The sequence below is a fragment of the Caulobacter sp. UNC279MFTsu5.1 genome, from assembly GCF_900114015.1.
In the GTDB taxonomy this organism is placed as follows: Bacteria; Pseudomonadota; Alphaproteobacteria; order Caulobacterales; family Caulobacteraceae; genus Caulobacter.
This window is the reverse complement of record NZ_FORN01000012.1, coordinates 1-115343: the sequence shown is the minus strand read 5'-3', so window position 1 is coordinate 115343 and position 115343 is coordinate 1. Positions and strand designations below refer to the sequence as shown.

Here is a 115343-nt window from a genome sequence, read left to right as displayed (position 1 = left end):
GTTGAACGCCGGCACCGTCGCCGGCCAAGCCCAGCTTGCGGCCTTGTTGAGCGCCCAGGCCCGAGGCAAGAAGATCGTCATCATCGGCATGGGAAGCTGCGCGGACTGGCCCGACACCGAGGCCATCAACTATTTCCGCATCGTCGACTAAAGCGTCCGACCCGACATCAGGTCGGACGCCCCAGATCTTTGTTTCGGCGCATTTTCTTCACGCGAACCGGTGTGTCCGCTTCGCTCGAAAACGCTCCAAGCGCCTGAGCGGCGCCGGCTCGGGGCCGGCGCTCGCCCTCAGCGCGGCATGTAGATCAGCCCCAGGCCGATCACCCCCACCACGATCCGCCACCAGGCGAACGGGGTGAAGCCGCGCTTGCCGATGAAGGCGATCATGGTCTTGACCACCACCAGGCCCGACAGGAACGACACCACGAAGCCGATGGCGATGGTCCCGGCGTGGCTGGGGTCGATGTCCTTGTAGCTTTTGAGCAGGTCCAGGGCGAAGGCCCCGACCATGATCGGGATGGCCATGAAGAAGCTGAACTCGGCCGCCGCCTTGCGCTCCACGCGGATCAGCATCGAACCGACGATGGTCGAGCCCGAGCGCGACACGCCGGGCAGCAGCGACAGGCACTGGAACAGGCCGATCAGGAAGGCGGTCTTCAGGCTCAGCGCCATGCCGTCCATTTCCCTGGGGGCGGGGGCCTTCTTGTCGACGATCAGCAGCAGGATCCCGCCGACGATCAGCGACACGCAGATCACCTGCGGCAGCCACGGGTTCTCGAAGAAGTGCTTGATCACCCCGTGCAGCAGCAGGCCGGCGGCGAAGGCGGGGATGCAGCCGATGATCACGCTCAGCGCGAAGCGGCGGGCTTCCGGCTTGGTCGGCAGGCCGACCACCACCTGCCACAGGCGCTGGAAATAGACCGCGACCACGGCCAGCACCGCGCCCAGCTGGATCAGGACGATGAAGGTGTCCCAGGTCGGATCGGTCAGGCCCAGGGCGATCTTGGCCAGCAGCAGGTGTCCCGTCGACGAGACGGGAATGAATTCGGTCAGGCCTTCGACCAGGCCCAGCACGATCGCGATCAGCCAATCCGGCATCGTCAGTCCTTCTCAAGGGCCGGGCCTCCAGGCGCGCGACCGTACAAAAAGTCCCGCGCCGGGCGTGCGCCCGGCGGGGTGAACACTGGGTTTATCCCCGAGGCCGCGCCGCGGTCGCCGCGGAGACGGCGCCGGCGGTCGTCCAAGACCGTCCTGCCCCGATTTCGTGTCGATCCTTCGGCGCGGCCGGCCGGTCCGCTCGAAAAGCGGGCGGCGGCCTGGCCAGGGCGCGTCAGATTTCCTGGTTGTACTTGCCGACCCGGTCGCCCAGGCGCGGTTTGACCTCCTGGCGGAACAGGGCCCGCATGTCGTCCGCCGATCGCGTGCTCTCCACGACCACGACGATTTCGGGCTTGTTGGACGAGGCGCGGACCAGCACCCACGAGCCGTCCTCCAGGTGGACCCGCACGCCGTTGACGGTGATCACCTCGGTGATCCTGCGGCCCAGGATCGAACCGCCGGCCGCGAACAGGTCCTCGTATTCCTTCACCACCTCGGCGACGACGCCGTACTTCACCTCGTCGCCGCAGTGCGGGCTCATGGTCAGGGAGGTGAAGGCCACGGGCAGGGCCTTGCGCATGTCCGACAGCTTCACGCCGGGATTGCGGTCCAGCATGGCCAGGATGGCGGCCGCCGCGGTCAGGCCGCAGTCGTAGCCGTAGCCCAGGTCGCCGTTCATGAAGAAGTGGCCGCTCTTCTCGAAGCCGGCCAGGGCGCCCAGCTCGGCGCTCTTGCGCTTGATGTAGCTGTGGCCGGTCTTCCAGTAGATCACCTTGCAGCCGTGGGCGGCCAGGATCGGGTCGGTGGCGAACAGGCCCGTGGACTTGACGTCGACCACGAAGGTCGCGCCCGGGTTCAGCGGGGCCAGGTCGCGGGCCAGCATCAGGCCGATCTTGTCGGCGAAGATCTCCTCGCCCTCGTCGTCGACCACGCCGCAGCGGTCGCCGTCGCCGTCGAAGCCGAACGCCAGGTCCGCGCCGTGCTCGCGGACGGCGTTGGCCATCGCGTGCAGCATCTCGGCGTCTTCCGGGTTCGGATTGTATTTGGGGAAGGTGTAGTCCAGCTCGACGTCCATGCCGATCACCTCGGAGACGCCCATGCGCTGCAGGCCGTCGACCGCGAAGGCGCCGGCCGTGCCGTTGCCGCAGGCGGCGATCACCTTCAGCGGCCGGGTGATCCGGGCGCGCTTGGCGACGTCGGCGATGTAGCGCTCGGCCTCGCCCGCGACGCGGATCAGCTTGCCGCCGTCGCGCTCGACGAAGGCGCCGCCCAGCACGATGTCCTTCAGCCGGCCCATCTCGTCGGGACCGAAGGTCAGGGGCTTCTGAGCGCCCATCTTCACCCCGGTCCAGCCGTTTTCATTATGGCTGGCGGTGACCATGGCCACGCAGGGGATGTCCAGGTCGAACTGGGCGAAATAGGCGGTGGGCGACAGGGCCAGGCCGATGTCGTGCACCTCGCAGCCGGCGGCCAGCAGGCCCAGGGTCAGGGCCTGCTTGATCGACAGCGAATAGCCGCGGAAGTCGTGGCCGACCACGATCCTCGACTGGCCCAGCTCGTGGATGTAGGTCCCCAGGCCCAGGCCCAGGGCCTGCACGCCCAGCAGGTTGATCTCCGGCCCGAACAGCCAGCGCGCGTCGTATTCCCGAAAGCCCGTGGCCTTGACCAGGGGTTCGTTTTCATAGGCGGCGGTATTGGGAACCAGATCGGCGCGGGGCTTGGAGAACATCAATCGCGTTTCTGTCGTTGAAGAGGTCTGGGCGGTGGTGTCGCGGCGGGCGCGGCCCCGGGCCGATTTGCCGAACGCAAGGCCTGGGCCGAGATCCCGGGATGACTATCCGGAGCTTGTGACGATTTGCCAATTCCCGAGGAGAGGGCTCGGCCGATACGAGGCGAAGGGCCGTGTTAGAGCGGCCTTCCAAGCAAGGCAATGCCGCGACCGGCGCAGCCGCCCGAGAGTCCGGGGAATTTGGCCTCTGTCCATAAAGTGGACCAATAACCCCCATCGCTGCGAGTCGCTCGCAATAGCCCTACCAGCGTCGCGGATAAATTTGTCTACAATTTTGACTTATGCATTCTTCTTGCCGCGAAGAGTCCGTAAGAGGCTCGCGCACGCAAATTTTTCCCCGGCAGCGGGGACGAGGGAAGTCGCATGGCCGAGCGCATGCTGAAATTCACGACCGTCGCCCGCACGACGCCCGAAAAGCGGGCGGCCAGCGCGCGCAATGGCGACTTCCACGAGATCTACGCCGACTTCATCGACGCGAAAGCCTCAGAGCAGGCCTCGCGTTGCTCGCAATGCGGCGTGCCGTTCTGCCAGACCCACTGTCCGCTGCACAACAACATCCCCGACTGGCTGCGGATGACCGCCGAGGGCCGGATCCAGGAAGCCTACGAGCTGTCGCAGGCGACCAACTCCATGCCGGAGGTCTGCGGTAGAATCTGCCCTCAGGACCGGCTGTGCGAAGGCAACTGCGTCATCGAGCAGTCGGGCCACGGCACGGTGACCATCGGTTCGGTCGAGCGTTACCTGACCGACAAGGCCTGGGAGATGGGTTGGGTCAAGCCGCTGGCCGCCAAGGCCGACCGCGGCCAGTCGGTGGGGATCGTCGGCGCTGGCCCGGCCGGCCTGGCCGCCGCCGAAAAGCTGCGCGAGGAAGGCTACGCCGTCACCGTCTACGACCGCCACGACCGGGCCGGCGGCCTGCTGATCTACGGCATTCCCGGCTTCAAGCTGGAGAAGGACGTGGTCGAGCGCCGCACCCAGCGCCTGGCCGACGGCGGCGTGGTGTTCAAGCTGGGCTTCGAGGTCGGCCGCGACGCCACCCTGCAGCAGCTGCGCGACCAGCACGACGCGGTGCTGATCGCCGTCGGCGTCTACGCCGCGCGCGACCTGACCGCCCCGGGCTCGGGCTCGCAGGGCGTGGTGCCGGCCCTGGACTATCTGATCGCCTCCAACAAGAAGACCCTGGGCGACGAGGTCCCGGCCTATGACAGCGGCGAGCTGAACGCCGAGGGCAAGGACGTGGTCGTGGTCGGCGGCGGCGACACCGCCATGGACTGCGTGCGCACCGCCATCCGCCAGGGCGCCACCTCGGTCACCTGCCTCTATCGCCGCGACAAGGCCAACATGCCCGGCTCGTTGCGCGAAGTGGCCAACGCCGAGGAAGAAGGCGTGACCTTCGAATGGCTGGCCGCCCCTCGCGCCGTGATGGGCGAGGCTTCGGGCGTCACCGGCGTGCGGGCCATCCGCATGCGCCTGGGCGCCCCGGACGCCTCGGGCCGCCAGACCCCGGAAGAGATCGACGGCGGCGACTTCGACCGTCCGGCCCAGCTGGTGGTCAAGGCCCTGGGCTTCGAACCCGAGAACCTGCCGGAACTGTGGTCCGCGCCCGACCTGAAGACCACCCGCTGGGGCACGGTCAAGGCCGACGTCCGCCACCAGATGACCAATCTGGACGGGGTGTTCGCGGCCGGCGACATCGTGCGCGGCGCCTCGCTGGTGGTGTGGGCGATCAAGGACGGCCGCGACGCCGCCGACGCCATGCACCGCTACCTGCAGGCCAAGGCCTCGCCGGCCTTGATCGCGGCGGAGTAGGGGCGATGCCCGCCTCGCCCTCCGGCGCCCTGATCGCCATCCTGCCCTGCAACGACCTCGACGCGTCGGAGGCCTTCTACGCGCGCCTGGGCTTCCGCCAGCCGGAGGACGAAAAGGGCGCGCACGAAGGCTACCGCATGCTGGCCAACGGCCAGGGCGGCTTCCTGCACCTGACCGACGCGGTCGAGGGCTGGCTGGTCCCGGGCCAGAACCCGTTCGGCCTCTATCTCTACGCCGAGAACGTCGACGACCTGGCCAAGGCTTTCGTCGGCGAGACCATCGAAAAGCACGGCCCCGGCGACAAGCCCTGGGGCATGTACGAATTTTCCCTGTCCGATCCGGACCAGACCCTGGTCCGCGTCGGATGGCCGAGCCGGTTGAGGGCCCAACAATGACCGATCAAGCGCTGACCGATAAAGCCATGACCCAGGCCGAGCTCTATCTGAAGAACCGCCAGGCCCTGATCGACGGCCACGCCTACGACCCCTCGACCGAGCGCGACGCGTGCGGCGTGGGCCTGGTCTGCGCCATCGACGGCCAGCCGCGCCGCGAGGTCGTCGAGCTGGCGATCAAGGCCCTCAAGGCCCTCTGGCACCGGGGGGCGGTCGACGCCGACGGCAAGACCGGCGACGGCGCCGGGGTGCTGGTCAGCGTCCCGCAGGACTTCTTCGTCGACCAGGTGCGCCGCACGGGTCACGCCCTGCGCCAGGGCCCGATCGCCGTCGGCCAGGTCTTCCTGCCGCGCACCGACCTGGGCGCCCAGGAGGCCTGCCGCACGATCGTCGAGGCCGAGGCCCTGCGCTTCGGCTTCTACATCTACGGCTGGCGCCAGGTGCCGGTCGACACCTCGGTGATCGGCGAGAAGGCCAACGCCACCCGTCCCGAGATCGAGCAGATCATGCTGGCCGCCCCGGCCGGCCTGGAGGGCGAGGCGCTGGAGCGGGCCCTGTTCCTGTGCCGCAAGCGCATCGAAAAGCGCGTCCACGCCCAGAACATCAGCGACTTCTACATCTGCTCGTTCTCGGCCAAGTCCTTGATCTACAAGGGCATGTTCCTGGCCGAGCACATCGACGAGTTCTATCCGGACCTGAAGGACGAGCGCTTCGCCGCGGCGGTGGCGATCTTCCACCAGCGCTATTCGACCAACACCTTCCCGCAATGGCGCCTGGCCCAGCCGTTCCGGATGCTGGCCCACAATGGTGAGATCAACACCATCAAGGGCAACATCAACTGGATGAAGTCCCACGAGATCAAGATGGCGGCCGACGCCTTCGGCGAGTTCGGGGACGACGTGAAGCCGGTGATCCAGCCGGGCGGCTCGGACTCGGCCAACCTGGACAACACCTTCGAGGTGCTGGTCCGGGCCGGCCGCGACGCGCCGATGGCCAAGACCCTGCTGGTGCCGGAAGCCAACAGCCCGCACATGAAGCCGGCCCACAAGGCCCTCTACAGCTACTGCAACGCGGTGATGGAGCCGTGGGACGGCCCGGCCGCCCTGTGCGCCACCGACGGCCGCTGGGTGGTGGCCGGCAAGGACCGCTCGGGCCTGCGCCCGCTGCGCGTGGCCTATACTGACGACGGCCTGGTGATCATGGGCTCGGAGGCGGGCATGTGCGGCGTCGAGGAAAGCCGCATCACCCGCAAGCTGGCGATCTCGCCGGGCCGGATGATCGCCATCGACCTGGTGGGCGGCAAGCTCTATGGCGAGGACGCCATCATCGACGAGCTGGCCGGCCGCCACCCCTATACCGACTGGCTGGGCAACATGGTCGATCTCGAAAAGGAGATTGGCCCGGGTCCCGAGCCGCGCAAGTACGGCCGCGAGGAGCTGACCCGCCGCCAGGCCGCCGCCGGCTTCTCGCTGGAAGACCTGGAAATGGTCCTGGCCCCGATGGTCGAGGAGGGCAAGGAAGCCGTCGGCTCGATGGGCGACGACGCGCCCCTGGCCGTGCTGTCGGAAAAGTACCGGCCGCTCAGCCACTTCTTCCGCCAGAACTTCAGCCAGGTGACCAACCCGCCGATCGACCCGCTGCGGGAGACCGGCGTCATGAGCCTGAAGACCCGGTTCAAGAACCTCGGCAACATCCTGGCCCAGGACGCCGCGCAAGCGGATGTGTACGTGCTGGAAAGCCCGGTCCTGACCACCGGCATGTACGAGCGCATCCACGGCCTGCTGGGCCAGAAGAATGTCGCCGTCATCGACTGCACCATGCCGCTGCCGGCTTCCGAGGCGCGTCCGGGCGACGCCCTGCGGGCCAATCTCGACCGCATCCGGGCCGAGGCCGAGGACGCGGTGCTGCGCGGCTGCGGCGCCATCGTCCTGACCGACGAGGGCTCGCAAGCCGATCGCGTCGCCCTGCCGATGATCCTGGCCACCGGCGGCGTCCACGCCCACCTGGTCGCCAAGGGCCTGCGCTCGTACGTCTCGATCATCGTCCGCTCGGCCGAGTGCCTGGACACCCACTATTTCGCGGTGCTGGTCGGGGTCGGGGCCACGGCGGTCAACGCCTACCTGGCCCAGGAAAGCTTCCAGGACCGCCTGGAGCGCGGCCTGGTCGGCGACAAGTCGCTGCGCGACGTTTGCATCAACTTCAAGACGGCCATCGAGGGCGGCCTGCTGAAGATCATCTCCAAGATGGGCATCAGCGTCATCTCCTCGTACCGCGGCGGCTACAACTTCGAAGCCGTCGGCCTGTCGCGCGCCCTGGCGGCCGAGTTCTTCCCCGGCATGCCCTCGCGCATCTCGGGCATCGGCCTGGCCGGCCTGGAGAGCAAGGCGGTCGAGCTGCACCGCAAGGCCTGGGGCGAGCCGGCCGTGACCCTGCCGGTCGGCGGGCTCTACAAGCTGCGCCGCTCGGGCGAGGCCCACGCTTTCGAGGCGCGGCTGATCCACACCCTGCAGAGCGCCTGCGACACCGGCGACTTCGAGCTCTATCGCCGCTGGTCCAACGGCCTGCGGACACAGAAGCCGATCCAGCTGCGCGACCTGCTGGACTGGCGATCGGACCGTAACCCGATCTCGACCGACGACGTCGAGAGCGTCAACGAGATCCGCAAGCGCTTCGTCACCCCCGGCATGAGCCTGGGCGCCCTGGGCCCCGAGGCGCACGGCGTGCTGAACATCGCCATGAACCGGATCGGCGCCAAGTCGGTGTCGGGCGAGGGCGGCGAGGACGCCGCGCGCTACAAGCCCCTGCCGAACGGCGACAACCCCAACAGCGCCATCAAGCAGGTGGCCTCGGGCCGGTTCGGCGTCACCGCCGAATATCTGAACCAGTGCCGCGAGATCGAGATCAAGGTCGCCCAGGGCGCCAAGCCCGGCGAGGGCGGCCAGCTGCCCGGCTTCAAGGTCACCGAGATGATCGCGCGGCTGCGCCACGCCACGCCCGGCGTGATGCTGATCAGCCCGCCGCCGCACCACGACATCTATTCGATCGAGGACCTGGCCCAGCTCATCTATGATCTGAAGCAGATCAACCCGATCGCCCGGGTCACGGTCAAGCTGGTCGCCGCCACCGGCATCGGCGCGATCGCGGCCGGCGTCGCCAAGGCCAAGGCCGACGTGATCCTGGTGGCCGGCAACGTCGGCGGCACCGGCGCCTCGTCCCAGACCTCGGTGAAGTACGCCGGCGGCCCGTGGGAGATGGGCCTGTCGGAGGCCAACCAGGTCCTGACCCTCAACAACCTGCGCCACTCGGTGGTGCTGCGCACGGACGGCGGCATCCGCACCGGCCGCGACGTGGTGATCGCCGCCATGCTGGGGGCCGAGGAGTTCGGCATCGGCACGGCCTCGCTGGTCGCCATGGGCTGCATCATGGTCCGCCAGTGCCACTCCAACACCTGCCCGGTCGGGGTCTGCACCCAGGACGAGGCCCTGCGCGCCAAGTTCACCGGCACGCCGGAGAAGGTGATCAACCTGTTCAGCTTCGTCGCCGAGGAGGTCCGCGAGATCCTGGCGGGCCTGGGCTTCAAGTCGCTGCAGGAAATCGTCGGCCGCACCGACCTGCTGGCTCAGGTGTCGCGCGGCGGCGAGCACCTGGACGATCTCGACCTGAACCCGCTGCTGGTTCGCGCCGATCCCGGCCAGAACAAGCCCTACTGCACCGTCGAGGGCGGCCGCAACGCCGTGCCCGACACCCTGGACGCCCAGATCGTCCGCGACGCGGCGCCCCTGCTGGAGCGCGGCGAGAAGATGCAGCTGACCTACACGGTCCGCAGCACGGCCCGGTCGATCGGCTCGCGGACCTCGAGCCACATCGTGCGCAAGTTCGGCATGAAGGGCCTGCCCGCCGGCCACCTGACCGTCCAGCTCAAGGGCTCGGCCGGCCAGAGCCTGGGGGCCTTCGCGGTCCAGGGCCTGCGCATCGAGCTGACCGGCGAGGCCAACGACTATGTCGGCAAGGGCCTGTCGGGCGCGACGATCGTGATCAAGCCGGCCCGCGGCCTGGCCGCGCCCGAGACCAACACCCTGATCGGCAACACCGTGCTGTTCGGGGCCACCTCGGGCCGGCTGTTCGCGGCCGGCCAGGCCGGCGAGCGCTTCGCGGTCCGCAACTCGGGCGCCACCACGGTGGTCGAGGGCTGCGGCGCCAATGGCTGCGAGTACATGACCGGCGGCCAGGTGGTGATCCTGGGCCCGACGGGCGGCAACTTCGGGGCCGGCATGACCGGCGGCATGGCCTTCGTCCTCGACCAGCACGACCGGTTCGAGACCCTGGTCAATCCGGAGAGCATCCTGGTTCAACGCCTGGCCTCGCCCTATTGGGAAGGCGTGCTGCGCTCGCTGCTGGCCGAGCACGCCCGCGAGACCGACTCGGCCTTCGCCGCGAGCCTGATCCGCGATTGGGACCGCGTGCGCGACCTGTTCTGGCAGGTCTGCCCGAAGGAAATGGTCTCTCGCCTGCCCCAGCCGCTGACCGCGGAAGAGGCGGTGAACGAGCGGGCTTGAAAGCGGGCCCGCCGACAATCCAGGGCGCGACCCAAAGCCCGACCATGAGCGTCTTCGCGGCGCTCATGGTCGGGCGCTCGCGCCCTATTTCGGCGTGATCGTCGAGGTCGGAGCGCCATCGACGGAGTTTCCGTTGACGCTGTTGTTCGAATAGCTCTGGATGAGACCCCCGCTGACCACCTGCAGACCGGTATTGTTTCCGAAGAAGCTGCTGCGGTTGATGGTCACCACGGAACCGGCGCCGATCGAGTTCAGGCCGCCTGAATTATTGGCCGAGATCGTGTCGGAGATGTAGGTGCTCGCCACGGAGCCGTTGCTGACATTGTGAATGCCGGCAAGGGTGTTGCTGGAAATATTGCTGTTGGTGATGGTGGTTTTGACCGATCCCGAAGTGCCCGAGGCGTCGAGGCGAACGCCCCGCGAGTTGTCGATGGCGATGACGCGCTCGAGATTGACGATCGCCCCGCCCGTGCCCGTCGGAATCACGACGATGCCGCCCCCGTCCGTCGAGGCGCTGCCGTTCTCCGACACCAGGGTGTCGGTGACGTTGAGCCGCACGGTGCCCGAGGTGTTTTGCACGACGATGCCGTTGCCGTTCGGCGCTAAGGCCCGGTTGCCGTAGATGTAGCTGTTCTCGATGTTGACGGTGGCGGCGTTCAGGATGCGGACGCCGTTGAGTCCGGTTGAGGCGCCGGCGGGAGCCGAGATCACCAGTCCACGCAACGTTACGACATCGGTAGCCGCCGCGTTGACGATGACCCCGTTGCTGGCGGCGTTCAGAATGCCGCCCATGGCGGGATCGGTGCCGATGGTGATCGATTTAGTGATCGTGACGGTGCCGAAGCCCCCGGGATCCAGCACGTTGATTTCACCACCGGCCGCGGTTTTGGAAATCGCCCCGGCGAACGTCTTGCACGGCGCGGTGCGGCTACATGGGTTGACGTCATCGCCCACGCCGGACACCCAGGTTCGCGTTGCCTGGGCGCTCACCACGCCGGGAGAAGCCGCGAGCGCCAGAACGGCGCCGACCAATATCATGAGGTTTTTCATTGTTCCTGCCCCTTTTAGCCAAAACGCATGCGTTCAGGCTTGGCCAAGCTACATCAATAGTAGAAAAGCTAGAAGGTTGAATTAGGGGCTATATTTCGATCTGAGATTGCATGGATGCGATCGTGGCCGTTTCCGGGCGCGCGTGGATCGAAACTGGGCTCATGCGCCGGGCGCGTTCGGCCTCTGGCCCACATAGCGCGCCCTGGGGCGGATCAGGCGCCCCGTCTGCAATTGTTCGATGGCATGGGCGTGCCAGCCCGCCATGCGGCCCACGGCGAACAGGCTGAAGGGCGCGTCCGCCGGCAGGGCCAGGGTCCGGGCCAGGGCCACCAAGGCGAAGTCGATATTGGGGGCCAAGCCCGTGGCCGCCTCGGTCTCGCGGCGCAACGCCTCCAGCGGGGGCGGAACTTCGAACGCGTCGAGCAGGGCCGCGGCTCGGGGGTCGCCGTCGGGATAGAGCGGGTGGCCGAAGCCGGGCATGGCCGAACCCTGGGCCAGGCGTTCGGCCACCGCCCTGACCGGTCCACGCCGTTCGGCCTCGTCGACGAACATCTCCACCCGTGCGGCCATGCCGCCGTGCAGCGGTCCCGCCAGCGCCGCCAGCCCGGCCAGGGACGCCGCCGCCAGCGACGATCCGGTCGAGGCCGCGACCCGCACCGCGAAGGTCGAGGCGTTCAACTCGTGGTCGGCCAGCAGCACCAAGGCCCGGCGGACCAGATCGGCGCCGGACGCGTCCAGGCCCCAGGCCTCGGCCAGGCGCTGGTGGATCGGACCCGCGCCGATCGACCCGGCCACGGCGTCGGCGGCGGCCTCCAGCAGGCCGGCCGCCTCCATGGCCAGGGCCAGGGGCGCGCGGCCCCGGGCCGGCGGGTCGATCCCGGCGCGGGCGGCCAGGGTCGAGAACAGTCGGGCGCGGGGCGTCTCGCCCTTCTTCGGCTTCTTCGGTTCGGGACCCGTCAATGGCGCGCCGTGGCCGCCGCGCAGCAGGCGGGCGACCTGCTCCAGGCCGTGCATGCGGGTCAGGTCCACGGCGTCCTGGCCACGATAATAGAGGCGACCCTCGATGATCGTGGTGATCGCCGAGGGCAGCACCGGCTCGCCCCAGGCGATGGCCTCGGCCGCCACGTCGGCGGCGCGCCGGCCGCGAGCCTTCTTCGCCGCTAGCGCCGCCACATCGGAGGCTCGATAGAGGCTGCGGCGCGGATCGTCGGGATGGGCGGCCGCGCCTACCCGGCCCCGGCTGACATAGGCGTACAGCGTCTGGGCCCGCACTCCCAGCGCCGCCATCGCTTGTTCCGTGTCGATCCATTCGGCCATTTATATTGATTATATTGATCAAGATTGACGATCAAGCACTAGGGGCGTGGATTGGCGGCGAAAGGAGACCTAAATCCATGTCGCAAGGTCCTTCCGTCGCGGTCCCCGAAAGCCTCGAAGGCGTCGTGGCCGCTCATACCGTGCTCTCCGACGTCGACGGCCTGGCCGGCCGCCTGACCATCCGGGGCTACGCCGTCGAGGACCTGGCCCATCGCGCCGGGTTCGAGGACGTCGCCCACCTGTTGCTGGACGGCTTCTTCGACGCCATGCCGTCGGACCTGGCCCCGGCGCTCGGGGCGGCCCGGGTCCGCGCCTTCGCCGAGATCGCCGCCCTGGACGAGGGCCTGGCCCGGCGCGATCCGGTCGAGGCCGTCCGCGCCCTGATCGCCCGCCTGCCGGACGGCGACGGCCTCGACACGGCCCTGGTGCTGATCGCCGCCCCGGCGGTCTTCACCCCCGCCGTGCTGCGGGTCGCCGCCGGCCAGTCGCCGGTCGCCCCGGACCCGGCCCTGTCGCACGCCGCCGACGTGCTGGCGATGACGCGCGGCGTTCCGGCCACGGACGGCGAGGCCCGGGCGTTGGACGCCTATCTGGTCACGGTCTGCGACCATGGCCTGAACGCCTCGACCTTCGCCGCCCGGGTGGTGGCCTCCACCCGCGCCGGCCTGACCTCGGCGGTGCTGGCCGGGCTCTCGGCCCTGAAGGGCCCGCTGCACGGCGGCGCGCCCGGGCCGGTGATCGAGATGCTGGACGCCATCGGGACGCCCGACAACGCCCAGGCCTGGATCCTGGCGGCCCTGGCGCGGGGCGACCGGCTGATGGGCTTCGGCCACCGCATCTACCGGGTCCGCGATCCACGCGCCGACGCCCTGAAGGCCGCGATCCGCCAGCTGGCCCAATCTCAGACTAATTTGGCCTCGACGACCGTGCCCGGCCGCCTGGCCTTCGCCGAGGCGGTGGAACAGGCCGCCCTGCGGATCCTGCGCGACCACAAGCCCGGCCGGCCGCTGGACACTAATGTCGAATTCTACACCGCCGTGCTGCTGGAGGCCCTGGGCCTGCCGCCGGCCAGCTTCACCTGCGTGTTCGCCATGGGCCGCACGGCCGGCTGGATCGCCCACGCGCGGGAGCAGCTTGCGACGGGCAAGCTGGTGCGGCCGCAATCGGTCTATGTCGGGCCGAGGACCAAGGCGGCGGCCTAGGCTCTCCTCCTCCGCATTGCGGGGGAGGCGGCGCGATGCGAATACGCATCGTGGCGGAGGGGGGGCGTGCGGCGGCCAGGCCCCCTCCGTCCGCTGCGCGGCCACCTCCCCCGTTTCACGGGGGAGGAAGGCGCGAGTCGTTCTCGCTGGGGGCGCATCGCCGCCCTTGCTACACAGACGAAATGTCGACCTCCGCCCCCGCCCTGACCGCCGCCGAGTCCCTGGTGCTGACCCGCCGGGTCACGACCCTGTCGGTCGCCTGCGCGGCCGTGCTGATCGTGATCAAGGGCGCGGCCTGGCTGGCCGGCCATTCGGTGGCCATGCTGGCCTCGCTGGCCGACAGCGGCCTGGACCTGATCGCCTCGCTGATCACCTTCTACGCCGTGCGCTACGCCGCCGAGCCGCCCGACGCCGAACACCGGTTCGGCCACGGCAAGGCCGAGGCGTTCGCCAGCCTGACCCAGGCCGGCCTGGTGTTCGCCTCGGCGGCCCTGATCGGCCAGGAAGCCGTCCGCGCCTTCGCCCGCACCGAGCCGCCCGAACACGGCGCCTTGGGCGTGGGGGTGATGGCCGCCTCGATCGTCCTGACCCTGATGCTGATCCGGGCCCAGACCGAGGTGACCCGGAAGACGCGCTCGGTGGCGGTGTCGGGCGACCGCGCCCACTACGCCGCCGACCTGGCCTCGAACGCCGTGTCGCTGGTCGGCGTCGGCGCGGCCAGCCTGCTGCACCTGGCCTGGGTGGACGCCGCCGCCGGCCTGATCGTGGCGCTGTGGCTGCTGTGGGGCGCGATCGGCGTGTTCCGCGAGGCGTCCCACCAGCTGATGGACCACGAGCTGCCGCTGGAGGATCGCGAGCGGATCATCGCCCTGCTGACCGCCGATCCCAGGGTGCTGGGCGTCCATCAGGTGCGCACGCGCGCCTCGGGGCCCTACATGCACGTCCAGGCCCACATGGACCTGGATCCGACGCTGGTCCTGAGCGTCGCCCACGCTGTGATGGTCGCGGCCGAGAACCGGGTCCTGGAGGCGTTTCCGGCCGCCGACATCCTGCTCCACCCCGATCCGCGCGGCATGGCCGAGCCGCATGGCGGGGCGTTCGGCGAGGCGCCGCCGCGCTGAACGCGCATCGCCGGGCTTGCCGACCGCGTGCGACGGGGCCAAATGGCGCTTCTTCCGACGTTTAGAGCGACCGACCCGATGGACGACACCCTGGCCAAGCTGCCGCGAGCCTTTTCGGGCGCCACCGTGCTGGTGCTGGGCGACGTGATGCTGGACCGCTTCGTCTATGGGGCCGTCGACCGCATCTCGCCCGAGGCGCCGGTTCCGGTGATCGCCGTCGAGCGCGAGACGGTGATGCTGGGCGGGGCCGGCAATGTGGCCCGCAACGTCGCGGCCCTGGGCGGCCGGGCGGTGCTGGTGGGCGTGGTCGGCGACGACGACGCCGGCCGGGTGTTGACGGGCCTGATCGACCGCGAGCCGAGCCTCGACTCGGCCCTGATCATCGACGCCCGTCGCCGCACCACCGAGAAGACCCGCTACATCTCCGGCTCGCACCAGATGCTGCGCGCCGACCGCGAGGACCGGGGCGAGGCCGACGGCCAGGCCCTGCTGGCCGCGTTCAACGCCCACCTGCGCGAGGTCGACGTGGTGGTGCTGTCCGACTACGCCAAGGGCGTGCTGACGCCGCTGGTGCTGCGCGCCGCCATCGCCGCCGCCAACGCCGCCGGCAAGCCGGTGATCGTCGATCCCAAGGATCGCGACCTTTCGCGTTACGACGGCGCGACCTTGATCAAGCCGAACCGCCGCGAGGCCGCCGAGGCCACCGGCGTGACCGGGGCCGGCGACGAGGCCGCCGCCGAGGCCGCCGACGCCATCCTGGCCGCCGCGCCCAACCTGGGCGCCGCCCTGATCACCCGGGGCGGGGCGGGCATGACCCTGGCGGTGCGTGGCGAGGCGAGCGTCCACCTGCCGGCCACGGCCCTGGAGGTGTTCGACGTCTCGGGGGCCGGCGACACCGTGGCCGCGACCCTGGCGCTGGCGCTGGCGAGGGGCGCGAGTCCGCTGGACGCGGCCCGACTGGCCAACCTGGCGGCCGGCCTGGTGGTGGCCAAGCTGGGCACCGACGTGGTCACCGCCGACGAGCTGGTCGGCCTGGCCCATGGCGAGCACGCCGATCCGGTCGCCGACAAGATCGCCGACCTGGACGGCGCGCTGGCCGTCGTCGCCGGCTGGCGGGCGCGGGGCCTGAAGGTGGGCTTCACCAACGGCTGCTTCGACCTGCTGCATCCGGGCCACGTCTCGCTGCTGGCCCAGGCGAAAGCGGCCTGCGACCGGCTGATCGTCGGCCTCAACACCGACGCCTCGGTGCAGCGCCTGAAGGGTCCGACCCGGCCGGTGCAGAAGGAGACCGGCCGGGCCACGGTGCTGGCCTCGCTGTCGGCGGTGGACCTGGTGGTGCTGTTCGACGAGCAGACCCCGCTGAACCTGATCCGGGCCTTCCGCCCCGACGTGCTGGTCAAGGGCGCCGACTATACGGTCGCGACCGTGGTCGGCTCCGACGTCGTGCTGGGCTATGGCGGCAAGGTGGTGCTGGCGCAGCTGAAGGCGGGCCAGAGCACCACCAACCTGATCGGCCGGATGAACGCCAAGGCCTGATCGATCGGCTCGATCGGGCCGGGCGCCGACAAACCTTACGAATTCCCTTAATTCAGCCCCGAAGTCGGACGATGACCGGCGTTCGGCAAGTTCTTGTTAAACAAAACGGCGCATCGATCGAACGATGCAGCCTGAATGCGCGTGGGCATGAGCGTCGAACGAACCCTTCACCACTTCCCCCTGGACCCGGCCTCGCGCCAGGTGCGTCTCGCCCTGGGCGAGAAGCGCCTGCCGTTCGTCGAGGTGCAGGTGCGCTACTGGGAAGGGCCGGAGGAGTTCCTCAAGCTCAACCCGTCGGGCGTGCCGCCGGTGCTGGTCGAGACCCGGCATCAGCGCACCACCGTGGTCGCCGAGACCCGCGCCATCCTCGAGCACATCGAGGAGCAGGAGCCCGAGCCGGCCCTGCTGGGCCGCGAGCCGGGCGAGCGGGCCGAGGCGCGCCGCCTGCTGCAATGGTTCGACCGCAAGTTCGACAACGAGGTCAACGGCTTCCTGCTGCACGAGAAGATGGAGAAGCGCCTGCTGCGGCTGGGCGCGCCGGACCTGTCGTCGCTGCGCCGGGGCCGCGACGCCCTGCGTGCGCACCTGGACTATGTCGAGGGCCTGCTGAACACCCGCGACTGGCTGGCCGGCCGGCGGATGAGCCTGGCCGACTTCGCCGCCGCCGCCCACCTGTCGGTGATCGACTATTTCGGCGACGTGCCGTGGAAGGACTTCCCGACGACCAAGACCTGGTACATGAAGTTGAAGTCCAGGCCCGCCTTCCGACCCATCCTGGCCGATCGCTGGCCGGGCCTGGCGCCGGTCGCGCACTATGACGATCTCGATTTCTGATCATCCCAACGTCGCGCTGAGGGACGAAATCCGCGCAGAGGCCCTGCGGTTGGGCTTCGATGCGTGCGGTTTCGCCAGCGCCTCGGACGCCTGGCCCAACGGCGGCTGGCTGCGCGAGTTCGTGGCCGAAGGCTTCCACGGGGCCATGGGCTGGATGGAGGAGACGCTGGACCGGCGCGCCCACCCCACGGCCATGTGGACCGACGCGAAGACGGCGGTGGTGCTGGGCGTCAATTACGGCCCCGCGCATGACCCGCTGCTGGCGCTTGAGGACGGCTCGCGCGCGGCGATCAGCGTCTACGCCCAGGGCGACGACTATCACGAGGTGATCAAGAAGCGGTTGAAGGCCCTGGCCCGCTGGATGCACGGCCGGTTCGGCGGCGAGGTGAAGGTGTTCGTCGACACCGCGCCGCTGATGGAAAAGCCCCTGGCCCAACGCGCGGGCCTGGGCTGGCAGGGCAAGCACACCAACCTGGTCTCGCGCCAGTTCGGCTCGTGGCTGTTCCTGGGCAGCGTGCTGACCACCCTGGACCTGCCGGCCGACCCGCCCGAGCGCGACCATTGCGGCACGTGCCGCGCGTGTCTCGACATCTGCCCGACGGGGGCCTTCCCGGCGCCGCATCGGTTGGACGCGCGGCGCTGCATCTCGTACCTGACCATAGAGCTGTCGGGGCCGATCCCGGTCGAGTTCCGGCAAGCCCTGGGCAACCGCATCTATGGCTGCGACGACTGCCTGGCCGTTTGTCCGTGGAACAAGTTCGCCAGCCTGTCGGCCGAGATGGCCTTCCACGCCCGCGAGACCCTCAAGGGCCCGTCGCTGGCGGAGTTGGCCGGGTTGGACGACCCGGCCTTTCGAGCCCTGTTCAGCAAGAGCCCCGTCAAGCGCATCGGCCGCGACCGCTTCGTGCGCAACGTGCTCTATGCGATCGGCAACAGCGGCGACGCCGCGCTGATGGCGGCGGTCGAGCCGCGGCTAACCGATCCTTCGCCGGTGGTGCGCGGCGCGGCCGCGTGGGCGGCGTGGCGGCTGGCGCCCAAGCGGCTCGAGAGCCTCGCGGTCGCCAGCGCCGAGGTCGCGCCCGCTATCCTCGATGAGTGGCGCGCGGCCTTGGCCTAGGCCTGGGCGGCCAGGAACCACCTATAGGCGTCGGCGATGCCGTCGCGAAGCGCGATCGAGGGTTCCCATCCCATCCCGCGAAGCTTGTCGGCGCTCATCAGCTTGCGGGGCGTGCCGTCCGGCTTGGACGGATCGGTAACGACGCCGCCCCCAAATCCAACGACATCGCAGACCAGCTGCGCCAGCTCCAGGATCGTGATGTCGTCGCCCGAGCCGACATTGACGTGCTCGGAGCCCGAATAGGCCTTCATCAGGAAGACGCAGGCGTCGGCGCAATCGTCGGCGTTGAGGAACTCGCGTCGAGGCGTGCCGGTGCCCCAGATCGTGATGTTGTCGGCGCCGGCCAGCTTGGCCTCGTGGGCCTTGCGGATCAGGGCGGGCATGACGTGGCTGGAGTTGAGATCGAAGTTGTCGCCCTGGCCATAGAGGTTGGTGGGCATGGCGCTGATGAAGTCGGCGCCATGCTGCTTTCTATAGGCCTGGGCCAGCTTGATGCCGGCGATCTTGGCGATCGCGTACCACTCGTTGGTCGGTTCCAGCGCGCCGGTCAGCAGGCTGTCTTCGCGGATCGGCTGCTGGGCGAACTTGGGATAGATGCATGACGAGCCCAGGAATAGCAGCTTGGCCACGCCGTTGGCGTGGGCGGCCTGGATGATGTTCGTCTCGATCATCAGGTTGTCGTACAGGAAGTCGGCCGGATAGCTGTCGTTGGCCATGATGCCGCCGACCTTAGCCGCGGCCAGGAAGATGGCGTCGGGCTTTTCCCGCGCCATCCAAGCCTCGACCTGATCCTGGCGCTTGAGATCAACGACCTCGCGCCCGGCCGTGATCACCTCGCACCTTTCCGAGACCAGTCGCCGGACGATGGCCGAGCCGACCATGCCGCGATGACCGGCCACCCAGATGCGCTTGCCCTCAAGGGGAAAGATCACCTCATTCGGCATTGCGGCGCTGCTCCCGGGCGACCGTGATCATGTCGGCGGCGACCATCTCGGCGCACAGCTGTTCCCACTTGGTTTCGTGGACCCAGCCGAGCTTTTCTTTCGCCTTGGTCGGATCGCCGATCAGCAGTTCCACCTCCGTAGGGCGGAAATAGCGGGGATCGACCTCAACCAGGACCTTGCCGGTTTCCGTGCAGATTCCCTTTTCCTCGATCCCCTCCCCTGACCAGCGAATCGAGACGCCGGTTTCGAAGAAGGCTTTGGTGACGAAGTCGCGAACGATCGTCGTTTCGCCGGTGGCCAGCACGTAATCGTCGCCTTGTTCCTGCTGCAGCATCAACCACATGCCGCGAACATATTCCCGGGCATGGCCCCAATCGCGCTTGGCGTCCAGGTTGCCGAGATAGAGCTTCTCCTGAAAGCCCTGTTTGATGGCCGCAACCGCGCGGGTGATCTTGCGCGTGACAAAGGTCTCGCCGCGCAGCGGGCTCTCGTGATTGAACAGGATGCCGTTACTGGCGTGGATGCCATAGGCTTCGCGATAGTTCACCACGATCCAGTAGCCGTACAGCTTGGCCGCGGCGTAGGGGCTGCGCGGATAGAACGGGGTCTTCTCGCTCTGGGGCACCTCCTGCACCAGGCCGTACAGTTCCGAGGTCGAGGCCTGGTAGAACTTGGTCTTTTTCTCCAGGCCCAGGATCCGAATGGCCTCCAGCAGGCGCAGCGTGCCTACGGCGTCGGCGTTGCCAGTATATTCCGGGGTCTCGAAGCTGACCGCCACGTGGCTCTGGGCCGCCAGGTTGTAGATCTCGTCCGGCTGGGTCTGCTGCACGATCCGGATCAGGTTCGTGCTGTCGGTCATGTCGCCATAGTGAAGGATGAAGCGCGGATCCTTTTCGTGCGGATCCTGGTAGAGGTGCTCGATCCGTCCGGTGTTGAACGACGACGAGCGCCGCTTCACCCCGTGCACCGTATAGCCCTTCGAAAGCAAGAGCTCCGATAGATAGGCCCCATCCTGGCCGGTCACGCCGGTAATCAACGCGACTTTGCCGTTACTTGCAACGCTCATGCTATCTCCCAAGGCCGCGTCGATGCTTGACGGGTGCCTAATACAATTGCGTCGCTCAAGCGAGCCCCTTGCCACCGACACGTGGTCCTAAAGTGGGCGAGCTAGGCCGAAGAGGGTCGATCTTGTGCGTCCTGGCGCGGTCCGACCCTCGTTGCCAAGAACGGACCCCTCATGCTAGCTGCGGCCCACGTAGGAGATGCTCGACTAATGAGGCAGGCCGTAATTCGACAGCAAGGCGATGAGCAGGGCATCGTCGAAGCTTGGCGTGCAGTTCCCGACCAGCCCGTGAAGCTTGTTTGGGCGTCCTCTTCCGGCGAAGACTACTGTTTGGCCAACCTTCATTCCTTCGAGCAAGGTCAGGTCGATCACCTCAATGAATGGTGTGTGATCTCGCCCGACCCACTTCGCGATGACAGTGTCTTTCATACTGCTCCCGATGGGCCGGCGATCAAGACCTGGCGCGATATTCACCTGGGCGAGGGCTACATCTATCTGCGCTCGGAGATCATGCTGAACTCCGAGACTTGGACACGCCCGGCGACAGTGATCATCACCCTGGTCCAGGGCGAGCGGACCGTTTCGAAGATGTTCGTCGTTGAGCAGCGGCAACCCGCGCACATGGGCTTTTATTCCGACGGCGGGCCGATCTCCGTCCGCGTCGACGTTCTGCGGGCGCCAGATTCGCCCTTCGAGGGATCTTCGGTCAAGATTTTGGCTTTTTGGCCCTATCAGCCCGTGGTCGGCGTGGTCGGCGAGCCGCGTCTTTTCGACCTCAGCACCTCGCGGAGCGTCTCGAGCGCGCTGATCAACTGCAATCAGGGCGGCTTCATGAACCGCATGATCGGCCTGCTGGGCGTCATGCATACGGCCGAGCGCTCTGGTCGTCGCGCATTGGCGTGGTGGGGTCCCAACCAGCACTGCGCGTCGCACCTGTCCGACATCATCGACATCGAGGCCAGCGGCTTCGCGCGAGTCGATGGCGACGATTTTGGCGAACGGGCCGAAACCTTCACATTTTACGCCGAAGACCCGGCTGGCGCGTCGGTCTTGCCGCTCGAGGCGCTTCCCCAGAACGCGAACATCCATTCGATCACGCCGTTCGAGGCCAGCGATGGGATCACGCCCACCCATGCGGAATTGGGTGCGATCTTCCGGCGCTTCGTGCTGCACCCGTCCATCCGGGAAAAGTTGGAGAGGCACCAGGGCACCGATTTCAAGAAGGTTATCGGCCTGCATATCCGCCGGCCCTATCCCAGCGGTGCCTTCGCAGAGCAAGAGCAAGCCAAGTTCAAACTTGGCGAGCAGGTATTTTCGAACCTGATCAGCGACCTGCGCTCATCGATGCCGCAGTTCGAGCATGTGTTGCTGTGCACCAACAGCTTCGAGACGGAAGCTTCGCTCAAGCGTGAGTTTCCAGGCTATGTGATCACCAACGACAAGGATTCGATCGACAACACCAGCGACCACGTCGCGGTTCAGGACGCCGTCGTCGATCAAATCCTGATGTCGCGCTGCGCCTTCATGTTCTCCCAAAGCACCTCGATCTTCGGCATGTTCGCAAGCGCGATCGGCAGGACCAACATGTTCAGCCTGACGCCGCAGAGCGACCTGGACCACTACGAGTTCTGGAAGTTTGAAGAGGGCCGCCATAGCGATACGTTCAGCAGCGACCGGACGTTGTCGCAGCTGATCGCCCGCAACGCGAACCTCTGAGCCCAGATCACGGGAAGCGAGCCTCCCATGCTTTTCGCCTATCTGGTTCAGACGGAAGGGGTTCTGCCGCGCGTCTTTCGTGAGCTTGTGGGGCGGACGAACGTGGACGTCCACCACCTCACCTTCCGCGATCCGCAGCCGGGCGCCATCCATCTTCCGGGCAGCACCTGGACCGAAGGCCGCAACGCCCTGCTGCAAGCGGCGCGAGCCGCGGGCCGGGACTATGACTACTTCATCTTCTGCGATGACGACGTGGTCTTCACTCGCGGTTCGTGGGACGCTCTGGAAGAGGCCTTGACGCGATGGCGGCCCGCGGTCGGCCTTCCGTCTCACCCTCATCCCCATGACCATCGGGAAATCCACGCGGTCTATGACTTCGACGCCATCGTCAACGCGTTCCACCGCGATGTCGTCGAAGACCAGGTTCTTCTGCCCTACATCGCGACCTACGACGCCGCGACTTGGTGGTTGAGCCAGTTCTTCGTCATTCACCTGGCGGGCGCGCTCTATCCTCGGCAGGTTGTCAAATTCCCCGACATCGCCATCGAAAACCCGGAGCATCGCGCTTATCCGCGAATCTCAGCGGAGGCGTTCGGCGCTTATCGCGATATCTACCTGGGACTGTGGCGCGACCGCGATTTTGCCGCGGACGCATTCCGTGTCCATTACGAGACGCGGGACGACCCTCCCTTCGCACCCGTATTCAGCCAAGCCTACACGCTCGCACCGGCCCTCCGCTCCAAGCTCGCGAATCGCTAGGCGAAAGCAGAACCTGGGGCGAGCTGCGCGAATCCCATGTCGCGCGGCCTGCTCTAGAAATCGTAATTTCCTAACTGGATATCTTCAGCGAACAGGTCGCCAACGATGTTTCGCGTCCTGGCCGTGTAGACAGAACGATAGTCCGTCGGAACGTCGGCCGGATTGTAGTGCGGCAAGTCAAAGGGCAGAATGCGGACGGTGTCGGTGATGTGCCTCCAGTCTCTCTGGCAGGTTTCAACGCGGCCGAGAATATCGACGCGACACTGTCCCGCGGCGTCGCGCGGCAGAAAATAGCTGGCGGGTTTGAAGTGAGCGTTTTCCTGGTCCGCCACCGGCGTGGCGTGGCGTTCGGGCAAGCTCTCGATAAGAGCCTCGAACGAATATTGATCGGCGACATGCCGTGAGCCGCCGACATTGCCATAGGCCGACGCCATGCGCGCCCACGGGTTTCTGATAAAGGCGAACTTCACCAGCTTCGGATCCACGAGATCAGCCGGCGTCACGATGCTGCGAGGATACAGAACGTCTCGTTTGGCGCTGTCGGTCAGGATGTTGGCGGCCCACTGCGGGAGGTTGTATTCCCGCATGAACATCGACACCTTGATAGATGTCGAAAGGCATTTGGGCACTTCAATAAAAATCAACCCACTGTTTCGAAACGCCATGCGATAGTTATATATCGACCCAACTTCTTCTCTATTTATCAAGTCGCAAGCGCACGAGGAAACTTTTTCTACGCTACAGGGTGTCGGTTTTTGGGCGCTCTTTACTATTGTTTTTTTGCTATCAGGATCGATGGGCGGCTGATCATTTCTCATTATTGAGTATTCTCACCCTAACTTCCTTCGAAGGACGACGATTCCGTCTTAGTCTAATGCCATCTTGGGTTTATCTCAACGACGCGTTCGGACGATCGATGAGGCCGCCGGGCCGCCGGGGGGAGCGGGTTCCAGGTCCATCTTGGCCGCTTGGCGACGGGACTTCGGCGGATCCTAATCCGCCAAGGGATGGCGGTGTTGGCGTGGACCCGCGCCACGGAACCGCCCGATGTGCTTTAGAACGCTTGATCTGGATATTCAAAGGTATCGAAATCTTGACGATAGATTTGACGCATAAGTTCAAGCGCCCGGGGTGTCAGGAATTTCCGGAGGTCCTTTTCGCCTGTAAAGTGATGATCTATTCGGGCTGAAAATCTGGAAATATCTATACCGATGCCCGCACTGATGTCCGCAAAGGCGCGTTCCAGATCCTCGAAACGACCGACAAGATCATACTGAATATGATCGCAACACAGGTGGTCATGCTGAACGGCGTAGTGTGGGTCGCGCTCGACGGGGTCTTCCAGGGCGATCATTTCCAGGAAGGATTCAAAGCTCACAGGTTCGGGAACGCCGAGACGCGTGGCGACGCGCCCGCCAAGCCCGCCCTGGGGCGGCAGCACCTTGTCGAGATAGGCTGAGATCGCCCGTTCAAAGGGGTCGCGCACGATGCAGAATTTGAACAAGTCTCGGTCAAGCGTTCTCCAGAAATCCTCGACCTGATAGGGCGTGAACAGGGGTGAAAGCGCTCGAGTGTGGACGTTGGAGATTGGTGTGTGACTGAACGCCGGATCGTCACGCTCAACCCTTTGCAGGGTCATCAACAGGGATGACGACGCGACCTTCGGCGTCGACATGTAGAAGTACTTGTTGGCCAGCGAAATGTTCGCGAAGTGAATAAACACTCCCTCGCTGACGCGAGCGGATTGCGCGAAGGGTTCGCCGAATTGGAGCTGTTTCACGATCGGGCCGTAGATTGGAAAGAAAGGGCAAGATTGGTTCGGGCCAAGCCCCGCTTATCGCCGTGATCCGCCGGTGTGATAAGCAGGACCTCCGGAACGGCTAGAGATGCAATGCCCATAATCCAACCTCAACTGGGAAACAGACCACGCATGGCCCGCTCGAATGAGATTGGCAAGCCCGCCAAGGAGGCCAGCCCGCTAATCAGCGTACTGATCGTCGCCTATCAGAGCGGGCCCACCCTGGCGCGCTGTCTAGCGGGTCTTGAGGCGCAGACCTTCCGGGATTTCGAGATCATTCTGATCGATAATGCGTCGGTCGACGGGGCCCCCCAGAAGGCGGCGGCCAATAGCGCGGTTCAATTGATCGAGCCGGGCGGCAATCTAGGTTTCGCGGCGGGCAATAATCTGGCGGCCCGACACGCCCGCGGACGTTGGCTGGCGTTGCTCAATCCCGACGCCTATCCCGATCCGCGTTGGCTGGAGATGCTGGTCGCCGCCGCCGCGCGTCATGCCGATGTGTCCTGCTTTGCGTCATTGCAGATGGTGGCCGACGAGCCGGGCCTGATGGACGGCGCTGGCGACGTCATGACCTCGGCGGGAATTCCCTTCCGCGGCGGCTACCGTCGCCGTCTGCCCAAGGACATGCTCGAGGGAGAGGTGTTTTCGGCCTGCGGGGCGGCGACCCTGATCGACCGCCGGATATTTCTTCGTCTGGGCGGCTTCGACGACCGGTTCTTCTGCTACTGCGAGGACGTCGATCTGGGCTATCGCATGCGGCTGGCTGGCGAGCGCACGCTGCTGATCCCGGAGGCTCGCGTGGAGCACGTCGGCTCGGCGAGTACGGGGGTGCGCTCGGACTTCGCGCTCTTTCATGGTTCGCGAAACCGCATCTGGACGTTCCTGAAGAACACGCCGCCGTTGATGTTATGGCTGACCCTGCCGCTTCATGTGGCGGTGACCGCCGGGTTGCTTTTGCTCCATCTACGTCGCGGCGACGCCAAGGCGGTGATCCGAGGAATCCGGGCGGCGTTTGCGCGCGACGATCTAAGCTCGATCCTGGAGTCACGACGCGCGATCCAGGCCGATCGCAAAGCAGGGTCGGCCAGCATCCTGCGGATAATGGCCCTTGATCCGGTGGCGTTCCTTGGCCGACGAGTGGTTATCCGCCGATGGAAAGGTCTTCAATCAGCCGGCGCATGAAAGCTGCGCCGCGTTCCATCTGGGCGACTTCGACAAACTCGTCTGGCTGGTGGGCTTGGTCGATAGAGCCTGGACCGCAGATGACGGTGGAGAAGCCCGCGCGCTGGAACTGGCCAGCCTCGGCGGCGTAGGGAACGACACGAGGCGGGCCATTGTCGCCGGCGATGCGCCGGGCGAAGGCCTCGGCCGCGCCGTTCTCTTCGGGTGCGAAGGGCGGGGTCATGGAGCGGGTCTCGACCACCACTCCGCCCTCGGGGGCCCTGGCCTTGATCTCGGAGTCCAGGGCTTGGGCCAAGGCGAAAAAATCGGCCAGGAGCGCTTGGGCGTCCAGGCCGGACGGTGTGCGCAGGTCGAAGACAAACACGCATTCCCGAGCCAGTATGTTGACCGCCGTGCCGCCGGTCACTTGGCCGATGGTCAGGGTCGCGCCCTTGGGGATGAACGGCGAGGTGGGATCGGCCTCTCGCTCCAACTGCTCCGCTAGGTTGACCAAGTGGCTCATGAGCTTGACGGCGACCATATTGGCCGAGACTCCCAGGTGGGTCAGGCTGGAATGAGCTTCGCGGCCGGTGACGGTGACGCGGAAGCTGGCGATACCCTTGTGACCGTGCACGGCGACCATGTTGGTGGGTTCACCCACCACGACCAGCGCCGGGCAAGGCAGCTCGTTGGCGATCACCGCGATCATGTCCGGCGCGCCCAGGCAACCGATCTCCTCGTCATAGGAGAAGGCCAGGTGGACGGGGCGGCCGAGGGGGGCCTTGACCAGGTCGGGGACGGCGGCCAGGGCCAGGGCGAGGAAGCCCTTCATGTCGCAGGTTCCCCGGCCGTAGAGCCGGCCGTCGCGCGTGGCCAGGACGAACGGATCGCTTGTCCAGGGTTGGCCGTCGACCGGCACCACGTCGGTATGGCCCGACAGCACGACGCCGCCTGGGGTCGCCGGACCGATGCTGGCCAGCAGGTTGCTCTTGGTTCCGTCGTGGTTGGGAACCCGTCGCGACGCGATACCAAACTTGGCGAGATAGGTTTCGACCCATTCGATCAAGGCCAGGTTGGATCGTCGCGAGGTGGTGTCGAACGCCACCAGTCGACCCAGCAGATCGACCGCGCGGAGCGCGAGCGCTTCAGAAGATAACATGGCGCCAGCTTAGCGCGGCATTGACGGTTCGCCTACCGCGATCGGCGAGCCTGCGATGGAGACCGCCGACGGCTCGATATGGGAGGCTCGCCCGTCCTATTCGTCGCCGCGCTCGCAATACAACGTGATCGAGGGACCTGGCGAGGGCGTGGCGTATTCAGCGCCCACGGTCACCTTATAACCCAGGATCTCGAGCGCCGAGAGCAGGCCGTCTCGTGTCAGCCAGCGACTGCTTTCCTCCATGCCGCCCGCGAAGTCGGGCCGGTCGAGGGCCTCCTCGTAATATTGCGGCCAGAGATCGAACTCCCGGCCGTGAAAGCTGACGCGCTCCGGCTCGGGCGCGAAATGCCGAGCCAGGTGGCCGCCCGAGTTCATCAGCTCACCATCATAGAAGTGCGTCCAGATTCCCAGCCGCGGCGCCCGCGCCGCCATGGCGCTCAGCAGTCGAAGCGGATCGGTCATGTGATAGATCACACCGGAACAGAGCAGAAAATCGAAGGAATGGTCATTCCCTTCGAGATAGGCCACCCCATCGCCCAGTAGAAAGTCGGCGTTGAATTTCAGGGTTTCCTTGACCACGAGGCACTTCAGATAGGCGCGGGCGTTGTTCTCGATGGCGAGGATGTTCGAGGCCCCGTCTCGCGCCATCATGAAGGTATGGGCGCCTTCGAGCGGGCCCATTTCCAGGATCGACTTGCCCTTGAAACCGCCGCATTGCTGCCCCAGCCAGCGAATGCGATGGTCTTCGAACAGGTCGGCGTGGCCATGTCGATAGCCAGGGATCTTCGAGATCCACTGGCCGTCGAAAAGGTCAAGAGCATTCTCCGGATCTGCACGACGCTGTTCGAAAAGCGCCAATGTTTCGATCTTGGCCATCAACTCTTCCTATAAGTCAAAAAGGGACAGTTACGATGCGGACGCCTTGGTGGCGGGCCTGGCTGGCGGCGTTCGCGCCTTCGAGGGCAGGACGTCGATCAGCTCGATGCGGAAGATCATCACGCTGTTGCCCGGGATCGGGCCCTTGTCCTCGGCGCCGTAGCCCAGTTCCGGCGGCACATAGAGCGTCCACTCGTCGCCCGGCCGCATCATGACCAGGGCCTCCTTCCAGGCCGGCACCAGGCCCTGCAACGGGAACGAGGCCGGCACGCCGCGCTCGTAGGAGCTGTCGAACACCGTGCCGTCGACCAGCTTGCCTTCGTAATTGACCTTGACCTCGTCGGTGGGCGCCGGCTTCGCGCCGCCGGCCGGACCCGAGCGCACGACCTTGTACTGCAGGCCGTCGGCCAGGGTGACGACGCCGGGCTGCTTGGCGTTCTGGGCCAGGAAGGTCTGGGCGGCGGCCAGGCTTTCCTGCTGCTTCTTGCTGGGGCCACAGGCGGACAGGGCCAGGGCCGCGCCGAGGACGGCGGCGAGGAGGAGCTTGGGGGCGAGGGCGAAACCGAGGGGGCGGACCATGGGGCGACGGGCTCCGGCGACTATTCGTCCGTGCTAGCCCAATTCGCGCGTGGCCGCGCGGCGATTTTCAGCAGTCTTGGGTTTGAGCTGGGTTTGACGCGGACGGTCACAGAACAGTGGTGGCGCCGGATCGCGGCGCGCCCTAGAAACCGTCCCCACCAGTGACCGCTCACGAGGCCTTCATGAAACCCGTCCGCAAAGCCGTCCTTCCCGTCGCGGGCTTCGGCACCCGGGTCCTGCCCGGCACCAAGACGACCCCGAAGGAACTGCTGAACGTCGTCGACAGGCCGATCCTGTCGTACATCGTCGAGGAAGGCCGCGCCGCGGGCATCGAGCACTTCGTCTTCGTGACGGGGCGCAACAAGGGCGCGATCGAGGACTATTTCGACCACCAGGTCGAGCTGGAAGCCGCCCTGGCCGCCAAGGGCAAGACCGCTCTGCTCGAAGAGCTGCTGGGCGAGCTGCCCAAGCCTGGCGAGATGAGCTTCGTGCGGCAGATGGCCCCGCTGGGCCTGGGCCACGCGGTGTGGTGCGCCCGCGACATCGTCGGCGACGAGCCGTTCGCCGTGATGCTGCCCGACATGGTGATGTCGGCCAGCAAGCCGGCCCTGGCCCAGGCCATCGAAGCCTACGACCAGAAGGGCGGCAACATCGTCGTCGTCGAGCCCGCGCCCGAGGGCATGGCCCACCAGTACGGCATCGTGGCCCTGGACGGCCAGGACGGCCGCCTGAACCGCATGACCGGCATGGTCGAGAAGCCGCCGAAGGGTACGGAGCCCTCGAACCTATTCATCTCGGGCCGCTACATCCTGCAGCCGGAAATCTTCGACCTGCTGGAAAAGCAGGGCAAGGGCGCGGGCGGCGAGATCCAGCTGACCGACTCGATGCTGACCCTGCTGGAGAGCCAGGACTTCCACGCCCTGGAATACGAGGGCGAGACCTATGACTGCGGCGACAAGATCGGTCTGCTGCGCGCCAACGTAGCCCTGGCGCTGAAGCGCCCCGACCTGGCCGACGCGGCCCGGGCGATGATCAAGGGGCTGCTGTAGGTCGAGGGGCCGGGCGAGCCCGGTCCCTGAGTCCGATCACGACAGCAGATAGTCCGACGACGCCAGCGACCAGTTCGACGACACCGTGCCGTCGATCAGCGCGTTGACGGCGAAGCTGTCGCCGGTCGATTGCCAGACCGTGAACGTGCCGCCGTCGTGGCGCCACATCAGGTCGGCCTTGCCGTCGCCGTTGAAGTCGCCGGTGCTTTCCAGCGTCCAGTCGACGCCGACGCCGCCGTTCACATAGACGTTCTTGTCGAAGCCATGGCCGGTCGAGCGCCATTCGCTGACGACGCCGGTCTCGTGGCGCCAGATCAGATCGTCCTTGCCGTCGCCGTTGAAGTCGCCGATGGCCGCCACGCTCCAGTCGGCCGAGACCGAATCGTCGACCAACGTGTTGGCCGCGAAGCCGGTCCCGGTCGACTGCCAGAGGGTGAAGACGCCGGCGGGGTTGCGCCAGATCAGATCGTCCTTGCCGTCGCCGTTGAAATCGCCGGCGCTCTGGAGCGCCCAGGACGCGTCGACGCCGCCGTTCACATAGACGTTCCGCGTGAAGTCGCCCGGGCTCGTGGGTTTGGACGTCCATTCGCTGAACGTGCCGCTTACGTGCCGCCAGATCAGATCCGCCTTGCCGTCGCCGTTGAAATCCCCTGTCGCGGCCAGGCCCCAGTCGTTCGTCACCGAGGCGTCGGCCAACAATCTCTGGAAGCCCACGCCGCCCGAGATCCAGACGCTGAAGGCGCCGTCGGCGTCGCGCCACAACAGATCCGACTTGCCGTCGCCGGTGAAATCGGCGGCGGCCGCGAGGCGCTGGTCGATATCGATCGTGCTGGTCACATACTGGTTGGGCGTCATGGCGAGGCCGCCATGGTTCAACGCCGAACGCCAGGTCGTGAATAATCCGCCCGCCTCGCGCCAGGCCAGGTCGCTGCGTCCATCGCCGTCGAAATCGGCGTTGAACGGTGCGACGATCTGCGCCTTGGGCGAATCGGCCAGCATCAACAGGATCGAACCGGACCCGCCGTCCGCCGCGATCAGGGAGCCGTGCGGGTTGTTGGCCAGGACCAGGGTGGCGCCGGTCGAGAAGGTGAGCACCGCGCCGTGCCGGTCGAAGCTGAAATGGGCGGGGTCGACGTTCGTGATCTTGAGAACGTCTCCGCGCTCGAAGTCGAGGATCGCGTCGCCGGCCAGATCGGCCAGCGCGCCCTCGAACAGGTCGGCGCCCGCGCCGCCTTCGAGCAGGTCGCTCCCCTGGCCGCCGATCAGGATGTCGCCGCCGGCGCCCCCGTGAAGATGGTCGGCGCCGGTTTCCCCCAGCAACCTGTCGGCCCCAGTCCCGCCGTAGAGCAAGTCGCTCGACCGTCCGCCGAACAGGAAGTCGTCGCCCGCATCGCCGTTCAGGGTGTCGTTCCCGTCGCCGCCCTCGAGTCGGTCGCCGCCGTCGCCGCCGCTGAAGGTGACGCTGTTAAGGTAGCCGGTCAGCAGGTCGGCGGCGTCGCCGCCCGCGAAGGAGCCCCCGGTCGGGAAGAACTTCACGAGGCCGCCATACATTCCGTTCGGCCCGAGGCCGCCGAGGTTGAACGGGTTGAGGCTGGCGAGCTGGATATTGTCCAGGACGATCGTGGTGTTCCAGCTCGTCCCGCCATTGGTGGCGAGCTTGATCACCGTGTCGGCGCCGGACTGGACGATGGAGATGTAGCCGCCGGCGACGAGGTCGCTCTGGCCGTTCCAGCCCGTGAAGTCGACATAGCTCTGCATGTCCAACCGATCGCCCGCCGATCCGGCCTGGAAATCGGTGATGTGAATGATGTGCGTGCCCGCCGTGACCTGGGTGTCCTTGGGCATGTAGGCCTGGACGACGTCGCGGCCCTCGCCCAGGGTGACCGTCCAGGCGCCCGAACGGGTGATGAACACCCGGTCCGCGCCAGCGCCGGCGTCGACCGTGGTTGTGGCCGCCCCGTGGATCGAAATCACGTCGTCGCCCGCTCCGCCGAGGGCGACGGCCGTCGCGCCGGTGTCGTTCCGGGTCTGATAATAGAGGCGATCATTGCCAGAGCCGCCGTCGATATAGGCTTCGCGTCCAGCGGGACCGTTCGTCGTGCTGTTGGCCGTCACCTGCAGGATATCGTCGCCAGCGCCGCCAAGAAGGCGATCGGCGCCGCCGTAGTCGTCCTGGAGCCAGTCGTTCCCATCGCCGCCGTCCAGCTTGTCGTCGCCCATGCCGGCCGAAAGGTTGTCGTCACCGGCGCCGCCGTACATCCAGTCGTCGCCGTAGCCGTCGTGCAGCACGTCGTCGCCGGCCGAGCCCTGCACGACGAGGTTGGGGGGCGCTGAGCCATCGGGCGCGACGCCGCCGAAGTTCTCGGCGGTGAAGCTGGTCGCAACGGTGTTCTTGAACACCATCCAGTCGGTCCAGGTTCCGGCCTGGCCGAAGTTGTGCTTGTCGATCTGAAGGATGGTGTCGGCGCCGACCTGGACCAGACGGAAATAGCCGCCGGCCTGGAAGGGATTGCCGTGACCGTTCCACCCGTTGACCCACTGGTCGAGCGTGTAGCGGAAGTCCACGACGTCGCCGCTGGCGCCGGGCGTGAAGTCGGTCACGACGACGGGCTTCTGGAGCTGGAAGGCTTCGATCTTATCCCGCCCACCGCCCAGGGTGAGGGTGATCTCGGTCGGGGCGGCGTTGTAGGGCAGTTGGATGGCGACGTAGTCGTCGCCCTCGCCCGTGTCGATCATCTGAACGTCGCCGTTCGAGACCCACACCCAAACCTGGTCGTCGCCGCCGAACGTCTGGACGGTCTGGGTGGTCTCTGTCGTATTGATCGTATCGGGACCAGACGTTCCAGTAACATTCTCGGGCATGCCACACTCCAGCTTGGGTTGTGCGGGATAAGGCCCTGTTCCCAGGAAGATGTCCATGAAATCTCCACCGCAAACCCGTGAAGATTGTTCCGAGCCGCCCACCAGCGCCGTTCCAGCGCCGACGGGCGGCAGGACGGCGCGTTACACCGCGCGCGGCGGGTAGCCCTTCTCGCGCAGGGCGTTCATGACGTCTTGGGTATGCTGGGCGTCGCGCGTCTCGATGGTGATGTCGAACTCCGCGCCCTTCGCCGGCACGTCCAGGGCCAGGCGGTTGTGGTTCACCTCGATGATGTTGGCGCCCATCGTGCCGATGACATTGGCCACGGTGGACAGCAGGCCTGGGCGGTCGTCGCCGACGATGCGCAGGGACACCAGGCGCTGGGCGCGGACAAGCTCGCGGGTCAGGACCGAGGCCAGCAGGCGGGTGTCGATGTTGCCCCCGCACAGGATCAGGCCGCACTTCTTGCCGCGGAACCGTTCGGGATAGGCCAGCAGGGCCGCCAGGGAGGCCGCGCCGGCGCCCTCGGCGATGGTCTTCTCGACATTGCAGTACAGGGCCACGGCCTGCTCGATGTGCGGCTCTTCCAGCAGCAGCACGTCGTCGATCAGCGGCCGGGCGACGCCGTAGGTCAACTCGCCGACCTGTTTGACCGCCACGCCCTCGGCGATGGTCTGGCCGCCGCAATGGGCGGCGACGCCGCGCATCTTGGCGGTGAAGGAGGGATACATGGCCGGCTCGCAGCCGATGATGTGGATGTCCGGCTTGACGGCCTTGGCCGCGGTGGCCACGCCGCTGATCAGCCCGCCGCCGCCGATCGGCACCGGCAGGACCTCCAGGTCGGGCGCATCCTCCAGCATCTCCAGGGCGATCGTGCCCTGGCCGGCCATGATGTCGTAGTCGTCGAACGGGTGGACGAAGGTCAGGTCCTGTTCGGCCTGTAGCTTGCGGGCATAGGCGGAGGCGTCATCATAGGTTTCGCCTTCGATCACCACATTGGCCCCGAAGTCGCGGGTGTGCTGGACCTTCACGAACGGCGTGGTCTTGGGCATGACGATAGTCACCGGCACGCCGAGGCGCGCGCCGTGATAGGCCAGACCCTGGGCGTGGTTGCCGGCGCTGGCGGCGATGACGCCCTTGGCCTTCTCGGAGTTCGACAGCAGCATCAGCTTGTTGAGCGCGCCGCGCTCCTTGTAAGCGGCGGTGAACTGCAGGTTCTCGAACTTCACCCAGACTTCGGCGCCCGTGATCTTGGATAGGGTACGGGAGTAGCGGCACGGTGTCCGTTCGATCTGGCCGGCCAAGCGGGCGGCAGCGGCGCGGATGGCGGTGATGTCGAGTGTCATTGAAGCAGCCTTGAAGCGCACGACGAGTCGCGGGCGACCCTTGTGGTGCTAGTCACGTTTCGCTGTTCGCGAGTTGCTTTGCCCGAGCCAGCTTGGCCAATTGCGACCAGAGTGCTTCGACAACGAACGGCGGGTCGATGTGATAGTCGCAATAGGCGCCGACGCCTTGGTCTCGGATTTCCGCAAGGGGCGCGGTTAAGGGAGGGGGCACGTCCGGCCTGACCTCCGACCAGAACTCCATCTGGTTCATGTGCGCCCGTTCGGAGTGTGCGACGCCTGGACGGCCCGCGATCCAGGTCGTCATCGTCAGGCCGGAACCGATGGTGGCTACGTAGGCGTCGCAGGCAAAGGCCCAGCAGACGCTTTGGTGAAAGGGCATGTCGAAGCCGTCGACCACCAGAACGCCTTGTGGAATCCTTCCGCGAATTTCAGCGGCCAAAGCCTCGCAATCGGCCATGCCGTCAAGAACGAGCGAGAGGGTATGGCCTTCGCGGGTGACCCGCTCGGCCAGGGCCACAGCGGCTTCCACCTGATCCAGCCACACCTTGTTGTGGGCGCGAAGGTTGAACCATACCAAAAAGTCAGATTTCCGAGCGGCCGCCACGCGCGCCCGCTGCTCGGGCTCGAAACGTTTTTCAGCGTGATTGCGAACCTTGGCCGCCGTTTCAGCGGTAATCCGCAATGCGGTGGGGCGGACGCAGTAGAAACCATTGCTTAGAGTCGTCTGAAACAGGTCCTGCGCGTCCCGCGCACGCGCGATCTTCAGCCCAGAGCTTTCCTCCAAGCCCAATTCAGGGCCTAGGAAGGCAAATCTGTAGGTGAGCACGTGATTGACCGCCTGGAGCAGTCCGGCCCGCGCATGGCGAACTAAGCCGGCAATATCGTTCCAGAAATAGTGCCCAAGATTATTGATCGTGCCCGCCAGTATAGCCTTACGCGTATCCCCAGCGAGATAGTCGAAATAGGCCAGGGCGTCGCGTGTCACGGCGATTCGTAGCAGGTCGATGAAGGGCTGATGGGTCCCCCAGTCGAACTGCGGCTGTCCGATTTGCAGGATGACTTCGAGGTCAGGCACATAGATGTAGGCCTTGCGGCCGCCAAAACCGCCCACCACCAGGTAGAACGGCGTGCCGCCGTCGAAATAGTGGAAGATGTGGCTTTGCTTGGCGTCGTCGCACGCGATTGGCACGGCGTGCCGCGAAACCAGGACAGCGCCCGTAAACGGGCATGGGCACAAAGCCAGTCCGGCGGTCAGGCCCGTGAACTGGATGGCTCCGTGGCCTTGGGCGAGGCTCTGGAGGAACGGGCTGATGAAGTCCGTCTCCGGGAAATCCGCATGCTGAAGCAGTTCGGCCGCCAATTTGGCCTGCCCCGCGCGGCTGGCGAAAGCGGCCTCGGAAACGAAATCGTCCTTGGCGCAATCGCGTAAGGCGTCGATATCCAGACCCAGGTTCGCCACCTCGGCGGCGGACGCCGTCAATGACGCATCGTTCCACGCCTCGATGACGCGAGCTCGAGGCGTTTTCATGCTCCAGGCCGCAAGGTCGGCCTCGTCCACGGCATGGACGAGCTGCTTCACCGCCTCGCGTGAGCGACCGTGAATCGCCTTCCAGAGCTTTGTCAGCTTGCGCGCTCTGACGGTCTCGGCCGACACTGGAAGATCCACGACGGCGACGGCCTGCGGGTCATGATCGGCGTCCGGGGCTTCGACGCCGCGAAGTTCCAAGCCGCGGAACGTCAGGGCGCCGCCCCGCACGCTCAAGCGGAACTCGAGTTTCTCGACGGGCTGGCGGATGTGGATCCACACGGCGGTGGATGCTGCCGGCCGCTCTATGAAGACCTGTCCCGCAGCATAGACGTCGAACACGACACCGGGCCCCGCATCGATGTCGAGGATCGCGTGATACCAGCCCGTCGCCAGTTCGATATAAGGACCATAGAGAATATGGCCGACATGGCCCGGAGGCACGCGCAGGACGCCGTCCGGCCTAAGAAACTGCGCGAACTCCGAGATGATACAAAGATCGCTCGGTCCGAATTTCTTCGTCTGGAAATCCGTGCTGTCGACGTTAATCAAACTGGCCTCCACTAGGCGCCGCGCCCGCGCCCGAGGGGAACGCATAACTACAAAACCGCGGAACCTGAAGCCCCTAGCGAAAAAGGCGCCGACGCAAGATTTCCCTTAAGAGGCGAGTGGTTGCGAGTAGTGCCGCTCGCCAGCCTGCAACTGCGCGATCATCATCTTGACCCCTTCGCTCAGCGAAAGGCGAGGGCTCCAGCCCAGATGCTGTCGCGCACGCTCAACGCACAGTACGCTGACGGGAATGTCGATACTGCGGGCAGGAAGGTTGGTGACGTCGAGCGGATGGCCCAGATGGTCCTCGATCACGCTGATCACCTGGTTGATCGACGCGCCCACGCCGCTGGCGACATTGAAGATCGGCAGGTCGTCAATGTCGTCGAGCTGCGCGTTCGACAAGGCCACCAAGGCGCTGATGGCGTCGCTGATGTGGATATAGTCGCGTACGATGCGTCCATCGCCCCAAACGGTCAGGGGCTGATTTTCCAATGCGCGAGCCACGAAGGTGCTGACCAGGCCCTGGCGGCGTTCGAGATTTTGTCCAACGCCGTAGGGATTGGACAGCCGGGCGACCCGGCAATCGACCGCGCCGCTGGCGTGATAGATCCGCATGTAGTTCTCGACCGCGAGCTTTGTGGCCCCATAGATGCTGAGCGGTCTTGGCGAGGAGTCTTCCGCGGCCTTCTCCCCGGACTGGCGTCCATAGACAGTGCCGCCGGAAGAAACGAATACGACGCGCTTGCCACCCAGACGACTGGCGGTCTCGAGGAGATCGATCGCCGTGCGGATATGGACGTCGGCGTCCCAGATAGGATCTTGCGCGGCGGTTTGTGGAATGCTGGCCCACGCGTAATGGTGCACCACGTCGACATCGGCGAGCGCTGTCGTCCAGTCGCATTTGGTTATGTCGAGCGGCAGAAAGCGCGCCCGAGACCCGTCGAAGCGTTCAAACTCCGGAGGCGGTCGCCGGCCGGCCACGACGACTTCGTCGCCTTGGGTGCTCAGGGCCATGGCGACATGCCTGCCCAGGAAGCCCCCGCCCCCCAGAATCAGGTGGCGTTTCCCCCCCACGATCATTCTTTCCGTTCACTTTCAAGTTTTGGTGGCAATTAGGATTTCAAAAGCTATTCCGTGCGGAAGCTCTTCCGAAATAGCCACGTTTACTGGGGGTTGCCAAGAGCTGCAGCCTTCTGAGGGCGTCCTGGCCGGCTACCAGCCGGAGCCTCGCTTGAAGAGGGTGCTCCAGTGGTGTCCCGTCGATTCGCAGATGGCTGGAAGCATGCGTTCGACGGCGTGCAGGATCGTACCGTCGAATGGAGCGGGCTCCGCTGGATATTCGTCCCATTGCAACCCCGCACGCCATAGCGGCGCGACCGCTTCGGGTTTAGCCCAAAACATGTTGCCTATGGGGAAAATCGGAAATCCCGGAAGGTTCGGGCGCGGGGAGAGGCGGTCGGCGAGAGCTTCCGCAATCGCGCGGTTCGCCGACCAGCTTATGGCGTGGCGGTCCTCGGGAAAGACTAGGCCCAGTCGCGGGTCGTCGGCGAACATGTCGAAGATCTGGGCGATTTCGGCAGGCGTCCCGAGAAGGGTGTCGAGGAGGTAGGTCCGCCAACGATCACCCAGCGATCCGCCCGCCGCCAGGCTCTTCTTGCCATGAAGGTGACCGATCACCGCATAGCCGCCCGCCAGCACCGCGTCGCCGATGGTCGTCATGAACGGACCGATGTCGCGGCCAAGGTTTGGACCGTCAAACACCTCGACGCGTCCGCGGCGATAGTTGATGAAGGCGGCCTGAATCTGGATCTGTTTCGTGCGACTGGTGGTTGTGATGAAGAGGTCTATTTCGGTTTTGACGCTTTTGAGTCGCTCAAGGAAGTCCTTCGCGAGTTCTGGATAGTGCATGTGAACGTGCAGGGCGACGCCGCCTTCGGGCACGCGACGAGCGCTTACACCGGTCAGTATTCGACAATCATGCGTTGTGGGCGCGCCGTCTCCATTACGGGAGGCGACATCCAGCGCAACGGTCAAGGGCGGCATGCCGGAACCCTGCGTCGCCATCCAAAGCCCGTTGCTGAAACCTGGCCGCGGATCCGCCGATGTGAGGCCCTTGGAGGCGTGCGCGACGAAACTGGTGAGCGAAGCCTCGGCGGTGTTGTTTTCTGACGCGCCAAGATGAAAGGCCGCGTCGAAGACTCCGTTGCTGGCGATACGATCACGGGCCGCAGTCGCTATACGGCGGACTTGGTGGGCCTTCTCCAGTTCCCCTTTCAGGAAATCGACATAGGCCTCGAACCCGAGAGTTTCGGTGAAAGCCGCATTGGCGTCGGCAAGCGGGGGGGCGGCCGCGAACTGATCGACGATCGCTTGGGCCGCTTTCGTGGTGTCACAATAATCGACCACCGAGCCGATAACCTTGCCGGTCTCGATCAATTCCGCCAGGCCTGTCGAGTCCTTGAAGCAGATCAGGGGTTTGCCCAGGGCTATCGCATCGACCCCGACATTGGGGTAGGGGTCGAGGCGCGAGGGCAGGTAGAACGCGTCCGCCACCTCGAAAAAGGCGTCTAGGCTGCTCTGCGCGGGGAACATGAAAACCCGGTCCGCCAGCCCGGACCGTTCGATCAGTTCCCTCAGCCAGATCGAAAGGCCGAGGTCATGTTCGGGGTCGTACCCGTCTCCAACCCATGCGAAACAGACGTCGTCGCTCAATTTTGCGACCTCGCGAGCCGTCTCGACGAAAAGATCGACACCCTTGCGAATCTGTACATAGCCAGCGCCAAGAACGATGCGGCGCGCTTGGTTTGGATTCGGCTTCAAGACACGCAAAATCTCGGCGACTGAAAGATCCGTGTCGTCAGGTTCGCTGTCTTGCTTCAGCAGACCTTGGGCCCGCACCACGATGTTCGAGCTTTCGGCTCCGAAATAAGCGCGGAGTTCCTTTTGGGCCGACGCCATGACGATGCTGGCGGGCACGACGGCGCGATCCGCTGCGGCTATGACGTCGGCCACCTTGCCGTGCGGCAGCGAGTACTCCGCGAACTCATGGACCAGCACAACAGAGGGAAGATCAACCTGAAGCGCGGCCTTGACGATCGCGTGAGTCTCGACGGAATTGGCCAGGACCGCGTTCAGTCCAAATTGCCGCCGCATGTCCTGCAGCATGAACTCCGCGTCGACTGCTGAAACCTCGCCTTCGCCGATCGCCACCAGCATGCTGGATTCCAGAAACGGGTCGACCAGGCCTCGGTCGCGACCAAGGTAGGTGATGACGTTGTGGGTCGCTGCGAAGGCCTTCGCCAGGGCGAGCCCGACCAAGGGTGCGCCCGTGCGCGATCCTTCGTGGTTGGCGATCAGAAGGGTCGGCTTGCTGCGGTCGAACTCGAGCTCGCCGTTACGATAGAAGCTCTTGTACGAGGGCTTCCCCTGACGACCTTCCGCGCGACCGTATTTCACATAGTGTCCGAACGGCTCCACGCCGATCAGGTCAAGGTCGGGGTAGCGGCGCCTGTAGTACGCCGCGGAAAAGTCCGGGGCAGGCTCCAGCCCGACGAGCACGCCGCGTACCAGGTAGTGCCGCGGGAGGTTGTCTTCGTCGTTCTTGCTCAGCTTGGGGTTTTGACGTCGATAGTAAGCTTCGTCGAATTGGAGCTTGATGCGCTCGACGGCCGCGTGGAGCGCCACGCCGTTCGTGAATCGCCCCTCTCGGCGACCGATGCGCGCGTAATGAACCAGGGGGTTCTCACGAGTCGCCGAAACGTCGGGATAGACGCCTCTATAGAAGAGGCTGTCGAAGTCGGCGTTTGGCCAGGCGCCTTGAAAGCCGCCGAACAATAGGTAGTGCTCGGCGTCCGTCAGAGCCAGATCAAGGCCGTCATCCCCCTGACGAGCGTATCCGTTCGCATCGAAGAGCCCTCGCTCGGCAATCATCTGGGCGTCTTCGGCCAGACGCTCGCGGCTGGGGTAGCGGCGCTCTTTCGCGCCGTGCTCGACGAAATGGGCCAGTGCATTGAGACCTGCGGCGGCCACGTCGTCGTACGCCGCGAGATAGAATGCCGGATCGAACGTCGCAGACGGCTTCAACCCCGCGAGCTCGCCGCGCGTCAGGTAGTCATGGACAGCCTCGGCGACATCGCGGCCCAAGCCGGTCTGCGCCCTGTAGAACGCATGATCAAAATACGCCGAAGCCTGGATCAGGCCCGGGATATCGACGACATCATTCGTACGCTCTTCAGCCGACAAGCTCTTACCCCACAACATGCCACACCGCTGGCCGACGGCCGGAGCTTTCCCGTGCCGGCCTCGTCGTTACCCGCCCGACGCGATCAGAGCCCGTACAGAATCGAATAGCCTCGCCGCGGCTCTTCTTCATCTCGTAAAATAGCCCAGCGATCTCGAAGGTCGCCGGCGGCCTGGGCGACGATCGCCATCCAATCGCTTGGCGCGGCGCGCGGATCAAGGGTCTTGATCAACTCGTGGGCGACCGCCTTGCGAACGCGGGCGTCGCTCGTGCGGATCCATGCCGTTCGCGAGTCAACCAGACCTCGGGGCGGGAGGGCCGGATCCGAGAGGCCCGCGGGCGTGGGCGGGACGCGATAGTCGACGGCGTGCCGCGCCGGTTGCACGATAAGTAACAGATCGGAATAGTCCTCGAACAGCGTGGCGACGTCGACGGGGGGCTGGTCTTCGTCGCCGGCGCGCGAGCGGTCGCACTCGAAGGGACCGTCGCCCAGCCAGTCGGCGATCGCATCCGCTGCGGTGTTCACGTCCGTGGGCAGGCGAGTAATGCTCACCGCGGCCGGATTCAGGACGGACTTCAAAACATCGAAGTCGGCGCCGCGGAGCTCCTTCGTGACGATGTGGACCTGGAACCCTTCCGGATTGGCATAAGCCCGGCGGGCGAGAGCCTCGATCCGCGCGGGCTCGTCCGTGGCGAGCAGGATCTTGGGAACCCGGTCCGCGTGGCCGCGGCGCAATGCGACATGGCTAGGCTGGCGCCAGCCATCGTCCGGTTGGGGCAAATTCAGGCGATCGGGTCGCAAGAAGGCGAGGGGGACGCCAGCGCGACCGGCTCGGACCGCCTTATCCGCTATTTCCTTCACGAGCGGACCTGGGCCAAACACGCTCCGCCCCAGCCATGGCGGCGCAGACCGGGTGAACAAGGCGGCGTCGAACTCGCCGCTCGACACCAGGCTGGCGACCTGCGCCTCACGCTCGGGGGCGCTGGCGATCACGCCACGGATTTCACCCGCCAGATCCTTGGCGTACCTGGAGAAACTCAAAAGGTCCTTTAGGCCGTCAGGCAGGTCGAGCGATTGCCGCGACTTCGCGATTTCGCGCATCTCCAGGGCCGCGCCGCGAGCGTCACCATAGGTGATGGCCTTGACGTGGTCTGGCCATTGCTCGGCGATTTCGGCGATTCCGCATCCGCCCTTGAAGCACAGGACAGGCATGCCTTCGGCGATTGCATCCAGCGCCACGTTTGGGAATGGGTCGAGGCGCGAGGACATGAAGAAAGCGTCGGCGGCGTCCCAGAATCGCGCGAGGGAGGCTTGCTCCTCGACCATGATCACGACGTCCTCAAGTCCGCTCTTGATGATCTGGTCGGCCAGATAGACGGACAGGCCCATGTCTTCGAAGGGCTTGTAATTGGCGCCAACCCAGATGAACCGACAGTCGACGCCAAGATCGTGCTTGAGAACACGAGCCGCCTCAATGAAAAGGTCGAGACCCTTTCGCATTTGCACCCAGCCCGCGCCCAATACGACAAAGGGGCGATTCCCGTCGGTGTCGGACCCTATGAGCTGCGCGACATCGGCGACTTCGTGTTCCTCACGCTGCACCAGCGGAACGATGGAGCGGCCTTGATTGCGGACGCGGATGTTTGAAGGGGTGAGATCGAAACCAAGGCGCCGAAGTTCCAGCAGCGCAGAGTCCCGGACCAGATCCGCCGGAAAAATCACGCGGTCCGAAAGACATATGGCTGAGGCGGTCGTTCCTATCGGCTGAACATATTGGGCGAATTCGTGGATCAGCGAGACGAGGCCGATCCCAAAGCGCGCCAGTGGTGCGGCGAACTTGGTGGTCTCCATCGAATTGAGGACCGCGCAACTCGGGCTGAAATCCCGGGCGACACGCTCCGCCGCCACTTCGATCTCGCCAGGTCCGCCGCCGGTGATCACCGACGCGATGGAGAACTCGGAGAAGAGTTCGGCCAAGACGCCGCCGCGCATCAGCATCGCCACGACGTTAAACTCACTGCAGAGCTCGCGCACCAGGTTGAGGCCAACCAGAGGCGCTCCGGTGCGGCTCGCTTCGTGGCAACACACCACGATCGTAGGCAGGTTCGCGCGGAGCGCGCGTCGACCGGCGGTGACCCTCACCCGGTTCGCGCCAAAGGCGCGTCGCCCTTCAGACCGTCCATGATTCGCGTAGTGACGGAACGCATTGATGCGGTTCGAGGCGATATCGGGGTATTCCGTGAGGTAGGCTCGAGTGGAAAAGCCCGCAGACGGGTCAACCATCGACCGCGCGCCTTCGGTCACAAAATATGCGTCCGGCTTTCGCGTATCAGAGCTCTGCATCTGGCTCCAGATGTAAGCTCTGTCGAAGAGTGGGTCTTGTTCGAGGATATTGACGACTTTCTCGACGTCTTGAAGGTTTGGAAAACACCAGTCCGAATTATGGTGTTTACAATAGAATGCAAATGCACATTCGTTGTGGCCCAAGCTATCCTTGTAATACTCAAGGAAAAACTTCGGGTCGAAGCTTTCATTCGGCTTCAGGTCTGGCGACCCAGAATTAATGAGATAATGACGCAAAGGGTCATCCAAAACCCCATGGTAGGACTGATAATAGGTCGGATCAAATAAGCCGCTATCACGAACCGTGACGTAATCTTCTAATAGCAATTGTGCATTTTTGTAGCGACGCTCAAAAAAACCATATCTTCGATAATGGTCGAAAGGATCAGCATTCGCTGCAGCAACGTCGGGGTAGTTTCTTAGATAAAATTCCGGATCCAAGCCTTCGGAAACATCCTTTAAGGGAAATTTATTTGCTCTCCCCTCAACACCTTCGACTTCATCAACGGTATGCTCGTGAAGCGAGGAGTTCATTGTATCTCGTAGGGTTTGCGGAAGGGTTGAGCATCATTCTAGGGGGAGCCCTGCCGCGCCGCTAGACCAAACTGAGGGAATATCGCTAGATTGCCTCCCGCCAGGCCCCGGGGCCCAAGAGGAAGATCACCCAGCAAATGAGCAAAGTCGTTTTGGGCGGTGGGTCGCGCCCGGTCTGCGCGTATCTCGTTCAGGGGGCGGTCGCCAATCTTGCACGCCAAGCCTTTCCGGCCGACGCGCGCGTCTACCAGTTGTCGTACGACGTGCCCGCGCCGCTCGGTGCGGCGGCCCGCTCCTTGTTCTCAAACACAGCTTCCTGGGCGGAAGGCCGCAACATGCTTCTCGCTGCGGCGATCGAGCACGCCGGCGATGCGATCGACTATTATATCTTTTGCGACGACGACGTGGTCTTCACCGCAGGCGGGTTTGAGGCTTTCGAGCGCATGTTAGGCGAGACGCGGCCGTTGGTTGGCTTCCCCTTGATGCCGAAGGCGCAGCAGAGCGCGACCTTCGATCCCGCTTTGCGAACCCAACGCGCCCTAGCGATAGACGAACAGATCGTCGCCGTGAACCGGCGTCTGGTCGGCGAGGTGGGCGTGGCCCCGCTGGTCGCCGAACATGACGACGTGTCATGGTACGTCGCCTCGTTGATCTTCGAGTACCTCTGTCTTACGCGATACGGCGCGCTAAGCCATCAGTACAACGAGATCGTTGTGGAGAATAACGGCCACATCTGGGAGACTGGCGGAACGCTCTATCATCGAGGCGATACCGCCCAAATGCTTTCAACGGTCGAGGCGGCGCTGACCGCCATGACCGGTCGTTACGATACCGCGGTGATCGAACAATTCGATCCGGCCCGAGCTGCGAACCACGCGGCGCGGATCGAGCATCGATCCCAGCTTGAGCACATCTTGGTGGACGGACGCGCGTCGGCGGATTTGCTCGCCGGCCAGGATAAGGTGTGTGCTGGATTGAAACCTGCCTTGCCCTGTCCCTAGAGCTTGGACCAGTTTGTCGCTCGCCCTTGGGCGGCCAGAATTTTGCGAGTATCGGAGAGAAATTCTTGTCAGATCAATACGCGGTCGTTCTTACGACGATCAATCACCCGACTTTTGCGGTAAAGGAGATCGCCAGGCGCGCACCGGAGCTGGACGCGCAGTTCTACCTGATTGGCGACAGCAAGAGCCCCGCCAACTTCCATCAGGACGGCGCGCACTATCTGGACATCCAGGCCCAGAAGGACACGGGTTTCAAGTTTGCCGAACTGTGCCCGACCAAGCACTATGCGCGAAAGAACATCGGCTATCTGGCGGCGATGAAGGCCGGAGCGAACATTATTGTCGAGACCGACGACGACAACATCCCCCTCGACGGTTTTTGGGCCCCGCGGGAGCGGTCGGTGCGCGGAAAGCTGGTCGACGCCAAGGGCTGGTGCAACGTCTACGGATACTATGCCGATGGCGTGATCTGGCCGCGCGGCTTGCCGCTGGAGCGCATCCAGGACTCGCTTCCGGCTCGCTCCACTCTGAGCGACATCGTCGCCGATTGTCCCATTCAGCAAGGCTTGGCCGATGACAACCCCGATGTCGACGCCATTTACCGGCTGATACTGCCTCTGCCGCTGAAGTTTAAGCCCGAAGGGCCTGTGGTGCTGAACAAGGGGGTCTGGTGCCCTTTCAACAGTCAGAACACGACGTTCTGGCGTGATGCCTTCCCGCTGCTTTACCTGCCGTACCACTGCTCGTTCCGCATGACCGACATCTGGCGTAGTTTCGTTGCGCAACGCCTGATCTGGGAGTGTGGCTGGACGCTCTCCTTCCATCAGTCGACGGTCTATCAGGAGCGCAACGAGCATGACCTACTGCACGACTTCAAGGATGAGGTTCCCGGCTACCTGAACAATGAGCGGATCAAGAAAACCCTCGAGGATCTCGCTCTTGGTTCGGGCAAGGGCGCCATGCTTGACAATTTGGTGAAGGCTTACGACGCCTTAATTGACCTGGGCGTGGTGGGCGCGGAGGAGGCGCAGCTGGTGGCGGCGTGGGTCTCGGATCTGGAACGTATGGGCTGATCGCGCGGCGGCTGGAGTCAATCGCCGAGACGGCGAACTCCGGCCGCACCACCACCAAAGTTATTGGAACTGGACTTGGAGAAGACCTGGCCGATCATTAGTTCCGAATACCTCGCCGACCGCAGGACGGTGGAAACTTGTCTTGTGGAAATACCCGTGGGCACGAGCTCCATGGATAAGATCGTGGTGTTCGGTTTCGACGGCCATCTGTTCGTCTATTCGGGCGCCAACGATATCTGCGCGCAGTATCTGATGGATGAGGAGGAGGCTCAGCGGCTCGCGGCGCAATGGATATCGAAAATCGAGGCGCGCCGGGCGTTCCTCCAGGCGCGAAACATCCAGTTCCTGCAGATCATGATCCCTGAAAAGTCCTCGCTTCTGCCGGCTAAGGCCCCTTTTCCCGCGTTCGCCGGAACGCCGCTGCAGCGGGCGATCACCGCATCTCAGGGGCACAGGATGGACTATCTCGACGCGCGAGACGTTTTTGACGACGAAGAGGCGCTGAGCGCTTTCCCGAAAGCCAACGGCCACCTTTCCCCGTCCGGTAATCTGAAGATTTTCCAGGTCGCGTTGGAGAGGCTGGGTTTTGGCGCGCCGATCATCGAATTCGGGCCGGCGCAGATAATGCGATCCGACCTGGGCGACCATTTCAGCGGCATGGTGTTCTACAATCGCGTCTCCCAGCCGACATCGCCCGAACTCTGGCATTATCAGGACGGCATGCGCCTGCTGCACTGCGTGGACCCGGACGGCCACCTGGGTCAGCAAAGGACCTGGAGCAACGCCAACGCGCCGATTAAGAAGCGGGTCTTGGCATTTGGGAATTCGTTTTTCGAGCGGGGTGGATCGCCGACCGGACTTTCATGGTGGTTCGGCCGTTGGTTCGTTTTGATCCAGATCTCGTTGAAGAGTATCAGCCGGACATCGTCATCTGTCAGTCGATTGAGCGGTTCCTCGTAGACGTTCCCAGGCTCTAGATCCAAGAGTTTTGGAAGCGCAACCGTTCACACTTTCGTCCAACGCGCCCTGGGATCCGTCGTCTCAAGCCAGCCGGCCGAGGGCTTGGTCGATGGCTGGGAGGTTCGGTCGAATTGATCCATCTGTGGACGGGTGGATGATCGGCGTATAGCGCAGTCCGTTGACGGCCGCCTGCCTTGAGAACCAAACATCCGTGACGGTTTCGGGGGTCAATTCCAGAACGCGCCGCGCGCCGCCCAGCAGGGGCGCCAGGGCCAGGCCCGATCCCCAACTGGATAGCAGAAGGTCGGCGCCCGCGATCCGTTGGGCCTGGCGACTGACAGATTCGGCGTGCGGGTCCAGAATCTCGAAACCCCGGCCGCGTAGAAATCCCTCCAGTTGATCTTGGTCATGGACCGGCCGGCGCCCCCCGGCCCGGCGCCGAATATAGAGTCGCTTGAAGCTGGTCGGGACAGTGCGGGTCCCGACCAGGCGTTCACGCAGCCAGTCGAAGAATTTCAGTGAGTAGGCTGCCGGAAAATAGACTCCATGTCCCGCCAGGGCAGACGAAAGGCGAGCCGTCTCCAGGAGCGCGGCGTCTTTCCGCAGAACACGCCGCGCCGTCCGAGGCAGGTCGAGTTGGGCGATCAGGTCACTCATCCAGGCTTCCTCGAAAGGCCAGTGGACGAGGATGGCTTCGCCCGACGTCAGGGCGCGATGATTGAGATAGATCTGGAGCAGGCCGTCGAGCACGAAGTGACCGAACGCGGCCAGGCCGTAGTGGCAAAACGGCACGCTAACTCCGGGCACGTACTCGACCCGCGCGCGTCCAGCGCTCTTCCAATCCGCCAAGCCATGCCGGAAATCATGGCTAAGCAATTCGCGCGGCCAGGCTTCGCGTGATCCGACGTTGAATTCCTCGATGAGGCCTCGTCCGGGTGCGACGACGGCCTTCGCGGCGCGGGTCAACAAGACGTTCGACGCCGTGCAGTCGATGAAGGGGCGGGATTCGTACGATCGTGGCGCAAGGCAGTGATCCGGACCTAGCGCCGCCAAGCCCGCGGAACCGTCCAGAGCCGGCTCCAGATCGAAGAGCTCGGCGAGACCTACGTCCAGGGTGTGAACGGTCGTGCTGGGACGGGTTAGGCGTGAACGCACGGACCACAAACGCCGTGGCGTGGGCCAGGCGGCGGTCCTGGGCAAGTCGCCTGCCGAGACGCTGGGGATCTTCACTGCGCCGCCACGGCGTCATCGCGCGCGATGCCGCGGTCGATCCAGTCGAGAACCTCCGACGGAGTGATCCGCCAGCGGAACGCCGCGCCCGGGCGCGCAATTCCCTCGATGTTGATCTCTGTTTCGGAAAGCGGGGACGGCGCGAAGAAGCCATGCCAGTGGGCGTCGATCAGATGGCAGACGCCGCGGGTCCAGATACTTGTGAAATTGGTCGGCTGAATCTCGAAGACCTTGGCGCCCGGCTTGCAGAACAAGGTGTTGGCCAAGGCCGCGCCGGTCGGGGCCACGATCACATCGGCGTCGCGGAAGAGGGCGATCTGTCGGGCAAGCGGCAGTGTCTCTGGGGCGACGGAGGTAAAGCCCCGAGCGATCAGCGCGGCTTCCAGCTCCGACTCGTTCACCAATGGACGCTTTGTGTCTTTCAGCCGATTGACGTAGAGCCTTGAAACGCCTGTCGGGGCGGCGTCGACCGACGCGATGATCCTGGCTCGGACCTCGTCCAGGGGGCGATTCGGGGCGTGGAGAAAGTGATCCATTGGACTGGCGAAGACCAGGTCGTCGACATGGATCACCGGCGCGGCGATCTCTCGAACTTCGCGGGCGCGATCGGCGCCCAGCAACAAGGCGACCATTTCGCGCTGCCAGTCGTTCAGCGGCGGCGCGATGAGTGTGAAGTCGGCCGTCAGACCACTTTGTTCCAGCGCAGTCAGGGTCGTCATGCAATCCAGAAGAAAGTGACCGTAGTTGAAGCGTCCGCCCCAGGCCGTGAAGACCGCCGCCTTGTCCAGCACGGGCGCACCGCGCGGCACGGTGATCAGGGGGCGACCCTCGACGAGTTGGACCCCGGGCAAGCCCGCCAAGCTGGGCGTCAGGTAAAGCGCTTCCCCCACGGAGGCCTTGAGCACCGACCCGCTGGCGGTGATAACGGCGCCGTAGCTAGGCATGTGGAGCGCCTGCCTTACGCGACAGACCCTAACGCCGGCCATGGGCGCGCCGCCGGTTCCGTCATGCCATTCGGGCAGATCCTGGCCGGCGCTGCGGCCATCCAGCCGCGCTTTCATGACTTCCTCGGGAATGTGTTCCGCAGCCTGCAGTTCGGCGAACACGCCGGGCGCGGCAACCTCGTCCGTGACCACCTGCGACACCGTGGGAACACGTGTCAGTACTTCCGGCTCGGATTCGAGGCGCAAGGGCATCCGTTTGATTGTCCTGAGGACGCCCAGAGCCCGTTCGGCTCCGCGGTGGAGCAAATCGCGGGGTCGCCGCATGGCTACAGGTCCCACGAGACGCGCCGACCCGAAGTCGTGACGATGGCTCCCATGGCTCGTTCCAGCGCGTGGGCGAGTGTTCCGTCGATCCTGCCCATCTCCGGCTCGAAAGCGAGCGGTGCGGCTGTCGCCAGAGCGTCGAACGCCGCGGTGCGGCCCCAGAACATCGTGCCGGCGGGGAATGCGGTCTGGGCGTTCACAACGAAGCCAAGACTGGTCGAAAGGGTCGCCATGGCTTTGGCGTTGTTGTGCATCACGCCGTGCGTCCCCAGGGGTGTCCGCGCGGCCGCCGTCGCGAGAAGACCAAGGTCCTGTTCGGCCTCGAACCGCTCGATAACGGCGCTGGCCTGATCGAGCAAAGGGGACACCAGGGCCTCGCGCCAGGCGTCGCCCCGCGCCATGTGTGGCGAACGCTTGGAGTGAATCTTGCAGAAGATGGAATATCCGACGGTCCGAGCCCAGCCCAGTTCGGAGATGAAGGGGGCGACGTCGCGTCCACGATTGGGAACCGGGGTCAGCCTAGCTAGAGGGAACGCCGCCTTCAGGCGCTCCAGTTCCTGTGACGACCAGGTCTCGGGAAAGGTGATCGATGTGTCCATCACCCCCCGCAAGGGCGCGAGTCGGCCGGCGAACTCCTCGATGAGCTCCGCGTAGTGGAGATGCAATAGCACGACAGCGCGTGCGCGACCGGCGGAGCCGCAGACTACATCCGACCGACCTTGGTCAACGCCCAGGCGTGGGGCGTCGGCCTCGAGCGCCGAGCGAAGGGCCTGGGCGAAGGCGTGGCCATACCAGCGATCCGGTTCCAGATAGGCCCCTTCGGCCCACTCGTTCCAAGCGTTTATGAAGACCAGGCGCTCGTCAGGCCGCGGCGCCCTGGCCGCAGCCGTCAACGCGCTACGCATCCAGTAGTGGAATCGTTCGGGGGTCGCGTTGTGGAACACGTGTCCCGCTCCGGGCTTGCGCGCCTCGTTGTCCCAACTGGGCATCACGCCTGGTTTACGTTGGGTGTCACGCAGTTCGGCCAAGTCAACGGCCTTGGCCGCGACTACCTGACCATAGTCATAGACCCGACCAGAAAAGTCGCTGTTCAGGGGAAGAATCTGATCGGTCATCTCTCCTTGGGCCAAAGCGTGGGGCGGGAACTCCACGAGGCTGTCGAAGTCGGACGCTTTGTAGTCACTGAAGCCGAAGGCGTTGGTGCAGGCCACGTAGATTTCGCCGATACCGATCGCTCGCGCCCGTTCTCTCCACCGGACCACGGTGGCCCTGGCGTCGGGCAGAGCGTCAGGCCGATAGACGATCAGCAGCGGTCGATCACCGACCCTCAGATAACGCGGGGAGCGCATGTAGCGGGCGAGATCATCAAGAACGGCGTAGTCATCCTCGGGCGAATGCTTTTGCCCGATCAAGATCTGGCCTTCGTCGCCGTCCCATCGCCGCGTCCAGTTCTCGTTCGCCCAACAGAGAGCGAACGGCAAGGTGATCTCCGGATCATCGACGAAGGCGTCCAGGGGCTTCTCCAGCAGGCGCTTGCCGGCGAACCAGTAGTAATGGAAGCAGAAGGCGTCGACGCCCGATCTTCGGGCGAGATCGGCTTGGGCGCGTTGGACGTCCCGGACGCGAAGATCATAATAACCCAAGTCGGCGGGGAGGCGCGGCTGGAGGTGGCCCACGAACTGCGGCACGGCCTTGGCCACGTTGGCCCACTCCGTGAACCCCTGGCCCCACCAGGCGTCGTTCTCCGCGATGGGGTGGAACTGGGGAAGATAGAAAGCGACCGTGCGCGGGCCGTCGATCGCCCGGCGAGGCGGTTCCAGGGGCGGCGCCGCGAAGTCGGGGCTACGGAGGTTGCGCGCAACCTCGGAAGCGCGGACATAGGTCGTGCGCCAGGGACGGCCGTTCAGCCGCAGGAACTGGGCCTTGATCGCCCGCGCATGAAAGTCGCCGCGCAGCAGGCTCAGTCCAGCACGCACCCAGCCCCGCAATCCGGCCGGCATGAAGCGTAGGGCGGCGCGCAAGCCGCGACGCGCGGCCGAGAGGTGCGGCACCCGGTGGCTGGCCTCGGCGGCCGGCTCCACGGTGAAGGCCTCCAAGCGAAAGCGGCAACTGGTGGTGGAGGGGTCAAACCGCAGGCGACGAAGATCCCCAGCGTCGGAATAGACGGCGCCGGTGTAGGTGCCGTCCGAGACCAGCGATAAAGGCTTGTGCGTCTGCGGAGAAAAGCCGTCGCCCCAGTCCGCGTAAACGCAGGGATCGACGATCTGGCCTTCCAGCACTTCGAAGGTCGCCGTTACGCGAACCGCGGCGCGTTCGCGCAGGTCGACCCGGTCTTTCGGCGTTTTCCAGAGCATCTGGGGATCGTCGCCGGTCGCCACGAAGACCCCCGGCTGATCACCCGCAATGACATCCTTCAAGGGCGCCGGGATCGACGACATCATGTGGTCAGCCGGATCCATTCCTCAGTCGAACCGAAGAAGGTCGCCTGTCCGCCTTCCATAACCATGACCTTGTTGCAGACACGCTTGATAAGACTCATGTCGTGGCTGGCGATCACGACGATCTTGGCCTCATCGACCAGGCTGGCCATGCGTGCCGCGGCCTTTTGCTGGAACTCGGCGTCGCCGGCGCTGATCCACTCGTCCATGATCAGGATGTCGGCGTTCAGCGCTGTTGCGACCGAGAAGGTCAGGCGCGCCATCATCCCGGCCGAATAGGTCTTGAACGGCATGTGGATGTAGGCGCCCAGCTCCGAGAACGAGATGATTTCGGGAAGGCGTCGCTCGATCTCCTTCTTGGGGATCTGCTGCATCATCGCAAGGTTTCGGATGTTCTGGATGCCAGATGCGTCGTGGTCCAGGCCGATGCTCATCGAGATCATCGAGCTGACGCGACCATCGACGCGGATCCTGCCGCCGGTTGGCTCGTAGACGCCGGCGAGCACCTTCAGCATCGAGGTCTTGCCCGAACCATTGTGGCCCACAAGGCCAAGGCGATCGCCTTCCCGCAGGGTGAAGCTGACATTGTTGAGCGCGCGCACGACGGTGACGTCGTTCGAGCCCTTCATCAATTTGCCGCCCACGGCCATGTTCAGAACGGCGTTCCGCAGGGATTGCGCGCGCACGCTATAGATCGCGTAGTCCAGCGTGACGCCGTTGAGCGAAATGGAGATCGTCATCGTTGCAATCCTAGAGCCAGAACACGACGCGGCGGCGATAGAGGGTCAGGCTAAGCACCGCCACGACGCCGGCGACGACGAAGAAGCCGAGCGAAGCGAGCCAATCAGTCAAAGCGGCCGGGTGCCCAAGCAGGGGCTGCCTGACGATCTCAAGGAGGTGGGCGAAGGGATTGAGGTCGGCGATCCAGTGCAGCTTCGGAGACATCTGGCCCTTGCGCCAGAACACCGGCGTCAACATGAACAGGGCTTGGGAGATGAAGCCGATCATGTAGTTGATGTCGCGGTATCGGGTGGCGAGCATGCCAACGGGAATGCTGAACAGCAGAGCGGTGGCGGCCGCCAGCGGCAGCGAGAGAATTAGTTGCCAGTGCGGCAGGGGAAACATCCGGAGCAGCGCCATCACGGCCCAGAACGCGACGACTTGGTGCAGGAAATTGATCATCATGCGGTTGACCTGCAGGAAGGCGTGGAAGCTGAGTGGCAGCTTCTGAACCTGCATGATGCCGGCGCCGAGCATGAAGGTGTTCGCGCTCTCACCCAGCATGCCGCCCGTCACGGACCAGGCCACGACGCCCGCCATGATGAAGGGAAAGCTTTGGGCTAGGCTTGCGCCGAAGATCGAACCAAAGACGATCGCCAAAGAAAACGCCGTCGCCAAGGTGGAGCTTGCAAGCCAGAATGGGCCAAGCAATGTCCGGCGATAGCGGGCTACCGTTTGTTCAAGTCCCACGCGCCACCAAAGAGGAGCCAGCCGGGCGCCAGCCCCCAAGTCTTGGGTGGCGGCTGCAAAGTCCCGCGCAATATCCATTTAGTCATCCTTTGGTCGCATGGCCATGATCAAGCGATGGCAAAACAGTCGTGGCTTCTAGCAGTCTGATTCGGGTGGAGAAAGTGGGCCCGCGATATACCTCACGATTGACGCATTCTCGCCGTATTTGCCTCTGTCCGCCGCCATGGTAGCGGCGATCTAGGAGCGTCGGCGAGACTGAAGTCGTCGCGGTCCAGCGTGAGGTTCGGATTGTAGTAGGGGTCGTTGGCCAATTGCTTGTTCCAACGGGCGCGCATCGTTCGCGCTTCCATTTCCAAGCGCTCGGCCTTTAGGTTGTCGGTGTCGGCCCCTCGAGTTTTGGACTCTTTGTGGATCAGGACGATGTCCGGGTCACACAGGATTTTCTTGCCCAGGGCTCGCACTTTTAGGCAGAAATCGACGTCGTTGTAGGCCACGCGCAGTTCCGGGTCCAGCCCTCCGACGGCCTCGTAAAGCGGTCGCTTCACAAATAAGCAAGCAGCTGTAACGGCTGAGAATTCTTGGATCAGCCGCGCCTTGCCGAACGGACCGAAGTCGCTCATCGGCAGACCACGATGGGGCGTGCCCGCCACGCCGTGCGCGCCCATGCCCAGATAGAGGCCAAAATGCTGGATCGATCGGTCCGGATAGATAAGTCGCGCGCCGACGATACCGACATCGGGCATCGAAAGCAGGGCTCTGGCCCGAGTCAGCCAGTCCTGAGTTTCCAATTCCGTATCGTTGTTCAGCAAGCAGATGATTTCGCCGCTAGAGGCCGCGACGCCAAGGTTGCATATCGCCGAAAAGTTGAAGGCGCCGGGCGCGGCGACAACCTTGAAACCAGGCTCGAGGGCCAGCTCCGCCAGATAGGCGTGGGTCTCCGGCTCGACGGAATCATTGTCGACGATAACCACTTCGACGGCGTCATCGATGCTGCCGCGCAGGGATTCCAGACACGGACGCAGAAGGTCCAAGCCGTCGCGGGTGGGGATCACGATCGATACGGTTCGTCGCTCGGGGTCTCCGACGACGGCAAGCCGCGTCAGTCCCGGCGCGACGCCATCGACCACTTCGAACGGAAGTTGATTGCGCCGCATGAAGTCATTGATCGACTTCTGCGCGGCGACGATGGCGTAGCTCTTCTGGTCCGCCGAGACCGCCGTTGATCCGGGAATCATCCGCCAATGGTAGAGCACGTGCGGGATGTGCACGATCTCGCTATCCGAGCAGTGGTCCAGGCAGCGGAGGAAAAGATCGTAGTCCTGGCTGCCCTCGTAGCCCTTGCGAAAGCCGCCGATGGTTTCGAGCAGCGTGCGCTGATAGACGCCCAGATGGCTGACCATGTTATGGCCAAACATCAGGAAGCGGTTGAAGTCGGACTTGAAGTATGGATCGCAACGTTGGCCGGACGGGGCAAGCTTGTCCTCGTCCGAATATAGGATTCTGGTGCCGGGGTTGCGGTTCAAGGCGTCAGCGACGACCAGCAGGGCATAGTCGGGAAGGATGTCGTCGTGATCAACCAGAACCACGAAATCGCCGGTCGCCAAGGCCAGGGCGCTGTTTGAGGCCTCCGAGATATGGCCGTTGGTCTCGCGGTAGGTGACCCTGATCTGCGGGTATCGGGCGGCTAGGGCCTCCAGCAGCGTGCGAACGCGCGGATCCGACGAATGGTCGTCGGCGATGCAGATCTCGAAATCCGGATAGACCTGATCAAGCATGGACTGGATGCAGGTCTCCAGGAGATCCGGCGGCGTATTGTAGGTGGGCATCACGAAGGAAAATCGCGGCCGCCAGTCCATAGCCGCGATGATGTCTGGCATGCGTAGACGGTCGGCTTGCGACGGCTGTTCCGTGGCCTTGATCCAGCGGCCGTAGTCGTAGGCCAAGGCGGCGGCCGAATTATAGCGCAGCTCGTTGAGTTCGAAGCTTCGGACGACAGCTTGGGCGCGACGCTCAGATAGGCTCGCCGCCATGTCGTCGGGCGGGGATTCGACGTCCGTCTCGGCCGGGTCGGATAGGGCCGACACATCCTCAGGCTGAACACTGACGGAGACGAGTCTCACCTTACCGCGGCGGTCGGAGGGATCCCAGCGGACGGTGGGCTTTAGGTCGGGCCTGGCGACGAGGGCGTGGTAGAGGCCGTCCGGCTGTCTGGCCAGGGCGAAGGATGCATCTTGCGAAAAACCCTTGCCGTCATAGTCGATATAGAGGCGCGGGGCCGCCACGACGCCTTCGACCTCTTCGATCTCGAACGTGTAGCGGCAGGCCTGAGCCTTGGCGTGCTCCGGGACGGCGCGTAGGATCACCTGCGGATCGCCGTCGGTCAGGACAAAAACGCCAGCTTCGTCTGTGGCTTCGATCGCCCTAACCGCTACGACCTCCACTCCGTCCAGCCGCAGGTGTGGAAGCAGCGGCGAATGGGAGCCGAACCAGCGCGGTCGCCTTCGCCAACCCGATCCGGGTCTGCCGTCGGTTGTGAGCGCGAGATCGGTCTCTCCAGCTCGCGATCGTCGCAGGCGGATTTCGCCCAAAGTGATGTCGACGGGGCCCTCGCTCGGATCGAACCGCAAGGTGCGGGCGCCCCTCAGGCTCGGCACCACGCCCACCAGGCGTTCTGCTTCTGCGGGGAGGAGCGGTATCTTGTCGGCTTCGTTGAATCCGCAGCCGCGGTCCAGATAAAGAAACGGATGGGCCAGAAGTCCCGATTCGACGCGTAGGGCGATTTCGATGATCGCCGGGCCAAACTGAAGGTGTGTCCGCGGCAAGCCCGCCAGCCGCACCTGAGGGTCCCCGCCGACGCTCCGAAGGCGCCCGCGCTCGTGGGAACTGGGCTCGAGATTGATCGTTTCAGCCGGCCAAAGCGGAGCTCCGCCGGGGCGCCAGAACTTGATGAAGTGCTTCCAGGCTCGCAATTCAGCGGTAATGCGCTCAAGACCCTTGATCAAAACCCACCCGTCATCTGAACTTCCTGCCGGGCGGCCCGCCGCGATCAAGGTCGCGGTCTGAGTACAAGTGTCGACGCTCCGGGTCCATGATTGTTGTTCGCTGCGGCTAAGCGTCGGTCAGGCCTGACAGGTCGCCGTCGATGATCCGGAGCAGATCTTCGGCGGCGCCTTTGGGATCGGGGAGGTGAAAGGTGGCCATGAAATGCGGGTCCACGCCCTGGGTCATGACCGCGCTCTGGTGGACATAGAGAGCGGAATTGGCCGTCAATCTGTCGATCATCGTGAAGGTGCTCATGATGTTGGTGTCGTGGTTGAGGGCCACGAAACGAACGCGTTCCGACAACAGAATCGTGGTGTGGAAGGCCGAACTGAGGGAGCCGAGCACGATAGGAGCCGTTCGGAAGATATCGAGTTGCTGCGCCGGGGTCATGGTCTCGGGGTAGACGATGGCCACGCCCCCTGCGCGCAGGCGTTCAACCATCTGGGATTCGTTGTCAAATCGCTTGACGCCGGCTGGCAGCCTTTCCTTGGAAAGATAGACCGGCGCCGTCATCGGCGGCGCGCCCTCGACCGCGAGGGCGTCGCCAATTCGCAGGGCGGTTTCGCGGAAGACCGGGTGAAAGGCGCGAGTTTCCTCAAAACTGGGTTCGGGAACCAACAGCGTCTCAAATCGCATCGCACGGTCTAGCGGAATGATGTCATCCCGAAAGATGCCCAGGGATTCGAGGCATGCGGCCACGAAGGGCAGGGCGAACCATTCCGCCGGACTCTGATCCATGTGAAACACATATTTGGAGCCGGGTGGAGCGTGCGGCGTGCCTGCGACCCAGAGCCGGGCCAGGGTCGAGACCAGGAAATGGCCGAAATGAGTATGGGCCACGCCTCCATAGATCGCCTTGCCGCAAGGGGCGGCGATAATGTCTGGTTCAGCAAAGACCAGATGGGGGCTTTGACCCACGTAGTTGACGCCGGGGCCGCGTCGATAGGCGGCCGCCTCGACGCGCGCGCCATCCGCGTCATAGACGCCCCAACCCGCGTCGAAGTCGTAGGCGCCGCCGGGAACGAGCTTGGGAGCGCAGACCGCGGCGTCGATTCGGTGGATCGACGGAGGCGACGGCAGCAGCAACTCGTCGCCCCACACGTTGGCGCATCGGTGAAGGGTCATGCCAAGGTGTGTTCTCGAAAAGGGGCCTTGGTGGCGTCGCGAGAGGTCCGGGACGGGGTTGGGATAGTCTCGTCCATTGACCGATGCTTCGTCTGGCCGTCAGGCGTCGCCGATCGAATGACCGACGCGCGATTCAGCGGCTAGGTGCATGACGGCGGTCGGCTTGAAACGGGCCGGGGCGTCGGTGATGTCGCCCCGCTCAAAGGAATGGAGCTCGGAATCCTCGACGCCGGCTAGCGAAATCAGGAAGGCGGCGTGGGTCAGCTTGTCGAAATTCGGAACGGGCGCCGCGTCAGTGGAAACCAGATGCCTGCAGAGGGCCGAACCAATGAACCCGGCCCTACCGGACACCAGAATTCTTTGCTGAGCGGCGCGCATCTGACCTCTTGGGCAGGTTTGAATGTGGAGGCCGCCATCTATAGGCAAGTGTATGCGCCATTGGAAGTCGCATCATCATCTGCTCGCGGGTGCTATGGCGCCAACGTCGAACGAGGATTTTCGCTGCTGTCCAGCGCAGCACGATGACTGGTGGGCGAGCCGTTGAAGAACACCCATGCGCCTCCCAGGACGATGATCAGCAGCGCGGCGATCACGATCAGCCGAATCTCGAACCGCCCCCGTTTGCCGCCGTCTGATGACCTGAAATTGGAATTCTCCAAACTCTTCATCATGATTGCCTCCCTGCCGCCGGATCGCGTTTTTTTGTCTCCGGCGCCCTAGGGCAATGCATCCAACCAGGTCTCGTTCCGACAGAGCTGAGCGGCGCTTCGTCGCATGCGCCGACTTCGCAGGACATCCAAAGATCTTTATACCGGCGGTGAGCGACGCACGTCGCTCCGCACTCAATTCGAACGAGGCTGGCTTGGCTGTTCCGGTTTTTCCTCCCGAGTTTTCGCCTGAATTCCTGCGTCGACTTTACCCCGATCTAGCGGGTTTCAACGACGAGCAGATGCGCGAGCACTATCAAAGGCATGGCCGGGCGGAAGGGCGAACGTCATCGCCCGGCGCGCTGCGCGAAGATTTGCTGGGCCTGATTGATCCCACGTGCGAGATTTTGGAGATCGGGCCCTCATGGTCCCCTGCTTTCAAGGGGCCGAATGTTCGTTATCTCGACATTCTGACGACCGAGGGCCTCAAGGCGCGTGCGCGCGAGCACGGGGTGGATGAGGCTCTTTGTCCGAGCATTCATTACAGTCAGGGCCTGACTGCCGTTGATCGTCAATTCGAAATGGTGTTCAGCAGCCACAACCTTGAACATCAGCCCGATCTTATTCGGCATCTGCAGGAAGTGGCTGAGATCCTGCGCCCGGGCGGCGTTTATGTGATGCTGGTGCCCGACAAGCGCTTCTGTTTCGACCACTTCCTGCCGGAATCCACGATCGCCGAAGTGCTCGAGGCCTTCTTGGAGCGGCGCACGCGCCACGCGCCGCGCCATGTGCTTGAGCATCTCGCGCTCACTGCGCACAACGAGACCGGCGGTCATTGGGCGGAGCTTCACGGCGAGTCGCCCTTCAATGATCCCGCGGGCCGCCTGCAACTGGCTCTCGATATGATGGAACGGGAGAACGACCGCTACATCGATGTCCACGCCTGGAAATTCACGCCGGATGTCTTCCGCCGGATATTCGCGGTTCTGGAGGCCATGAACCTCATGTCCCTCGAGACATGGCGCGTGTATGACACGCCGAAAAACCGGAACGAGTTCGGCGTGGTGCTGCGCAAGGCCTAGGGTGATCGACCTTCGGCCGCTTGGCTCTGGTCGACCTCGCCCTGAAGGTCGTCGTGGCGTCAGGCGGCCGCAGCCGCCACCGCCTCGGCCGTGATCCCGAATTCCTTGTACAGCCGCTCGTACGGCGCGCTGGCGCCGAAGCCCGTCATGCCGACGAACCTGCCATCCTCGCCGATGAAGCGCTCCCAGCCCATGCGGACGGCGGCCTCGACGGCGACGCGGACCGGGGCGGTCCCGATGACCGAGGCCTTGTAGGCGGCGTCCTGCCGTTCGAAGAGCTCCCAGCAGGGGGTCGAGACCACGCGGGTCGGCTTGCCCTGGGCCTGCAGGATGTCGCGGGCCGCCACGGCGACCGAGACTTCCGTGCCCGAGGCGAAGATCGTCACCGCCGCCGCGCCGCCCTCGGCGGCCAGCAGTTCGTAGGCGCCCTTGGCCGACAGGTTGGCGTCGGCCGTACCGCGGACACCGGGGACCTTCTGGCGTGACAGGCACATCACCGACGGGGTGGCCGTCTGCTCCAGCGCGATCTTCCAGCACTCGGCGGTCTCGACCGCGTCGGCCGGACGGAAGACCAGCAGGTTGGGAATGGCGCGCAAGCTGGCCACATGCTCGACCGGCTGGTGGGTGGGACCGTCCTCGCCCAGGCCGATGGAGTCGTGGGTCATCACGTGGACGACCTTGGCCCCCATCAAGGCCCCCAGGCGGATGGCCGGGCGGCTGTAGTCGGCGAAGGCCAGGAAGGTGCCCGAATAGGGGATCACGCCGCCGTGCAGAGCCATGCCGTTCATGGCCGCGGCCATGCCGAACTCGCGCACGCCGTAGTGGACGTAGCGGCCGGCGTAGTCGGGGGCGTCGAACGGCTTCATGCCCTTGACGAAGGTGTTGTTCGATCCGGTCAGGTCGGCCGAGCCGCCGATCATGTCGGTGATCGTCGGGATCAACTGGTCCAGGGCCGCGCCGGAATGGACGCGGGTGGCGTTGCCCGGCTTGGTCTTCGCCGCCTCAGCGATGTGGACGTCCAGCGCCTTGAAGGCGTCGGCCGGCAGCTCGCCCTTGACGGCGCGGTTGAAGTCCGCGCCCAGCGGCGAGGCCTTGACGGCCGCTTCCCAGGCCTTGCGGACCTTGGCGCCGCGGCGGCCGACGCTCTTCCAGGCCTTGGCGATGTCGTCCGGCACGGTGAAAGGCGCGGCGTCCCAGCCCATGGCCAGGCGCGCGTCGCGGATCTGGTCGTCGAACAGGGTGTAGCCATGACTGTGGGGGTCGCCTTCCTTAGGACCCGCGCCCTTGGAGATCAGCGTCTTGCAGGCGATCAGAGTCGGGCGGTCCTGCTTGGTCGCCCAGCGCAGGGCGGCGGCGATCTTGCCGTGGTCGTGGCCGTCGATGGCCTTGACCGCCCAGCCGGCGGCCTTGAAGCGGGCCAGCTGGTCGCCGGTCTCGGCGATGGTGGCCTCGCCGTCGATGGTGGTGTTGTTGTCGTCGAACAGCACGGTCAGCTTGCTGAGCTTCAGGCGGCCGGCCAGGCTGATTGCCTCATGGCTGACGCCCTCCATCAGGCAGCCGTCGCCGGCGATCACCCAGGTGCGGTGGTCGACGATATCCCGGCCGAAGCGGGCGGCCAGGTGGGCCTCGGCCATGGCCATGCCGACGGCGGTGGCCAGGCCCTGGCCGAGCGGTCCGGTGGTGGTCTCCACGCCAGGCGTGTGGTGCACTTCGGGGTGGCCCGGGGTCAGCGAGCCCCACTGCCGGAAATTCTCGATCTCCTGCATCGTCACGGCCTTGAAGCCGGTCAGGTGCAGCAGGGAATAGAGCAGCATCGAGCCGTGGCCGGCCGACAGCACGAAGCGGTCGCGGTCGGCCCAGTCGGGTTTGCTGGCGTCGAACTTCAGGAACTTGCCCCACAGCACCGTGGCGACGTCGGCCATGCCCATCGGCATGCCCTGATGGCCGGACTTGGCCTTGTGGACGGCGTCCATGGAAAGGACGCGGATCGCGTCGGCCATCTTGACGGGCGAAACGGGCATGAGAGTTCCGGGTTGTTCTTGTTCGGCGGGGCTGCGCGAGGCCGCGAGTCGCACGATGACCCCCTGGGGTCAACCCGCGAGCCGGCCGGCAAGCGCCGCCGGGGCGCTCGCGTGGGCGCTATGCAACAACGTCCGCACGCGTTATAGCTGGAGGCGGACTTATGCTCATTTTTAGCATAACCTCGAAAGGCCGGGTCTCTTGAGCTCTCCGTCGTTCTTCTCGCCCTATCGCCACGGCTTCGTTCGGGTTGCCACGGCGGTCCCCAAGGTCAAGCTGGCCGATCCGGCCGCCAACGCCCAGAGCGTGCTGGCCCTCGTGCGCCAAGCCCATGACGCGGGCGTCGCGGTGCTGGTCCTGCCCGAGCTGGGCCTGACCGGTTACACGGTCGACGACCTGCTGCAGCAGGACGCGCTGCTCGACGCGGTCGAGGCGGCGATCGCGACTCTGGCCCAGGAGAGCAAGGCGCTCGCGCCCCTGTTCGTGGTGGGGGCGCCCCTGCGCGACAACGGCCGGCTCTACAACACCGCCGTGGCCATCCAGGGCGGTCGGGTGCGGGCGGTGGTCCCCAAGAGCTTCCTGCCCAACTATCGCGAGTTCTACGAGCGCCGCTGGTTCACGCCGGGCTCGGGCGTGGTCGGCCGCACCCTGGACCTGGCCGGCCAGGCCGTGCCGTTCGGGACCGACATCCTGCTGCGCAATCTCCCCGGTACCGGGGGCGAGGCCGCCTTCACCGTCGGGATCGAGATCTGCGAGGACGTCTGGACCCCCGCGCCGCCCAGCACCGCCCAGGCCATGGCCGGGGCCGAAATCCTGGCGAACCTGTCGGCCAGCAACATCACCATCGGCAAGTCCGAGACCCGTCGCCTGCTGTGCGCCAGCCAGTCGGCACGGGCCATCGCCGCCTATGTCTACTCGGCCGCCGGGGCGGGCGAGAGCTCCACCGACCTGGCCTGGGACGGTCATGTCGACATCCACGAGATGGGAAACCTGCTGGCTCAGAGCCCGCGGTTCTCGACCGGGCCGGTGATGGCCCTGGCCGATGTCGACGTCGCCCGGCTGCGGCAGGAGCGCATGCGGGTCGGCAGCTTCGGCGACTCCATGGCGCTGAGCCTGCCGGCCGCGCCCTTCCGGGTCGTCCCGCTCGACTTCGCGCCGCCGGCCGGCGACCTGGCCCTGGTCCGACCGATCGAGCGCTTCCCGTTCACCCCGTCCGATCCCGCCAAGCTGGCCGAGAACTGCTACGAGGCCTACAACATCCAGGTCCAGGGCCTGGCGCGCCGCGTCGAGGCCACGGGCTCCCAGAGCCTGGTGATCGGCGTTTCGGGCGGACTGGACTCGACCCACGCCCTGATCGTCGCCGCCAAGGCGATGGACCAGCTGGGCCGGCCGCGTTCCGATATCCTGGCCTACACCTTGCCGGGCTTCGCGACCTCGGACCGCACCAAGTCCAACGCCTGGGCGCTGATGAAGGCGATCGGCGTCACCGCCGACGAGATCGACATCCGACCCGCCGCCCGGCAGATGCTGGCCGACCTGGGCCACCCGTTCGCCAAGGGCGAGCCGGTCTATGACGTGACCTTCGAGAACGTCCAGGCGGGCCTGCGCACCGACTACCTGTTCCGCCTGGCCAATCACCATAAGGGCATGGTGGTCGGCACCGGCGACCTGTCCGAGCTGGCCCTGGGCTGGTGCACCTATGGGGTCGGCGACCAGATGAGCCACTACAACCCCAATTCCGGCGTGCCCAAGACCCTGATCCAGCACCTGATCCGCTTCGTGGCGGCCTCGGGCGACGTGGACGCGGCGACCAGCGACCTGCTGGAAGACATCCTGGCCACCGAAATCTCGCCGGAGCTGGTGCCGGGCGAAACGGTCCAGGCCACCGAGAGCTTCGTGGGTCCCTACGCCCTGCAGGATTTCAACCTCTATTACCTGACCCGCTACGGCATGGCGCCGTCGAAGATCGCTTTCCTGGCCTGGAGCGCCTGGCATGACGCCGCCGCCGGCGCCTGGCCGACCGGGATCCCCGACGCCGCGCGACGTGCCTACGACCTGCCGGAAATCAAGCGCTGGCTGGAGCTTTTCCTGAAGCGGTTCTTCGCCAACCAGTTCAAGCGCTCGGCCATGCCCAACGGGCCGAAGATCTCGTCCGGCGGCGCGCTGTCGCCCCGTGGCGACTGGCGCATGCCGTCGGATGCGACCGCCGACGCCTGGCTGGCCGAACTTGAGGCGGCGCTGTCAGCCTAGCGCCAAAGAGCGCGTCATCTTCGATAGGCCTGTGGTCAGACGGGCGATATGCTACCTCACGGTTTGTGAGACCACAGAGTTTGGTGTTGGGGGAAATCTTGGGTGCCATTTATCCGGTGATCCTTTGCGGAGGGTCGGGAACCCGTCTTTGGCCAGCCTCGCGCGCAGACCGTCCCAAGCAGTTCCTGAAGCTGATCGGTGATCGCTCCAGCTTCCAGGATACGATCCTGCGGGTAATGGATCTGCCGGGCGCCGACGAGATCGTGGTGGTCACCGGTAAGACCATGGCCGAGATTGTCGAGCGACAGGCGCTGGAACTCGGCGCCAACCTGACCGTAATCATCGAGCCCGAGGCGCGCGACTCCGCGCCGGCCATCGCCGCCGCGGCGGCCTATGTGCAGTCGGTGTCGCCCCACGGGGTGATGCTGATGCTGGCCGCCGATCACCATATCGGCGAACCGGACATGTTCCGCGAGGCGGCGTTGGTGGCCATCGAGGCGGCCAGGACCGGCCTGATCGTGACCTTCGGCGTGCAGCCCACTTCGCCCGCGACGGGCTTCGGCTACATCAAGCCCGGTGACGCGCTGCCGGGCGGCGTCAAGGCGGTGGCGGCGTTCGTCGAGAAACCTGACCTGACGGCGGCCCAAGGTTATATTGACGACGGCTATTACTGGAACAGCGGCAACTTCGCCTTCACGGCCCAAACGCTGCTGGATGAGCTGGCGGTCTTCGAACCGGCGATTCGGGAGGGCGCGGTCGAGTCGGTGCGGGACGGCCGACGCGACGGCGTGCGGCTGCACCTCGACCGCGAGGCGTTCGCGACGACCACCAAGAAGTCGCTCGACTATGCGGTCATGGAACGCACCAATCGCGCCGCCGTGGCGCCGGCCGCCTTCACTTGGTCCGACCTGGGGGCCTGGGACGCGATCTGGGAAGCCTCGATCCGTGACGCCGAGGGAAACGCCGCCAGCGGCGACGTCCATCTGATCCGGTCCAGGGGCGTGTTGGTGCGGTCCACCGGGCCCTTTGTCGGAGCGATCGGGGTCGAGGATCTGGTGATCGTCGCCGAGCAAGACGCGGTGCTGGTCTGTCGGCGCGACAACGCTCAGGACGTCAAGACGCTGGTCGACGTGCTCAAGGCCAGCGGCCGCGACATCGCCCATCGCCACGCTATCGCCATCAGCGGCGGCGTCGAGCGTCAACCGGTGACGAAGTCGGCCAGGGCCGAGGTTCAGATCTGGCGCATGGAAGCCGGCGCCGTGGCCAGCCTGCCGTCCAGCTCCATCCAGGTTCTGGACGGCGAGCTGATCGCAGAGGGCGCGACCTACGCAGCGGGCGCCCGCGAGGATCTGCACTCGCCGACCCTGGTCAGGGCGACGGTGATCAGCGCGGTGCTGGTTACGACGTGGCTTTGACCGCTCGGTCCAGCTCCAGGATCGCGCAGACGATGTGGTAGAACGAGCTGGCGGGGGCGGCCTCATCGACAAAGGTCCCATCGGCTTGCAGCTTGTCGCGCCACAGGCCCTTCACCGGCACGTCGAAATACTTCAGCAGCGCCTCGGCGCCGTCGGCGGCCGTGGCCCACCAGCGCGCGTCGCCGGTCGCCTGAGCCGCCAGCACCCCGGCCTTGACCTGTTCGGTTTGGGCCCAAAGGCGGGCGACGTCGTCGTGCACGCTCATGTCGTCGAGCAGGGCGAAGATCGCCACGCCGCGTTTGGGATCGACGCCAGGGCCCCCGCCGATTTCGATCATCCGCAGGGCGGCCCGGATCGCGTCGTCGCGACCGGCCAGCTCGCCCCAGCGCAGCAGCAACCAGGCCCATTCGAACTGGTGGCCCGGCTCGATGATCCGGCCCTGGACGCCGGGCGCGGGATTCCAGTCGCCGTCGTAATATTCACGCAGGCCGCCGCTCTCGGGGTCGATGAACTTGGCCAGGGCCAGTTCGGCGATCTCGTCGGCCATGGCCCGCCACTGGGCGTCCCCGCCCGCCTCGACCCAGGCCAGGCTGGCCTCGAACAGGTGCATGTGCGGGTTGGACAGCAAAGGCAGGGTGCGCGGGACGCTTTCCTCGAAGCCGGCGACGGGATGCTTGAGCGTGGCGTAGAGCGCGTCGCGCAGGCCCGTCGCCAAGGCCGGAAGGTCGGCGCGTTCGGGCAGCACCGAGCTGGCCATGGCCAGGCCGAACAGCCCGAAGGCCTGGTCGTAGAGGTCGACCTTATCGTCGAGGGGCGAGCCGTCGCTGGCCACCAGGGTGCGCATGAAGCCGTCGGGACGGCGATACTTGCTCAGATAGAAGTCCAAGCCGTGCTCCAGGGCCTGCTTCCAGGGACCGTCCCAGCCCAGCAGGCCGGCCGCCGCGTAGGAATAGATCTGCCGGGGCTGCACCCGCGCCCGGCGCGGCGCCTCGACCGGCGTTCCGTCCAGGGCGATCTTCTCGAAGAAGCCGCCATTGACCTTGTCGGCGCCGATCTCCCACCAGATCGGGAAGGCGTGCTCCAGGGCCCAGGCCTTGAGCGCGTCGCGCAGGCGGACAAGGCGGGCGAAGTCGTCGGTCATCTGCGATCCTTGGAGCGGTAGGGGGCCGGGTCTGGAGGTTCGCCGTTCTAGGCCGTCCCGCCACGGTTCGCCAAGCCTGCCCCGCCGCTTGTCGCGCCGCGAGGCCTGGCGTAAGGCGGGAACATGTCCGGAAAAGCGCCGCTGAAAGCCGTCTTCTTCGATCGCGACGGAGTGCTGAACCTCGATCACGGCTATGTCTGCGAGCCCGACCGTCTCGACTGGATCGAAGGCGCTCGGGAGGCGGTCGCGACGCTGAACGCGGCCGGCGTCAAGGTGCTGGTGGTCACCAACCAGTCGGGCGTGGCCCGCGGCTATTTCACCGAGGTCCAGGTCGATGTCTTTCACGCCGCCCTGCAGGCGGGCCTGGCCGAGGTCGGCGGGCGGATCGACGCCTTCTATGTCGCGCCCCATCACGAGGACGCCGTCGAGGATCGCTATCGCCATCCCGACCATCCCGACCGCAAACCCAATCCGGGCATGATCTTGCGCGGCCTGGCTGACTGGTCGCTGGCGCCCGAGGAGACCGTGCTGATCGGCGACAAGGGTTCGGACGTCGAGGCCGCGCGCCGGGCCGGCGTCGAGGGCTTGCGGTTCCCCGGCGGCGACCTGCTGGCCTTCCTGCGCGAGCGCCTGGGCGAGCGTTTTCCGTCGAGCGGCCTTGGCGCGGAACCCCTGGGCGGATAAACGAGCCTGAACCCCAAAAGAAAAAGCGCAGACCCATGCAGATCTTTCTCGACAGCACCGACACCAAGGTCATCGCCGACCTGGCCTCCACCGGCCTGGTGGACGGGGTGACCACCAACCCGACCCTGATCGCCAAGGCGGGCCGACCGATGCTCGAGGTGATCGCCGAGATCTGCGACCTTGTGCCGGGTCCGATCAGCGCCGAAGTCGCCGCCACGACCCACGAGGCGATGGTTGCCGAGGGCAAGAAGCTGGCCGCGATCGCGCCGAACGTCGTCGTCAAGATCCCGCTGACCCGCGACGGCCTGATCGCCTGCGCGGCCTTCGCCGGCGAAGGCATCTCGACCAACGTCACCCTGTGCTTCTCGCCGACCCAGGCCCTGCTGGCCGCCAAGGCCGGCGCGACCTACGTCTCGCCGTTCATCGGCCGCCTGGACGACTACGGCTTCGACGGCATGGACCTGATCCGTGACATCCGCGCGATCTACGACAACTACGGCTACGAGACCGAGATCCTGGCCGCGTCGGTGCGCAACGTCGCCCACGTCAAGGACGCGGCCATCGTCGGCGCCGACGTGGTGACCATCCCGCCGGCCGTGTTCGCTGACCTGTTCAAGCACCCCCTGACCGACAAGGGCCTGGAGCAGTTCCTGAAGGACTGGGCCGGGACCGGGCAATCGATCCTCTAGATCGACCTCCTTCGCTGAATTATCGGGCGACCCCGGATTGATCCGGGGTCGTTTTATTGTGCAGCTGCGAAGATTGTTCGCATTTGCGAATTCGTGCGTTAGGGTCCTGGCGACCATCCGGGAGCGCGCCCATGAACGCCGCCGACATCGCCGTCGAAATCTGCATCGCCTCGGCCGAGGAAGCCCTGCGCTTCTCGGGATTCGTCCAGGCCTTCCTGTCGCGCAACGGCTTCCCTTTCGTGATGATTCACAACGCGCCGGACCTCTCCGGCGAGCGCCGCAAGGTGGTGTTCGAGGACGCCGGGATCGGGCGCAAGTTCGCCCGCGAATGGCGGATGGACCGGCTCGCGGCTTGCGGGGGCTGAGGTCGGGCAAGGGCTTGCGGTCAAGTTCGCGTAACGCTGTTGGCGCTTTCGTGAAACGGGCATAGATAGGGAGATCATTTCTCTCTGTCGCCGAGTTGCGCCATGAACGACCCCAAATCCGCCCTTCCTCCGGTCGTCGGTTCCGCGCTCGATCTGATCGGCCGCACGCCGATGATCGAGGTTCGCAACCTCGACACCGGTCCGTGCCGGCTGTTCCTGAAGCTGGAAAACCAGAACCCCGGCGGCTCGATCAAGGATCGGGTGGCCCGCTCGATGATCGAGGCGGCCGAGGCCGATGGCAGCCTCAAACCGGGCGGGACGATCATCGAGGCGACGGCCGGGAATACGGGCCTGGGCCTGGCCCAGGTGGCGACCCTGAAGGGCTACAAGCTGATCCTGGTGGTGCCCGACAAGATGGCGCGGGAGAAGATCCTGCACCTGCGGGCCATGGGCGTGGACGTGCGCCTGACCCGCAGCGACGTCGGCAAGGGCCATCCCGAATACTACCAGGACATGGCCCAGACCCTGGCCCAGTCGATCCCGGGCGCGATCTATGTCAATCAGTTTGAGAACCCGGCCAATCCGCACGCTCACGAGACCACGACCGCGCCCGAGATCTTCGAGCAGATGGGCGGCGACATCGACGCGGTGGTGGTCGGCGTCGGTTCGGGCGGCACCCTGACCGGCATCGGCCGGTTCATGGCCAGACACTCGCCGAAGACCCAGATGGTGCTGGCCGACCCGGTCGGCTCGATCCTCTGCGACTACGTGGCGACCGGGACTTATGGCGAGGCCGGGTCGTGGATCGTCGAGGGCATCGGCGAGGACTTCATCCCGGCCAACGCCCAGATGGACCTGGTCAGCAAGGCCTATTCGATCAGCGACCGCGAGAGCGTCGACACCGCCCGCCTGCTGCTGCGCAAGGAGGGCGTCCTGGCCGGCTCGTCCTCGGGCACCCTGCTGGCGGCGGCGCTGCGCTGGTGCCAGGCCCAGACCGAGCCCAAGCGGGTGGTCACCCTGGTCTGCGACACCGGCGCCAAGTACCTGACCAAGATGTTCAACGACATGTGGCTGGCCGCCCATGGCTTCGACCACCGCGAACTGCACGGCGACCTGCGCGACCTGATCGCCAAGCGCTACGCCGACGGCGGGGTGGTGGCGATCGGGCCGGACGACACCCTGCTGACCGCCTACAACCGCATGCGCGGCAGCGACATCAGCCAGTTGCCGGTGGTCGACCACGGCAAGCTGGTCGGCATCCTCGACGAAAGCGACATCCTGGCCGCGGTCGAGGGCGCGGACGACGATCGCGGGCCCAAGTTCAAGACCCTGGTCGGCAAGGCCATGACCAAGGCGGTCAATACGCTGCAGTCGACCCAGGGCGTCGACGCCCTGCCGGAAGTGTTCGACCGCGACGAGGTGGCGCTGGTCTGCGACGGCGACGAGTTCGTGGGGGTGATCACCCGCGTGGACCTGATCAACCACCTGCGCCTGGCGAGCTGAGATTCTCCGCGTCCTTCGAGGCTCGCTGTGCGGGCGCCTCGGGATGAGGATTTCACATGACGAAGAAGCACTGAACCCCTCATCCTGAGGCGCCCGCACAGCGGGCCTCGAAGGACGCAGGGCGCGCCAAGGACAATCAATGACCCAAGACATCCCCGGCAAGAACCGCCTGGCCTTCGCCACCCGCACGATCCACGGCGGCCAGTTCCCCGATCCCACGACCGGGGCGGTGATGGTGCCGATCTACGCGACCTCGACCTATGTCCAGTCCAGCCCGGGCGAGCACAAGGGCTTCGAGTACAGCCGCAGCCACAACCCGACCCGCTTCGCCTTCGAGCGCTGCATCGCCGACCTGGAGAGCGGTACGGCCGGCTTCGCCTTCGCCTCGGGCCTGGCGGCGGCCTCGACGATCCTGGAGATCCTCGACAGCGGCGCCCATGTGATCGCCAGCGACGACCTCTATGGCGGTTCGTTCCGGCTGTTCGACAAGGTGCGCAAGCGCTCGGCGGGCCTGACCTTCAGCTTCGTCGACATGGGCGATCTAGCGGCCATCGAGGCGGCGATCACGCCCGAAACCAGGATGATCTGGGTCGAGACCCCGACCAATCCGATGCTGCGCCTGGCCGACCTGTCCGGCATCGCGGCGCTCGCCAGAAAGCACGGCCTGATCACCGTGGCCGACAACACCTTCGCCAGCCCGTTCGTCCAGCGGCCGCTGGAGCTGGGCTTCGACATCGTCATGCACTCGGCCACCAAGTACCTGAACGGCCATTCCGACGTGGTGGCGGGCGTGGCGGTGGTCGGCGACAACGCCGAGATCGCCGAGAAGCTGAAGTTCCTGCAGAACGCCGTCGGGGCGGTTCTGGGGCCGTTCGACAGTTTCCTGGCCCTGCGTGGCGTCAAGACCCTGGCCCTGCGCATGCAGCGGGCCTGCGACAGCGCTCTGACGATCGCCAGGTGGCTGTCGACGCGCAAGGACGTCGCCCGGGTGATCTATCCCGGCCTGCCCAGCCACCCGCAGCACGAGCTGGCCCGGCGCCAAATGCAGGGCGGGTTCGGCGGGATCATCTCGGTGGAGCTGAAGGGCGACGTGAACACCGCCAGGCGAATGCTGGAGCGCACGCGCCTGTTCACGCTCGCGGAAAGCCTGGGCGGGGTCGAGAGCCTGATCGAGCATCCGGCCATCATGACCCACGCTTCGATCCCGGCCGATCAGCGCGCCGCCCTGGGCATCTCCGACACCCTGATCAGGCTGTCGGTGGGGATCGAGGACTGCGAGGACCTGATTGCCGACCTCTCCGAGGCCTTGGCAGTCTGAACAGGTGATGTTCGGCGTCGCCGGGCATGGCCGGCGACGGATCGGGGGCCTTCGACGGGCGCGGCGGCGGCAGGACCCGCGTCGGATCCTCGGCCCACAGGTGGGCGGCCAGCATCAGGTCGGTCCTGACCGGGCCGTAGTCCTCCTTCGCCGTCCAGACGCGGATGGCGGCCTGGGCGAAGGCTTCGCTGAGGTCGACCACCTCGATCATCGGGGCCGGCTCCTTGCGCACCCGCGGATCGCCCTCGGCCCGCTCGCGCATCTTCTGCAGCACCGTCACAAGGTCGGTCTTCAGCGGGACCTTGAACACCACGTCGGCCCGGCGGCTGCGGTGGGTCGAGTAGTTGAGGATGACGTCGCCGAACACCTTGCTGTTGGGGATCATCACCTTGACGTTGTCGGGGGTGGCGATCTCGGTGAACAGCAGGTCCAGCGACTTGACGGTGCCGTTGCGGGTCGAGGTCTCGATGACGTCGCCGACCTTGTAGGGCCGAAACAGCAGGATCATCACCCCGGCGGCGACGTTCGACAGCGCGCCTTGCAGGGCCAGGCCGATGGCCAGGGAGGCCGCGCCCAGCACGGCGATGATCGACGTGGCCTGGACGCCCAGCTGCTGCAGCACCGCCACCAGGCCGACGGCGACGATCGCGTAGCGCACCAGGGACGAGACGAAGCTCTCCAGGGTCGGGTCGGGGTTCTTGCGGTGCATGCGGCCCAGGCCGCGCCTGGCCACCCCCGCCAGCCAGCCGGCCACCCAGAAGGTGGCGACCAGGATCAGGGCGGCGACCACCAGGTTCACCGCCAGCTTGCCCAGCCAGTCGAGGAAATGGCCGAGCATGGTCTCGTCGGCCTTCACGTTGGCCAGGGACGGAAGGCTGGCGTCGGCGGGGATCAGGCTGGGCTTGGTCTGCATGGATCTCTCGATGGCGCCCCCGCCCCAAGCCGTCAACGAAGACCCGTCAACGAACCAGGTCCCGGCCCGTTCCCGCCAAGGCGCCGCTTCGTTCCGTGGAAACACTCGGTTACATCAATTGGCTCGAACCCGAGCCGATCCGCCTCTAAGAGCGCCGCCCATGAGCATGTCCTTCATCGACCTCGCCGCGCAGCAGCGCCGGATCCGCGGGAAAATCGACGCCGCGATCGCCGCCGTCCTCGACAGCGGCGCCTATGTCATGGGGCCGCAGGTCCGCGAATTCGAGGCCAAGCTGGCGGCGTTCGGCCAGGCCAGGCTGGCCCTGTCGTGCGCCAACGGCACCGACGCCATCGCCTTGCCGTTGATGGCCTGGGGCGTGGGTCCCGGCGACGCGGTGTTCTGCCCGTCCTTCACCTTCGCCGCCACGCCCGAAGTCGTGCCGTGGGTCGGCGCCACCCCGGTGTTCGTGGACGTGCTGCCCGACACGTTCAACCTCGATCCCGCCCGGCTGGACGCCGCCATCGCCGGCGTGAAGGCCGAGGGCAAGCTGACGCCCAGGGTGGTGATCGCCGTCGACCTGTTCGGCCAGCCGGCCGACTATCCGGCCATCAAGGCCATCTGCGATCGCGAGGGCCTGAAGCTGATCGCCGACAGCGCCCAGGGCTTCGGATGCACCCTGGACGGCAAGCACCCGCTGCACTGGGCCGACGTGGCCACCACCAGCTTCTTCCCGGCCAAGCCGCTGGGCTGCTACGGCGACGGCGGGGCGGTGTTGACCAACGACCAGGAGCTCTGGGACCTGATGGACAGCTTCCGGGTGCACGGCAAGGCCGTGGCCCCGGATCTGGTCGGCCGCACGTTCGACCACGACACCAAGTATCTGAACACCCGCATCGGCATGAACTCGCGGCTGGACACGATCCAGGCGGCGATCCTGATCGAGAAGCTGGCCATCTTCCAGGAGGAGATCGACCTGCGGCAAGGGGTGGCCGACCGCTACGCCGAGGGCCTGAAGGGCGCGGTGATCGCCACGCCCAAGGTCATCGACGGCGGCGTGTCGGTCTGGGCCCAGTACGTGATCGAGCACGAGAACCGCGACGGCCTGGCCGCCCACCTGAAGACGCAGGGGATTCCGACGGCCGTCTATTATCCGGTGCCGATGCACGTGCAGGCCCCCTACGCCCACTTCCCGCGCGCGGCCGACGGCCTGCCGGTGACCGAGGCCAAGGCCGAGACGGTGCTGGCCCTGCCGATGCATCCGTATCTGGCGGAGGCCGACCAGCAGCGGATCATCGACGCGATCCGGGCGTTCAACGGCTAAGCTGCGCCCCATTCGCGCCTCACCCTGGGGTATTGTGGCCTCCAAGTTGATTCGAAGGTTCAGATGCACGATCCGGTAACGTCGTTCGTGGTCGCGGTGTTCAGCATGCCTGGCGCCGCCCTGATGATGGCGGCGGCCATCCTGGTCTTCGCCGTTGGGCTGATCCTTCAATCGGGCCATTTCGAATACGTGCCGCTGATGGACGACCTGCGTCGTCGCGCCGACCTGCTGGACGAACTACGTGGCGATCGGCAGAAAGCGTTCGCCGAGGCCTTCGAAGCGATCGACAAGCGCCTAAGCGGCGTGGCCCATCCCGTTCTGGAACTCGGCTGGGCGCACTATCGCAGTCAGCTGACTCCGACCGAGGATGGACGCCTGGCGGCTTCGGTCCACGCCTCCGACGCCTTCGACCTCGCCGACACGCCGGCCCGCACCCTGGAGTGGTGGGCCAACATCATGGTCGCCATCGGCCTGGTCATCACGTTCATGGGCATCGTGGCGGCCTTGACCGAGGCGACGTCGGCCATGAGCGGCGGGGGCGCAGCCATGCAGGGCGCCCTGATCAACCTGCTGACGATCGCCGCCACCAAGTTCTGGACTTCGATCGCCGGGGTTCTGGCTTCGATCGTCCTGCGCCTGGCCGCGCGGCGTCGCCGTCAGGCCATCGAAGCCCAGGAAGCCCACTTCTTCGCGCTGCTGGACGCCTGCGTCCGCTTTGCGCCGCCCGAAAAGGTGATGCTGGAGCAACTGGCGATGCTGGGCCGTATCGAGGCGACCTTGGCCGGCAAGGCCGCGGCGCCCCGGGGCGTAGCTTGATGCGACGCAAGCGCGGCAGGACGGCCGATGTCGAAGAGGGCGAAAGCTACTATGTCTCGATGACCGACATGATGGTGGGGGTGATCTTCATCTTCATCATCATGCTCAGCTATTTCGCGTTCGAGTTCCGCTCGACCACCGCCAAGCTGACCACGGCCAAGCATCCGGAGACGGCGGCCCTGCTGCAGACCGCCGCCAATCTCACGCCCAAGACCGCCGACATCGAGGTCGACTACAAGGCCCAGGTGCTGTGCGTGCCCGAAGCCGCCCTGTCGGAGACCGGCCAAGGCGCGGCGGGCCAGCGCCGCTGCTTCGCCTATTCGCCGCCGACCCAGGCCACGGCCCAGACCGCTTCGGCGGTCGACGCCCAAAAGCTGCTGATGCAGTCGCTGGACGCTGACCTGCGGGACATCCACGTGCCGATCACCGGCGATCCGTCGAGCGGCGCGCTCAACTTCCGGGCCGATCAGCTGTTTGTCGCGGGGACGGCCACGCTTTCGCCGGACGGCCAGCGGATCGCCGGCGACGTCGCCCAGATCCTGATGCGGCGCCTGCCCTGCCTGGGTTACGGCGTGACAGCCGGCGCCAACTGCGAATCCGACGGACCTAAGCTGGCCGTGGCCAACGTCATCAGCCAGACCAATTTCGACGTCTCCAGCGCCGAGGGCCAGCGCGCGGCCGCCCTGGCTCTGCAGCGCGCCGCGGTCTTCCACCAGGCCCTGACCGTCGCCCAGCCCGATCTCGCGACCTTGCGCAACGCGCCGGCCGGTCAACCCGGTTCTCAGCCCTTGTTGCGGGTCGCCAGCGTGGGTCAATCGCAAGAAGGCGCTTCAAAGGTCGGCGATGACCAAACCGTGAGCATTCAGTTCCAGATGGCGCCCTGACGGCCCGCCCGCCCGGGTTTGTTTGGCGGACGGGCCAGCCTGACCTATATCGCGGCCATCGCGTCTCGCGCCTGCCGGCGCTTCGGCGTTCCGGCCTGTGAAAGAGCGTCATGTCGTCCACTCCCATCGCCGCTTCGGTTCGCCCCGCGCCCGGACCCCATCCCGGCATGGGCTTTGGCCAGTTCGTCGCCCTGATCGCGGCGATGATGGCCACCAACGCCCTCGCCATCGACTCGATGCTGCCGGCCATGCCGCAGATCGGCCACGCCCTCGGCGTGGCCAGCGACAACGAGCGCCAGTGGATCCTGACCGCCTATCTGCTGGGCTTCGGGGCGGCCCAGATCGTCTACGGTCCGCTGGCCGACCGCTTCGGCCGCAAGCCGGTGCTGCTGGCGGGGTTGTCGCTGTACGTCGTCTTCGCCGCGCTCTGCGCCTTCTCCAACTCGTTCGAGATGCTGCTGATCGCCCGCGCCCTGTGCGGCGTCGGAGCGGCGGCCACCCGCGTGCTGGCGGTGTCGATCGTCCGCGACTGTTACAGCGGCCGCCAGATGGCGCGGGTGATGTCGCTGTCGTTCATCGTCTTCCTGGGCGTGCCGATCGTCGCCCCATCCGTGGGCCAGGCCATCCTGCTGGTCGCGCCCTGGCCGTGGGTGTTCGGCGTCCTGTCGATCTTCGGCCTGGCGGTGATCGTCTGGTCGGGAATCAAGCTGCCCGAGACCCTGCATCCGGAGGACCGCACGCCCCTGGCCGCCGGCCCGGTGCTGGCCGCGTTCAGGGAATGCCTGACCAACCGGATCGCCGTCGGCTACACCCTGGCCGCCACCCTGGTGCTGGGCGGGCTGTTCGGCTTCCTCAACTCGGCCCAGCAGGTGTTCGTCGACGTGCTGGGAGCGGGCCGTTCGTTCCCCCTGATCTTTGCGGGGATCGCCGGCGGCATCGCCGTCTCGTCGCTGCTCAATTCCCGCATCGTCGGCCGCCTGGGCATGCGGCTGGTCTCGCACGTGGCGCTGTGCGGCTACATCGTCTTCGCAGCGGCCCATGCCGTGGTCGCCCTGAGCGGCCACGAGACCCTGTGGACCTTCTCGCTGCTGCAGGCGGGGATGATGTTCTGTTTCGGCCTGGTGATGTCGAACTTCGGTTCGATCGCCATGGAGCCGCTGGGCCACCTGGCCGGCACGGCGGCCTCGGTGCAGGGCTTCATCACCACCATCTTCGGGGCGCTGTTCGGCTTCTGGATCGGTCAGCTGTTCGACGGCACGACCGTGCCTCTGACCCTGGGCTTCACGGGCTTTGGCGTGGCGGGTCTGCTGGCGGTGCTGATCACCGAGAAGGGCCGGATGTTCCATGCGGGGGCTGGGGCGATGGCCGCCGAGGGGGCGGGCATCCACTAACCCTCTCTAGTCCAGCATCCGCTCCAGCGTCGAAAGCTCGTCCGCCTCGCGCGCGGGCTTGTCCCAGCGGATGCGGTTGATGCGCGGAAAGCGCATGGCAACGCCCGACTTGTGGCGGGTTGAGCGCTGCAGGCCCTCGAACGCCACCTCGAACACCAGGCCGAACTCCAGGTCGGCGCGCACCGAGCGCACGGGGCCGAAGCGCTCGACGGTGTGGTCGCGCACGAACTTGTCGATCCGTTTCAGCTCCTCGTCGGTGAAGCCGAAATAGGCCTTGCCCACCGGCGTCAGATGACGTGTCCCGGTCTCGTCCTCGCGCCAGACTCCGAAGGTGTAGTCGGAATAGAAGCTGGACCGCTTGCCGTGGCCGCGCTGGGCGTACATCAGCACCGCATCGATCAGACGGGGGTCGCGCTTCCACTTGAACCACGGACCCTTGGGCCGGCCGGGCTCATAGACGCTATCCCAGCGCTTGAGCATCAGACCCTCGGCGATCGTCGGATCGCCGGGCGGCGGCTCGGCGCGCAGGGCGGTCAGCCCCTCCCAGGTCGCGAACGGCTGGATCGGCGACAGGTCGATGCGCGGGCTGTTTGCCTGGATTACAAAAGCCTCCAGCCGTTTCCGCCGTTCGGCGAACGGCAGGCCGCGCAGGTCGGTCTCGCCGTCCAGCAGCAGGTCGTAGGCGCGGATCCCGGCCGGGAAGGCCGCCAGCTGCCTGGCGTCGACCGTCTTGCGGTTCAGCCGCTGCTGCAGGTCGCCGAAGCTGGCCACGGCGCCGTCGCGCATCACCAGCAGCTCGCCGTCGATCGCCCCCTCGAAGGCCAGGGCCTCGACCACGTCGGGGAAGGTCGCCGAGATGTCGTCGCCGGTGCGGGTGTAGAGCCGTCGCTCGCCGCGCTCGCTGACCGCCTGGACGCGGATGCCGTCCCACTTCCATTCGGCGGCGTAGTCGGCCGGGTCCAGTTTGGCGAAGTCGACCGCTTCGTCGATCGCCTGGGCCAGCATCACCGGTCGGAACCGCCCAGGGGCGTCGGGCGAGGGTTGTTCCGAGCGGCCCTCCAGCCAGGCGAACAGGTCGCCATAGGGCGGGGTCATGGCGTGCCAGACCTCCTCGACCTGGCCGATCTCCACCTGGCCGAAGTCGGCGCAGGCCTGCTTGGCCAGCCGCGCCGACACGCCGACCCTCAGGCCGCCGGTCATCAGTTTCAGCAGCGCCCAGCGACCGTCGGCGTCCAGGGCGTCCAGCCAGCCTTCGATCAGCCGCTGCACTTCCGTGCGCGAGGCCGTGCGCAGGCTCTCGACCACTTCGGAAAGATCAGGTTCGCGATTGGCGCCGGGCCTTTCCGGCCAGACCAGGGCGACGGTCTCGGCCAAGTCGCCGACATAGTCGTAGGACCAGGCGAACAGCTGAGGGTCCATCCGGCTCTCGACCGCCTTGCGGATGAAGGCCGGCTTGGCGGCGTTGAACGACAGCGCCCCGGTCAAGGCCGCCAGCACCCAGCCGCGCTCGGGATCGGGGGTCTGCGCCAGGAAATCCTTGATCAGGGTCAGCTTGGCGTTGCGCGAGCTGGTCAGGGACAGCCGGTCGAGAAGGTGGGCGAAGGCGCGCATGGCAATGAAATGTCGCGCCTTGGCTTAGGTTCAACCTGCCCGGCTCTCGTCCAGCTGGCCCAGGATCATGATCTTCTGCCATATCTTGCGGCCGAGGTCGGAGGTCAGGGTCTCGATGTCGTTGACGGCGGCGACCACCACCGGGTCGTCGCTCTCGCCGGCGTAGAGCGCCGCCAGCTTGGCGGTCAGGGCCAGCATCTCGGCGCAGTAGTCCAGATAGCGGGCCAGCTGGAAGCGGCTCATCTCGCGGGCGGGCGACGAGGCGGTGCGCGGACCCAGCACCAGGGTCGGGTCCTTGGTCAGCTGGTGCATGTCGATCACGTGGGCGAACGACCGCAGCTCGTGCAGCGACTTCTGGACCCGCGAGCGCTTCCACCGCGATTCCAGCGAGACCAGGAACCAGATGGCCGCGCCCGACAGCAGCAGCAGGTTGACGGCCGGCTCCAGGCTGGTGGCCAGGGTGAGGGCGCCGGCGTTCCGTAGGTTCGCCAGCCAGTCCAGCCGGCCGATCAGCGCCGCCTCCAGCCCGATCGCCGCGATCGCGATCACGGCCACCAGGGCGCGCAGGCCCAGATAGGGTCGCGACAGCCGCCGCGCCCGCCGGGCGGTGACCCGGGCGACGGCGGTCAGCTGGTCACAGACCTGCGACAGGCCGGACGCCGGAAACCGCTCCGACACCCGGGCCTGCAGGTGGTCAAGCGTCTGCACCACCTCGTCGGCGTCCAGTTTCAGCGCGCCATTGCTCTTGGCCATACGGGTCCCCCGATCCGGGGCCGACGCTAGCATGGCGGCGAGGCTTGCAGTCAATTCGAACATCTGTTTGAATTGATCCGTCCGGAGCCCGGACCTGGAGGCGACCATGAGCCCGCCCGAGCCCTTCGTCCCCCATCCCCGCAAGAGCCCGCTGACCACGCCGTGGGAGCCCATCTTCGCCGATATCCGCGACGATCGCTGGGTGCTGGCCGTGGAGCTGCGCGAGCCGCACACCAATTCCCGCGGCGGTGCGCACGGCGGCCTGATCGCGGCCCTGGCCGACAACGCCATGGGCCTGTCGTGCGGGATGGTGCTGGCGCGGCTGGAGATTCCCAGCCAGGGCCTAGTCACCGTTTCCCTGGGTCTGGACTACATCGCCGCCGCCGAGCTCGGGCAATGGCTGGTGTTCGACACCGACTTCATCAAGCCCGGCAAGAGCCTGTGCTACGCCGAGGCCACGGTGTCGGCGGATGGCAAGCCGGTGGCGCGGGCGAGAGCGACGTTCAAGGTGGGGTAAGGGCGTCCTGCAACGCTTACTCCCCCTCCTCCTCGTCATAACCCACCAGCCGTAGCGCCCGAGCCGGTATGCCCTGGAGTTCGCACCAGCGCTCCAGGGCCTCCTCGCGGCCGTGGGTGATCCACACCTCGCCGGGGCGCAGCTCGTCGAGGGTGGCGGTCAGTTCGTCCCAGTCGGCATGGTCGGAGATGATCAGCGGAAGCTCCACGCCCCGCTGGCGGGCCCGCGCCCGCACCCGCATCCAGCCACTGGCGAAGCAGTCGACCGGGTCGGGGAAGCGCCGCGACCAGCGGTCGGCCAGGGCCGAGGGCGGGGCGACGATGATCGCGCCTTCGAAGTCTTTCCTGGTCCCCGTGGTGGCGGGCGCCAGCAGGCCCAGGTCGACGCCGTGACGGCCGTAAAGCCGGTTCAGCCGTTCCATCGCCCCGTGCACATGGATCGTCCGGTCCCAGCCAGCCTCGCGCAGCAATCTGATCACCCGCTGGGCCTTGCCCAGGGCGTAGGCCCCGACGATGTGCGAGCGTTCGGGAAACTGCGCGACCGACTTCAGCAGGGCGGCCACCTCGCCCTTGTCGTCGGGATGGCGGAAGACCGGCAGGCCGAAGGTCGCCTCGGTCACGAACACGTCGCAGGGCACGGGCTCGAAGGCCGGGCAGGTGGGATCGCGGCGGCGCTTGTAGTCGCCGGAGACGACGATGGTCATGCCCTTCCAGCGCACCACGGCCTGGGCCGAGCCCAGTACGTGGCCGGCCGGGACCAGCCCGACCTCGACGCCGTTGTGGGTGAAGGTCTGGTCGTAGGCCACGGGATGGCGGCGGCCGGCGAAGTCCTCGCCGTAGCGCTCGGCCATGATCGCCAGGGTCTCGGGGGTGGCGGCCACCACGCCGTGGCCGGCCCGGGCGTGGTCGGCGTGGCCATGGGTGACTACCGCCCGGTCCACGGGGCGGACGGGGTCGATGTAGAAGTCTCCGGGCGGGCAGTAGAGCCCGTCGGGCTTCGGACAGATCAGGTCCTGCGGCTTCATCACGATGGATATGGCAACGCGCGCGGCTATAAACCTATCCATGAGCACAGATAACAGCATGGGCGAACAGCATCGGTTCATCGCCGACGCCATGAACGAAGGCAGCCCGCAGGCGCGCGCCCTGGGCCTGGTGACCCTGGAGATCGGCGACGCGGTCGCCATCCTCAGGGCGCCCTATCGCCCCGAGATCGTCGGCGACCCGGAGACCGGGGTGATCGCCGGCGGGGTGGTGACCACCCTGCTGGACCACGCCAGCGGCCAGGCGGTGCACGCGGCCATGAGCGAATGGACCTCGATCGCCACCCTGGACCTGCGCATCGACTACATGCGGCCGGCCCAGCCGGGCCGCGACGTGCTGGCCCGCGCCCATTGCTACAAGGCCACCCGTTCGGTCGCCTTCGTGCGGGCCGTGGCCTACGAGGACGATCCCGACGATCCGGTGGCCGCCGCCCAGGCCGCCTTCATGCTGGACTCCAGCGCCGGCAAGAAGCCCGGCGCCAATCTCAAGCCGCCCCGCTCCAAGGCCTTGGGCAGGGGAGACGCCGCATGAGCGACGCCGACACCCGCCTCAGCGCCGTGCTGGGCTCGATCCCCTACGCCCGGTTCATCGGCATGCGGGCCGAGTTGGCCGGCGACGAGATGACCGCCGTCCTGCCGTTCTCCGACCATATCGTCGGCAACCCGCTGCTGCCGGCCATCCATGGCGGGGTGCTGGGCGCCTTCATGGAGATGACCGCCCTGGCCCAGCTGTCGGTGGCCGAGCCTCTGAAGCGCCAGCCGCGCACCATCGACATCTCGATCGAGTACCTGCGCTCGGGCCGCCCCCTGACCACCTTCGCCCGCGCCAAGATCAACAAGGTCGGCCGGCGGATCGCCAACGTCCATGTCGAGGCCTGGCAGGAGCAGCGCGCCGCCCCGATCGCCGCCCTGCGCGGCCATTTCCTGCTGACGGCGGCGGAGGATTGATCCGAATGGAGAACGTTGGTCTCTAAGGTAAAAGTTTCCATTGTAACGGTTTCAGTCGACAACATTACACCTCTGTAATGCCGATTATCGCCGTCAACGTTTCTTAAAAACGCTTCATGAAGCAAAGGTAACGGGCATTCATCATCCCGCGGGCCTATATCCCTGATCACCGGACGCGGACGGCGCGCCGGATCAACAGGGAACCAAGACAATGACCTTCTCGAACAACGCCTTCTCGGGTTTCGCCAGCATCGTTCTGGCCATGCTGCCCCTCGTCGTGATCGCCGGTTCGCTCGTCACGAGCTTCTAAGTGATCGCCGCGTAGCTCCACCGGGTTCGCGACCCTCAGGCGCCCAGCGCCTCGCGGGCCGCCCGGTGGAGAAGGGCGTGACGATGCGCCAGACGATCGATGTCGGCGTCGTATCCGCCGCCGATCACCCCCGCCACGGGGATCTCCCTTTCCAGACATGAGCCCAGGACGAACGCCTCGCGCCGCGCGAGCCCCTCGTCGCTCAGAGACAGGCGCCCCAGCTTGTCGTCCGCGTGCGGATCGACCCCGGCGTTGAAGAACACCAGGTCCGGCGCCACCCGCGCCAGCAGGTCCGGCAGGATCTCTCCCAGCTTTTCCAGATAGGCCCCGTCGTCCATGCCGTCCGGCAGGTCGACGTCCAAGTCGCTCGTCGCCTTGCGGGCCGGGAAGTTCTTCTCGGCGTGCATCGAGAAGGTAAAGACGCTGGGATCGCCTTCGAAGATCCGGGCCGTGCCGTCGCCCTGGTGGACGTCGAGGTCGACGACCAGCACCTGGCCGACCCTGCCCTCCGCCAGCAGCCGCCGCGCCGCCACCGCCACGTCGTTGAACACGCAGAAGCCCGCTCCGGTGTCGGCCTGGGCGTGGTGGCTGCCGCCGGCGGTGTTGCAGGCGATCCCGTGCGCCAGAGCCAGGCGCGCCGCCGCCAGGGTGCCGCCGACCGCGGCCTGGGCCCGCCTGGCCACGGACTCGGTATTAGGCAGGCCGACCCGACGGGCGACGTCGGCCGGCAAGGTCAGGTCGATGACGCCGCGCACATAGGCCTGATCATGGACCAGCAGCAGGCTCTCCAGGTCGATCGGCTCGGGCCGCACGAAACCGGCCGGTCCCGCCACGCCTTCGGCCTCCAGCACCGCGGCAAGGCGCGCGAACTTGTCCATCGGAAAACGATGGCCGGCCGGCATCTCGGCGCGGAAGGCGGGGTGGTGGACGATCGGAGGGAAGGGCGTGGCCATCACGCCACGATGGGAAAGGCGTCGCGCTGACGCAAGGTCACGTCTTGCCCCGCCCGTTCCACACGCCTAACCAACCGCCATGCGCACGCCCGAGAACCTCGCCGAGATCCTGACCCTCGAACCGATCGAGGTGAACCTGTTCCGGGGCGTCAGCCCCAATGACGGCTTTCCCCGCATCTTCGGCGGGCTGGTCATCGCCCAGGCCCTGACCGCGGCCTACAAGACCGTGCCCGACCGCATCTGCCATTCGCTGCACGCCTATTTCATCCGGCCCGGCGACGTGAACGCGCCGGTGCTCTACGAGGTCGAGCGGGCCCGCGACGGCGGCACCTTCACCACCCGGCGGGTGGCGGCCATCCAGCACGGCGAGCAGATCTTCAACCTGGCCTGTTCCTTCCAGACCCCGGAAGAGGGCCTGGAGCATCAGATGGGCATGCCCGACGCCCCCGATCCGGAAAGCCTGCCGACCGAGGCCGAATATCTGCGCTCGCTGGGCGACGACCTGCATCCGCGCTTCGTGAAGATGGCCGAGCATCCCCGACCGGTGGATCTGCGCTGGGTCGATCCGCAGCATCCGACCAGGCCTACGCCCAAGCCGTCGACCAAGCAGGTGTGGATGCGGGCTCGCGCGGTGATCGGCGACGACATCCGCCTGCAGCAGTGCGCCCTGGCCTACGCCTCGGACATGGCCTTCATGGAAAGCGCCCTGCGCCCGCACGGCCTGATCTGGACCACGCCCGGCCTGCAGGCCGCCAGCCTGGACCACGCCATGTGGTTCCACCATCCGTTCGACTTCAACGACTGGATACTGTTCGCCCAGGACAGCCCCTCGGCTTCGCAGGGCCGCGGCCTGGTGCGCGGCCAGATGTTCACCCGCGACGGCAAGCTGGTGGCCTCGGTGGCCCAGGAATGCCTGATGCGGGTGCGGAAGTAGGCTAGACGGTCACCGCGAACTTGATGTCGCAAAATGCGACATCAAGCTGAACAACCTATTCTTCCCATGAGCGGGAGGAAGAGGAGCAACTCAGTCGTCGTGGCGCTCGGCGTCGTCTTCGTCCTCGACCGGTCCTTCCGGCTCGCCCACCATCGTCGGCGGATCGGCCAGGACCAGGCCCTCGGCGATTTTCACCTCGGGCACGGCGGCGCGGGTGAAGGGCAGGTACCAGGTCTGGCCGCCCAGGGCGGGGCTGATCTCCAGCAGGTCGTCGGCGCCGAAGTTCTGGACGCTCTTGATCTTGCCGATCAGCTCTTTGGTCGCCACGTGGCGGACGGTCAGGCCGATCAGGTCGGCCAGGTAGAATTCGTCCTCGTCGGGCTCCGGCAGAGCCGAGCGCGGCACGTAGAGGCGCAGGCCGCGCAGGGCGTCGGCGGCTTCCTTGGTGTCGATCCCGACGCAACGGGCGACGACGCCGTCCTTGGCCACGCGGGCGGTGGTCAGGGTCAGGGCGGGCGAGCCGTCCTGGCGCGTCAGCACCTTGAACTTGGTCAGGGTCAGCGGGTCTTCGGTATAGGTCGCGATGCGCACCTCGCCGCGCACGCCGAAGCCGCCGGCGACGCGGCCGACCAGGATCAGGGTCTGAGCGGGGGGCGAGGTCATGAGAGCGCGCAAAAGAAAACGCCGCCGCCGAACGGGTGTCCGGCGGCGGCGCGTCCGAAAGCCTTAGCCTTCGGTGGTTTCTTCCGAAGCCGGGGCTTCTTCGGCGGCCGGAGCCTCTTCGGCGACGACTTCCGGCTCCGGAGCCGGAGCGGCGGCGGCTTCGGCGGCCGCGGCGGCGGCGGCTTCAGCGGCGGCCTTAGCGTCTTCCTTGGCCTGGGCTTCGGCGGCGGCGCGCTCTTCTTCGCGCTGGGCGCGTTCGGCGATGCGCTCCTGAGCCTTCTTGCCCGGGGCGCCCTTCTGCGGGTTGTTGCCGTGGGCCCAGGTGGTCAGGCCTTGGGCGGCCAGGAAGCGGGCGACGCGGTCGGTCGGCTGGGCGCCCTTCTTGAGCCACTCCTGGATGGACTCGACCTTCAGGGTCACGCGCGCGGCGTCGTCCTTCTTGAGCAGCGGGTTGTAGGTGCCGACCTTCTCGATGAAGCGGCCGTCGCGGGGCGAGTGGCTGTCGGCGACGACGATCGAGTAGTAGGGGCGCTTCTTGGCGCCGCCACGGGCGAGACGGATCTTCAGCATAGTCTTAGTCCTTGGTCTAAAGTTCTATTTCTTGAACGGGTTGAAGCCGGGGGGCAGGCCGCCCAGTCCGGACAGGAGGTTGGGCTTGGCGTCGCCGCCGCCCCCGGATCCCGGAAGACCGGGGAGCCCCGGAAGGCCGCCAAGGCCCCCCGCGGAAGTCTGGTCGGGCGCGGCCATCTTGCCGCCGCCCATGGCTTTGAGCCGGGACATGTCGCCGCCGCCCATCATGGCGGCCATGCGGGCCATGCCCTTGCCGCCGTCCTTGCTCATGGCCTTGAACATGTCGGCCATCTGGCGGTGCTGCTTGAGCAGGCGGTTGACCTCGGCCACATCGACGCCGGCCCCGGCCGCGATGCGGCGCTTGCGGGAGGCGGCCAGGATGTCGGGCTTCTTGCGCTCAAGCTTGGTCATCGACGAGATGATCGCCTGCTGGCGGCGGAAGATGCTGTCGTCGATGCCGCTCTCGGCGATCTGCTTCTTGACCTTCTGGACTCCCGGCAGCAGGCCCATGATGCCCTGCATGCCGCCCATCTTCTGCATCTGCGACAGCTGGGCCGACAGGTCGTTGAGGTCGAACTGGCCCTTGGCCAGCTTCTTGGCCATGCGCTCGGCTTCGGCCACGTCGAGGTCCTGGGCGGCCTTCTCGACCAGGGCGACGACGTCGCCCTGACCCAGGATCCGGCCGGCCACGCGGCGGGCGTCGAACACGTCCAGGGCGTCGATCTTCTCGCCGGCGCCCAGGAACTTGATCGGCAGGCCGGTGACGTGGCGCATCGACAGCGCCGCCCCGCCGCGGCCGTCGCCGTCGGCGCGGGTCAGGATCAGGCCGGTCAGCGGCAGGCGCTCGTGGAAGGCCTTGGCCGTGCGCACCGCGTCCTGGCCGGTCAGGCTGTCGGCGACCAACAGGGTCTCGGTCGGCGTGGCGATGCGGGCGATTTCCGCCGCCTCGCTCATCATCGCCTCGTCCAGCGTGGTGCGGCCGGCGGTGTCGAGGATCAGGACGTCGTAGCCGCCCAGCTTGGCGGCGGTCAGGGCGCGCTTGGCGATGTCGGCGGCGCTCTGGCCGGCGACGATCGGCAGGCTCTCGACCTCGACCTGCTTGGCCAGCATGGCCAGCTGTTCCATGGCGGCCGGGCGGCGGGTGTCGAGCGAGGCGACCAGCACCTTCTTGCGCTCGACCTTATTCAGCCGCAGGGCCAGCTTGCCGGTGGTGGTGGTTTTGCCGGAGCCCTGCAGGCCGGCCATCAGGATCACCGACGGCGGGTTCAGGGCCAGGTTCAGGCCGGTCGCGACCTCGCCGCCCAGCATGTCGACCAGGCCGTCATAGACGATCTTGACCACCTGGTCGGCCGGCTTGACCGAGCGGATGACCGCTTCGCCCGAAGCGCTTTCCTTGGCCTTGCTGATGAAGTCCTTGACCACCGGCAGGGCGACGTCGGCTTCCAGAAGGGCGACGCGGACCTCGCGCAGCGCCTCGTCGATGTCCTTCTCGGACAGCACGCCGCGACCGCCGAGGCGGTCGAAGACCCCTGAAAGTCGCTCTGTAAGGCCGTCGAACATGTCGAACCCTGGATCCCGAACTCAAGACCAAACGCAATCAGCCCCCGTGGACGATCGCGTCGACGGGGGTCCTCGCCGTCCTCGTCCGGATGGATCCTGCGCTAACAGGCCGGGGTCGTGACGGTGGAGGCGCTGCTGATATAGCGCCGGAAGGGCGCGCTTATGCACGAAAGGGAGCCGGGAGTCAAAACGCCGGATAGGCCCGCGACAGCCGCCAGGCCGTTTCAGGTGGCAGGCGGCGTCCGTAGCGCTCGATCGCCGCCGAAACGTCGGGTCGAGCGAGCAGGGCGTTCCAGCGTCGGCGATAGTCTTCGTCAGTCTTGCCGAGCGGCGGATGCATCGGCGGCAGGTTGACGGCTTGAAGCATTTCGTTGCGGCGTCCGGGACCACTCAACGCTTGGATCAGCAGGGCCGCCGTTCGGTCTTCGGGATCATTGCAGGTTAAGCTGACGCGCCAGTTGATGGGGTCAAGCCGAGCGACATGGTCGCCTTTCAGGCAGGCTTGCAGCGCGCGCAGCGGCCAGAGGGTTACATCATCATCTCGGGAATAGCCGACATATTCGGTCTTGTCCTGCTTCTGCGCCACGTTCCACCAGTCCAGCAGTCGGTTGGCCTCGTCCGGGCGATCCGAGCGGATCAGGCCTTCGATCACCCCAGTCAGGCCTGGGACGAAAAGCATGTCGCCCGACTTGCCGGCCTTGCCGACCGCTTCGGCATCCAGAACCTCGCGCGCCTCGTCGACACGGCCGTCCTCAAGGAGCCGCTGCACGAGCCAGGCCCGCTGGCCATCGCCGCCAGTCCCAGTTTTGCCGAACGCCAGTCCGAAAGGCTGGGTGTTTTCGATATCGGCGCGCATGAACCGGCGCGCGGCGGAGAGCACTGCCGCCTCGTCGCCTTCACGGCTCAAGCTGGCCAGCTCCCGTGTCCAGTCCTCGCCCAAGGGCGGCGCTGGCGATTTGAGCGGCCGGTCGATGGCGGCGGTCAGTTCGGGCGGTCTCAGCCAGGCGGTGGCGAAGCGGCGGTCCGTCTGGATCGAGAGGGATCCCTGCCGGTCAATTTGAGTCAGGCGCTCCAGGCCTTCGATGTCGCGGCTCGCCGCGAACATCGCCATGACGCCAATCTCGGTGGATCCGATCGTCCGATTCGGAAAACGATCAAGCTTGTTTATGGCCTCGGCGGCGCGGGCGGCGGATGCTCCGGCGCCTGGAATGTCCGTCAGTCGCTCGATCAGGTAGTAGAACGCGAAGCGCACCTGCACTTCGGTTCCCGACAACGGAGCCAGGGACGCCTGCACGATTAGGCGGTCTGTTAGATCGAATCGTCCCTCTCGAGCGGCGCAGATCGCGGTCGCCACCGCCAGGCGCGCGCCGTGAAATCTGTCCAGACGGTCGGACAGCGCCAAGTCCGCCATGGCCGGAGAGCCCGTACAGTCGCCAGCGTTCGCCACCTGGATGAAGGCTTCAATCCGAGCACTGTCGCTCGTCTGGGCCACAGCCTGCGTGGCCAGGCAACAGGCGATCAGGCTGGCGACGAAAGAAAGAACTGATGCGCGCATGGGCTCCCCGGAAGTCCGGGATAGCTTAGCCGAAGGAAACAACCAAGGGCCTAGCCCCGCAGCTCCAGCCCGTTGCCTTCAGGGTCGGACAGGTAGAGCGACACCGCCTCGCCGGTCGAGCCGTAGCGTTCGCCGATGTCGCCGATCGCCACGCCGTGGGCTTCCAGGTGGGCGCGGACCACATCGACGTCGAAGTCGACCACCCGCAGGCACAGGTGGTCCATGTTGTGGCCGTCCGGCCCCGGTGCGGGACCGCCCATTCGGCCCAGGCGGCCGGCGACGTCGACCAGGTCGATCAAGTGGGCGCCGGCCCGCAGCTGCACCAGGCCGATGGCGTCCTGCCGCCGCTCGACCACGCAGCCCAGCACCTCGACATAGAACCGCTCCATGGCGACGGGGTCGCGGGCGCGGATCACCACGTGGTCGATGCCGAGCAGGCGCATGACGAGGTCCTCGGGTTCGGTGTCGCGGTCGAGGTATTCATGGCCGGCCGGTCAGGCAAGACCGGCCGGCCGGGCGGCCTTAAAGCAGCCAGCCGCTGGTCGACAGCCCGCCGCCCGAGACCAGCAGGGCGAAGTCCGAATGGGCGTCGCCGTCCAGGTCGCCCCAGATGATCGAGGCCTGGCTGAACAGTCCGCCCAGTCCGAACAGCCCCAGGTCGACGCCGCCCAGGGCGCCGACCGCCGAGAAGATGCTGGCATAGGTGCTGACCATGAGCTGGCCCAAGCCGCTGGCGGTGAGGTGGGAGACCAGCGAGAAGGCCTGGTCGCCGTCCAGCGCGCCGTTGGCGTCCAGCGCGCTGAAATCGAACAGGTCGCCCCGGCCGTAATCGCTGATGTAGTCGATCGACAGGCCGTCCTTGTCGAACGAAGCGCTGTCGAACACGAAGACGTCGTTCCCGGCGCCGCCAGCCAGGATGTCGAAATCGGCTCCGCCGTTCAGCCGGTCATTGCCCGACCCGCCAAGCAGGATGTCCTTGCCGCCCGCCCCGAACAGGCTGTCGGCGCCCCCTTCGCCGCTCAGCAGGTTGAAGGCGTCGTTGCCCTCGATGAGGTTGGCCGAGCCGTTGCCCGTGCCCAGGGCGGCGGCGCCGGTCAGTCGCAGGTTCTCTAGGTTGGCGGAGAGACTGTAGCTGATCGAGCTCCAGACGGTGTCGATCCCGCCGCCGGCCAGTTCGGTCACCGTGTCGCGCCAGTTGTCGACGATGTAGCGGTCGTCGCCGGCCCCACCGGTCATCCTGTCGACGCCCGTTCCGCCGTCCAGCACGTCATTGCCCAGGCCGCCGATCAGGATGTCAGCCCCGTCGCGGCCTTCCAGCGTATCGTTCCCGGCGTTGCCGGTCAGGGTGTTGGCCGCCGTATTGCCGATCAACCAGTCCGAACCCGAGCCGCCCACCGCGTTCTCGATCGTCGCGCCATAGGCGATGGCGACGTTGTCGGTGAGCCGGCCGACCACCGGATTGGCGGCCAGCAGGGCCATGTTGGACGTGTAGGTCGACAGGGCCACCGGGGCGTAGCCGGCCGCCGCCCGGTTGGCGTTGACCTGCTCGAACGACGGGGCGGTGTCGTAGGTCACTCCGCCGACGCTGCTGAGCGCGCCGGGGGTCAGGTCGATGACCTGGTCGGTCGCGTAGCCCGAGGCGTCCAGGGTGTCGATCCCGCCGGCGTCCCAGATGGCCATGACCGGGGCCGGGGTCTTGGTGAAGTCGTAGGAATCGCGGCCGGCGTTGCTGTTGAAGCCGTAGGTCGTGTCGCCCGTGCGGGTGGTCATGTCGGCGCCATAGATCGCCTGGATGGCGGCGATGTCGTGCACCAGCGGGGTCGAGGCGTAGACCGTGGCCGAGAGGTTGAAGTCGAAGTGCCGCGCCCCGGTCTCGGAGGCGGGGAAGTAGGACATGATGCTGTAGGCGCGGCTGTCCTGGTAATACTCGGCGTTGGCCGCGTAGGTGATGCTGACGCCAGGGGCGGCGTTGTAGTCGCCGGGGTGCTCCAGCCCCAGGGCGTGGCCGCTTTCGTGGGTCAGGGTGTGGATGCCGTAGAGGCCCTCGTCCAGCTGGAAGTTGCTGGGCTGGTTGGCGCTGACCCAGACGTCGCCGGCGATCAGGTCGGCGTTGTCGGGCGTGTAGTCGTGCGGCAGGTAGGCATAGGCCTGGGTGCCGGGCCGGTTGGTGTAGTTGGCGAAGGTGATGTCGGCCTGTTCGGGGGCGGTCTCCACTAGGGTGGGGGCGATCAGGTCGTCCCAGCTGGCCATGGCCTCGCGGGCCGCGGCCTTCTGGGCTTCGGTGAACGGCGCGAAGCCGAAATATTCGGGACGGCCGTACAGTTGCCCGCCCTCTTCGTAGACATAGGGTTCGGCGAACATGCTTTCGGCGGTGTGGAAGCCGAAGTTGAGCACGCTGACGTCGCCGTCGCGCGGTGTGGCGTGGGCAATGTCGCCGGGTGTCCAGCCGGCGTCGCCCCGGTGCAACTGCGCGGTCGCCTGCTCGATCGTGAACACCGGCTTGCCGCGGATCGCGCCGCCTTGGCCGTCCACCGAGGCGTTGACGGGTTCGACCGAGACGTCCGGCGCCGGCGCGACCACGTCGATCGGCCCCTGGAAGACCGGGAAGTCGATGTCGCGATGGAGGTCCTGGTCCAGGCTTTCGTCGTGAAGGCGCATCGGGTCTTTCCGTTGGCTGGTGTTGCGGTCATTCCGCCGAGGTCAGGGGGCCGGCCGTGATCGCCACGGCAGGGTCTCGGCGAGCGCGGCGTTCACGGCCGCGTCGAACTGGGGAGTTGGATTGGTCCCCTTGGCGGGAAGGCGCGTCGCGCGGGGCGCGGCGCCGAACAGCTCGGACGGCGCGGCCGTGGCGCGGAAGACGCGCAGGCTGAAGACCAGCAGCGGGGCGCTCCCAGCGCCGCCGTCGGCGGGCTGAACGTTGGCGTGGAACAGCAGGACGGCGGTGTCGGCGGCGATCAGGCCGGGATCGCCCGGCGCCAGCAGGACGACCGGGATCGGCGCCTTGTCGGCGGCCAGGACCCTGACCCGGTCGCAGAGCGCGGCCTGGAGCCGGCGGCGGTCCGGCGTCCGGTCGGGATCGACCAAGCATTGGACGCCCAGCCGCTTCGCGCCGTCCCAGGTCAGGACGGGAGTCGAGGCCATCGTCGCGTCAGCGCAAATCATGGCCCCGATCAGGGGCAGGGCGCAGGCCCATGCCATGAATTGTCGGATTGGCGACATGGATCTCCCGCAGCCGATCCGTCTCCGGGATCTTCGGCCCCATGACCTTCGCGAGGAAATCCGTGTTGTGCAAGCGTAAGGTGTATTGTGAAGCTTAGATATTTCGCCGTGCGCTCAAGCTTGCGGGGGCGGGTCTCAGTCGGCGGGCGAGGTGATGGTCGCGCCGGAAGCCTTCAGGCGATCGAGGACACCGTTGGCCGGAAGCAGGAAGGCCAGGTCGACGACGGCGACGGTCACGCCCGGCCGGTTCAGGGCCTCGTTCAAGGCGTCGGCCGACTGGCTAATCTGCTGGGCCAGCAGGGCCGGGCCGCCGGGCGCGCGCATCACGCAACGCTGCGCGGCCGAGGCCGAATAGCGGGTCCGCACGCTGGCCAGGTCGCCGTTGGCCCAGTCGGTCCCGATGTCGGTCGGATGGGCGCCGTCATATTCGAGCTCGGTCAGGGCGTCGCGCAGGCAGGCCAGGTTGGCGTCGTCCGACAGCTTGCCGGCGCTGGCGAGGATCGGGCCCAGCCGGTACTGGCTCATCGCCTTGACCTTGACGCCCTTGGCCTTGGCCATCCGCTCGATGGTGCTGACCGGCTTGGCCTCGGACAGGCCCGCCGCCTGGCGGAAGTCCGACAGCAGGACGAAGCCGGCCACGGCGGGCTTCCAGTCCTTGTAGGGCACGCCGGTGCGGCCGGCGCGCTCGCGGGCGCTGACGAACCGGGCCAGCAGGTCGGGAGGCAGGCGGTTCTCCAGCTTCTTGCCGAACGGTTGGCGCACCCCGCCGCCGCCGGTCAGGAAGAACTTGGTGATCTGCAGCGGGCCGACCGAGGCCTCGGGCGGGACCAGCACTAGGCTGGCCTGATCCATCGCGCGGTCCAGTCGGGGACTGTCCCATTTCAGCTGGTGCGGCAGGGGCGGGGCCGAGCCGACGACGTAGAGTTTGGCGCCGCCCTTCTCGACCAGCCACAGGGCCGGGCCGGGCGGCCGGGCGACCACCTGCAGCTCCTCGACCACGGCGCTGCCGGGATCTTGCGGGAACAGTTCGACCGACTGCGGCGGCGGAGTCTGAGCAAGGGCCGCGGCCGCCGTCAGGGCCAGAACCGTTCCGCCGATCAGCGCCGATAGGGTTCGAACCATGGCCGTCCTCGTTCGTGGGTCACCGGGGCAGATGGGTATCGGAATGCCGTGGCGAAAGCGCGGCGGGGGGCAGGTCGCGCAGGGTCTGGGCCAGCAGCCGCCCCTCGGCGCCCCGGCTGGAGCCCGCCCGCCAGGCGACGACGATCTCGCGCGTGGAATGGTCGGAGTCCAGCGGCCGGATGGTGACCGGCGCGTTGTGGGCCAGGCCCGCGGCCACCGCCATCGACGGCAGGAACGACACGCCCAGGCCCGAGCCGATCATCTGCACCAGGGTGGGCAGGGAGGTGGCCGCAAAGCTTTCCTCGTCGCCCAGGCCGGCGCCGCGCGGCGGCTCCAGCCCGCAGGCGGCCAGGGCGTGGTCGCGCAGGCAATGGCCGTCTTCGAGCAGGATCATGTCGTCGCCGCGCAGGCTGTCGGGGTCGACCCGGTCGAAGGCCGCCATGCGGTGGTTGGCCGGGGCGGCGGCCAGCAGTTCGTCATCCTCGACATGGGCCCAGTCCAGGCCGGTCATGTCGTAGGGCAGGGCGATCAGGGCCGCGTCCAGTGCGCCGGACTTGAGGGCGGCGATCAGCCGGTGGGTCAGGTCCTCGCGCAGGTACAGTTTCAGCTTCGGGAACTGGTCGCGCAGGGCCGGCAGGGCGCGCGGCAGCAGATAGGGGGCGACGGTTGGGATCACGCCCAGGCGGAACCGGCCGGCCAGGGGCTGGCCCGCCCCGCGCGCGGCCTGCACCAGGTCCTCGGCCTGGGCCAGGATCGCCTCGGCCCGGCGCACGGCCTCCTGGCCGGCGGCGGTCAGGATCACGCCCGAGCGGGCGCGGTCGACGACCGGCGCGCCCAGGATCTTCTCCAGCTCCTGGATGCCGGCCGACAGGGTCGGCTGGGTGACGTGGCAGGCCTCGGCCGCCCGGCTGAATGAACCGTGCTCCGACAGGAGCTTCAGATATTGCAGCTGGCGGAGGGTGGGAAGCATCGGCCCTACATAGGGTGGATCTATTGGAAATCCAAAAGCAATCGACCGCATCTTGGCCTGGCGGCTCAGGCGCCTACAGGATGGGCGCATAGATTGGAGCTATCGCCAAGCATGAAACAATCGATTGGCCCTATCGATTTCCCTTCCGTACAAGGCTCCTCGCAATTCCTGCAGGAGAACTTCATGTCCTTGATCAACACCCAGATCAAACCCTTCACTGCCCAGGCCTACAAGGGCGGCAAGTTCGTCGAGGTCAGCGACGCCGACCTGAAGGGCAAGTGGTCCGTCGTGTTCTTCTACCCGGCCGACTTCACCTTCGTCTGCCCGACGGAACTGGAAGACCTGGCCGACAACTACGCCACGTTCCAGCGCCTGGGCGTCGAGATCTACGCGGTGTCGACCGACACCCACTTCTCGCACAAGGCTTGGCACGACAGCTCGCCGGCGATCGGCAAGATCCAGTACGTCATGGTCGGCGACCCGTCGGGCCAGATCACCAACAACTTCGGCGTCATGCGCGAAGGCGTGGGCCTGGCCGACCGCGGCACCTTCCTGGTCGACCCGGAAGGCGTGATCCAGTTCACCGAAGTGACGGCCGAAGGCATCGGCCGCAACGCCATCGAACTGCTGCGCAAGATCAAGGCCGCCCAGTACGTCGCCAGCCACCCGGGCGAAGTTTGCCCGGCCAAGTGGGAAGAGGGTGAAAAGACCCTCGCCCCGTCGCTCGACCTGGTCGGCAAGATCTAGGCCGACTTACGGCTCGCCGCGGCCCTCGGGTCGCGGCGACGCCCCCCATAGTCTGAAACTCGAAATTCCCGCGTCGCGTCTCTCCTCCCCCTCGGGAGACCCGCCGCCCCGCAGTCGGAGCCCGCCATGTTGGACGATGGTCTGAAGACCCAGCTGAAAGCCTATCTGCAGAACCTGCGCCAGCCGATCGAGCTGGTCGCCTCGCTGGGCGAGGGCGCGGGGTCCAAGGACATGCTCGCGCTGCTCGAGGACGTGGCCGGAACCTCCGACAAGGTCAGCCTGAACCTGGCCGGCGACGACGCCCGCAAGCCGTCCTTCGCCATCACCCGCGCGGCGGGCGACGCGGACGTCCGCTTCGCCGGCCTGCCCCTGGGTCACGAGTTCACTTCGCTGGTGCTGGCCCTGCTGCATGTCGGCGGCCACCCGCCGAAGTTCGACGCCGAGGCGCTGGACCAGGTCCGCGCCCTGGAGGGCGAGTTCCGCTTCGAGACCTATTTCTCGCAGAGCTGCCAGAACTGCCCGGATGTGGTCCAGGCGCTGAACACCATGGCGGCCCTGAACCCCAACATCACCCACGTCGCCATCGACGGCGCGTTGTTCCAGGCCGAGGTCGAGGAACGCCAGGTGATGGCCGTCCCGACCATCCTGCTGAACGGCCAGCCGTTCGGCCAGGGCCGCATGAGCCTGGAGCAGATCCTGGCCAAGCTGGACACCGGCGCGACGGCCCGCGAAGCCGAGAAGATCAAGGCCAAGGACGCCTTCGACGTTCTGGTCGTCGGCGGCGGCCCCGCCGGCGCCGCGGCGGCGATCTACGCCGCCCGCAAGGGCATCCGCACCGGCGTGGCGGCCGAGCGCTTCGGCGGCCAGGTGCTGGACACCATGGCCATCGAGAACTTCATCTCGGTGTCGCACACCGAAGGCCCGCGCCTGGCCGCCAATCTCGAGCAGCACGTCAAGGACTACGACGTCGACATCATGAACCTGCAGAAGGCGGTCGGCCTGGTTCCCGCCAAGACGCCGGGCGGGCTGATCGAGGTCAAGCTCGAGAACGGCGCCAGCCTGACGTCGCGGAGCGTGATCCTGGCCACCGGCGCCCGGTGGCGGAACATCAACGTGCCCGGCGAGGCCGAGTACAAGAACAAGGGCGTGGCCTATTGCCCGCACTGTGACGGCCCGCTGTTCAAGGGCAAGCGCGTGGCGGTGATCGGCGGCGGCAACAGCGGCGTCGAGGCGGCCATCGACCTGGCCGGCATCGTCGCCCACGTGACCCTGATCGAGTTCGACAGCCAGCTGCGCGCCGACGCCGTCCTGCAACGCAAGCTGGCCAGCCTGCCGAACGTGCGCATCGTCACTTCGGCCCTGACCACCCAGGTGTTGGGCGACGGCGCAAAGGTCACCGGCCTGACCTACAAGGACCGCAACCACGATCAGGTTCATCAGGTCGACCTGGAGGGCGTATTCGTGCAGATCGGCCTAGTGCCCAACACCGAGTGGCTGAAGGACGCCGGCGTGGCCCTGAGCCCGCGGGGCGAAATCGAGGTCGACCATCGCGGCGAGACCTCGCTGCCCGGCGTGTTCGCCGCCGGCGACGCCACGACCACGCCCTACAAGCAGATCATCATCGCCATGGGTGAGGGCTCGAAGGCGGCTCTGTCGGCCTTCGACTACATGATCCGTCTGGAGCCGGCCGTTCCGGCCGAACAAGAGGCCGCCTGACGTCTCCCCGACGGGGCCGAAGCGCCGCCGATCGGCCGTGCAAAGCCGCCGCGACCGCCCTTCGAGGCCGTCGCGGCGGCTTTCGCGTTTCGGCTTCGTCTATCTGGCGATGCGGCGTTGCGCCTCTCGCCGGGCGCGCGATCTTGATCTCGACAGCAATCTTGAGCGCGGGCTATCCTGTTAACGAATGGGCAAATGATTCTGCGCGGCTGAGGGGCCGAATCGGCGCGATGGGCGTCGAGTCGCGGGGCGTTAGAGGGTGGGCAAGATGAGGCTGCTGTCGAAGGGCGATCGCAACACCAAGGGCGGCGTCAAGCCCGTGATGCTGGCCGCCGAGAACGATCGGCCCGAAGCCGACGGCGGCGGCGACCGCCTGGTCGAGGCCACCCAGGCCATCGGCGTCCGCTACGAGACCATCCACGGCGGGCTGGACAGCATCAGCCGGGTGATCGAGCATCTGCGGGCCATCGAGCCGCTGATTTCCGAGATCCGCGGCCCGGTCGCCGAGGAGTTCGAGGCCCGTCGCGCCGAGCATGCCGAGCTGATCGCCCTGCGCGCCGCCCACGACCAGGCCGCCCGCCAGCTGGCCGCCGCCCAGGCCGAGGAGCGCGAGCTTTCGGCTCGGCTGGCGACCGCCGACGCCGCCCTGACCGAATCCGAGGCGCGCCGCCAGTCGCTGGACGTCGCCCTGGAAGACAGCGCGCTGGAAATCGACCGCCTGCGCAACGGCTTGCAGCAGTCCGAGCTCAAGGTCGGCGGGCTGGAGGCCGCGCTGCGCGACGCCACCGCCCGCGCCGAGCACTTGGCGCAGGACGTCGAGACCCTGCGGATCCAGACCCAGGACATCGACGCCCGCCGCGGCGAGTCGGAGGCCGCCCTGTCGGCCGCCAAGCAGCAGTCGGCCCTGCAGGCCGAAGAACTGGGCACGGTGAAGAAGCGCCTGGAGCAGGCCGGCGCCGACGTGGCCCGCCTGTCGCGCATCGAGACCGAACTGGAAGCCCAGGTCGCCGCCGAGCGCGCCCGCCTGCTGGCCGCCGACAACGCCCTGACCACGGTCCAGGCCGACAGCGCCCGCACGATCCGCGGGCTGGAAGCCCAGGTCGAGGCCGGTCGCGCCGAGGCGCTGGCCCTGCAGACCCGCCTGGAGACCGCCACTGGCCGCGCCGACAAGCTGGAGGAAATGAACGGCCAGATCTCGGCCCGCCTCAACGAGAGCAGCGCCCAGCAGCAGGCCGTCGAACGCCGGGCCGGCGATCTCAACGTCGCCCTGGAACGCGCCCTGGAACGGGTCCGCAATCTGGAGGACGAGGTCGAGGACCTGCGTGGCCGCCATGCCGGCGTCGACACCGCCCGCGCCGCCGCGATCGAGCGCGCCGACCAGCTGGCCAAGACCGTCGGGGCCCACGAGAAGGCGCTCAAGCGCGCCGAGGAACGCGCCGCCCAGTTGCGCACCCGCTTCGAGGCCCTGCAGGCCTCGGAAGACGAGACCCGCCGCGCCCACGACGACAAGGTCGCCGAGATGCAGGCCGAGATCGAACGGATCCGCTCGGAGGCCGCCCTGGCCGAAGGCGCCCTGGAATCGGCCCGCCGCGACCGCTCGCGCTTGCAGATGGCCCTGCTGGGCGCCACCAGCGACGACATGCAGGCCGTCGGCTAGATACTTTCGGTCAAGGGCTGACGACATCGACCCCGGGCCGCGCGCCCGGGGTTTTTGTTTGGCTTCTTGTTTGCATGATTCTACCATGACGATCATATATTGACGGTTCTCCCATAGAATGATCACCCTTGCGGCAAGGCTTGGGCGATCGACGCAGGCGAGGCCTCGCGCGACTCCCGAGCCAACAGGGCGGAGGGCGCGATGAAGATCTCGAAACCGGGACGGAAGATCGGCTGGCGGGCGCTGACCGCGGCCCTGGTGTGCCTGGTCGGCGGAGGCGGGCTGTTCGCCGCCCAGGCGATCGACGCCGCCGCGCCGGTCAAGCCGGCCTATCTGGCCGCCTTCCCCAACTTCGCGCCCAGCCTGACCCCGCAGATGCCGGGCGACGTCGACATCGCGCTGAAGACCCAGCTGGAGAACGCCAAGAAGTTCTCCGAGGTGCAGCGCGAGTTCGACCTCTATTCCTGGCAGATGTTCCTGGCGCTGAACTGGCCCACCAACAGCCAGGGCGCGGCCGCGCCCAAGCTAACCGACACCCGGTTCGGCCCGCCGCACTGGACGCTGTGGCACAATTCCAGTTCGATCTTTCAGACCGACGGCGCGAAGCCGGCGGCCTGCGGCGTCTCGCCGAAGGCCCGGACCCTGACGCTGTTCCGCGGCGACCTGGTAAAGCCGGTCAGCAAGGGGCTGGCGCCGTTCTCGGCCCAGGCCACGGCCAACGCCGACCCGCGCGCCACCCGCTTCCTGGGCGTGCTGTCGGCGGTGGGCGAGCTGAACGCGGCCAATCTCGGCGACGACATCAACCAGGCCTTCTCCGGGCCGATGATCGATCAGAACGGCGAGTTCGTCTATTACGAGATCATGATCGACCCCAACGAGGTCGGCTATCTCTGCGACAACAGCCTCTACAACATCAACGGCCAGGTCGCCTTCACCAAGGGCGGCGGCAAGGTGGCCATGCCGATCGGAACGCCCGACAAGGACTGGAGCGGATCGTTCGAGCTGAAGTTCGCCTGGCGGATCCTCAAGCCCGGCAAGGACGACTTCACGCGGTTCTACACCAGCACCGCGGTGGTCATCGACCAGGGTCCGGACGGCAGGCAGCTGGAGCGCAAGGTGACGGTCGGCCTGGTCGGCATGCACATCGGCCACAAGACCCAGACCTCGCCGCAGTGGATCTGGTCGACCTTCGAGCATGTCGATAATCTGGACGTCGACGCGGTGGCCCACCCCAAGCTGAACCCGTCGTTCGTCGATCCCAATTGCCCGATGTGCGCGGTCAACCAGCTGCCGCAGAAGGTGAAGGGCGTCTATCCTCGCATCCCGACCCAGGCCTGGCGCGGCATCCCGATCCCCGGCGACAAGGTCGCCCTGAACCGCCAGGCCCAGGCGGTCTTGAAGGCCCAGGGGTCGGTCTGGCAGTACTACCAACTGATCGACACCCAGTGGCCGACCGACCCGACGGCGGCGCCCGCGCCCTGGAACGGCGGCCTGCCGGGCGCCATCGGCAACAAGCCGGGCGGCGCCCCGACCCCGGTGTTCTTGACCAACATCACCATGGAAACCTACTTCCAGAAGGGCAACCAGGTGGCCTGCAACGGCGAGGAATTGCCCAGCGGCCAGGACTGCCTCGCCTCCGGCCCGGCCCAGCCGCCGGTCTGGAACTCGGCGCTCAACAATCTGGGCAAGCCGGTGACGCCGGGGATCAACACCCTGACCTTCCAGACCGAAAGCTGCCTGGGCTGCCACTCATCGGCCGGAGTCTGGACCGCGTACGATCCCAAGAGCGGCAAGGGAAAACAATCGGGCCAACTGACGGCCGACTTCTCCTGGCTGCTCAGCCAGAAGGCGGCTTACGAGAAGTAGTCCGAGCGGCATTCAGCGTTCATCCCGGGAAGCGCGCAGCGCTTGTCCAGGATGACAACGTTTTGAGGGGATCTACGGCGCCTTGCCCGTCTCGACATAGGCTGTCAGGCGGTCGAACTGTTCGCCTAGAACCCGGTCGACGATCGGCGCGATCTTGTCGAGCCCGCCTTTCATGTAGCCGCCGGCGTCATAGGTCTGGGTCAGGGTGGTCTTGCCGTCCTTCTCCGTCAGGGTCCAGCCCAGGTGGCCGGCCGCGCCGGACATCTGCAGCGGTCCCAGGCCCCCGAACAGCCGTAGGCCCTGGCCCGGTTGGGCGTAGACCACGGTCATGTGCAGGATGGAGCCGCCGTTCGGCAGTTTCTCGCAGAAGCAGCCGCCGGCCATCGGGGCCAGGGACAGGTTGGCCGCCGAGCCCGACCAGGTGTGGTCCTTGCTCCACCATTGCGAGGGCTGGGCCAGCGCCGCGTAGACCTTGTCGGCGGGGGCGTTCAGCACGGCGGTGCGCCTGACCTCGAAGCCGTTGGCCTGGGCGTCGACGACCTCGGCGCGTGTTCCAGATGAAAGGGCGGCGGTGGCGGTCAAGGCCAGAGCGGCGGCGGTCAGCAGGTCTTTCATGGGCGGCCCTCCCGTTGGTCGGGGAAGGGTGGTCCGTCCGCAGGTGGCGTCAACCCCCTCGGTCGCTTCGCGACAGCTCCCCCAGGTGGGGAGCATCTTGGCGTTCTAGATCCTCCCCACCTGGGGGAAGGTGCCGGAGGGGCTAAGCCGCCTCGAACCGCAGCGGGCCGCCCCAAAAGCTCTCCACCAAGCCGTTCTGCGGCCCCGGCGCGCCGGTGGTCAGGAACTGGCGCGAGCCGCCGGTCCCGGGGTCGAACTCCGGATGGCGGCGCAGGTAGAGCTCCAGGGCGTCGGCGGTCGAGGCCGGCTGGTGGATGACCGGCGTGCCGGCCGGCAGGGCGGCGCGGAAGATGTCGGCGATGATCTCGTAGTGGGTGCAGCCCAGCACCGCCCGGTCGGGATAGCGGCCGATGCGGGTCTTCAGCGCCTGGACATAGCCCTCGACCGCCTTGGCCAGATCCACGGCCCCGGCGTCGGCCTCGATCATCGGCACCAGGTCCGGGCAGGCCTGCGAGAACACCGCGATGTCCTGCTTGCGCTTGTCGATCTCGATCTCGTAGACGCGCGAATTGGTCGTGCCCTGGGTGGAGAACACGCCCAGCACGTCGAGCTGTTCGACCTTGTCGCCGCGCCGCTCGGCCTCATGCTCCCAGGGCAGGCCGGTGGCCGCCTCGATGGTCGGGACGATGATGCCCAGCACGTTGATCGGCCGGCCTAGCGCCTTGCGATAGCCGGGCAGCCAGGTCTGCTGCAGGCGGCGCAGGGCGATGGCCGAGGCGGTGTTGCAGGCCAGGACCACCAGGCTGGCGCCGGCTCCGAACAGGCGCTCGCAGCCGGCCCGGGTCAGGTCGACGACTTCCTCGCCCGGCCGCCCGCCATAGGGGGCGTTGGCCTGGTCGGCGAGATAGACGAAGTCCGCCTGGGGCAGACGGTTCACGAGGGCGCGGTGGACCGTGAGGCCGCCCACGCCGGAGTCGAAGACGCCGATGGACATGTGTTTGGCTTACCTCGCCCTTGCGAAACCGTCCACGCGCGGCGCTTGAGAATCTCGTGCAGGTCCCGCGCAGAACCCGATGCCGCGCACGAACGAGCCTTAGGAAGACCAACCCGGCGCGCAATTCTGTCGTCGAATTCATGCTTCACGGGACGATTTCCGCGGGAAAGCGCTTACTGCAAAGCCGCGCGACGCTCTAGGGTCGAGGTCCGTTCCCTCGGAGACCCGCCGTGAAGCGCCGTTCCTTCCTCGCCGCCGCTAGCGCGAGCGCCCTGACGCCCATGATCGCCAAAGCCGCCACCCCCGCCGCCGCCCCGCCCGCCAACCCCCTGATCGCGCCGTGGACCGGTCCGCACGGCGGCCTGCCGCCGCTGGACAAGGTCAAGCCCGAACTGTTCGCGTCGGCCTTCGAGGCGGCGATGGCGCAGCAGCGGCAGGAAATCTTCGCTCTGACCGCCAAGCGCTCGGCGCCGACCTTCGAAGGGATTCTGGCGGCCTATCAGGACTCGGGCCGGACCCTGAACCGGGTCACCGCGCTGTTCGGGGTGTTCACCTCGACCATGAACGACGCGGCCATGCAGAAAGTCGAGGCCGAGACCACGCCGAAGCTGGCGGCGTTCGGCGACGAGATCGTCCAGAACGAGCAACTGTTCGCTCGCATCAAGACCGTCTACGACGCGCGCGAGACCTCGAACCTGACGCCCGAGCAGAAGCGTCTGACGTGGGTGATCTACAACTATTTCGCCCGCCAGGGCGCGGCGCTGGACGCGACCAAGAAGGCTCGCCTCGGCCAGATCAACCAGGCGCTGGCCAGCCTCTACACCAGGTTCAGCCAGAACGAGCTGGCCGACGAGGAAGGCTACACCCTGGAGCTGGGCGAGGGCGACCTGGCCGGCCTGCCGGACTCGGTGAAGGCCGGCGCGGCGGCCGCCGCCGAGGAAAAGGGCCTGAAGGGCAAGTGGCTGATCACCAACACCCGCTCGTCGATGGAGCCCTTTCTGGTTTATTCCGACCGTCGCGACCTGCGCAAAAAGGGCTGGCGGCTGTGGGTGTCGCGCGGCGACAACAACGACGCCCACGACAACAAGGCGGTGATCACCGAGATCCTCAAGCTGCGGGCCGAGAAGGCCCAGCTGCTGGGCTTCGAAACCTACGCCCATTGGATCACCGACGACCAGATGGCCAAGACTCCCGAGGCGGCCATGGACCTGATGATGCAGGTCTGGAAGCCGGCCGTGGCCCGCGTCCACGAGGAGGTGGCCGACATGCAAAAGGTTGCCGACGCGGAAGGCGCCACCTTCAAGATCGCCCCCTGGGACTATCGCCACTACGCCGAGAAGGTGCGCAAGGCGCGCTACGACCTCGATCAGAACGCGGTCAAGCCGTACCTGCAGCTGGAGAAGCTGCGCGAGGCCATCCACTGGGCTGCGGGCCAGCTGTACGGCTTCACCTTCACCCAGATCACCGACGTGCCGGTTTGCCATCCGGACGTTCGCGTCTGGGAGGTGACCAAGGGCGGTCAACGGGTCGGCCTGTGGTACTTCGACCCCTACGCCCGGGCGGGCAAGCAGTCCGGCGCCTGGATGAGCGAGTACCGCACCCAGGAGACGTTCAAGGGGGTGGTCACCCCGATCGTCTCCAACAACTGCAACTTCGTGAAGGGCAAGGCCGGCGAGCCGGTGCTGATCTCCTGGGACGACGCGACCACCATGTTCCACGAGTTCGGCCACGCCCTGCACGGCCTGAACTCGAACGTCGCCTATCCCGCCCTGGCCGGCACCAACGTCGCTCGCGACTTCGTCGAGTTCCCCAGCCAGCTGAACGAGCACTGGCTGCCGACCAAGCCGGTGCTGAGCCAGTTCGCCATCCACTATCAGACCGGCAAGCCGATTCCCGAGGAGCTGGTGGCCAAGATCGAGAAGGCCAAGACCTTCAACCAGGGCTTCTCGACGGTCGAATACCTGGCCTCGGCGATCTACGACATGAAGATCCATCTGGCCGCCAAGGGTCAGGCCATCGACCCGGCCGCGTTCGAAAAGGCGGCCATGGACGAGATCGGCCTGCCGTCCGAGATCGTCATGCGCCACCGGCCCACCCAGTTCGGCCACATCTTCTCCGGCGAGGGCTATTCGGCCGGCTATTACGACTACATCTGGGCCGACACCCTGACCGCCGACGCCGCCGAGGCCTTCGAGGAGGCTCCAGGCGGCTTCTACGACAAGGCCGTGGCCAAGCGCCTGCACGACGACATCATGAGCGTGGGCAACACCGTCGACGCGGGCGAGGCCTTCCGCCGGTTCCGCGGCCGCGACGTGAAGATCGGCGCCCTGATGCGCAACCGCGGCTTCCCGGTTCCGCCGGGAACTTAGGGCCCGCGCGCGGACTGGGGACAGGCGCATGCGCCTGCCCCTAGCCGTATCTCGTTTCGATCGGTTTCAGATATATCGAAAACGCTCTTGACCTTCGCGCAATCCGATATATCTGTAAGTTCGATATAACGAAACAGGATCTAAAGCTCACATGTTTGGACGTCACCCCCACCACCACGGCCGCCACGGCGGTCATCACGGCGCGCCCTTCGGCCGCCATCCGTTCGGTTTCCACGGTCACGAGGGCCATCATCGTCGCGGCGGTCGCATGGGCCGGTTCTTCGACCATGGCGACCTGCGCCTGGTCGTGCTGAAGCTGATCGCCGACAAGCCCAGCCACGGCTACGAGCTGATCAAGGCCGTTGAGACCGCCGCCGGCGGCGCCTACACCCCCAGCCCCGGCGTGATCTATCCGACCCTGACTCTGCTGGAGGAGCTGGGCTACGTCACCGCGGCCGACGCGGGCGGCGGCAAAAAGCTCTACACGATCACCGACGAGGGCCGGGCCTTCCTCGAGGCCAACAGCCAGCCGGTCCACGGCCTGTTCACCCGCATGGCCGAAGCCGCCGCCCAGAGCGCCGCCTTCTCGCCCCAGATCATGCGGGCTCGGGAAAACCTCAAGACCGCCCTGCGCCTGAAGCTGACCTCCGGCTCGCTGACCCCCGAACAGGTCGCGGCGATCGCCAAGGTCATGGACGACGCGGCCGCGGCCATCGAAGGGGTCTAGCCGTCATGCAGAGCCATGCCCGACTGAACACCGACCAGGGCGCGCGCTACATGATCCAGCTGGCCAAGCACTGGGGTCATCGGTTCGAGGCGACGTACGACGACGTCTCGGCCCTGATCCCGCTGCCGCTGGGGACCTGCAGCATGCTGGCCGACCCCGAAGGCCTGGACGTCACGATCGAGGCCGTCGACCTGGAGGCCCTGGCCCGGTTGGAGGACGTCGTCGCCGAGCACCTGCTGCGCTTCGCCTTCCGCGAACCGGTCAAGCGGCTGGGTTGGACGCGGGCCTGGGAGGCGGGCTGCATCGACCCGCCGGCCCTGCGGATCAACCGCGTCTCGTCCTAGCGGGTCTTCGCTTTTCCGCGGCCATGGCCGCCTTGGCTGGCCGAACCCTTGTCACGTTTTCGAGATCGCCCCGGGACGCGCGGTCAAACTTGCTTGCGCGCGCCTGGGAACGGAGGTTTCATCCGACTCAAGCTCCGGTAGAGGGCTTTGGAGGAACCCCATGGGTCACGTGGTTCGCGGCGTCACGTATCGCGCGCGGCAGAACGGACGCCAGAGCCGCTTCGGCTGGCTCCTGTTCATCTCCGCCGTCAATCTGATGCTCTGGAGCGCCGTGATCGCGCTGATCGCCCGCGCGACCTGAAGGCGGCTTGGGTTCAGCGCAGACCGCGCAGCACGTCGATGCGGCGCATCGCCTTGCCCGGCAGGGTCGACATCGGCCCCAGGGGTAGGGCCTCGGCCATCCCGCGCAGGCCGTAGACCGCCGTGCGGGTCAGGGTCGAGACCGACGGCGCGCCCAGGAAACCGAACATCACGCCCTGTTGGCGGTTCGACAGCTCGCGCTTGAAGCGATAGTCGCCGGCGCCGAGATCGAGACGCCTATACGGGCCGCGGTCCAGGCTCCTGAGGATGTCCTGGAACAGCAGCAAGCCGGGCGAATAGCGCTCGAATTTCGGGTCGTGGGCGATCATCCAGCCGTGGATCGTACCGCCGCCGCGCAGGTGGAAATGCACGGCCGCCAGCTCGTCGCCCAGGCGCAGGGTGTAGAGCCCGCCGCCGAACGCGGGGTCGCGGGTCTCCAGCAGCTCGTCCATCAGCCGCATGACCCAAGAGGTCTTGAACAGGTCGGTCTGGCCGGTGGCCGCCAGCTGGGCGCGTTTCCAGGCGATCAGCTGCTCGAAGTCGGCGCGGGAGTCCGACAGGGCGGTGAACCGGGTCGGGCCGACCTCGCGCTCGACCTTGCGGCGCTTCTTGTCGATGTCCTTCAACGCGCCGACACCGGCCGCCTTGCGCTCAACCTCGTAGGCGGCGTAGCCGTCGGCGACCTCGACCACCCAGGAAACGCAGTGGCCGCGGGCGTGGCCCTGGAAGGCCGGGTCCTCGGCCTGCATATGGCAGAAGTCGTAGCGTGACACGCCCAGAGCCTGGAGCATGGCGCGTGGGTCGGCTCGGAAGCCGTCGCGGGTCACCAGGGCCTGGTAGTCGCTCATCGGGGCGCCGACCGGCATGGCGGTGGAGCCGCGCTTGCGCACCGCCAGGAAGGCGGCCGGCTGGCCTGCGTGGTCATGCTGGACCGCGACCATCACGCCGCTGGCGGGACCCTGGGCTCGGGCGACCGCCTGGGCCCATAGCGGCGACAGGAACGGGCTGTCGAAACGCGCCTCGCCGGCCTGGGCGGCCGACCAGGCCGCACGGACCTCCGCGGGCAGCTCCAGGGCGGGGAAGACGTCGATCTTCAAGGCAACCTCGATCCGGCTCGGGCTGAACGTGCGGCCGGATATTCGACGCCACCCTGACGTGGATAGATTGAACTAGGGTTTACGACCTGAAGATCAGCGTTTGCCGAAATGAAAGCGCGTCAGTCCATCAGCTTCCTCGACAGGTAGACATATTCCAGCGCCTGGCGGCGGGCGGTCTCGGCCAGGTTGGCGCTGGCCGCGTGGCCGCCGTCGATGTTCTCGTAATACAGCACCGGATAGCCCAGCTCCTCCAACCGCGCGGCCGCCTTGCGGGCGTGGGCAGGGTGGACGCGGTCGTCCTTGGTCGAGGTCTCGATGAACACCTCGGGGTACTTCCGGCCGACCTTGAGGTTGGAATAGGGGTCGTACTTGGCGATCACCGCCCGTTCGGACGGAATGGCCGGATCGCCATACTCGCCCACCCACGAGGCCCCGGCCCCGATCTGGCTGTAGCGGATCATGTCGAACAGCGGCACCTGCACGACGACGGCGTTGTAGAGTTCGGGCCGCTGGGTCAGGGCCACGCCCATCAGCAGGCCGCCGTTGCTGCCGCCCATGATCCCCAGATGGCGGGGCGAGGTGATCTTGCGGTCGATCAGGTCCTGGGAGACGGCGAAGAAGTCGTCATAGGCCTTCTGGCGGTTGGCCTTCAGGGCCGCGTCGTGCCAGGCCGGACCGAATTCGCCGCCGCCGCGGATGTTGGCCACCACATAGGTCCCGCCGCGCTCCAGCCACAGCTTGCCCATCACCCCCGAATAGGCCGGAGTCATCGACACCTGGAAGCCGCCATAGGCGTAGAGCAGGGTCGGGGCCGAGCCATCGTACTTCACGCCCTTGGGCCGCACGACGAAGTAGGGGATCTTGACCCCGTCGCGGCTGGTCGCCTCGAACTGCTCGACCACGTGCGTCGAGGCGTCGAACCGGGCCGGCGAAGCCTTGACCTGCTCCAGTTTCAGCGAGGCGGCGTCGGCCAGCCAGTAGGTCGAGGGCGTCAGATAGCCGGTGACGGTCACGAACAATCGGTCGTCCTTCTGCGAGGCCGAGCCCAGGCCGATCGTCGAATTGGCCGGCAGGGCCAGCTTCCGGTGCGTCCAGCCTCCGGGGCCATGGTCATAGACCAGGGCGGCGCCGGTGACGTTGTCCAGCAGGCCGACCATCAGCTTGTCGCGGGTGGTGGTGACGCTCTCCACCGACTGCCTGGCGGTGGGGCGCAGGATCAGGGTCGCGGCGGCCTTGGCCGGAGCGGCCTTGAACGCGGCCAGGTCGAAGCTGATCAGGTCGCCGGTCCTGAAGCCCCGCTCGGGCCAATCCTGCTCCAGCGACATCACCATCTGGCCGGCGACATAGGCCTGGATCGAATGCTTCAGCGGCAGGGGCAGCTTCATCGGGCCAACGTCGGTCAGCAGGTAGGTCTCGGATTCGAAGAAGCTGATTCCCCGGCTGGCCAGGGTCGCCACCACCTTCCCGTCGGCGTCGGTCAGGGTGTAGGCCGAGGCCGAGACGTCATCCGGCGTTCCCCGGAACACTTCCTTGGCGTCCGCCAGGGCCTGGCCGCGCCTCAGCGCCTTGACCACGTAGGGATAGCTGGACTTGGTCACCTGGCCCGGCTCCCATTCGCGGGCCACCAACAGGGTGTCCTTGTCCAGCCAGGCGACGTTCTGCTTGCCCTCCGGCAGTGCGAAGCCGCCTTCGACGAAGGTCCGGGTCGTGGTGTCGAACTCGCGGATCGAGACCGCGTCCTTGCCGCCGTTCGACAGGGTCAGCAGGCAGCGGGTCTCGTCGGGCGGCAGGCAGCTGGCTCCTTTGAACACCCAGTTGGCGTTCTCGGCCCTGGACAGGGCGTCGATGTCGAGGATCGTCTCCCACTGAGGCTCGGCGGTGCGGTAGCTCTCCAGCGTGGTCTTGCGCCAGAGGCCGCGCACGTGGTCGGCGTCCTGCCAGAAGTTGCGCAGGGACCCGTCGCCGGCGAACGACACGCCGGGCACCCGGTCCTTGGCGTTGAGGATGGCCAGGGCCTGGCTCTCCAGCCCGGCATAGCGGGCGTCGCCCTGCAGGATCGCCAGGCTGCGGGTGTTCTGCGCCTTGGCCCAGGCCAGCGGCCGCTCGCCCTCGATCTCCTCCATCCACTTGTAGGGATCATCCTTACCCAGGTCGGCCAGCGGCGTGCGGGCTTCCGTATTGGCGGGCGGAGCGGGATCGGCGGCTTGGGCGGTCGTGGTCATGAGGCTCGTGGAGGCGAGGAGGGCGAGAAGCAGGCTACGCATCTAGGGATCCGGCGGCTGTCGTGACAGGCGGCCGCCCGAAGGAAACGGCGCCTTTGATCGCGACGGTATCGCAAAAGCCGGTCTGCGCCAGGCCTCGTGCGCCTCGCGCCCGAAAGCCCTACTTTCCGTCGAAAAGCCGCGCTCAAATCGCCGCAGTCGGGAGCGACCTCTGACTCGGCCGAGGTTTTCCACTATATAGCCCGGACCATGAGCCGCACCTTTCTCAAGATGAACGGCCTCGGCAACGACTTCGTCGTGATCGAGACCCTGACCCAGTCCTTCAATCCGACCCCGGAGGAGATCCGCGCGATCGCCAAACGGGGCGAGGGCGGGATTGGCTGCGACCAGGTGATCGCCATCGACCCGCCCCGGGCCGAGGGCGCCAGCGCCTACGTGCGGTTCTGGAACTCGGACGGCGAGGAGACCGGGGCCTGCGGCAACGGCACCCGCTGCGTGGCCTGGCTGCTGATGCAGTCGGGCAAGAAGGAGGCCGTGGCCTTTGACACCGTGGCCGGCCGGCTGTCGGGCGTGATGGCCGGCGACAAGCTGGTCACCGTCGACATGGGTCGGCCCGGCCTGGCCTGGGACCAGATTCCGCTGGCGGAAGAGATGGACACCGTCGGAATCGAGCTGCAGGTCGGCCCGATCGACGCGCCGCTGGTCCACACGCCCGGTTGCGTCTCGATGGGCAATCCGCACGTGGTGTTCTTCGTCGACGCGCCGGTCAGCGACGACTTCGCGCGCGGCACGGGCAGTCTGGTCGAGCACCATCCGCTGTTCCCGGAGGGCGTCAATGTCGGCTTCGCCCACGTCGCCGCCCGCGACCACATCCAGCTGAAGGTCTGGGAGCGCGGCGCGGGCCTGACCCTGGCCTGCGGCACCGGCGCCTGCGCGGCCCAGGTCGCCGCCGTGCGCCGCGGCCTGACCGACCGGACGGCCAAGGTCGAGTTCGAGAGCGGCGCCCTGACCATCGAATGGCGCGAGAGCGACGGCCACGTGATCATGACCGGTCCGGTGACCATGGAGTTCGTCGGCAAGCTGCCGGAGCGCGCGGCGGCATGACCATTCACCCCGCCATCGGGCCCGGCAAGACGGCGGTCGTCACCGGCGCGGCGGACGGCATAGGCCTGGCCGCCGCCCAAGCCTTCGCGGCTTTGGGCATGAACGTGGTCATGGCCGACATCATGGGGCGGGCCCTGAAGAAGGCCGCCGACGCCATCGGCGACCAGGCCCTGGCCGTGCCGACCGACGTCGCCGACCGCGCCGCCGTCCAGGCCCTGCGCGACGCCGCCGTCGAGAAGTTCGGCGCCGTGGACGTGCTGATGAACAACGCCGGGGTCGGCGGCGGGGGCGACGCCTTTTCGGGCGAGGACCCGTGGAAGCGCGTGTTGGACGTCAACCTGTGGGGCGTGATCAACGGTGTCCAGCTGATCGGCGAGGAAATGGCGGCCAGCGGTCGTCCGGGCCTGATCATCAACACCGGCTCCAAGCAGGGCATCACCCAGCCGCCGGGCAACACGGCGTACAACGTCAGCAAGTCGGCGGTGAAGGCCCTGACCGAGGGCCTGGCCCATAGCCTGCGCGAGATCGTCGACTGCCGGGTCGACGCCCGCCTGCTGATCCCCGGCTTCGTCCATACAGGCATGACCCGGCGCGGGACCGACAAGCCGGCCGGCGCCTGGACGCCTGAGCAGACCGTCCAGTTCATGCTGGACAGCATCGCGCGGGGCGACTTCTACATCCTGTGTCCCGACAACGAGACGCCGCGCGCGCTGGACGAGAAGCGCATGGCCTGGGCCATGGGCGACGTCATCGACAACCGCCCGGCCCTGTCGCGCTGGCATCCCGACTGGAAGGACGCCTTCGCGGCGTTCGTCGGGTCATGACGACCTATACCCTCATCTCCCGGCCGCCCACGCCCAAGCCCGCCGTCGGCGAGGAAGGCGGGTCGGCGACGACGATGTCGGGGCCGGACGGCGTCGACGTCGTCACCTTCGGCTGCCGGCTGAACGCCTACGAGTCCGAGGCCATCCGGGCCCGCGCCAGCGCCGACGGCCTGGCCGACGCGGTGGTGTTCAACACCTGCGCCGTGACCAACGAGGCCGTGCGCCAGGCCCGCCAGGCGATCCGGAAGGCCCGCCGCGAGCGGCCGGACGCCCGGCTGATCGTCACCGGCTGCGCCGCCCAGATCGATCCCGCCGCCTTCGCCGCCATGCCCGAGGTCGACCTCGTCCTGGGCAACGCCGAAAAGGCCGCGCCGGGCGCCCTGCTGGACACCTCCACCCGCGTGCGGGTCAACGACATCATGTCGATCAGGGAGACCGCCGGTCACCTGATCGCCGGCCTCAAGGATCGCGCCCGGGCCTATGTCGAGGTCCAGAACGGCTGCGATCATCGCTGCACCTTCTGCATCATCCCCTACGGCCGGGGCAATTCGCGCTCGGCCCCGGCCGGCGAGGTCGTGGAACAGGTCCGCCGCCTGGCCGCCGAGGGCTATAACGAGGTGGTGCTGACCGGCGTCGACGTCACCTCCTGGGGCGCCGACCTGCCGGGCCAGCCGACCCTGGGCCAGCTGGTCGCCCGGATCCTCAAGCTGGTCCCAGACCTGCCGCGCCTGCGCCTGTCGTCGATCGACGCGGCCGAGATCGATCCGGATCTGTTCAAGCTGCTGGAAACCGAGCCGCGCCTGATGCCTTACCTGCACCTGTCCCTGCAGGCCGGCGACAACCTGGTGCTCAAGCGCATGAAGCGCCGCCACAGCCGCGAGGACGCCCTGAAGCTGGTGTCCGAGGTGCGCCGCGTGCGTCCCGACACCGCCTTTGGCGCCGATCTGATCGCCGGTTTCCCGACCGAGAGCGACGAGGCGTTCGAGAACACCCTGAAGCTGGTCGAGGAGGCGGGCCTGGCCTTCCTGCACGTCTTCCCCTACAGCGCCCGCCCCGGCACGCCGGCCGCCCGCATGCCGCCCGTCAAGGGGCCGGTGATCAAGGACCGCGCCCGCCGCCTGCGCGAAGCCGGCCAGGCCGGGCTCGAACGCCACCTCCAGCGCCAGGTGGGCCGCGTCCTGTCGGGCCTGGTCGAGCGCGACGGCGTAGCCCGGGCCGAGGACTTCACCGAGATCGCCTTCGAAGGCGTCGCGCCCCAGGGCCAGATCGCCGCCTTCCGGGTGGTCGGGCACGACGGGACGCGCGTGATCGCCGAGCTCGCCGCCTGAGCATGGTCGATCGTCTCGTCCTGACCGCCCTCGTCGCCGCGACCCTGCTGACCGGGAGCGCGGCGCTCGCGCAGGAGGCCGCGCCGCTTCCGGAACCCAAGACCGAGGACACCCCGCCGGCCACCTTCCATCCGGTCGGCCCGATACAGCCGATCGAGTTCAGCGTCATGACCTACAATGTCGAGGGCCTGCCCTGGCCGGTGCGGTCCGGACGGGGCTCGAAGCTGAAGGCCATCGGCCGCCAGCTGGCCGCTCTGCGCGAGAAGGGACTGCAGCCGGACGTCGTGCTGCTGCAGGAGGGCTTCCGCGAAGAGGTCCGCGACCTGATCCAGCTCAGCGGCTACGCCCACGTCGCCCGGGGACCGCGCAAGAAGCAGCGCGACGCCAATCCGTTCAGCAAGGACGACCGTCCGGCCTACAAGCGCGTCAAGTACATCCGCAAGGGCGAGGGCTGGGGCAAATGGGGCTCCAGCGGCCTGTGGGTGCTGAGCGACCACCCGATCAACTGGGTCAAGTCGCACGCCTATCGCTACTGCGCCGGCTTGGACTGCCTGGCCAACAAGGGCGTCATGCTGGTCAGCCTGCAGGTGCCGGGCCTGCCGACACCGGTCGAGATCGCCGACACCCACCTCAATTCCAAGGGGGCCTCGGGCGTGCCGCGCAATCGCAACCGCATGGCCCACCACCTGCAGGCCGAGGAGCTGGGCCACTTCATGGAGAGCGACCGAACGCCCGGCGCGCCCCTGATCGTCGGCGGCGACTTCAACGTCATGCACGCTCCCGACCGCTATGACTATGTGATGCAGCGCTATCCGTTCGAGGTGGTCAGCCAGGTCTGCTTCCAGGAGCCGAAGAGCTGCGACGCCAAGATCTCGGCCGACGGCGACGCTCCGTGGCTGGACACCCAGGACCTGATCGGCTTCAAGCCCGGCGACAAGGTGGCGATCCGGCCGATCCAGGTCGAAGCCCGGTTCGACGGCTCGGCCACGGGCGGGCCGGTGCTGTCCGACCACGACGCCTATGAGGTGACCTTCCGCCTGACGCCGGTCCCGGTCCTGCCGGTTCCGCCGCACCCCTGAGGTTCCGATGTCCGACCTTCCCGTCCTGACCGGGGGCTGCCAGTGCGGCGCGGTGCGTTTCCGGATCGAGGGCGAGCCGGGCCGCGCCTCGATCTGTCATTGCCGCATGTGCCAGAAGGCCTTCGCCGGGCCGTTCGGGGCGCTGGTCACCATCAAGGTCGCCGACCTGACCTGGACGCGCGGCGCGCCGTCGCGCTTCCAGAGCTCGGACGCCGTCCGGCGCGGCTTCTGCGCCGCCTGCGGCACGCCCCTGACCTTCGAATGGAGCGCCGACCAGATCGACCTGGCGGTGTTCGCCTTCGACGATCCGTCGCGGGTCGAGCCGGGCGTGCAGCTGGCCGTCGAGGGCCGTCCGACGTGGATGGACCACCTCGTCGATATGCCGGTGCGCCCGCCGATGGGGCCGTCGGGGCCGGTGGTCAATCGCCAGCATCCCGATCACGACACCTGACGCGGTTCCTAGTTGCCGCCCTCGATCGCGCCGTTCTGGCGCAGCAGGTCGCCGACGCCCGCGCCGTTCAGCTGGCACCGGGCCACCACCCGGTCATAGGACTGCCGTCCGGCCCGGCAGACCAGGTAGCGGCCATAGGTCAGGGCCTTGAGCATGGCCTTGGCCCGCGGTCCCGCCGCCTCGCGCAGCTCCGGGGCCGAGAAGTCGCCGAGGCGCACCTCGATCCAGGTGCGGGGATCGGAGGTCATGCTGACGCAGAGACTGTCGCCGTCGCCGACATAGCGGACGATGCCGCTGAAGGTCGTCGAGGGGCGGGGCAGCGGCGCGATGCAGGGATCGGCCAGGGCGGTGGCGGGCAGGGCGAGCAGGAGGCTCGCCAGGATAAGGCGGGACGGCATCATGATCTCCCAGGCTGTGCCGGGAGAACCGTACCATCAGCTTAACTGTTTGAATTTTCTCAGGAATTACTACTATATAGGGATTAACCTCGTTGCACTAACGCGATGCGCGCAGATCTTGGCGAAGTTCATTGACACGCAGCGGACTACGACAGGATCAATCTGGAGACGGTGGATGGGACAGAAGATCAGCATCATTTGTAACGAGGCCGGCTACGCGGCGGCCCTGGCGGCCTTCGAGGCCTATTTCGACAACGAACCCCAGGCCGGCAGCGAGGACGGTGATCGCTTCGAGCTGCTCGGCCGGCTGCTGGCTCAGTATGAGGCAGAGCATTGCCGAATGCCGAGGCCTTAACCGGCCAGGTCTCGCGCCAGCATTTGGATCACGACATGCCCCGACCCTGGCTGCGCTGTGTAGACTCCGCGGCTTTCCCGTTCGCGTCCCCCGCGCGGAGATGCTCGAGCTGGCGCACCAGATTGATAGCCGACTCAGGCGAGACGCCGAGGTTGGGCAGGCCCACGCAGATCTCGATCGCGCCCCATGGCGAAGTCAGCGATCGCACGGGCTCCCGCAGCAGCACCTGGATCGACCCGCTGACGCCGGCCCTGTTGCTTTTCTGGACCGAGACCGCGTGAATCGTCGACCACGGTAAGAGACGAGGCGCCAGGCTGGGATGGAGCCGCAGGCCTTCGGCGTCGGCCGTGAGCCAGGGCCCAGGGCTCCACAACCGAATGATCGCGCCGCGCGCCACCCAGGCCATGATCGACATGGCGAGCACGACCGCGGCGCCGATTCCCAAGCTTCCTTCCGGGCTACGGACGATCAGGACCAGGAGCACGCCCAACACGATCTGCGTGTAGGCGCAGATGGCCACGATCAGCCCATCCGAGCCGCGCCGACCCTGGAGGACAATCCGCGCCTTACCTTCGAACCGGTCGATCACGTCTTCTCCTCGCCGCCCGCGAAGCCGGGCAGGCGCCAGCCGAACCTGATCGCGCAGGCCCGCAGGCCGAAGGCCGCCGCGAAACCGGCGATCCCGGCCGGCCAGAAACCGACGTGCAACTGGTGCAGCACCGCGAACACCGCCGCGCCCAGCAAGGCGGCGGTGATGTAGATCTCGCGGCGCAGCAGCAGGTTGGGCTCTTCGGCCAGCACGTCGCGGATCACGCCGCCGAAGGCGGTGGTCAGCACGCCCATCATCACCGCCGTGAACGGATGGACGCCCAGGTTCAGGGCCTTGGCCGTGCCGACCACGGCGTAGGCGGCCATGCCCAGGGCGTCCAGCCACAGCAGGGCCCGAAACCGCCAGCCGCGCTTGCCCAACAGCCAGACCGCGACGGCCGCCGCCAGGCAGACCATCACGTAGCCGGGCCGCTGGATCCAGAACACCGGCGCGTCGATCAGCAAGTCGCGCAACGTGCCGCCTCCCACGCCGGTGATGGCCGCGAAGAAGCCGAAGGTGATGATGTCGTGCTTGCGGTGGGCCGCCGCCAGCGCCCCGGTCGCCCCGAACACGGCGACGGCGGCGTAATCCAGCCAGAATAGCGTGGTCGAAAGCGCGTCCATCGGCGTTTCATGCCACGGCCGATGGAGCCTGTCCCTGGCTCTCTCTCCATAAAATTGGAGCGCGGCGGGCGCCGAAACCGCTCACACTTTCGGCCGCCACGCTCTAAAGGAACGCCATGAGCGAAAAGCCCGAGCAGAAAAAAGGCTGGTTCCAGCGCCTGACGTCCGGCCTGGCCCGGTCGTCCCAGGCGATGACCGAGCAGGTCACCGGCGCCTTCACCAAGAAGCCGCTGGACCAGGATCAGCTGGACCAGCTGGAGGAGATGCTGATCGAGGCCGATCTGGGTCCGCAGATCGCCGCCCGCATCACCGACGCCTTCGGCAAGGCCCGGTTCGGCAAGTCGTCGACCGAGGCCGAGGTCAAGGAGGCCCTGGCCGAGCTGGTCGCCGCCGAGCTGTCCGACCGCGAGGGCGTGTTCGACCCGTTGTCGGGTCCCAAGCCCTATGTGGTGCTGTTCATCGGCGTCAACGGCTCGGGCAAGACCACGACCCTGGGCAAGATCGCCTCCGACCTCACGAGCCGCAACGCCAAGGTGCTGATCGCCGCCGGCGACACCTTCCGCGCCGCCGCCGTCGAGCAGCTGAAGGTCTGGGCCGACCGGGCCGGGGCCGACTTCATGTCCAGGCCGCCCGGCGCCGACGCCGCCGCCCTGGCCTACGAGGCCGTCGAGCGCGCCAAGCTGGAGGGACACGACGTGGTGCTGATCGACACCGCCGGCCGGCTGCAGAACAAGCAGGGCCTGATGGACGAGCTCCTGAAGGTCATCCGCGTGCTCAAGAAGGTCGATCCCGACGCCCCGCACGAGACCCTGCTGGTGCTGGACGCCACGGTCGGCCGCAACGCCCTGGCCCAGGAGAAGATCTTCGGCAACCAGGTCGGGGTGTCCGGCATCGTGATGACCAAGCTGGACGGCACCGCGCGCGGCGGGGTGCTGGTGCCGGTGGCCCGCGCCTCCGACAGCCCGATCAAGCTGATCGGCGTCGGCGAGGGGGTCGACGACCTGCAGCCGTTCGACGCCCGCGCCTTCTCCCGTTCGCTGGTGGGCCTGGAAGACTAGACGATGACCGACACGCCGCCTCAAGCTCCGCCCGAAGCCAAGAAGAACGCCGCCTGGGTGCGCACCGCCATCGACTACGGCGCGCCGGTCGCGTTCGGGGTGGCGTTCTTCGCCACCGGCCGCAACTTCCAGACCGCCACCTGGGTGCTGGTCGCCGCCTCGGCCCTGGCCCTGGTCCTCGGCTATGTGGTCGAGCGCAGGGTGGCGCTGCTGCCGCTGTTCTCGGGCGTCATGGCCCTGATCTTCGGGACCCTGGGCCTGGTGTTCCACAGCGACGTGTTCGTGAAGATCAAGGTCACGGTGGTCAACGCCGCCCTGGCGATCTTCATGATCGGCGGGGTGGTCGCCGGCCGCGCGCCGCTGAAGGCCCTGATCGGCGAGGCCGTGCACCTGCCCGACGCGGCCTGGCGCACCCTGACCCTGCGCTATGGCGGCTATTTCGCCTTCGCCGCCGTCGCCAACGAACTGGTCCGCATCACCCAGACCACGGACATGTGGGTGAAGTTCCGCATCGGCCTTCTGCCCCTGGCCCTGCTGTTCTCGCTCAGCCAGGTGCCCTTCATGATGAAGCACATCGCCAAGGGCGACGAGGCCAAGACCCCCGAGCCGCCGGACGCCGGGTTCTAGTTTCCGGCGCGTCCCTAACCGACAGCCCACGGACCATCTGTCGTCAAAACGACGTCTAACCGTGGTACTCAAAGGTCCGTCGGCGGAAAAGAGGGACGACGGACCATGGCCAAGACCAAGGGCGACACCAAGAGCGACAAGGGCGAACACGGCGGGGCCCTGGCCCGCTCGCCCAGCCATCTGCTGCATCGCGTCCTGCAACTGGCCCTCGACATCTATGCCGAGGAGAGCGGCAATGGCGGGATCACCCAGCGCCAGTACGCCGTGCTGGCCGCCGTGGCCGAGAACGAGGGCGTCACCCAGACGGGCCTGGTCCGCGCCACCGGCATCGATCGCTCCACCCTGGCCGACATGGTCGCCCGGATGATCACCAAGGGCCACCTGGAGCGCCATCGCTCCGACCAGGACGCCCGCGCCAACACCGTCAGCCTGACCCCCGCCGGCGCCGCCGTGCTGGAGGACAGCCGTCCCAAGGTGGCCATGGCCGACGCCCGCATCCTGGCCCTGCTCAAGCCCAGCAAGCGCGAGGGCTTCCTGGAGCTGCTGGCCGACATGGCCGTCTCCGACGTCCACGCCGAGCCCGAGGCCAAGACCAAGAAGCTCAAGGCCCCCAAGGCCGAAAAGGCCGCCCACGGCAAGAAGGACAAGAAGCCCAAGAAGGAAAAAGCGGCCAAGAAGGCGGCCTGACCGGATAGCCGCGGCGCGACTCCGCCCCCTATGGGGGCGGACAGGCGGCGAAGCCGCCAGGTGGGGGAAGTGTTCACCGGCACGATCTGTCGTCCTCACGCTTTCGCTGTGAGTGGATGGAAAGGGACGCGGAGCGCCGGACGACGTCCGGAGTTCTTTGAGTAGTAACCGTTTCGACGAAGCCGATCGCTCCGCGCGGTCGTTTTCCGCCAGCGTCCGGTGGGCAGCCCTGTTGAGGCTTAGCCGGACCCGGTCTCGATCCCTTTCGGGAGAAACCAGACGCCGGGGGCGCGGGCCTATGGGCAATTCACGCGCTTTGTCCCCGTTCGACGCCGACGGCGGGCGGGGCCTGCAACGCCAGACTCCCCGGACACGCTGAAGTAACCCCCTCCAGCCCAGTCCCGCTCGATCGCCCCCCGCCGCCGCATCGGTCGCTGGCCATGCGCCCTTTCCCTGCGTCGAGGTGAG

The 115343-nt window shown here is 66.7% G+C and carries 98 protein-coding genes (1 of these 98 running past the window's edge); 49 read left to right on the top strand and 49 right to left on the bottom strand.

Annotated elements, in window-relative coordinates:
* On the top strand, positions 1-151 hold the final stretch of the coding sequence (locus tag BM066_RS09400; protein ID WP_018060956.1) for a hypothetical protein. 191 nt of this gene lie to the left of the window's left edge; 151 of the gene's 342 nt are visible here — the last part of the coding sequence; the start codon falls outside the window, past its left edge; the stop codon is at positions 149-151.
* Between the two features lie 137 nt (positions 152-288).
* Here the strand turns inward: BM066_RS09400 and BM066_RS09395 are convergent, their stop codons facing one another.
* Together BM066_RS09395 and BM066_RS09390 are read right to left on the bottom strand one after the other, a co-directional pair.
* Positions 289-1098, bottom strand: a complete 810-nt coding sequence (locus BM066_RS09395; protein ID WP_089926583.1) for an undecaprenyl-diphosphate phosphatase — start codon at positions 1096-1098, stop codon at positions 289-291.
* A gap of 232 nt (positions 1099-1330) precedes the next feature.
* The gene (locus tag BM066_RS09390; RefSeq protein WP_089926580.1) at positions 1331-2827 is read right to left on the bottom strand and encodes a phosphomannomutase/phosphoglucomutase; all 1497 of its coding nucleotides are present in this window, start codon (positions 2825-2827) and stop codon (positions 1331-1333) included.
* A 423-nt stretch (positions 2828-3250) separates the two neighbouring features.
* Between BM066_RS09390 and BM066_RS09385 the strand changes: the two genes are divergently transcribed.
* From BM066_RS09385 to gltB, 3 genes are read left to right on the top strand one after another with little or no spacing between them, the layout of a single operon-like run.
* A complete protein-coding gene (locus tag BM066_RS09385; RefSeq protein ID WP_018113132.1) occupies positions 3251-4696 on the top strand; it encodes an NAD(P)-dependent oxidoreductase in 1446 nt (481 codons plus the stop codon).
* A 5-nt stretch (positions 4697-4701) separates the two neighbouring features.
* The gene (locus BM066_RS09380) at positions 4702-5091 is read left to right on the top strand and encodes a VOC family protein (RefSeq protein ID WP_018113133.1); all 390 of its coding nucleotides are present in this window, start codon (positions 4702-4704) and stop codon (positions 5089-5091) included.
* A 26-nt stretch (positions 5092-5117) separates the two neighbouring features.
* The gene (gene gltB / locus BM066_RS09375) at positions 5118-9644 is read left to right on the top strand and encodes a glutamate synthase large subunit (RefSeq protein ID WP_089926638.1); all 4527 of its coding nucleotides are present in this window, start codon (positions 5118-5120) and stop codon (positions 9642-9644) included.
* 84 nt (positions 9645-9728) lie between these two features.
* Here gltB and BM066_RS09370 read toward each other — a convergent pair whose 3' ends face one another.
* Positions 9729-10694, bottom strand: a complete 966-nt coding sequence (locus tag BM066_RS09370; protein WP_029589450.1) for a hypothetical protein — start codon at positions 10692-10694, stop codon at positions 9729-9731.
* Positions 10695-10853: 159 nt separating this feature from the next.
* The gene (locus tag BM066_RS09365; RefSeq protein WP_018113136.1) at positions 10854-12011 is read right to left on the bottom strand and encodes a citrate/2-methylcitrate synthase; all 1158 of its coding nucleotides are present in this window, start codon (positions 12009-12011) and stop codon (positions 10854-10856) included.
* A 77-nt stretch (positions 12012-12088) separates the two neighbouring features.
* On the opposite strand from BM066_RS09365, the gene BM066_RS09360 reads away from it, so the two are divergent.
* From BM066_RS09360 to queG, 5 genes are all read left to right on the top strand, one after another.
* A complete protein-coding gene (locus BM066_RS09360) occupies positions 12089-13213 on the top strand; it encodes a citrate synthase/methylcitrate synthase (RefSeq protein ID WP_018113137.1) in 1125 nt (374 codons plus the stop codon).
* 182 nt (positions 13214-13395) lie between these two features.
* Positions 13396-14334, top strand: coding sequence for a cation diffusion facilitator family transporter (locus BM066_RS09355; RefSeq protein WP_018113138.1), 939 nt, complete (start codon positions 13396-13398; stop codon positions 14332-14334).
* 78 nt (positions 14335-14412) lie between these two features.
* The gene (rfaE1, locus tag BM066_RS09350; protein ID WP_018061331.1) at positions 14413-15870 is read left to right on the top strand and encodes a D-glycero-beta-D-manno-heptose-7-phosphate kinase; all 1458 of its coding nucleotides are present in this window, start codon (positions 14413-14415) and stop codon (positions 15868-15870) included.
* A 147-nt stretch (positions 15871-16017) separates the two neighbouring features.
* The gene (locus BM066_RS09345) at positions 16018-16704 is read left to right on the top strand and encodes an FtsZ-binding protein FzlA (RefSeq protein ID WP_018061332.1); all 687 of its coding nucleotides are present in this window, start codon (positions 16018-16020) and stop codon (positions 16702-16704) included.
* Positions 16685-17821 carry a tRNA epoxyqueuosine(34) reductase QueG gene (gene queG / locus BM066_RS09340; RefSeq protein WP_018061333.1) on the top strand — a complete coding sequence of 379 codons (1137 nt, stop codon included), beginning with the start codon at positions 16685-16687 and terminating at the stop codon, positions 17819-17821. The genes BM066_RS09345 and queG overlap by 20 nt, the downstream gene beginning before the upstream one ends.
* Here queG and BM066_RS09335 read toward each other — a convergent pair.
* Both BM066_RS09335 and gmd read right to left on the bottom strand, forming a co-directional pair.
* Positions 17818-18765, bottom strand: coding sequence for a GDP-L-fucose synthase (locus tag BM066_RS09335; RefSeq protein ID WP_018061334.1), 948 nt, complete (start codon positions 18763-18765; stop codon positions 17818-17820). The genes queG and BM066_RS09335 overlap by 4 nt on opposite strands.
* Positions 18755-19831, bottom strand: coding sequence for a GDP-mannose 4,6-dehydratase (gene gmd / locus BM066_RS09330; RefSeq protein WP_018113140.1), 1077 nt, complete (start codon positions 19829-19831; stop codon positions 18755-18757). Before gmd ends, BM066_RS09335 begins: the two co-directional genes overlap by 11 nt.
* Before the next feature lie 207 nt (positions 19832-20038).
* On the opposite strand from gmd, the gene BM066_RS09325 reads away from it, so the two are divergent.
* Complete coding sequence (locus BM066_RS09325) at positions 20039-21544, top strand: O-fucosyltransferase family protein (protein WP_143093699.1); 1506 nt, start codon at positions 20039-20041, stop codon at positions 21542-21544.
* A gap of 27 nt (positions 21545-21571) precedes the next feature.
* Positions 21572-22303 (top strand): glycosyltransferase family protein, encoded by a 732-nt coding sequence (locus tag BM066_RS09320; RefSeq protein WP_018062378.1) that lies wholly within the window; start codon positions 21572-21574, stop codon positions 22301-22303.
* A gap of 53 nt (positions 22304-22356) precedes the next feature.
* On the opposite strand, the gene BM066_RS09315 is transcribed toward BM066_RS09320, so the two are convergent.
* Both BM066_RS09315 and BM066_RS09310 read right to left on the bottom strand, forming a co-directional pair.
* Positions 22357-22968, bottom strand: coding sequence for a sulfotransferase family 2 domain-containing protein (locus BM066_RS09315; protein ID WP_255367533.1), 612 nt, complete (start codon positions 22966-22968; stop codon positions 22357-22359).
* 389 nt (positions 22969-23357) lie between these two features.
* Complete coding sequence (locus tag BM066_RS09310; RefSeq protein ID WP_018062380.1) at positions 23358-24083, bottom strand: sulfotransferase family 2 domain-containing protein; 726 nt, start codon at positions 24081-24083, stop codon at positions 23358-23360.
* Positions 24084-24233: 150 nt separating this feature from the next.
* Between BM066_RS09310 and BM066_RS09305 the strand changes: the two genes are divergently transcribed.
* Positions 24234-25283 (top strand): glycosyltransferase family 2 protein, encoded by a 1050-nt coding sequence (locus BM066_RS09305; RefSeq protein WP_018062381.1) that lies wholly within the window; start codon positions 24234-24236, stop codon positions 25281-25283.
* Here the strand turns inward: BM066_RS09305 and argE are convergent.
* The 3 genes from argE to BM066_RS09290 all read right to left on the bottom strand — a co-directional run bounded on the left by argE (position 25243) and on the right by BM066_RS09290 (position 27876).
* Positions 25243-26421 carry an acetylornithine deacetylase gene (gene argE, locus BM066_RS09300; protein ID WP_026176605.1) on the bottom strand — a complete coding sequence of 393 codons (1179 nt, stop codon included), beginning with the start codon at positions 26419-26421 and terminating at the stop codon, positions 25243-25245. The genes BM066_RS09305 and argE overlap by 41 nt on opposite strands.
* Before the next feature lie 96 nt (positions 26422-26517).
* Positions 26518-27297, bottom strand: coding sequence for a class I SAM-dependent methyltransferase (locus BM066_RS09295; RefSeq protein ID WP_018062383.1), 780 nt, complete (start codon positions 27295-27297; stop codon positions 26518-26520).
* Positions 27298-27327: 30 nt separating this feature from the next.
* Complete coding sequence (locus tag BM066_RS09290) at positions 27328-27876, bottom strand: FKBP-type peptidyl-prolyl cis-trans isomerase (protein WP_018062384.1); 549 nt, start codon at positions 27874-27876, stop codon at positions 27328-27330.
* 182 nt (positions 27877-28058) lie between these two features.
* Here BM066_RS09290 and BM066_RS09285 point away from each other — a divergent pair, with 182 nt between their 5' ends.
* The gene (locus tag BM066_RS09285; protein ID WP_026176606.1) at positions 28059-28925 is read left to right on the top strand and encodes a UTP--glucose-1-phosphate uridylyltransferase; all 867 of its coding nucleotides are present in this window, start codon (positions 28059-28061) and stop codon (positions 28923-28925) included.
* Between the two features lie 36 nt (positions 28926-28961).
* On the opposite strand, the gene BM066_RS09280 is transcribed toward BM066_RS09285, so the two are convergent.
* From BM066_RS09280 to BM066_RS09255, 6 genes are all read right to left on the bottom strand, one after another.
* Positions 28962-31787: an FG-GAP-like repeat-containing protein gene (locus BM066_RS09280; protein WP_018062386.1), complete on the bottom strand. Its 2826-nt coding sequence runs from the start codon at positions 31785-31787 to the stop codon at positions 28962-28964.
* Between the two features lie 141 nt (positions 31788-31928).
* Complete coding sequence (locus BM066_RS09275; RefSeq protein ID WP_018062387.1) at positions 31929-33131, bottom strand: threonine ammonia-lyase; 1203 nt, start codon at positions 33129-33131, stop codon at positions 31929-31931.
* 52 nt (positions 33132-33183) lie between these two features.
* Positions 33184-35208 carry a hypothetical protein gene (locus tag BM066_RS09270; protein ID WP_026176607.1) on the bottom strand — a complete coding sequence of 675 codons (2025 nt, stop codon included), beginning with the start codon at positions 35206-35208 and terminating at the stop codon, positions 33184-33186.
* 105 nt (positions 35209-35313) lie between these two features.
* Entirely contained in the window at positions 35314-36288 is a 975-nt protein-coding gene (locus BM066_RS09265; RefSeq protein WP_018062389.1) for an NAD-dependent epimerase/dehydratase family protein, read from the bottom strand.
* Positions 36289-36420: 132 nt separating this feature from the next.
* Complete coding sequence (locus BM066_RS09260; RefSeq protein WP_177218422.1) at positions 36421-39450, bottom strand: rhamnan synthesis F family protein; 3030 nt, start codon at positions 39448-39450, stop codon at positions 36421-36423.
* 83 nt (positions 39451-39533) lie between these two features.
* Entirely contained in the window at positions 39534-42326 is a 2793-nt protein-coding gene (locus tag BM066_RS09255) for a glycosyltransferase (RefSeq protein WP_089926570.1), read from the bottom strand.
* 137 nt (positions 42327-42463) lie between these two features.
* Between BM066_RS09255 and BM066_RS09250 the strand changes: the two genes are divergently transcribed.
* The 3 genes from BM066_RS09250 to BM066_RS09240 all read left to right on the top strand — a co-directional run bounded on the left by BM066_RS09250 (position 42464) and on the right by BM066_RS09240 (position 45360).
* Positions 42464-43327, top strand: a complete 864-nt coding sequence (locus tag BM066_RS09250; RefSeq protein WP_026176611.1) for a hypothetical protein — start codon at positions 42464-42466, stop codon at positions 43325-43327.
* Positions 43328-43392: 65 nt separating this feature from the next.
* Positions 43393-44400 carry an STELLO glycosyltransferase family protein gene (locus BM066_RS09245; protein WP_018062393.1) on the top strand — a complete coding sequence of 336 codons (1008 nt, stop codon included), beginning with the start codon at positions 43393-43395 and terminating at the stop codon, positions 44398-44400.
* A gap of 75 nt (positions 44401-44475) precedes the next feature.
* Complete coding sequence (locus tag BM066_RS09240; RefSeq protein WP_018062394.1) at positions 44476-45360, top strand: alginate O-acetyltransferase AlgX-related protein; 885 nt, start codon at positions 44476-44478, stop codon at positions 45358-45360.
* 81 nt (positions 45361-45441) lie between these two features.
* On the opposite strand, the gene BM066_RS09235 is transcribed toward BM066_RS09240, so the two are convergent.
* From BM066_RS09235 to BM066_RS09195, 9 genes are all read right to left on the bottom strand, one after another.
* The gene (locus BM066_RS09235) at positions 45442-46326 is read right to left on the bottom strand and encodes a glycosyltransferase family 61 protein (RefSeq protein ID WP_177218421.1); all 885 of its coding nucleotides are present in this window, start codon (positions 46324-46326) and stop codon (positions 45442-45444) included.
* Positions 46327-46586: 260 nt separating this feature from the next.
* A complete protein-coding gene (locus BM066_RS09230) occupies positions 46587-47786 on the bottom strand; it encodes a glycosyltransferase family 61 protein (RefSeq protein WP_177218420.1) in 1200 nt (399 codons plus the stop codon).
* A gap of 74 nt (positions 47787-47860) precedes the next feature.
* A complete protein-coding gene (locus BM066_RS09225) occupies positions 47861-50299 on the bottom strand; it encodes a glycoside hydrolase family 99-like domain-containing protein (RefSeq protein WP_018062397.1) in 2439 nt (812 codons plus the stop codon).
* Positions 50296-51036 carry an ABC transporter ATP-binding protein gene (locus tag BM066_RS09220; protein WP_018062398.1) on the bottom strand — a complete coding sequence of 247 codons (741 nt, stop codon included), beginning with the start codon at positions 51034-51036 and terminating at the stop codon, positions 50296-50298. Before BM066_RS09220 ends, BM066_RS09225 begins: the two co-directional genes overlap by 4 nt.
* 10 nt (positions 51037-51046) lie before the next feature.
* Positions 51047-51844: an ABC transporter permease gene (locus BM066_RS09215; protein ID WP_026176614.1), complete on the bottom strand. Its 798-nt coding sequence runs from the start codon at positions 51842-51844 to the stop codon at positions 51047-51049.
* A gap of 101 nt (positions 51845-51945) precedes the next feature.
* Complete coding sequence (locus BM066_RS09210; protein ID WP_143093698.1) at positions 51946-54768, bottom strand: glycosyltransferase family 2 protein; 2823 nt, start codon at positions 54766-54768, stop codon at positions 51946-51948.
* Positions 54769-54874: 106 nt separating this feature from the next.
* Positions 54875-55933 carry a glycosyltransferase family 61 protein gene (locus BM066_RS09205; RefSeq protein ID WP_018062401.1) on the bottom strand — a complete coding sequence of 353 codons (1059 nt, stop codon included), beginning with the start codon at positions 55931-55933 and terminating at the stop codon, positions 54875-54877.
* A gap of 99 nt (positions 55934-56032) precedes the next feature.
* Entirely contained in the window at positions 56033-56311 is a 279-nt protein-coding gene (locus tag BM066_RS09200; protein ID WP_018062402.1) for an NAD-dependent epimerase/dehydratase family protein, read from the bottom strand.
* A 92-nt stretch (positions 56312-56403) separates the two neighbouring features.
* On the bottom strand, positions 56404-56604 hold the full coding sequence (locus tag BM066_RS09195) for a hypothetical protein (protein ID WP_018062403.1): 201 nt from the start codon (positions 56602-56604) through the stop codon (positions 56404-56406).
* Positions 56605-56795: 191 nt separating this feature from the next.
* Here BM066_RS09195 and BM066_RS09190 point away from each other — a divergent pair, with 191 nt between their 5' ends.
* The gene (locus tag BM066_RS09190; protein ID WP_177218419.1) at positions 56796-57662 is read left to right on the top strand and encodes a class I SAM-dependent methyltransferase; all 867 of its coding nucleotides are present in this window, start codon (positions 56796-56798) and stop codon (positions 57660-57662) included.
* Between the two features lie 59 nt (positions 57663-57721).
* On the opposite strand, the gene tkt is transcribed toward BM066_RS09190, so the two are convergent.
* On the bottom strand, positions 57722-59683 hold the full coding sequence (gene tkt, locus BM066_RS09185) for a transketolase (RefSeq protein ID WP_026176616.1): 1962 nt from the start codon (positions 59681-59683) through the stop codon (positions 57722-57724).
* A gap of 199 nt (positions 59684-59882) precedes the next feature.
* Between tkt and BM066_RS09180 the strand changes: the two genes are divergently transcribed.
* Entirely contained in the window at positions 59883-61931 is a 2049-nt protein-coding gene (locus BM066_RS09180) for an NAD(+) synthase (protein WP_018062406.1), read from the top strand.
* A 98-nt stretch (positions 61932-62029) separates the two neighbouring features.
* Positions 62030-63346, top strand: a complete 1317-nt coding sequence (locus tag BM066_RS09175; RefSeq protein WP_026176617.1) for a mannose-1-phosphate guanylyltransferase/mannose-6-phosphate isomerase — start codon at positions 62030-62032, stop codon at positions 63344-63346.
* Here the strand turns inward: BM066_RS09175 and BM066_RS09170 are convergent.
* Complete coding sequence (locus tag BM066_RS09170; protein ID WP_018062408.1) at positions 63330-64487, bottom strand: AGE family epimerase/isomerase; 1158 nt, start codon at positions 64485-64487, stop codon at positions 63330-63332. The two genes, BM066_RS09175 and BM066_RS09170, sit on opposite strands and share 17 nt — an antisense overlap.
* A 123-nt stretch (positions 64488-64610) precedes the next feature.
* Here BM066_RS09170 and BM066_RS09165 point away from each other — a divergent pair, with 123 nt between their 5' ends.
* The 5 genes from BM066_RS09165 (at position 64611) to BM066_RS09145 (ending at position 69046) form a co-directional block, all read left to right on the top strand.
* Positions 64611-65171, top strand: coding sequence for a D-glycero-alpha-D-manno-heptose-1,7-bisphosphate 7-phosphatase (locus BM066_RS09165; protein ID WP_018062409.1), 561 nt, complete (start codon positions 64611-64613; stop codon positions 65169-65171).
* Positions 65172-65206: 35 nt separating this feature from the next.
* Positions 65207-65860: a fructose-6-phosphate aldolase gene (gene fsa, locus BM066_RS09160; RefSeq protein ID WP_018062410.1), complete on the top strand. Its 654-nt coding sequence runs from the start codon at positions 65207-65209 to the stop codon at positions 65858-65860.
* Between the two features lie 131 nt (positions 65861-65991).
* Positions 65992-66225 (top strand): hypothetical protein, encoded by a 234-nt coding sequence (locus tag BM066_RS09155; RefSeq protein WP_018062411.1) that lies wholly within the window; start codon positions 65992-65994, stop codon positions 66223-66225.
* 102 nt (positions 66226-66327) lie between these two features.
* Entirely contained in the window at positions 66328-67728 is a 1401-nt protein-coding gene (locus BM066_RS09150; protein ID WP_018062412.1) for a pyridoxal-phosphate dependent enzyme, read from the top strand.
* A 139-nt stretch (positions 67729-67867) separates the two neighbouring features.
* Complete coding sequence (locus BM066_RS09145) at positions 67868-69046, top strand: trans-sulfuration enzyme family protein (protein WP_018062413.1); 1179 nt, start codon at positions 67868-67870, stop codon at positions 69044-69046.
* Here BM066_RS09145 and BM066_RS09140 read toward each other — a convergent pair.
* On the bottom strand, positions 68976-69959 hold the full coding sequence (locus BM066_RS09140) for a mechanosensitive ion channel family protein (RefSeq protein ID WP_018062414.1): 984 nt from the start codon (positions 69957-69959) through the stop codon (positions 68976-68978). The genes BM066_RS09145 and BM066_RS09140 overlap by 71 nt on opposite strands.
* 160 nt (positions 69960-70119) lie before the next feature.
* On the opposite strand from BM066_RS09140, the gene BM066_RS09135 reads away from it, so the two are divergent.
* From BM066_RS09135 to BM066_RS09120, 4 genes are all read left to right on the top strand, one after another.
* Positions 70120-71280: a DegT/DnrJ/EryC1/StrS family aminotransferase gene (locus BM066_RS09135; RefSeq protein WP_018062415.1), complete on the top strand. Its 1161-nt coding sequence runs from the start codon at positions 70120-70122 to the stop codon at positions 71278-71280.
* A 63-nt stretch (positions 71281-71343) separates the two neighbouring features.
* Positions 71344-72096 (top strand): hypothetical protein, encoded by a 753-nt coding sequence (locus BM066_RS09130; RefSeq protein WP_018062416.1) that lies wholly within the window; start codon positions 71344-71346, stop codon positions 72094-72096.
* The gene (locus BM066_RS09125) at positions 72096-72980 is read left to right on the top strand and encodes a hypothetical protein (RefSeq protein WP_089926553.1); all 885 of its coding nucleotides are present in this window, start codon (positions 72096-72098) and stop codon (positions 72978-72980) included. Before BM066_RS09130 ends, BM066_RS09125 begins: the two co-directional genes overlap by 1 nt.
* Before the next feature lie 167 nt (positions 72981-73147).
* The gene (locus BM066_RS09120) at positions 73148-74371 is read left to right on the top strand and encodes a multidrug effflux MFS transporter (protein ID WP_018062418.1); all 1224 of its coding nucleotides are present in this window, start codon (positions 73148-73150) and stop codon (positions 74369-74371) included.
* 6 nt (positions 74372-74377) lie between these two features.
* Here BM066_RS09120 and BM066_RS09115 read toward each other — a convergent pair whose 3' ends face one another.
* The gene (locus tag BM066_RS09115; RefSeq protein ID WP_026176619.1) at positions 74378-75988 is read right to left on the bottom strand and encodes a cisplatin damage response ATP-dependent DNA ligase; all 1611 of its coding nucleotides are present in this window, start codon (positions 75986-75988) and stop codon (positions 74378-74380) included.
* A 24-nt stretch (positions 75989-76012) separates the two neighbouring features.
* Positions 76013-76735, bottom strand: coding sequence for a hypothetical protein (locus BM066_RS09110; RefSeq protein ID WP_089926550.1), 723 nt, complete (start codon positions 76733-76735; stop codon positions 76013-76015).
* Between the two features lie 106 nt (positions 76736-76841).
* On the opposite strand from BM066_RS09110, the gene BM066_RS09105 reads away from it, so the two are divergent.
* Positions 76842-77252 (top strand): PaaI family thioesterase, encoded by a 411-nt coding sequence (locus tag BM066_RS09105; protein ID WP_089926547.1) that lies wholly within the window; start codon positions 76842-76844, stop codon positions 77250-77252.
* A gap of 16 nt (positions 77253-77268) precedes the next feature.
* Here the strand turns inward: BM066_RS09105 and BM066_RS09100 are convergent, their stop codons facing one another.
* A complete protein-coding gene (locus tag BM066_RS09100; RefSeq protein WP_089926544.1) occupies positions 77269-78318 on the bottom strand; it encodes a ligase-associated DNA damage response exonuclease in 1050 nt (349 codons plus the stop codon).
* A gap of 16 nt (positions 78319-78334) precedes the next feature.
* On the opposite strand from BM066_RS09100, the gene BM066_RS09095 reads away from it, so the two are divergent.
* Together BM066_RS09095 and BM066_RS09090 are read left to right on the top strand one after the other, a co-directional pair.
* Positions 78335-78826 (top strand): PaaI family thioesterase, encoded by a 492-nt coding sequence (locus BM066_RS09095; RefSeq protein ID WP_089926541.1) that lies wholly within the window; start codon positions 78335-78337, stop codon positions 78824-78826.
* Positions 78823-79242: a PaaI family thioesterase gene (locus tag BM066_RS09090; protein ID WP_089926538.1), complete on the top strand. Its 420-nt coding sequence runs from the start codon at positions 78823-78825 to the stop codon at positions 79240-79242. The genes BM066_RS09095 and BM066_RS09090 overlap by 4 nt, the downstream gene beginning before the upstream one ends.
* Positions 79243-79587: 345 nt before the next feature.
* Here BM066_RS09090 and BM066_RS09085 read toward each other — a convergent pair whose 3' ends face one another.
* Complete coding sequence (locus BM066_RS09085) at positions 79588-80505, bottom strand: histone deacetylase family protein (RefSeq protein WP_089926534.1); 918 nt, start codon at positions 80503-80505, stop codon at positions 79588-79590.
* A 79-nt stretch (positions 80506-80584) separates the two neighbouring features.
* On the opposite strand from BM066_RS09085, the gene BM066_RS09080 reads away from it, so the two are divergent.
* A complete protein-coding gene (locus BM066_RS09080) occupies positions 80585-81439 on the top strand; it encodes an acyl-CoA thioesterase (protein WP_089926531.1) in 855 nt (284 codons plus the stop codon).
* Positions 81440-81529: 90 nt separating this feature from the next.
* On the opposite strand, the gene rimM is transcribed toward BM066_RS09080, so the two are convergent.
* The 9 genes from rimM to BM066_RS09035 form a co-directional block, all read right to left on the bottom strand.
* Positions 81530-82102, bottom strand: a complete 573-nt coding sequence (gene rimM / locus BM066_RS09075; RefSeq protein WP_089926528.1) for a ribosome maturation factor RimM — start codon at positions 82100-82102, stop codon at positions 81530-81532.
* 63 nt (positions 82103-82165) lie between these two features.
* Positions 82166-82672, bottom strand: a complete 507-nt coding sequence (gene rpsP / locus BM066_RS09070; protein WP_089926525.1) for a 30S ribosomal protein S16 — start codon at positions 82670-82672, stop codon at positions 82166-82168.
* Positions 82673-82696: 24 nt separating this feature from the next.
* On the bottom strand, positions 82697-84232 hold the full coding sequence (gene ffh, locus BM066_RS09065) for a signal recognition particle protein (protein ID WP_089926522.1): 1536 nt from the start codon (positions 84230-84232) through the stop codon (positions 82697-82699).
* Positions 84233-84416: 184 nt separating this feature from the next.
* Positions 84417-85787 carry a hypothetical protein gene (locus BM066_RS09060; RefSeq protein WP_143093697.1) on the bottom strand — a complete coding sequence of 457 codons (1371 nt, stop codon included), beginning with the start codon at positions 85785-85787 and terminating at the stop codon, positions 84417-84419.
* Between the two features lie 50 nt (positions 85788-85837).
* Positions 85838-86230 (bottom strand): VOC family protein, encoded by a 393-nt coding sequence (locus BM066_RS09055; RefSeq protein WP_089926516.1) that lies wholly within the window; start codon positions 86228-86230, stop codon positions 85838-85840.
* Positions 86231-86309: 79 nt separating this feature from the next.
* Positions 86310-88445: a M10 family metallopeptidase C-terminal domain-containing protein gene (locus BM066_RS09050; protein WP_089926513.1), complete on the bottom strand. Its 2136-nt coding sequence runs from the start codon at positions 88443-88445 to the stop codon at positions 86310-86312.
* A gap of 42 nt (positions 88446-88487) precedes the next feature.
* Positions 88488-88928 carry a hypothetical protein gene (locus tag BM066_RS09045; RefSeq protein WP_143093696.1) on the bottom strand — a complete coding sequence of 147 codons (441 nt, stop codon included), beginning with the start codon at positions 88926-88928 and terminating at the stop codon, positions 88488-88490.
* A gap of 213 nt (positions 88929-89141) precedes the next feature.
* Positions 89142-90128, bottom strand: a complete 987-nt coding sequence (locus BM066_RS09040; RefSeq protein ID WP_089926508.1) for a TraB/GumN family protein — start codon at positions 90126-90128, stop codon at positions 89142-89144.
* 19 nt (positions 90129-90147) lie between these two features.
* Entirely contained in the window at positions 90148-91098 is a 951-nt protein-coding gene (locus tag BM066_RS09035) for a hydrogen peroxide-inducible genes activator (protein WP_089926505.1), read from the bottom strand.
* Between the two features lie 183 nt (positions 91099-91281).
* On the opposite strand from BM066_RS09035, the gene ahpC reads away from it, so the two are divergent.
* The 4 genes from ahpC to BM066_RS09015 all read left to right on the top strand — a co-directional run bounded on the left by ahpC (position 91282) and on the right by BM066_RS09015 (position 97084).
* Positions 91282-91845 (top strand): alkyl hydroperoxide reductase subunit C, encoded by a 564-nt coding sequence (gene ahpC, locus BM066_RS09030; RefSeq protein ID WP_089926503.1) that lies wholly within the window; start codon positions 91282-91284, stop codon positions 91843-91845.
* Positions 91846-91971: 126 nt separating this feature from the next.
* Complete coding sequence (gene ahpF / locus BM066_RS09025) at positions 91972-93561, top strand: alkyl hydroperoxide reductase subunit F (protein WP_089926500.1); 1590 nt, start codon at positions 91972-91974, stop codon at positions 93559-93561.
* 268 nt (positions 93562-93829) lie between these two features.
* The gene (locus BM066_RS09020) at positions 93830-95218 is read left to right on the top strand and encodes an intermediate filament-like cell shape determinant CreS (protein WP_177218418.1); all 1389 of its coding nucleotides are present in this window, start codon (positions 93830-93832) and stop codon (positions 95216-95218) included.
* Positions 95219-95419: 201 nt separating this feature from the next.
* On the top strand, positions 95420-97084 hold the full coding sequence (locus tag BM066_RS09015) for a hypothetical protein (protein WP_089926497.1): 1665 nt from the start codon (positions 95420-95422) through the stop codon (positions 97082-97084).
* 72 nt (positions 97085-97156) lie between these two features.
* On the opposite strand, the gene BM066_RS09010 is transcribed toward BM066_RS09015, so the two are convergent.
* Together BM066_RS09010 and BM066_RS09005 are read right to left on the bottom strand one after the other, a co-directional pair.
* Entirely contained in the window at positions 97157-97699 is a 543-nt protein-coding gene (locus BM066_RS09010; protein WP_089926495.1) for an SRPBCC family protein, read from the bottom strand.
* Positions 97700-97841: 142 nt separating this feature from the next.
* Complete coding sequence (locus BM066_RS09005; protein WP_089926492.1) at positions 97842-98693, bottom strand: glutamate racemase; 852 nt, start codon at positions 98691-98693, stop codon at positions 97842-97844.
* A 230-nt stretch (positions 98694-98923) separates the two neighbouring features.
* Between BM066_RS09005 and BM066_RS09000 the strand changes: the two genes are divergently transcribed.
* The 4 genes from BM066_RS09000 (at position 98924) to BM066_RS26400 (ending at position 102434) form a co-directional block, all read left to right on the top strand.
* Positions 98924-101062: a M3 family metallopeptidase gene (locus tag BM066_RS09000; protein ID WP_089926489.1), complete on the top strand. Its 2139-nt coding sequence runs from the start codon at positions 98924-98926 to the stop codon at positions 101060-101062.
* A gap of 151 nt (positions 101063-101213) precedes the next feature.
* Positions 101214-101789: a PadR family transcriptional regulator gene (locus tag BM066_RS08995; protein ID WP_177218417.1), complete on the top strand. Its 576-nt coding sequence runs from the start codon at positions 101214-101216 to the stop codon at positions 101787-101789.
* Positions 101790-101794: 5 nt separating this feature from the next.
* Positions 101795-102133: a DUF2218 domain-containing protein gene (locus BM066_RS08990; protein WP_089926485.1), complete on the top strand. Its 339-nt coding sequence runs from the start codon at positions 101795-101797 to the stop codon at positions 102131-102133.
* Positions 102134-102293: 160 nt separating this feature from the next.
* A complete protein-coding gene (locus BM066_RS26400; RefSeq protein WP_177218416.1) occupies positions 102294-102434 on the top strand; it encodes a hypothetical protein in 141 nt (46 codons plus the stop codon).
* A gap of 13 nt (positions 102435-102447) precedes the next feature.
* Here BM066_RS26400 and BM066_RS08985 read toward each other — a convergent pair whose 3' ends face one another.
* Both BM066_RS08985 and BM066_RS08980 read right to left on the bottom strand, forming a co-directional pair.
* Complete coding sequence (locus BM066_RS08985) at positions 102448-103530, bottom strand: GNAT family N-acetyltransferase (protein ID WP_089926483.1); 1083 nt, start codon at positions 103528-103530, stop codon at positions 102448-102450.
* 119 nt (positions 103531-103649) lie between these two features.
* Complete coding sequence (locus BM066_RS08980; RefSeq protein WP_089926481.1) at positions 103650-105794, bottom strand: prolyl oligopeptidase family serine peptidase; 2145 nt, start codon at positions 105792-105794, stop codon at positions 103650-103652.
* Between the two features lie 207 nt (positions 105795-106001).
* Between BM066_RS08980 and dapF the strand changes: the two genes are divergently transcribed.
* From dapF to BM066_RS08955, 5 genes are read left to right on the top strand one after another with little or no spacing between them, the layout of a single operon-like run.
* Positions 106002-106856, top strand: coding sequence for a diaminopimelate epimerase (gene dapF, locus BM066_RS08975; protein WP_089926478.1), 855 nt, complete (start codon positions 106002-106004; stop codon positions 106854-106856).
* On the top strand, positions 106769-107680 hold the full coding sequence (locus tag BM066_RS08970; protein WP_177218415.1) for an SDR family NAD(P)-dependent oxidoreductase: 912 nt from the start codon (positions 106769-106771) through the stop codon (positions 107678-107680). The genes dapF and BM066_RS08970 overlap by 88 nt, the downstream gene beginning before the upstream one ends.
* Positions 107677-109008 carry a tRNA (N(6)-L-threonylcarbamoyladenosine(37)-C(2))-methylthiotransferase MtaB gene (mtaB, locus tag BM066_RS08965; RefSeq protein WP_089926472.1) on the top strand — a complete coding sequence of 444 codons (1332 nt, stop codon included), beginning with the start codon at positions 107677-107679 and terminating at the stop codon, positions 109006-109008. Before BM066_RS08970 ends, mtaB begins: the two co-directional genes overlap by 4 nt.
* Before the next feature lie 2 nt (positions 109009-109010).
* The gene (locus BM066_RS08960; protein WP_089926469.1) at positions 109011-110087 is read left to right on the top strand and encodes an endonuclease/exonuclease/phosphatase family protein; all 1077 of its coding nucleotides are present in this window, start codon (positions 109011-109013) and stop codon (positions 110085-110087) included.
* Between the two features lie 7 nt (positions 110088-110094).
* Positions 110095-110538 carry a GFA family protein gene (locus tag BM066_RS08955; RefSeq protein ID WP_089926467.1) on the top strand — a complete coding sequence of 148 codons (444 nt, stop codon included), beginning with the start codon at positions 110095-110097 and terminating at the stop codon, positions 110536-110538.
* A gap of 8 nt (positions 110539-110546) precedes the next feature.
* On the opposite strand, the gene BM066_RS08950 is transcribed toward BM066_RS08955, so the two are convergent.
* Positions 110547-110936: a thermonuclease family protein gene (locus BM066_RS08950; RefSeq protein ID WP_089926464.1), complete on the bottom strand. Its 390-nt coding sequence runs from the start codon at positions 110934-110936 to the stop codon at positions 110547-110549.
* 175 nt (positions 110937-111111) lie between these two features.
* On the opposite strand from BM066_RS08950, the gene BM066_RS08945 reads away from it, so the two are divergent.
* Positions 111112-111291: a hypothetical protein gene (locus tag BM066_RS08945; protein WP_177218414.1), complete on the top strand. Its 180-nt coding sequence runs from the start codon at positions 111112-111114 to the stop codon at positions 111289-111291.
* Positions 111292-111319: 28 nt separating this feature from the next.
* Here the strand turns inward: BM066_RS08945 and BM066_RS08940 are convergent, their stop codons facing one another.
* Complete coding sequence (locus tag BM066_RS08940; RefSeq protein ID WP_089926462.1) at positions 111320-111880, bottom strand: hypothetical protein; 561 nt, start codon at positions 111878-111880, stop codon at positions 111320-111322.
* Complete coding sequence (locus BM066_RS08935; RefSeq protein ID WP_089926459.1) at positions 111877-112503, bottom strand: trimeric intracellular cation channel family protein; 627 nt, start codon at positions 112501-112503, stop codon at positions 111877-111879. Before BM066_RS08935 ends, BM066_RS08940 begins: the two co-directional genes overlap by 4 nt.
* A 116-nt stretch (positions 112504-112619) precedes the next feature.
* On the opposite strand from BM066_RS08935, the gene ftsY reads away from it, so the two are divergent.
* The 3 genes from ftsY to BM066_RS08920 all read left to right on the top strand — a co-directional run bounded on the left by ftsY (position 112620) and on the right by BM066_RS08920 (position 114875).
* Positions 112620-113561, top strand: a complete 942-nt coding sequence (gene ftsY / locus BM066_RS08930) for a signal recognition particle-docking protein FtsY (RefSeq protein WP_089926455.1) — start codon at positions 112620-112622, stop codon at positions 113559-113561.
* A 3-nt stretch (positions 113562-113564) separates the two neighbouring features.
* The gene (locus BM066_RS08925) at positions 113565-114188 is read left to right on the top strand and encodes an inner membrane-spanning protein YciB (RefSeq protein ID WP_089926452.1); all 624 of its coding nucleotides are present in this window, start codon (positions 113565-113567) and stop codon (positions 114186-114188) included.
* Between the two features lie 105 nt (positions 114189-114293).
* Positions 114294-114875, top strand: a complete 582-nt coding sequence (locus tag BM066_RS08920) for a MarR family winged helix-turn-helix transcriptional regulator (protein ID WP_089926449.1) — start codon at positions 114294-114296, stop codon at positions 114873-114875.
* The last annotated feature ends 468 nt before the right edge of the window (positions 114876-115343 follow it).

Excerpts from the sequence above, each read along its gene's own strand:
- BM066_RS09395 (WP_089926583.1), bottom strand. The coding sequence starts at position 1,098 with ATGCCGGATTGGCTGATCGCGATCGTGCTGGGCCTGGTCGAAGGCCTG.
- BM066_RS09390 (WP_089926580.1), bottom strand. The coding sequence starts at position 2,827 with ATGTTCTCCAAGCCCCGCGCCGATCTGGTTCCCAATACCGCCGCCTAT.
- BM066_RS09385 (WP_018113132.1), top strand. The coding sequence starts at position 3,251 with ATGGCCGAGCGCATGCTGAAATTCACGACCGTCGCCCGCACGACGCCC.
- BM066_RS09380 (WP_018113133.1), top strand. The coding sequence starts at position 4,702 with ATGCCCGCCTCGCCCTCCGGCGCCCTGATCGCCATCCTGCCCTGCAAC.
- gltB (WP_089926638.1), top strand. The coding sequence starts at position 5,118 with ATGACCCAGGCCGAGCTCTATCTGAAGAACCGCCAGGCCCTGATCGAC.
- BM066_RS09370 (WP_029589450.1), bottom strand. The coding sequence starts at position 10,694 with ATGAAAAACCTCATGATATTGGTCGGCGCCGTTCTGGCGCTCGCGGCT.
- BM066_RS09365 (WP_018113136.1), bottom strand. The coding sequence starts at position 12,011 with ATGGCCGAATGGATCGACACGGAACAAGCGATGGCGGCGCTGGGAGTG.
- BM066_RS09360 (WP_018113137.1), top strand. The coding sequence starts at position 12,089 with ATGTCGCAAGGTCCTTCCGTCGCGGTCCCCGAAAGCCTCGAAGGCGTC.
- BM066_RS09355 (WP_018113138.1), top strand. The coding sequence starts at position 13,396 with ATGTCGACCTCCGCCCCCGCCCTGACCGCCGCCGAGTCCCTGGTGCTG.
- rfaE1 (WP_018061331.1), top strand. The coding sequence starts at position 14,413 with ATGGACGACACCCTGGCCAAGCTGCCGCGAGCCTTTTCGGGCGCCACC.
- BM066_RS09345 (WP_018061332.1), top strand. The coding sequence starts at position 16,018 with ATGAGCGTCGAACGAACCCTTCACCACTTCCCCCTGGACCCGGCCTCG.
- queG (WP_018061333.1), top strand. The coding sequence starts at position 16,685 with ATGACGATCTCGATTTCTGATCATCCCAACGTCGCGCTGAGGGACGAA.
- BM066_RS09335 (WP_018061334.1), bottom strand. The coding sequence starts at position 18,765 with ATGCCGAATGAGGTGATCTTTCCCCTTGAGGGCAAGCGCATCTGGGTG.
- gmd (WP_018113140.1), bottom strand. The coding sequence starts at position 19,831 with ATGAGCGTTGCAAGTAACGGCAAAGTCGCGTTGATTACCGGCGTGACC.
- BM066_RS09325 (WP_143093699.1), top strand. The coding sequence starts at position 20,039 with ATGAGGCAGGCCGTAATTCGACAGCAAGGCGATGAGCAGGGCATCGTC.
- BM066_RS09320 (WP_018062378.1), top strand. The coding sequence starts at position 21,572 with ATGCTTTTCGCCTATCTGGTTCAGACGGAAGGGGTTCTGCCGCGCGTC.
- BM066_RS09315 (WP_255367533.1), bottom strand. The coding sequence starts at position 22,968 with ATGGCGTTTCGAAACAGTGGGTTGATTTTTATTGAAGTGCCCAAATGC.
- BM066_RS09305 (WP_018062381.1), top strand. The coding sequence starts at position 24,234 with ATGGCCCGCTCGAATGAGATTGGCAAGCCCGCCAAGGAGGCCAGCCCG.
- argE (WP_026176605.1), bottom strand. The coding sequence starts at position 26,421 with ATGTTATCTTCTGAAGCGCTCGCGCTCCGCGCGGTCGATCTGCTGGGT.
- BM066_RS09295 (WP_018062383.1), bottom strand. The coding sequence starts at position 27,297 with ATGGCCAAGATCGAAACATTGGCGCTTTTCGAACAGCGTCGTGCAGAT.
- BM066_RS09290 (WP_018062384.1), bottom strand. The coding sequence starts at position 27,876 with ATGGTCCGCCCCCTCGGTTTCGCCCTCGCCCCCAAGCTCCTCCTCGCC.
- BM066_RS09285 (WP_026176606.1), top strand. The coding sequence starts at position 28,059 with ATGAAACCCGTCCGCAAAGCCGTCCTTCCCGTCGCGGGCTTCGGCACC.
- BM066_RS09280 (WP_018062386.1), bottom strand. The coding sequence starts at position 31,787 with ATGCCCGAGAATGTTACTGGAACGTCTGGTCCCGATACGATCAATACG.
- BM066_RS09275 (WP_018062387.1), bottom strand. The coding sequence starts at position 33,131 with ATGACACTCGACATCACCGCCATCCGCGCCGCTGCCGCCCGCTTGGCC.
- BM066_RS09265 (WP_018062389.1), bottom strand. The coding sequence starts at position 36,288 with ATGATCGTGGGGGGGAAACGCCACCTGATTCTGGGGGGCGGGGGCTTC.
- BM066_RS09255 (WP_089926570.1), bottom strand. The coding sequence starts at position 42,326 with ATGAACTCCTCGCTTCACGAGCATACCGTTGATGAAGTCGAAGGTGTT.
- BM066_RS09250 (WP_026176611.1), top strand. The coding sequence starts at position 42,464 with ATGAGCAAAGTCGTTTTGGGCGGTGGGTCGCGCCCGGTCTGCGCGTAT.
- BM066_RS09230 (WP_177218420.1), bottom strand. The coding sequence starts at position 47,786 with ATGCCCTTGCGCCTCGAATCCGAGCCGGAAGTACTGACACGTGTTCCC.
- BM066_RS09225 (WP_018062397.1), bottom strand. The coding sequence starts at position 50,299 with ATGATGTCGTCGATCCCGGCGCCCTTGAAGGATGTCATTGCGGGTGAT.
- BM066_RS09220 (WP_018062398.1), bottom strand. The coding sequence starts at position 51,036 with ATGACGATCTCCATTTCGCTCAACGGCGTCACGCTGGACTACGCGATC.
- BM066_RS09215 (WP_026176614.1), bottom strand. The coding sequence starts at position 51,844 with ATGGATATTGCGCGGGACTTTGCAGCCGCCACCCAAGACTTGGGGGCT.
- BM066_RS09205 (WP_018062401.1), bottom strand. The coding sequence starts at position 55,933 with ATGACCCTTCACCGATGCGCCAACGTGTGGGGCGACGAGTTGCTGCTG.
- BM066_RS09200 (WP_018062402.1), bottom strand. The coding sequence starts at position 56,311 with ATGCGCGCCGCTCAGCAAAGAATTCTGGTGTCCGGTAGGGCCGGGTTC.
- BM066_RS09195 (WP_018062403.1), bottom strand. The coding sequence starts at position 56,604 with ATGATGAAGAGTTTGGAGAATTCCAATTTCAGGTCATCAGACGGCGGC.
- tkt (WP_026176616.1), bottom strand. The coding sequence starts at position 59,683 with ATGCCCGTTTCGCCCGTCAAGATGGCCGACGCGATCCGCGTCCTTTCC.
- BM066_RS09170 (WP_018062408.1), bottom strand. The coding sequence starts at position 64,487 with ATGACCGACGACTTCGCCCGCCTTGTCCGCCTGCGCGACGCGCTCAAG.
- BM066_RS09165 (WP_018062409.1), top strand. The coding sequence starts at position 64,611 with ATGTCCGGAAAAGCGCCGCTGAAAGCCGTCTTCTTCGATCGCGACGGA.
- fsa (WP_018062410.1), top strand. The coding sequence starts at position 65,207 with ATGCAGATCTTTCTCGACAGCACCGACACCAAGGTCATCGCCGACCTG.
- BM066_RS09155 (WP_018062411.1), top strand. The coding sequence starts at position 65,992 with ATGAACGCCGCCGACATCGCCGTCGAAATCTGCATCGCCTCGGCCGAG.
- BM066_RS09150 (WP_018062412.1), top strand. The coding sequence starts at position 66,328 with ATGAACGACCCCAAATCCGCCCTTCCTCCGGTCGTCGGTTCCGCGCTC.
- BM066_RS09145 (WP_018062413.1), top strand. The coding sequence starts at position 67,868 with ATGACCCAAGACATCCCCGGCAAGAACCGCCTGGCCTTCGCCACCCGC.
- BM066_RS09140 (WP_018062414.1), bottom strand. The coding sequence starts at position 69,959 with ATGCAGACCAAGCCCAGCCTGATCCCCGCCGACGCCAGCCTTCCGTCC.
- BM066_RS09135 (WP_018062415.1), top strand. The coding sequence starts at position 70,120 with ATGAGCATGTCCTTCATCGACCTCGCCGCGCAGCAGCGCCGGATCCGC.
- BM066_RS09130 (WP_018062416.1), top strand. The coding sequence starts at position 71,344 with ATGCACGATCCGGTAACGTCGTTCGTGGTCGCGGTGTTCAGCATGCCT.
- BM066_RS09125 (WP_089926553.1), top strand. The coding sequence starts at position 72,096 with ATGCGACGCAAGCGCGGCAGGACGGCCGATGTCGAAGAGGGCGAAAGC.
- BM066_RS09120 (WP_018062418.1), top strand. The coding sequence starts at position 73,148 with ATGGGCTTTGGCCAGTTCGTCGCCCTGATCGCGGCGATGATGGCCACC.
- BM066_RS09110 (WP_089926550.1), bottom strand. The coding sequence starts at position 76,735 with ATGGCCAAGAGCAATGGCGCGCTGAAACTGGACGCCGACGAGGTGGTG.
- BM066_RS09105 (WP_089926547.1), top strand. The coding sequence starts at position 76,842 with ATGAGCCCGCCCGAGCCCTTCGTCCCCCATCCCCGCAAGAGCCCGCTG.
- BM066_RS09100 (WP_089926544.1), bottom strand. The coding sequence starts at position 78,318 with ATGGATAGGTTTATAGCCGCGCGCGTTGCCATATCCATCGTGATGAAG.
- BM066_RS09095 (WP_089926541.1), top strand. The coding sequence starts at position 78,335 with ATGGGCGAACAGCATCGGTTCATCGCCGACGCCATGAACGAAGGCAGC.
- BM066_RS09090 (WP_089926538.1), top strand. The coding sequence starts at position 78,823 with ATGAGCGACGCCGACACCCGCCTCAGCGCCGTGCTGGGCTCGATCCCC.
- BM066_RS09085 (WP_089926534.1), bottom strand. The coding sequence starts at position 80,505 with ATGGCCACGCCCTTCCCTCCGATCGTCCACCACCCCGCCTTCCGCGCC.
- BM066_RS09080 (WP_089926531.1), top strand. The coding sequence starts at position 80,585 with ATGCGCACGCCCGAGAACCTCGCCGAGATCCTGACCCTCGAACCGATC.
- rimM (WP_089926528.1), bottom strand. The coding sequence starts at position 82,102 with ATGACCTCGCCCCCCGCTCAGACCCTGATCCTGGTCGGCCGCGTCGCC.
- rpsP (WP_089926525.1), bottom strand. The coding sequence starts at position 82,672 with ATGCTGAAGATCCGTCTCGCCCGTGGCGGCGCCAAGAAGCGCCCCTAC.
- ffh (WP_089926522.1), bottom strand. The coding sequence starts at position 84,232 with ATGTTCGACGGCCTTACAGAGCGACTTTCAGGGGTCTTCGACCGCCTC.
- BM066_RS09060 (WP_143093697.1), bottom strand. The coding sequence starts at position 85,787 with ATGCGCGCATCAGTTCTTTCTTTCGTCGCCAGCCTGATCGCCTGTTGC.
- BM066_RS09055 (WP_089926516.1), bottom strand. The coding sequence starts at position 86,230 with ATGCGCCTGCTCGGCATCGACCACGTGGTGATCCGCGCCCGCGACCCC.
- BM066_RS09050 (WP_089926513.1), bottom strand. The coding sequence starts at position 88,445 with ATGCGCCTTCACGACGAAAGCCTGGACCAGGACCTCCATCGCGACATC.
- BM066_RS09045 (WP_143093696.1), bottom strand. The coding sequence starts at position 88,928 with ATGGCCTCGACTCCCGTCCTGACCTGGGACGGCGCGAAGCGGCTGGGC.
- BM066_RS09040 (WP_089926508.1), bottom strand. The coding sequence starts at position 90,128 with ATGGTTCGAACCCTATCGGCGCTGATCGGCGGAACGGTTCTGGCCCTG.
- BM066_RS09035 (WP_089926505.1), bottom strand. The coding sequence starts at position 91,098 with ATGCTTCCCACCCTCCGCCAGCTGCAATATCTGAAGCTCCTGTCGGAG.
- ahpC (WP_089926503.1), top strand. The coding sequence starts at position 91,282 with ATGTCCTTGATCAACACCCAGATCAAACCCTTCACTGCCCAGGCCTAC.
- ahpF (WP_089926500.1), top strand. The coding sequence starts at position 91,972 with ATGTTGGACGATGGTCTGAAGACCCAGCTGAAAGCCTATCTGCAGAAC.
- BM066_RS09020 (WP_177218418.1), top strand. The coding sequence starts at position 93,830 with ATGAGGCTGCTGTCGAAGGGCGATCGCAACACCAAGGGCGGCGTCAAG.
- BM066_RS09015 (WP_089926497.1), top strand. The coding sequence starts at position 95,420 with ATGAAGATCTCGAAACCGGGACGGAAGATCGGCTGGCGGGCGCTGACC.
- BM066_RS09010 (WP_089926495.1), bottom strand. The coding sequence starts at position 97,699 with ATGAAAGACCTGCTGACCGCCGCCGCTCTGGCCTTGACCGCCACCGCC.
- BM066_RS09005 (WP_089926492.1), bottom strand. The coding sequence starts at position 98,693 with ATGTCCATCGGCGTCTTCGACTCCGGCGTGGGCGGCCTCACGGTCCAC.
- BM066_RS08995 (WP_177218417.1), top strand. The coding sequence starts at position 101,214 with ATGTTTGGACGTCACCCCCACCACCACGGCCGCCACGGCGGTCATCAC.
- BM066_RS08990 (WP_089926485.1), top strand. The coding sequence starts at position 101,795 with ATGCAGAGCCATGCCCGACTGAACACCGACCAGGGCGCGCGCTACATG.
- BM066_RS26400 (WP_177218416.1), top strand. The coding sequence starts at position 102,294 with ATGGGTCACGTGGTTCGCGGCGTCACGTATCGCGCGCGGCAGAACGGA.
- BM066_RS08980 (WP_089926481.1), bottom strand. The coding sequence starts at position 105,794 with ATGCGTAGCCTGCTTCTCGCCCTCCTCGCCTCCACGAGCCTCATGACC.
- dapF (WP_089926478.1), top strand. The coding sequence starts at position 106,002 with ATGAGCCGCACCTTTCTCAAGATGAACGGCCTCGGCAACGACTTCGTC.
- BM066_RS08970 (WP_177218415.1), top strand. The coding sequence starts at position 106,769 with ATGGCGCGAGAGCGACGGCCACGTGATCATGACCGGTCCGGTGACCAT.
- mtaB (WP_089926472.1), top strand. The coding sequence starts at position 107,677 with ATGACGACCTATACCCTCATCTCCCGGCCGCCCACGCCCAAGCCCGCC.
- BM066_RS08960 (WP_089926469.1), top strand. The coding sequence starts at position 109,011 with ATGGTCGATCGTCTCGTCCTGACCGCCCTCGTCGCCGCGACCCTGCTG.
- BM066_RS08955 (WP_089926467.1), top strand. The coding sequence starts at position 110,095 with ATGTCCGACCTTCCCGTCCTGACCGGGGGCTGCCAGTGCGGCGCGGTG.
- BM066_RS08950 (WP_089926464.1), bottom strand. The coding sequence starts at position 110,936 with ATGCCGTCCCGCCTTATCCTGGCGAGCCTCCTGCTCGCCCTGCCCGCC.
- BM066_RS08945 (WP_177218414.1), top strand. The coding sequence starts at position 111,112 with ATGGGACAGAAGATCAGCATCATTTGTAACGAGGCCGGCTACGCGGCG.
- BM066_RS08935 (WP_089926459.1), bottom strand. The coding sequence starts at position 112,503 with ATGGACGCGCTTTCGACCACGCTATTCTGGCTGGATTACGCCGCCGTC.
- ftsY (WP_089926455.1), top strand. The coding sequence starts at position 112,620 with ATGAGCGAAAAGCCCGAGCAGAAAAAAGGCTGGTTCCAGCGCCTGACG.
- BM066_RS08925 (WP_089926452.1), top strand. The coding sequence starts at position 113,565 with ATGACCGACACGCCGCCTCAAGCTCCGCCCGAAGCCAAGAAGAACGCC.
- BM066_RS08920 (WP_089926449.1), top strand. The coding sequence starts at position 114,294 with ATGGCCAAGACCAAGGGCGACACCAAGAGCGACAAGGGCGAACACGGC.